This window comes from Microbacterium sp. NPDC055455 (assembly GCF_053619935.1).
The window spans coordinates 1-113,829 of the sequence record NZ_JBSHLB010000007.1 but is presented as its reverse complement, the minus strand read 5'-3'; the positions used below and the strand labels follow the sequence as shown (position 1 = coordinate 113,829).

Here is a 113,829-nt window from a genome sequence, read left to right as displayed (position 1 = left end):
GGCGGGGATCGTTCGGGTCGGCGTCCGGATCGCACGCGACCCAGGCGCCCGACCCGACCCAGGTCAGTTCAGGGCGACGAACCCCATCGGCCGAAATCGGTGCACTGAGCATGGCCACCTCCTGCTGGCGGAGCCCGCCTCGATGCGAGCGCAGGCCCACCCTGGCGGCATCCGAAATGCGGCGACAAGGGGTTGACTTGCCGATGATGCTGTGGGCCGTTCGCGCCGCCTGTCAAGGGCCGGGCCGGGATGCCGCGACCGGACGTAGAGTGAGCGGGATGCGCGAGTTCGCCCGGGGGGTCGGCCTGCTCGGACGCGGCTTCGCCTACTGGCGGCGGCGTCCCGGGCTGATGGCGCTCGGGCTCGTTCCCGCGGCGATCGTCGCGGTGATCTTCCTGGCCGGTCTCATCGCCCTCGGGACGTACCTGCCGACCATCACGGAGGCGATCACCCCCTTCGCCGACGGCTGGCCGGGTGTGTGGGCCAGCGTCTTCCGGCTCGCCGTCGGCACGGCGCTCCTCGGCGCCTCGCTCGTGCTGGTCGCCGTCTCCTTCACGGCGTTGACGCTGCTCATCGGCGAGCCCTTCTACGACAGGATCTGGAAGGCGGTCGAAGCCGATCTCGGCGACGCCGGAGACGACGCCGGCTACGGGTTCTGGCGATCCGTGGCCGACGGGATCTCGCTCATCTCACGCGGCATGGTGATCGCGCTCCTGGCCGCCCTGGTGGCTCTGATCCCGGTCGTGGGCGGCGCGCTGAGCGCCGTGTTCGCAGTGTCGTTCACCGGCTGGCTGCTGGCGGACGAGCTCGCATCCCGCGCGCTCACCGCGCGCGGACTGGTTCCCGCCGACCGTCGACGTCTGATGCGGCGGCATCGCGCGCGCGTCCTCGGCTTCGGCGTGGCGACCCAGCTCTGCTTCTTCGTGCCGCTCGGCGCCGTCGTCACGATGCCCGCCGCCGTGGCGGGATCCACGCTGCTCGCTCGCTCCCTGCTGGAGAGCGCGCCCCGGCGCGCACCCGCCGCAGAGGAGCCCGCACGGCCAGCCGGCACGGTGCCGTCCGCCTGACGCGCGTCGCTGCCTGCGGCGTCAGGAGGCCTGCGCGAGCTCCCGGGCGACATCGACCATGTGCGGGATCGCCCGGTCGATCATGGGCATGGTCGCCGTCAGCGAGACGCGGAAGTGATGCGGCTGATCGAACAGGTCTCCGGGCATGACGTACACCCCGCGGGCGGCGAGGGCGTCGCAGAAGACGCGCCCGTCCCCGCCGGGCGCCCGGCCCCAGAGATAGAACGTGCCCTCGGGGCGGGTGACCTGCACACCTGCCTCCGTGAGCACGCCGTAGAGGCGGTCCCGCCTCCTCGCCAGCTCCTGCACGTCGATCGTCAGCGACTCGAGCTCGGGGACGGAGTACTGCATGATGGCGTCGGGGAACCCCCACCCGATCGCGAGTCCGAGCGGGAAGAGCGCGGCGCGCAGCTCCTCCCGCTCTGCCGCCGGGATGTGCGGCGACAGCGCCAGATACCCGAGCCGCTGCCCGGGAGCGAGGAGCACCTTGCCGTAGCTGTAGTCGATGAGCGTCCACGGGTACGAGCCGGCCGGGCTGGCGAACCCGACGCCGTCGAACCGGATCCGGCGGTACGGCTCGTCCGAGAGCAGCCAGATGCGGCGCCCGTGACGGCGCGACGCACGCTCCAGCTCTTCCGCGAGAGCGTCCCATGCCGACTTCGGGTACACACGTCCGGTCGGATTGGCGGGCGAGTTGACGATGACGATCCGCGTGCGCGGCGAGATCGCCCGCGCGATGGCATCCACGTCCAGGTCGAAGGTCTCCGGATCGAGCGCGGCCCGCACCGGGACCAGGTCAGCGGCGTACAGCGTCGGCTCGTAGCAGAACCAGCCGGGCACCGGCACGACGACCTCGTCGCCCGCATCGGCCAGCAGCGCGAACGTCAGCGAGATCGCCCCGAAGGCGCCCTGCGTCATCGCGATGTCGTCGGGCTCGAAGTCGAGACCGAGCTCGGTGCGCAGGCCGGACGCGACGACCTCCTGCGCCGACCGCTCGCTGCTCTTGTAGGCGAACCAGTCGACGGACCGCGGCTGGGCGTTCGCGCGCAGTGCGGACGAGAGCCCCGGCAGCGCCATCTCGTGCGGGTTGCCGAACGTGAAGTCGAGGGCATCCTGATCGGCGGCGAGCGCCTGGATCCGGGAGAAGAACGTCGTGACGACGTCCACGGACTTCTTCGCCGCCCTCGCACGCGTCGACATCTCCATCGTCGGACCCCCGCTCCCCAGCGCCGGACTGTGACCCCGCTCAGCTTCCCAAGACGCCGCCGACGCGTCAATGGCCCGCGCGGACGGCGGCGCCGGCGTCTTCTGTCCGCAGCGCCGCGTGAGGCAGGATGAGCCCGTGACCGACGACGACGGACTGGCGCTCGTGCTCGGCGGGGGCGGAGCCTTCGCCGCCGCCCACGTCGGGGTGCTGCAGGTGCTCGCGGAGCGAGGCATCCGTCCCGGCATCGCCGTGGGCACGAGCTCGGGTGCGCTCGTCGCGGCCGCCTACGCCGCCGAGCTCGATCAGGGGGCGATCGAGCGGGCTGCACGCGAGTTCCGCTGGGGGGCGATCGCCCGATGGTCCCTCTCCCCCCGCTGGGGCCTGCTCGACACCGCAGCGGTGCGCGACTCGGTCATCCGCGTGCTCGGCAGGGACCCGCTCATCGAAGAGCTCCCCCGCCGGTTCGCCGCCTACGCCACGGACCTGCGCACCCGCCGCGGGGTGGTCATCGACGAGGGTCCGCTCAGCCTGGCGCTGCGATCGACGATCGCCGTCCCGGGGATCCTGCCGCCGGTGCGGCGCGCCGCGGCGCTGCTGGCCGACGGCGGCATGGTCGACAACGTGCCCGTCGAGGCGGCACGGATGCTCGGCGCCTCCCGCCTCATCGTGGTGCGGCTGCACGCCCGATGGGAGAACGTGCGCATGATGCGCACCGTCTCACGCACCGCCGAACTGGCGGGTGACCCCGCCGTCGTTTTGATCCAGCCGGAGATGGAACGCATGGCGCAGTGGACGATGTCAGACGTCCCGCGTCTCATCGCCGAGGGGCGTCGCGCGGCGCTCGTCGCCCTCGACGAGCGATCCGCGCGCGATCCGGGCGCAGGAGGCGCGGACGCGGAGCCGGTCTCCGGGTGAGACGGCCGCTCCCCGCCGCGCTCCCCCGTGTCACATCCGGGCGTAGCGGGCGCGGGCGAAGCAGAAGACGCCGTAGATGATGAGGCCGGCGGCGACGACCCACAGGATCATGCGCCCGAAGGGCAGCTCGGCGAGCGAGTGGAGGGCGGCATCCAGGCCACCGGCGGTCTCGGCGTCGTGCGTGACAGCGGCGACGACGAAGAGCACGCCCGTCACGCCCACGGCGATCCCCTTCGCGATGTAGCCGACGACGCCGAACGTCACGATGCCCTTGCGGACCGACCCTGCCGGCAGATCCAGGTGCTTCTCGAACGCGCGCGTCGCGCCCCGGATGATGAAGGCGACGCCCACCGCGAAGATGATGAGGCCCACGAGCACGAGGAGGAACACCCCGCCCGGCGTCGACATGAGCTGGGCGCTGAACGTCTGCGACGACTGGGAGGAGTCCGAGCTGCCGCCCATCGCGTACACGACGGCGGTGGCGGCGATCGCGAGGTAGGCGGCGGCGGTGCCGAGGTACTTCGCGCGGTGGCCCCACTTCTTCTTCTCGTCGGGCTCGCGCTCGAGGAAGGCGTCTGCGATCTGCCATGCGGCCAGCGCCACCAGGCCGATCGCGATCGCCCAGAGCATGAAGACCCCCGCGGGGGTCTCCCGGATGGTCTGCATCGCGCCGCCCTGGTCGGCCTGCCCGCCGCCGCCCGCCGCGACCGAGATGGCGATCGCGCCGATGACGATGTGGAGCACGCCGAGCACGACGTAGCCGATGCGGGCGATGGTGCGGAATACGGGTGATTCCTGTGCGGCCCGCGCCGCGTTCTTCGCAGTGGTCATGCTGGAACCGTATCCCTCGCCGGCTCGCGCAGAAGGGACTTGAAATGCGGCCGGAGATCACTCATGTATCTCGCGAGACCGACGACTGGGCCCTGCGGATGCGCAGCGCGTGCATGAAGCACCACACCAGCGTGGCGACGGCGACGCCCTCGAGCATGCCCGCCACCACGTCACTGACCCAGTGCGCGTGCAGGTATGTGCGGCTCCACATCATGTAGACCACCCAGCATGCGCCGGCCACCCACACGTACCAGCGCCTGAGCAGCAGGCCCAGCGTCACGGCGACGGTCGTCGCGACGGCCGTGTGGCCGGAGGGGAACGAGGTCGGCACGCTCTCGGCCAGCGAGTTCTCCGGGCGGACGCGCGCGATGATCGCGGCCATCGGCGCGCCGATCGCCACGACGGTGACGATCGCGAGCGCCATGTTCGCCGCATCCCATGGACGCCTGCGCCACAGGAATACGGCGACCAAGAGGATGCCGATCACGATCATTCCGATCGTGCCGCCGACGACCGCGGGGATCCAGGCCAGGATCAGCCCCGCGTCCGTCGTGATGTCGATCATCAGCGCCTGCCACCAGATGTCGAGGGCGAGGGGCTCGTGCCCGCCCAGCGCGACGATGAACCGGAGCACGACGAAGGCCACGGCGGCGCACACGCCCACCACGAGGACGGTGCCGCGGTGCGGGTCGGGGTGCGGCAGCGGCTCGGTGGGCACGGGTGCGAGGGCGGACTGCCCGCCCTGCTGCTCCTGGTCCTCCGCCACGGACACCATTGTCGACCCGAAGGGCGCGGGCGCGAAGTTGTGCCCACACTCTTGCGTCGTCGCGGCGGGCTGGCTATAGGGCCCGCGATTCAGCGGGACGCCGTCCGTCAGCGGGACGCCGTCAGTGCGTATCGCTCGTCGGCGATCGGCCCGCCCCACAGCTCGGCGTCCGGGAGCTCCCGGAGCGAGCCCTCCTGGAGACCGCTCGCAGCGACCAGCCGGCGCGCGTCCTCGGCGGTCATCCCCGCGCCCGTGTGCCACCGCCCCTCGATGAGGACGATCCTGCCGTCCGGCCGCAGCAGGTCGGCCCAGTTGCGCAGAGCCTGGGCGGGGACGGTCATCGCCCACAGCACGTGACGGCTGAGCACGACGTCGAAGTGCGCCACCGGGAGCGGCGGAGCCGAGGCGTCCGCGCACACGAACGTCGCGTCCGCGCCGGCGGTGCGGCTCTTCTCCCGCGCCCGCTGGATCATCGACGGCGAGAAGTCGAGGCCCGTGACCTCGTGGCCGAGCTCGGCGAGCAGCACCGACAGCGTCCCGGTGCCGCACCCGAGGTCGGCGATCCTCGAGCGCCGCTCTCCGACGAGCGACACCAGCAGCGCCCGCCAGGCCTCACGGGCGACCGGATGCCGCAGCCCGTGGTCGACGGCGTCGTCGAAGGTCGCGGCCTCGGCGTCCCACATCGCTGAATCCGACATCGTCACAGCCTGGCAGTCGCCGCGGTCCTTTCCGGCACCGGCGGACGACGGGTCAGTCCCAGTCGAGGTAGTCCTCGATGGGCCACGCCGTCGCGCCGATGTGGGTGACGGGGAACAGGTGCCCGCCGCCCTCGACGGTGGTCACGCTCACCCGGTCGGGGGCGGACGCCTGGAGGGCCTGGCCGTTCGCCGGCGGCGTGAGGCGATCCTCCGTGCCCTGGATGACGAGCACGGGGAGCGCGGGCGGGAGCGTGGACCACTCCACATCGGGCGTCGACGCCTGTGCCGCGCGCTGCATCGCGACCACGTCGCCGTCGCGCGCCTGCGCGGGGACGTCGGAGTCGCCGGCGGCCAGCTCGTCGGTCGCCACCGCGCCCTCGACGCCCAGCAGCAGCACGCCGTTGACGCGGCCGGGGTGATCCAGTGCCACCGTGCGGGCCACGGTGCCGCCGAACGCGTGGCCGCCGACCCAGGCGCCCGCGAGACCGACGTGCGCCATCACGTCCACGACGTCCTGCGCCAGGTCGTGCAGCGACACCTCGGCGTCCGCGGCGGTGGCGGGGTGGCGCGGCCCGATGCGGACGACGTGGAAGTCCTCCTCCACGAGGGCGTGCGCGAGCGGACCCAGATAGCTGATGTTCAGGCCCTGGCCGGGCAGCAGCACCAGCGCGGGACCGTCGCTGCGCTCGTCGACGTACGGTATCGCCCGGCCGTCGGGCTCGAAGATCTGGGTTTCAGCCACGGGTTGTCCTCTCGAAGGGCGGATCGGGTGCGGGTCGGGGGCTCAGACGTTGAACCGGAACTCGACGACGTCGCCGTCCTGCATGACGTAGTCCTTGCCCTCGAGGCGCGCCTTCCCCTTGGCGCGCGCCTCGACGACCGATCCCGCCGCGACCAGGTCGTCGAACGAGATGACCTCGGCCTTGATGAAGCCCTTCTCGAAGTCCGTGTGGATCACACCGGCAGCCTGCGGGGCCTTCCACCCCTTGCCGATGGTCCACGCGCGCGCCTCCTTGGGCCCCGCCGTCAGGTAGGTCTGCAGGCCGAGCGTGTCGAAGCCGATGCGGGCGAGCTGATCGAGACCGGACTCCTCCTGGCCCGTGGAGGCCAGCAGCTCCGCCGCGTCCTCGGGGTCGAGGTCGATGAGCTCGGACTCGATCTTCGCGTCGAGGAAGACGGCCTTGGCCGGGGCCACCAGCGCTTCCAGCTCCGCCTTGCGGGAGGCATCCGTCAGCACGGCCTCGTCCACGTTGAAGACGAAGATGAACGGCTTGGCGGTCAGCAGGCCCAGCTCCTTGATCGGCGCGAGGTCGATGCCCGAGGCCGAGAGCAGCACGCCGCGTTCGAGCGCGTCCTTCGCCTCGGTCGCCGCGGCGAGCACGGCGGGGTCGAGCTTGCGGCCCCTGACCTCCTTCTCATACCGCGTGATCGCCTTCTCGAGCGTCTCGAGGTCGGCCAGCTGCAGCTCGGCGTTGATCGTCTCCATGTCGCCGCGCGGGTTCACCGCGCCGTCGACGTGCACGACGTCGTCGTCGGCGAAGCCGCGCACGACCTGCGCGATGGCGTCGGCTTCGCGGATGTTCGCGAGGAACTTGTTCCCGAGCCCCTCGCCCTCGCTGGCCCCGCGGACGATGCCGGCGATGTCGACGAACGACACCGCTGCGGGGAGGATCCGCTCCGACGAGAAGATCTCGGCGAGCTTGTCCAGTCGCGGGTCGGGCAGGTTGACCACGCCGATGTTGGGCTCGATCGTGGCGAACGGGTAGTTCGCCGCGAGCACCTGGTTCTTGGTCAGCGCGTTGAAGAGGGTCGACTTGCCGACGTTCGGGAGTCCGACGATTCCGATGGTGAGAGCCACGGGCATCCAGTCTAGTTCGGGACGGATGCCGCTCCCCGCCGCTCCGCGATGGCCGGGCCGTTGCCGGGCCCGAAGGACGGCGGGATACTGAGCCCGTGGACGAGTGCTGCGCGCCACGCACCCCCGACGGCTACGACCGCGAGTTCGGCGACCGGTTCGCCCGCCGCCTGGCGCGCGACTACCGGCGCGACGGCCTGACGCCCAGCGCACGGCTCGTCCTCGACTTCGCCCGCACGACCGGGCTGGAGGGCGCCTCGGTGCTCGAGATCGGCGGCGGCATCGGCGACATCCAGCTCGAGGCGCTCAAGGCCGGCGCCGCCCGCACCACCAACGTCGAGCTGTCGCCGGCGTACGAGCCCGAGGCCCTCCGGCTCCTCGACGAAGCGGGACTGCGGGACAGGGCGACGAGGATGCTCGGAGTCGACCTCGCCGGTGCGCCCGAGGCCGTCGAGCCGGCCGACATCGTCGTGCTGCATCGCGTGGTCTGCTGCTATCCGGACTACCGGCGGCTGCTCCGCGCCGCCGCCGGTCGTGCCAGGCGCGCCGTCGTCTTCAGCCACCCGGGGAACGCGCTGTGGACGCGCGTCGCCTCCCGCGCGCTCAACGCGCTGTACACGGTGACCGGCAACCCGTATCGCTCCTTCGCCCACGACCCGCGCGCGATGGAGGACGTCCTCGTCCACCACGGCTTCGCGCCGCGCTACCGCGAGCGCAGCGGCCCCTGGCACGTCGTCGGCACCGTCCGGGGATGACGGCGCGGCATTCCTTCCGCGGCGCTCAGGGACGGATGCTGCGGAACGCGCGGGTGACGTACGGCAGGTCGACCACCTCGGCGCCGGTGGCATCGGTGAGCAGGCGCTCGTCGAAGAGGGCCGACACCGCCGCGAGGATCGCGGCGCGGTCCGCGTCGGGCGCGGTGATGACATAGCTGCGCGAGGCCGCCATGTCCAGCAGTGCGGCCCGCGTGAGCGAGCGCGTCCAGGTCCACGTGCGCGCCTCGAGCGCGTCGAACGGATACGCGACCTGCGCTCCGTCCCCGGCGAGCATCTCCTCGGCGTGGGAGCCGTGCAGGGCGGCGGTCAGGCGCGCGACCCACGGATCGGACTCGTCGCGGATGTTCCAGGCGAGGCCCAGCACGCCGCCCGCCCGCAGGACGCGTCCGGCCTCGGCGGACGCCGCGGCCGGGTCGACCCAGTGCCAGGCCTGACCGAGCAGCACCGCGTCGAGGCTGTGGTCGGGAAGCGGCATCCGCTCTGCGGTCCCCACGAAGGTGGGGACGCCGCGCACGTGCTCCCGGAGCGCGGCGAGCATGGCCGGGTCCGGGTCGATCGCGACCACCTCGGCGCCTGCCTCGACGACGGTGCGGGTCAGCTTGCCGGTCCCCGCGCCCACGTCCGCCACACGGAGCGCGCGTCCCGTCTCGCGCACCGGCGCGAGCATCCAGTCCACCGCCTCGCGCGGATAGTCCGGACGCCCGGATTCGTACGCGCCGGCGGCGGCGCCGAACGACAGCGACATCTCCTCGCGACCGGCCATGGTCCGAGCCTATGCCGCGGTGGCGACGGCGGCCCGCGTCCGGCGCGCCTCCGCCCCGCCGGCGCGGGTCCGGGTGAGTCTGGGGACGTGGCACTGGACTTCACCGCGATCGACTTCGAGACGGCGAACTCCAGCAACGCCTCCGCGTGCGCGGTCGGGCTGGTGCGTGTGCGCGACGGGCGCATCGTCGACAAGGCCGGATGGCTGATCCGCCCGCCCGCGGGCCACGACGTCTTCTTCGAGCTCAACGTGCGGATCCACGGGATCCGGCCCGAGGATGTGGCCGGCGCCGCCACGTGGGGGCGGCAGCTCGCCGATCTCGCCGCCTTCGCGGGCGACGACATCCTCGTCGCCCACAACGCCGGCTTCGACATGGCCGTGCTCAAGCGCGCGTGCGACGCGACCGGCGACGAGTGCCCGCCCTACCGCTACGCGTGCAGCCTGCAGGTGGCGCGCAAGGTGTACCGTCTGGACTCGTACCGGCTGCCGTTCGTCGCCGCCGAGGCGGGTTTCGCCGACTTCCCCCACCACAACGCCACGGCGGACGCCCTGGCCTGCGCCCACGTCATGATCGACGCGGCGAACCGCGTCGGCGCGGCGGACATCGAGGGCCTCGCCGCGGCCGTCGGCGTGCGGGTCTCGCAGATCGCGGTCGCGGAGGCTCCCGCTGTCTCGTTCGCGGTCGCCTAGAGCGGATGCCCCGGCACGGTGCCCGGCGATGTCGGAGGGATCGGGCACGCTGAGGCCATGGACGCAGTCGTGATCAGTGCCGTGGTGATCGCCGGGATCGTGGTCGGGGCCCTCGCCGGGTGGGCGGCGGGGCTCGCGCGCGGCGCGGCGCGCGCGGCGCGGCAGCACGCCGAGCTGACGGCGCACCTGGCCGCGTCCGAGGCCGGGCGCCAGGGCGTGCAGGCTCAGCTCGAGCATCAGCAGCTGCTCTATCGCGAGCTGGCCGCGCAGGCTCGCCACGACCAGGCGGCGCGCGAGGAGCGCGAGCGCCGCGAGCAGTCCGTGCTCCGCGCCCTCGCCCCGGTGCAGGAGACCCTGGCCGCTATGCATGTCAAGGTCGACGAGCTCGAGCGCGACCGTCACACGCAGTTCGGCACCCTGGCCGAGCAGCTTCGGCGCGCGCACGAGTCCGATGAGGCGCTGCGGGCCACGACCGAGTCGCTCGCGAGCGCGCTGCGCTCGGGCAGCACGCGCGGCGTGTGGGGCGAGACGCAGCTGCGCCGCGTCGTCGAGGCGGCGGGCCTGACCCGTCACGTCGACTTCGACGTGCAGACATCGATCACGACGGATGCCGGCGCCGGCCGTCCCGACATGGTGATCCGGCTGCCCGGCGACAAGGCGATCGCCGTCGACGCGAAGGTGCCGCTCGACGCCTTCCTCGAAGCCAGCGCCATCCCGCTCACCGCGCAGGGCGCGGAGGCGGCCCGGCGCCGCGCCCTCCTCGACAGGCACGTCAAGGCCGTACGCTCGCACGTCGACGCGCTCGCGCGGAAGACGTACTGGGCCGGGCTGTCGTCGAGCCCCGAGTTCGTCGTGTGCTTCCTGCCGAGCGAGTCGCTCCTGGCGGCGGCGCTGGAGGAGGATCCCGCGCTGCTGGACTACGCGTTCGGCAAGCGGGTGGCACTGGCCTCGCCGGTCAACCTGTGGGCGGTCCTCAAGACCGTGGCGTACACGTGGACGCAGCAGGACGTCTCGCACGAGGCGCGGGCGCTGTTCGACCTCGGCAACCAGCTCTACGAGCGGCTCGGATCGCTCGCGTCGCACGCCGACGACCTCCGCCGCGCGATCGAGCGCACCGTCGACAGCTACAACCGGTTCGCCGGGTCGCTCGAGACCCGCGTGCTGGTGAGCGCCCGCAAGTTCCCCGGCATCGACGCGACGAAGCTCGACGCGGTGAGCGAGCCCGCGACCATCGACAAGACCCCGCGCCGTCTCACCGCCCCCGAGCTGCTCGACGGCACCCTCACCACGCCGGACAGCGACGAGGCCACCGAGACGCCGGCGGCCATCGCCGAGCTGGGCGAGGTGCGGACGCGGATCGCCTCACCGCGCGAATAGATGCGCGGGAGTCGCTGCGCGGTGGTGGTCAGTGACCGCCGGGGACGAAGCTCAGCAGCCCGATCACGGCCGCGGAGACGCCGACGAACGCGCCGATCATCCACCACGCGCTGATCTCGTGGCCCTCGTCGCGGCGCACGCGCAGCAGCACATCGGGGCGGCGAGCCGGGTCGACCGCATTGGCGACGACCGCGTGCGCGCCGGTCTGGGGCGACGAGGTCTCTCCGGTCTGCTGCGTGGCCATCGTCACACTCCTCGCGTGGAAACACTGTGATGTCTCCGTCGGCACCACTTCGATTGTGCCAGAGATCGGTCGCGACGGGGTCACGGACGCATCACAACGACAACATCCGTCACAGCCGTCACACGGCTCCCGCCGATGGATGCCGGCGCGTCGATCGTCGGGCGCGGCGGGCGCGGCTCAGAGCCACTTGGAGACGAGATGCTCCGACGTGATGCGGCGAAGCGTGCCCGAGGCGCCGCGCAGCACGACGCTCTCGGTGTACACGTACCCGCCCTCGCGGCGCACGCCGGCCACCAGCGCGCCGTCGGTCACACCCGTCGCGACGAAGATCGTGTTGTTGCCCTTGACGAGCTCGTCGGCCTCGTACACGTGGTCGTCGAGCTTGAGGCCCGCGTCGACGCCGCGCTGCCTCTCCTCGTCGCTGCGCGGCCACAGACGCCCCTGGATGTGCCCGCCGAGGGCCTTGATGGCGCACGCGGTGACGATGCCCTCCGGGCTGCCGCCGATGCCCACGCACATGTCGGTGCGGGCGTTGTGACGCGCGGCGTTGATGCCGCCGGCGACATCGCCGTCGCTCATCAGGCGCGTGCCCGCGCCCGCCTCGCGGATCTCGTCGATCAGCTTCTCGTGGCGCGGGCGGTGCAGCACCGAGACGACGAGCTCGTCGACGGGCTTGCCGAGCGCCTTGGCGAGCCGGCGGATGTTCTCGCCGATGGGAAGGCGGATGTCGACGACCCCGACGCCGGCCGGGCCGGTGACGAGCTTGTCCATGTAGAAGACGCTCGACGCGTCGAGCATCGTGCCGTGATCGGACACCGCGATCACCGACAGCGCATTGTTGCGTCCGGCCGCGGTCAGCGACGTCCCGTCGATGGGGTCCACGGCCACGTCCGCCCGGGGGCCGCGACCGTTGCCGACCCGCTCGCCGTTGTAGAGCATCGGCGCTTCGTCCTTCTCGCCTTCGCCGATGACGATGGTGCCGTCGAAGTTGACGGTGGTGAAGAACGCGCGCATCGCGTCGACGGCGGCGCCGTCGGCGGCCTCCTTCGCCCCGCGGCCGATGAACGGCACGGCGCGGATCGCGGCCGCCTCGGTCGCACGCACCAGCTCCAGGGCGAGGTTGCGATCAGGGTGGAGGGGACTCATATCCGCGGTCAGGCTCACCATGCGGTCAGCCTAGCCAGCATCCCGCCCCGGACCCGCTGATTTCGGTGGCACAGCGGTGAAGGAATCGCGATTCTTTCCGTCATCGCAGGGACGGGGATTTCCCGGCCTTACGGGAGCGGACGCATCCGTCACTGCGTGGACCCCCCTTCGATAGAGTTTGCGGTGACGCCCGCCACTATCAACAGGGAGCACCCATGCCCGTCGCCACCCCGGAGCAGTACGCCGACATGCTGGATCGCGCGAAGGCCGGTGGCTTCGCGTATCCCGCCATCAACGTCTCGAGCTCGCAGTCCATCAACGCGGTCCTGCAGGGCCTGACCGAGGCCGGCTCGGACGGCATCATCCAGGTCACCACCGGCGGCGCCGACTACTTCGCCGGTCACACCGTCAAGGCCCGCGCCGCCGGCGCCCTCGCCTTCGCGAAGTTCGCCACCGAGGTCGCCAAGAGCTACCCGATCACGGTGGCACTCCACACCGACCACTGCCCGAAGCCGGCGCTGGCCGACTTCGTGCTCCCGCTCATCGAGGCCTCCGAGGAGGAGGTCAAGGCGGGGCGCAACCCGATCTTCCAGTCGCACATGTGGGACGGCTCGGCCGTGCCGCTCGACGAGAACATCGAGATCGCCAAGGACCTGCTCCCCCGCCTCAAGAACATCAACGCCATCCTCGAGGTCGAGATCGGCGTCGTCGGAGGCGAAGAGGACGGCGTCCAGCACGAGGGCTCGAACGACGCGCTGTACACGACGGTCGCCGACGTGACGAAGGCGGTCGAGGCGCTGGGGCTCGGCGAGAACGGCCGGTACATCTCGGCCCTCACGTTCGGCAACGTCCACGGCGTCTACAAGCCGGGCAACGTCAAGCTGCGTCCCGAGCTCCTGGGCGAGATCCAGGAGGGCATCGCGGCGAAGTTCGGCACCGGCCCCAAGCCCCTCGACCTCGTCTTCCATGGCGGCAGCGGCTCGTCCGACGACGAGATCGCGCTCGCCGTCGCCAACGGCGTCGTCAAGATGAACATCGACACCGACACCCAGTACGCCTTCACCCGGTCGGTCGCCGGATTCATGTTCTCGAACTACGACGGCGTGCTGAAGGTCGACGGCGAGGTGGGCAACAAGAAGGCCTACGACCCGCGCGCGTGGGGCAAGGTCGCCGAGTCGGCGATGGCCGCCCGCGTCGTGGAGGCCACCCGGCAGCTCGGCTCGCACGGCAAGAGCCTGGCAGCCTGACGCACGATTCCAGCGGATGCCGCGGCATCGCGCCCTGATGGGCGCGGCGTCGCGGCATCCGTCGTCTACACGGGATCGACGTAGCGCTCCAGCAGGCCGGGCGCGCCGTCCGGGCGGTGGATCACGACCACCTCGTCACCGGCCCGGACCGTTCCGCTGCGGACCACGCGCAGGTACGGGCCGAGCCGGCGCTCGGCCGAGAACCGCCTGACCCACCCGCGCGCCGCCGGGCCGCCCACCCACCGGGCGAAGGTCTGGCAGGGCGTTCGCGGCATCGTGACCTCGACCTCGACCCGCTCGCCGATCCGCCAGCGCTCGCCGATGAGCGCGGCGTTCACGTCGAGCCCTTCGACGCGGAGGTTCTCACCGAACCAGCCGGGCGGAAGGCTGCGGCCGAGCTCGGACTCCCAGAAGGCGGCGTCCTCCTGCGCATAGGCGTAGAGCGCCTTGTCGAGCCCGCCGTGGTGCTTCCGGTTGGCCTGGACGTCGCCGCGCACGCCGTACGGCCCGACGCGCACCGGTCCGTCCACGGCGCCCTTGTCGATCGCGGTCACGCCGTTGGTGCCGGCGTCGGGTCGGAGCTGTCGGACGGCGCAGACGGCGACGATGCGGGGCATCCGCTCATCGTAGCCAGCCGGCGCCGGGCGAGCGCATCGTTCACCCCGGCGGGTCTTCGCCGCCCGGCGGCGGGAGGAGGGCGTCGGCCCGATCCGGCGTCACGCCCTTCTCCTGCAGCGTCCGGCGCAGGGCGCGCAGGCCGTAGTGCAGGCGGGACTTCACCGTCCCCTCGGGGACCTCCAGCTCGCCGGCCATCTCGGCGACCGACATTCCGCGGTAGTACGCCCGGACCACGACCGACCGGTGCTCGATCGTCAGCGCGGCCAGCGCCTCCCCGATCAGGATCGCCTCGAACAGCGCGTCGATGGCGTCGGGCACGACGCGCTCCGGGACCTCGGCGACGCCGATCTCGCGTCTCCGGTGCGCGCTGCGGGCCTCGTCGACCACGAGGTGCCGGGCCACGGTGAACATCCACGACCTCGTCGCCGACGGGTCCTCCTCGAGGATCCTGGGCGTGCGCCACGCCCTCAGCAGCGTCTCCTGCACGATGTCGTCCGCGCCGGCGCGATCACCCGTGAGGTGCACGACGTAGCGCCACACCGGCGCCGCCTGCTCGTCGTAGAGCGCGGCCAGGCGCTCCGCGTCGCGGCTGTCGGCGCTCCGCCGTCGTTCCACGCTGTCGTGCAGCATCCCTCACCTCCCGCAGGAGACGGAAGACGCGGCGCCCGCGGTGTCAGCCTGACCAGCCGCCGCGCCCGTCCGTCACACCGAGTATGGACCCGGCCGCGGTCCACGCGCGCACGGCTGCACGTCGCGGACGATCAGCGCGCGCCGCCGGCGCTGTCGACGAGGGCCTGCCACACCGCCGGGTCGTTGACGATCGGCACCATCATCAGCGCGCCCGCCGCGAAGGAGAACACGACACCGGCGACGAGCGGGATCCACCAGGTGAGCCGGCCCTTGCGCAGGCTCCAGAGGGAGACGAGCAGTGTGAGGATCCATCCGACGGCGAGCACGAGCGCCGCGGCGATCCCCCACGGGCGGCCGGCGGCCGGGTCGGAGAGCTGCGCGTCCACCCCCATCAGGCCGAGCACCATCTCGGCATACCCGCCGTAGTCCGTGTAGGCCGGGAAGGCGGAGACGACGCTGATGAGACCGTAGGCGAGCAGCGCGAATGTGACGATGCGGTCGACCGTCCGCGGGCGCCGCGGCGCAGCAGGCGCCGGCGACGCGGGGCTCGGAACCGGCGCTTCGGCGACCGCAGGCGCCGTCGTGGGCAGCTGCCAGGGGGCCGGCTCCTGGATGCGGGCGCGCTGCTCCTCGGCCGTCGCGTACTCCCCGTACTGCGGCCGGGGCCGCGGGTCGGTGTGACGGGCCGGGTCGGTCACGAGCGGCTCCGGCCACCGATGGCGCGCTCGTCGCGCCTGCCGGCGGCATCCTGCCGCAGCTCCTTGGGCAGGGAGAACATCAGATCCTCCTCCGCCGTCCGGACCTCCTCGACCTCGCCGTAGCCGGCGGCCGCGAGGTCGCGCAGCACTTCCTGGACGAGCACGTCGGGGACGGATGCGCCGCTGGTGACGCCGACCGTCTCGACGCCCTCGAGCCACGCCTGCTCGACCTCGTCGGCGTAGTCCACGCGGTAGGCGGCCTTCGCGCCGTACTCCAACGCGACCTCGACGAGCCGCACGCTGTTCGAGGAGTTCGCCGAGCCGACCACGATGACGAGGTCGGCGTCCTTCGCGACCTTCTTGATCGCGACCTGTCGGTTCTGCGTCGCGTAGCAGATGTCGTCCGACGGCGGATCCTGCAGCTGCGGGAAGCGCGCCCGCAGGCGCCGCACCGTCTCCATGGTCTCGTCGACCGAGAGAGTCGTCTGCGACAGCCACACGACCTTCGACGGGTCGCGCACCTCGATCGTGTCGGCCTCGTCGGGCGAGTTCACGATCGTGACGTGGTCGGGCGCCTCGCCCGCGGTGCCCTCTACCTCCTCGTGGCCGACGTGGCCGATGAGGAGGATCTCGAAGTCGTCGCGTGCGAAGCGCACCGCCTCGCGGTGCACCTTCGTCACGAGCGGGCAGGTCGCGTCGATCGCTCGCAGGCCCCGATCGGATGCCGCGTTCACGACGGCGGGCGACACCCCGTGAGCGCTGAACACCACGTGCGCCCCCTCGGGGACTTCGTCGACCTCCTCGACGAAAATCGCGCCCTTCGCCTCGAGCTCGGTCACGACGTGGATGTTGTGCACGATCTGCTTGCGCACGTACACCGGCGCACCGAAGCGCTCCAGCGCCTTCTCGACGGCGATGACCGCCCGGTCGACACCCGCGCAGTATCCGCGCGGAGACGCCAGCAGCACCTTCTTCTGTCCGGGTACGGCGATATCCTGGAGCGGTTCGCGCCGCCTCGGGATGCGCGGGACGGGCATGCTCACAGGGGCATGGCTCACACGGGTCGATCCCACGGTGCTGGTGCTCACCCCACGATTCTACGGGCGGCCTCCTGAGCGGGGCCTCGGCGCGGAGCCCGTGCCGCCGCGGTCCCATCCGCGGGCACCCACGGCCGGGCATGAAAGGACCGCATGACCTCCTTCCAGCCCGCCGTCGTCCCCGGCGAGCCGCCGCCGGCCGACTCGGTGCGGCCCCGGGACTCCACCGCGCAGGCGCCGACCTCGGTCGCCCGCCTCAACGACACGATCCGCGGATTCGTGCAGACCTGGGGCTCGGTGTGGGTCGAGGGCGAGATCACCGCGTGGAACCAGCGCGGCGGCAACGTGTTCGGTCGCCTCAAGGACCTCGTCACCGATGCGACGATCTCGTTCCGCGTCTGGGCGTCCACGCGGGACCGGCTGCCCGGCGACCTCAAGGTCGGCGACCACGTCATCACGTGCGTCAAGGCCGACTACTTCGTCAAGAACGGCGACTTCGGCTTCAGCGTCTCGGCGATGCGCCACGTCGGACTGGGCGACCAGCTCGAGCGGCTCGAGCGGCTCCGCGTGCAGCTGCGCGGCGAGGGGCTGTTCGACCCGTCGCGCAAGAAGGCGCTGCCCTTCCTGCCCCACCTCATCGGCCTCATCACCGGCGAGAACTCCGACGCCGAGAAGGACGTCCACCGCAACGCCGAGCTGCGTTGGCCGCAGGTGCGGTTCCGCACGAAGTACGCCGCGGTGCAGGGCGACCGATGCGTCCCCGAGACGATCGCCGCGCTGAAGGCGCTGGATGCCGCACCCGACGTCGACGTCATCATCATCGCGCGCGGCGGCGGCGATCCGCAGACCCTCCTCGGGTTCAGCGACGAGCGCCTCCTCCGTGCCGTGGCTGCCGCGTCCACCCCCGTCGTGAGCGCGATCGGCCACGAGAACGACCACCCCCTCCTCGACGACGTCGCGGACCTGAGGGCGTCGACCCCGACCGACGCCGCCAAACGGGTCGTGCCGGACGTCGCCGAGCAGCGCGCCCTCGTCGCCCAGCTGCGCGCACGGCTGACGACGCGCCTGACGCAGCGCATCGGCCACGACATCGCGCAGCTGGAGCAGCTGCGCTCCCGGCCCGCGCTGCGCTCGCCGGAGTCGCTGCTCACCTCGCGCGCGCACGAGGTGGAGCTGCTCGCCGCGCGGGGCCGGGAGCGGGTCGACCGGGCGGTGCAGGTCCACGAGCGGCGCACGGCCGAGCTGCGTGCGACGCTGCGCGCGCTCTCCCCCGCCTCCACCCTCGCTCGCGGGTACGCCATCGCACACCTCGCCGACGGTGTCATCGTGCGCGATGCCACGCAGGCTCCGGCATCGACTCCCGTCGTGGTCACCGTCGGACGCGGGTCGTTCGCTGCCCGCTCGGAGGGCGAGGTGGCCGAGGGCGCCTCCCCGGCCGGCGGCGAGCCGGGCGGGGCGTCCGCCGGCGACCCCCAGAAGTCCGGGGCCGTCCCCGCGCCGAACTAGACTGGGGGCCATGACCGAGTCGAGCGGCGCCCCCAGCGACGTCGCGACCCTCTCGTTCGAGCAGGCGCGCGACGAGCTCGTCCGCGTCGTCGCCGAACTCGAGCAGGGCGCACCGACCCTCGAGCACTCGCTCGCTCTGTGGGAGCGCGGCGAGGCCCTCGCGGCCCGCTGCGAGGAGTGGCTCCTCGGCGCCAAGCGCCGGCTGGAGGCCGCCCGTGCCACGGGCGACCCCGGCGTCCGCCGCACCGACGAGAACGGCGGCGCGTGATGGCACGCGAACCGCGGATCGTGGCGGAGCTCGGCCGTCCGGAGACCCCCGACGAGACGGCGGCGCGCAAAGCCGAGTCGTCCCGGGTCTACCGTTCGAGTCAGAACGTCCGCAACCTGGTCGCCGCGCTCCTGGTGACGCTGGGCGTCGTGGTGGTGATCATGTTCGCCGTCCCCCGGGGCACGCCGCCCGCGCGCGAGCCCATCGACGTCGCGGCGGTCGCCGAGCGCGTCTCGAGCTCCGAGGATCGCGTGGTCATCGCGCCCGAGCTGGCGGACGGATGGACGGTCAACAAGGCCGGCATCGAGGGCAGCGGCTCGGTGCGCGCGTTCACCGTGGTCTACGCCCCCTCGGGCGTCGACGACCGCGGATTCCTGCGCGTCGCCCAGGGCTTCGATGCCGATGAGTCGTGGCCGGCGCGCGTGCTCTCCGGCGCTGCCCCCCAGGACACCGTCACCATCGACGGAATCACGTGGGACCGCTACGAGCTCGACCCCGATCGCACCGGGAACATCTCGGTCGCGATCGCCACGGACGCAGGACCCGACACGGTGCTCATCTACGGCACCGCCCCCGACGACGCGCTCGAAGAGACGGCGCGCTCCGTGACCGATCAGATCACCGCACTGCGCGAGGAGGCCGAGTGACCGACCAGCTCACACCCGCGAAGGTCTGGCACGAGATGGAGAGGGGCAACGCGCGGTTCGTCGCCGGTGAGCCCCGGCATCCGCGCCAAGACGTCGACACCCGTCACACGCTCGCCGACGGCCAGCGTCCCCGGGCGGCGCTGTTCGGATGCTCCGACTCCCGGCTGGCCGCCGAGATCATCTTCGACAAGGGCCTGGGCGATCTCTTCGTGGTGCGCAACGCCGGACAGGTCATCTCCGACTCCGTCGTGGGCAGCCTCGAGTACGCGGTCGCCGTGCTCGAGGTGCCGCTGATCGTGGTGCTCGGACACGACGCGTGCGGCGCCGTGCGGGCCGCGATCGACAGCATCGACATGGATGCCGCCCCCCTGCCGCCTCACATCTGGCGGCTCATCTCGCCGATCGTCCCCGCGGTGCGGCGCGTGCAGCGCCAGACGGCCGTCGACGGCGTCGTTCCCGACACCATCGACGCCGAGGAGGTCGGACGCGAGCACCTGCGCGACACCGTCGCCGACCTGCTCCACTCCTCGGAGCTCATCAGCGAGGCCGTCGCAGAGGGCAGGCTCGCGATCGTCGGCGCCAACTACCGGCTCGCCGAGGGCACCGCGATTCCCGACGTCATGGTCGGCATCACGCAGCCGTCCTGAGCCCCCAGATCTCCCCACCCCCAGTACCGACACGTGAGGAACGACGACGTGACCGACACCGAGTACCGCATCGAGCACGACACCATGGGCGAGGTGCGGGTCCCCAAGAACGCGCTCTACGCTGCGCAGACGCAGCGCGCCGTCGAGAACTTCCCGATCTCGGGCGACCCGCTCGAGGCGGCGCAGATCGTCGCCCTCGCGCGCATCAAGAAGGCCGCCGCACAGGCGAACAAGGAGCTGGGCACGCTGGACGGCGCGATCGCCGACGCGATCGCCGGCGCCGCCGACCGCATCATCGCCGGCGAGTTCGCGGATCAGTTCCCGATCGACGTCTACCAGACCGGCAGCGGCACGTCGTCGAACATGAACATGAACGAGGTCCTCGCGACCCTCGCGACGCAGTCGCTCGGGGCCACGGTGCACCCCAACGACCACGTCAACGCCTCGCAGTCGTCGAACGACGTCTTCCCCACGTCCGTGCACATCGCCGTGACGCAGGAGCTCATCGACGATCTCATCCCCGCGCTCGACCACCTCGCGGTCGCGCTGGAGGCGAAGGCCGAGGAGTGGAAGACCGTCGTGAAGTCGGGACGCACGCACCTCATGGATGCCACGCCCGTCACGCTGGGCCAGGAGTTCGGGGGCTACGCGCGCCAGATGCGTCTCGGCATCGAGCGTGTGCAGGCCGTCCTCCCCCGCGTCGCGGAGGTGCCGCTGGGCGGCACCGCGGTCGGCACCGGCATCAACACCCCGCTGGGCTTCCCGCAGCGGGTCATCGAACTGATCGTCGCCGACACCGAGCTTCCCATCACCGAGGCCAAGGACCACTTCGAGGCCCAGGCCAACCGTGACGGCCTGGTCGAGGCATCCGGCGCCCTGCGCACCATCGCCGTATCGCTCACCAAGATCAACAACGACCTGCGCTGGATGGGCTCCGGGCCGAACACGGGCCTCGGCGAGCTGCACATCCCCGACCTGCAGCCCGGCTCGTCGATCATGCCGGGCAAGGTCAACCCCGTCGTGCCCGAGGCGACGCTCATGGTCTGCGCGCGCGTCATCGGCAACGACGCCACCGTCGCCTGGGCGGGCGCGTCCGGTTCCTTCGAGCTCAACGTGGCGATACCCGTCATGGGCACCGCGGTGCTCGAGTCGATCGAGCTGCTCGCCAACGCTTCGCGACTGCTCGCCGACCGGACGATCTCCGGACTCCGGGCTGATGTCGAGCGCGCCGCGGCCTATGCCGGCATGTCGCCCTCGATCGTCACGCCGCTGAACAAGCTCATCGGATACGAAGCCGCCGCGAAGATCGCCAAGCACTCCGTCGCCAAGGGGATCACCGTGCGCGAGGCGGTCATCGACCTCGGCTACGTGGAGCGCGGCGAGCTCACCATCGAGCAGCTCGACGAGAAGCTGGACCTGCTGTCGATGACGCACCCGGGCTGAGCCGGCCTCCCGTGCCGGATGACGTGCCAGGGCGGGATAATCAGGGCATGGCCCGCACGCCTCGCCCGATCCCCGCGCGCGTCAGGATCCTCGCAGCGATCCTCGCGGTCGCGTGCGTGGGCCTGGCGATCGTGGGCAGCGTGACGTTCCTGGTGCAACGGGAGCAGGCGATCTCCGGCGTGAACGAACGGCTGCGGACGCAGGTGGCCGCCCTGACCACGCTGGCCGAGGACTCCGGCGCCTCCGGGGCGTCCGGCGGCGCCTCGGCGGCCGCGGAACAGCTCGACCCCGACGACTACGAGACCGTCGACGACTACCTCTACGCCGTCGTGGCCCGGCTCGTGCCGGCGCGCAACGAGGCGTCGCTGGCACTCCTGGACGGCGCCCCGCGCTGGGTTCCGTCGACGTTCTCGGGCTTCCGCATCGCGGACGATCAGGAGTTCATCGATCGCGTCGTCGCCGAGACCAGCGGCGGCGAGACGAAGCGCGGCACGGCGGTCACCGACGAGCGCTCGATCCGGTACATCGCGATCCCCGTCTCGATGCCCGGAGACCCCCGGCAGGGCCTCTACGTGCGCGCGGTCGACCTCGGGGCGGAGCTGCAGCCGGTGACCACGGCCATGGCGACCTACGTGATCGCGGCGGTCGCGGTGCTCGGCGCGATCGGCATCGTGGGGTGGTTCGTGACGGGGCGCCTGCTGTCGCCGATCCGCCACCTGCGTGACACCGCCGACGCGATCTCGATCAGCGACCTGTCACTGCGGCTGGAGCCCCAGGGCAACGACGACATCGCCGACCTCTCCCGCACCGTCAACTCCATGCTCGACCGGCTCGAGGGCTCGGTGGACGGACAGCGTCAGCTTCTGGACGACGTGCGGCATGAGCTCAAGACGCCGATCACGATCGTCCGCGGGCACCTGGAGCTCATGGATCCCACGGACGCCGGCGACGTCGCGGCCGCGCGGGAGATCGGCATCGCCGAGCTCGATCGGCTGGCCCGCCTGGTGGAGGACATCGACGTGCTGGCGGCGGCCGAGGCCGAGTCCTACACGCTCGCCGAGGTCGACCTCGGTGCGCTGACGGCTCGCGTCGGTGAGCTGGTGGCGGTGATCCCCGGCCACACCTGGCGCGTCGAGGCGATCGCCGAGGGCATCACCGTCGGCGATCAGGACCGCCTGCTCCAGGCCTGGCTGCAGCTCGCCGACAACGCCGCGAAGTACACGCCCGCCGGCAGCCCCATCGAGATCGGCAGCGCGCACGACGCCACCGGCGCCAGCCTGTGGGTGCGCGATCACGGGCCCGGCATCCCCGCAGCCTCGCGGACGCGGATCTTCCAGCGGTTCAACCGCGCGCACGTCAAGCGCTCCGTGGGAGGATCGGGGCTCGGACTCGCGATCGTCGACGCGATCGCCAAGGGCCACGGCGGGCACTGCTCGGTGACCGACACCCGCGGGGGCGGCGCCACCTTCACGATCCACCTGCCTCCGACGGAGGCCGATCTTCCGGCGCCCGTGCGCGCGGGGGATGTCGTTCTGCAACGGGAGGCATCGGGATGACGAAGATCCTCATCATCGAGGACGAGCCGCGGATCGCCGCGTTCGTCAGTCGCGGCCTGGAATCCGCGGGGTACGAGACGCTCGTGGTCGAGGACGGCCCGGAGGGCCTTGAGGCGGCGCTCCGCGGCGACGGCGACCTCGTGCTGCTGGATGTCGGCCTGCCGACGATGGACGGGTTCGAGGTGCTGCGAGAGCTTCGCGCCCGCGGCTCGGCGGTCCCCGTGATCATGCTCACCGCGCGGTCGAGCACGCGCGACACGGTGGCCGGTCTGGATGCCGGCGCGAACGACTACGTGCCCAAGCCGTTCACGTTCGAAGAGCTCCTCGCCCGCGTCCGCTCGCGCCTGCGCGAGAGCGTCCCGCAGCCCGGCGTGTCGATCTCGCGCGGCGACGTCACGCTGGACATCCTGGCGCGCCGCGCCACGGTGGCAGGGCGCGAAGTGGACCTCTCGGCCCGCGAGTTCGCCCTGGCCGAGCAGTTCCTGCGCAACCCGGGCCGAGTGCTCAGTCGCGAGCAGCTGCTCAGCCGGGTGTGGGGGCTGGACTTCGACCCGGGCTCGAACGTCGTCGACGTGTACGTGCGCTACCTGCGCGGAAAGCTCGGCTCGGACCACATCGTCACGGTCCGAGGCGCGGGCTACCGCTGGGAGTGAATCGCACCCGCGGGCACGAAGAAGCCCCCGGTGCTGGGGGACACCGGGGGCTGTGAAAGGCCGGACTGGGGGATCCGGCCATCATCAGTCGCGCTTGTCTGGGGGATTGCGCGACTGGCCCTTCTTCGCGTCGGGATCGGCGTCACCGCCGTGCCCGACGTTCGAGCCCGCGTGTGCGGGACGCTGTGCGTGGGAGGGGTTCTCAGCCTCTCCGACGTCATGGGTTGCGCTCGACGGCTGCGGAGCCGGTGCCATGCGACGCTCGGCCTCCGAACCGACGAGCTGCTGCTGGTCGCTGCCGGAGTCGCCCGGTGCGGGCGCGTCGGGGCCCTGGCCCTTCTCTGCGGTCTGCTCGCGTTCCAGGCGCGCCACCAGCGCGTCGATGCGCCCGGCGGACCAGCCCTGGGCTGTCGCCCACGCGCGGACGGCGTCCCACGAGCCCGAGGTCTTCCCGGCCGCGACGACCGACTCGAGGTCGTCCGCGGGCGCCGGGACGGCGGCATCCGGAATCGAGACGGTCGCCGCAGGATCGGCATCCGCGCGGTCCACGACCACCGGGGCCGGGGCCTCGACGATCTCGGCCCGCGACGGTGCGGTCGCGTCCGGCGCCGCCGTGGGTGCGGTGTCAGGCGTGGGCCGGGGTGCCTGCGGCGTGGCCGTGGTCGGCGATGCGGCGGCGGGCACGAGGATGCGGCCGGCCGTGACGGTGGCACCCGGGGAATCCTGCAGCGCAGCGGTGTTGGTCAGCGCGACGGCGGTCACCACGGCGACGCTCGCTGCGACAGCGGTCAGACCGCCGATCACGAGCCCCGTGCGTCCGTCCACGTCGTTGTCCTGCCTTCCGTGCGCGAGCGGCGTCGATGTCCGCCTTCCATCGTCGCAGACGGGCCGACGCGGGAGCGCCGAGAGGCATGAGACTCTTCTCATCCTCACCGAGGATGACGGGCGCGGACCGTCGGCCGGCCACCGGGGGCGGGATGTGGCATCCCGTCCCCAGTATGCCCACGGTCGATCTTGCGCTGCTCAGGCGAGCTCGCCGGCCTCCAGCAGGTCCGTGACCAGCGCCGCGATCGCCGAACGCTCCGAGCGGACGAGCGTCACGTGACCGAAGAGCGCGTGCCCCTTGAGCGTCTCGATGACCGACGCGACTCCGTCGTGGCGGCCCACGCGCAGATTGTCGCGCTGCCCGACGTCGTGCGTGAGCACGACGCGCGAGTTCTGCCCGATGCGGCTCAGGACCGTCAGCAGCACGTTGCGCTCGAGCGACTGCGCCTCGTCCACGATCACGAACGCGTCGTGGAGGGAGCGCCCGCGGATGTGGGTCAGCGGCAGCACCTCCAGAAGCCCGCGCTCGATGACCTCGTCGAGCACATTGGCCGACACGACGGATCCGAGGGTGTCGAACACCGCCTGGCCCCAGGGGTTCATCTTCTCCTGCTGATCCCCCGGAAGGTAGCCGAGCTCCTGGCCGCCGACGGCGAACAGCGGCCGGAAGACGATGATCTTCCGCTGCTGCTGACGCTCGAGCACCGCCTCGAGGGCGGCGCACAGCGCGATCGCGGACTTGCCGGTTCCTGCCCGTCCGCCCAGCGACACGATGCCGACCTCGGGGTCGAGCAGAAGGTCGATGGCGATGCGCTGCTCCGCCGAGCGACCGTGGAGCCCGAAGACCTCGCGGTCGCCGCGGACCAGCCGGTACTCGCCGTCACCGACGACCCGGCCCAGGGCGGACCCGCGCTCGGAGTGGATGATGAGTCCCGTGTTCACCGGCAGACCGCGCACCTCTTCGCTGGCGGCCACCTCGCTCTCGTACAGGTCGGAGATGTCATCGCCCGACACGTCGAGGTCGCAGATGCCCGTCCACCCGGAGTCGACCGCCTGCTCGGCGAGGTACTCCTCGGCGGTGATGCCGAGCGACGCCGCTTTGACGCGCATCGGGAGGTCCTTCGAGACGACGGTGACCTCCTGCCCGTCCTGGGCGAGGTTCATCGCGACGGCGAGGATGCGGCTGTCGTTGTCGCCGAGGCGCATTCCGGACGGCAGCACCGAGGCGTCGGTGTTGTTCAGCTCGACGCGGAGGGTGCCGCCGGTGCCCACCGGGACGGGGAAGTCGAGGCGTCCGTGCTCGACGCGCAGCTCGTCGAGATGGCGCAGGGCCTGCCGGGCGAAGTATCCGATCTCGGGGTCGTGCCGCTTCCCCTCGAGCTCCGTGACCACCACCACGGGGATCACGACGCTGTGTTCGGCGAACCGGAAGAACGCCCGAGGATCGCTCAGCAGCACGGAGGTGTCCAGAACGTAGGTGCGCAGATCCTGATCGGATCCGGCGACCTGCCCGAGGCCCTGACGGCGCTGCTCGTGTGGTGCTCGTGTGGTCACAACCCACTCCCGCCCCGGGTGGTTCACCCGGCAGTTACGAGTCGACCAGGGGTCACGAGTCGCGATCCGTGAGGCCGACTCGACCGGGCTCCTTGCCCGATGCGATCACGCTACGACTCCCCTGCGACACCGGCCCGCCCCGACACGCCCGAATCTCGTGACGTCTCGGTGAACGGATGCCGCAGCGTCCGCACCGGGCAGGCGGTCACCAGACGCGTGCCGACGAGAACGCGGCCAGTGCGTCGCCGAACAGCCGCAGTGTGTCGGCGCCGGTGCCGACGTGGGGCGACACGCGGATCCGCCCGCCGCGGGCCGTCACGGTGAGGCCGTGGTTGGCGAGGGATGCCGCCAGCGCCGCGGCGTCCCGCGGCTCCGGCTCCAGCGTCACGATGCCGGCCCGGCGCCCGCGATCGCGGGGGGTGACCACGGGGATCCCGTAGCGGTCGGCGAAGAACATGACGTCGGCGGCTCGATCCGCCAGCACCGACTCGATGCTGCGGACTCCGGCATCGGCGATCTCGCGCAGCGCCGTCGCGAGTCGGGCGGCGGCCAGCGTGTCGGGGCCGGAGACCGAGAAGGCCTGGGATGAGGCCGACGGCGCGGGCACCGTGTCGAGCGGGAGGTCGCCGTCGACGCCGCGGAAGCCGGAGAGCACCGGCGCGATGCGCGCCAGCGCTCGCTCGCCGAACCAGGCGAACCCGGTGCCGCGGCCGGCGCGGAGCCACTTGTAGCCGTGGCCGCACACGACGTCGGCCGCGGCGTAGTCGGCCTCGATCATGCCGAATCCCTGGACGGCGTCGACGATGAGGAGCCGATCGCCGATCACCTCGCGCAGCGCCGTCAGGTCGGTGCGGTAGCCGGTGCGGAAGTCGACGAGGCTCACCGCGACGGCGCGCGTCTCGTCGGTGACCGCCGACCGGACGGCATCGGGCGTCATGAACCCTCCGACGGGATCGACCCACTGCAGCTGCAGCGATCCCAGCGCGTCGGACGCCCGGGCCGCCGCCACCGTGAGGCTCGGGAACTCCGCCCGGCTGAGCAGGAGCCCCCCTGCCAGACCGTAGACGGCGTGCATGAGGCCGTACGTGGTGGACGGCTGCAGCACCACCTGGTCGGCCTGGGCGCCGAGGAGCTCTGCGACCAGCTCGCGGGCCTCCCGGACGTGGTCCGCGACGAGCTGGATGCTCGTGCGGCGGCCGGTGCCCAGCAGCTCGGTGTCGCCCTGCGCCTCGCTGCGCACCGCCGGCGACAGCGGGCCGAACGCCGCCCAGTCCAGGTAGCCCGGCTCGGCGTCGAACGACGCCAGGTAGGGGTCCAGATCGGTCACGCGGATCATTCTGGCAGAGCGCCGGCGCACAGCCCCCGCGCCCGCCTGTGCGCGAAACGGCGCAGCGGATCCGGTTCGGTTCAGCCGCCGTAGCGGCGGTCCCGCGAGCCGAAGTCACGGATCGCGCGGAGGAAGTCGACCTCGCGCAGATCGGGCCCCAGTGCCTCGACGAAGTAGAACTCCGAATGGGCGGACTGCCACAGCAGGAAGTCGCTCAGGCGCTGCTCCCCCGAGGTGCGGATCACGAGGTCGGGGTCGGGCTGGCCGCCGGTGTACAGGTGCTCCCCGATCTGCTCGGGGGTGAGGCTCGCGGCCAGCTGCTCGAGCGAGCCGCCCTCCTGGTCGTGCTTGGCGATGATGCTGCGGACCGCGTCGACGATCTCGCCCCGCCCGCCGTAGCCGACCGCGAGGTTCACGTGCATGCCTGCGTTGCCGCGCGTGCGCGCCTCCACATCGGCCAGCACGCGCGCGAGGTCCTCGGGGAGCGCGTCGGCGCGACCGACGTGCTTCACCCCCCAGTCGCGCTCGTGCGAGAGCTCGTCGGCGAGTTCGGCGATGATCTCGATGAGGTCGGACAGCTCGCGCGAGTCGCGCTTGCGGAGATTGTCGTTGGAGAGCAGGTAGAGCGAGACGACGCGGATGCCGACGTCGTCGCACCAGCGCAGGAACTCCTTCATCTTCGCCGCACCGGCACGGTGGCCGTGCGCGGCGGAGTCGTAGCCGAGCTGCTTGGCCCACCGGCGGTTCCCGTCGATCATCATCGCGAGGTGATGCGGCACGGACGCGGGGTCCAGCCGCCGGCGCAGGCGGTTGATGTAGAGGCGGTAGAGAGGTCCTCTGCCTTCGTTCGTCGAACCGCGCGCCACACGCCTACGCTACCCCGCGGGCGGGCCCGGCCCTAGCGCGCGGCCGGGTGCCGGCATCCGCGTCCCGGCGTGTGCCGTCGACGGCATGCGTCGCCGTCTACCCTGGGAGGATGAGCCGTCGCCGCCGCCTCACCGAGGCCCCTGACGTCCCGTCGCTGCCGCTCATGGACGCCGCGTCCGTCGATGCCGCCGCACCCGAGATCCGGCCCACGTGGCGGGGCTGGGTCCACGCCGGCACGTTCCCCGTCGCGATCGTCGCCGGCATCGTGCTGATCACCGTCGCACAGGGCGCCCCCGCCAAGTGGGCCTCGGCGGTGTTCATGGCCACGTCGCTGCTGCTGTTCGGCAACTCGGCCCTCTATCACCGCTTCGACTGGAAGCCCCGGACGAAGGCGATCCTCAAGCGGATCGACCACGCCAACATCCTGCTGCTGATCGCGGGCACCTACACTCCGATCGCCACGCTCGCCCTGCCGCCCGAGAAGGGCGTTCTCCTGCTCACCCTGGTGTGGGCCGGAGCGCTCCTGGGCATCCTGTTCCGCGTCTTCTGGCTCCACGCCCCGCGATGGCTGTACGTCGCGCTCTACCTGGTGCTCGGGTGGGCGGCCGTCATGTACCTCGTGGACCTCTTCGAGGCCAATGCCGCCATGATGATCCTCGTGGCGGTGGGCGGCGTGCTGTACACCGTCGGCGCCGTCGTGTACGCCATGAAGCGGCCGAACCCGTGGCCCGGCCACTTCGGCTTCCACGAGATCTTCCACGTCTGCACGGTGCTGGCGTTCCTGTGCCACTGGACCGCGGCGCTGCTCATCGCCCTGGATCCGCTGTCGCCCTCGCTGGGCGTCCCGGCCTGACGGCGATGACGGATGCCGCGGCTCGCGGCATCCGATAGCTCCCCCGTCGCGCGGGTCAGGCCTTCGGCGGGGCGGTGCCGTCGGGCTCGTCACCGGTGCGGTCGTCTCCGGCCGCGCCGGCGTCCTCGTCGTCCGTCCTCGTCGCGGCGGCGGCGCGCGGCGACTGCTCCTCCGCGTCGAGCTCCTCCTGGATGTCGGCGCGCACGCGCCCACGGCGGATGCGGCGCATCATGTCCCAGACCAGGAAGATGACCGCCACGGCGACCAGCGCCGTGATGACGAATCCCCAGACCCCGGGGGTGACGAGGTCGGGGTCGACGTCCGCCGTCGGGGTCGGCGCGGGGGTCGTCGCAGCGCTGACGAGGGCGGCGAGCGCGTGATGCATGGGTGTCCTCGCTTGCCCGCGAGGCGGGCGGTGTCGTCGGGGATGCGCGCGAGCGCATAGCCTGGAGTTCCCAGCCTAATCTTCGCAGGGCGACCCCCGAGACCTCAGGAGCGGCGTGACCACGCAGGACATGCTCGACGAGCGCTACGGCCGGCGGCGTTCTCCGGCCCGACGCTGGATCATCGGCGCCGGCGTCGCGCTCGCGGCGGCTGCCGTCGCGCTCTTCGGCTGGACGACGGTGCAGGGGACGCTCGCGGCCGTCGACGCCGACACGACGTCGTTCGAGATCGCCGACGGACACTCCGTCACCCTCGGGTTCCAGATCTCCGCTCCCGTGGGGGCGGCGGTGGCCTGCGCCCTCGAGGCGCAGGACGAGGAGCACGGCGTCGTGGGCTGGCGGGTCGTGGAGCTGCCGGCATCCGACCTCCCCGCCCGCGCGTTCCGCGAGGTGATCCCCACCACCGCACCCGCGACCACGGGTTTCGTGAACTCGTGCTGGGTTTTGTCCTGATCGGCAACGTGTCGTAGTCTGACGGGAGATCATCCATTCGCGCCCTGGCCCGTGAGCCGGGGCGTTCGGTTTATGTCCCGTCGCGCTTCGCGCCGACGGGCGCTACGAAGGAGTCAGCCGTGTCCGATGCACCCGTGACCTTCCTCACCCAGGACGCGTACGACCGCCTGGCGGCCGAGCTCGAGCACCTCTCGACGACCGGCCGCGAGGAGATCGCCAAGCGCATCGAGGCCGCGCGCGAAGAGGGCGACCTCAAGGAGAACGGCGGCTATCACGCCGCGAAGGACGAGCAGGGCAAGCAGGAGGCGCGCATCCGCACGCTGCAGCAGCTGCTGAAGACGGCCAAGGTCGGCGAGGCCCCCGAGAGCAGCGGCGTCGTCGAGCCCGGCACCGTCGTGACGGCCGTCATCGCCGGCGGCGAAGAGGTCTTCCTCCTCGGCAACCGCGAGATCGCCGTGGGCTCCGAGCTCGACGTCTACAGCGAGGCGTCTCCCCTCGGCACCGCGATCCTCGGGCGCAGGGAAGGCGAGAAGACCTCGTACACCGCGCCCAACGGTCGCGAGATCGCCGTCGAGATCGTCAAGGTCGAGACCTACAACGGGCAGTGACTCCGCGGGCCGGCCGGCGGACCCGGCCGGTCAGTCGTGCACGACGGTCGGCATGTAGCCGGCGTCCTCCAGCACAGAGATGACGTGCGCGCGGTGCTCCTCCCCGCGCGTCTCGACGCTCAGCTGCAGGATCACCTCGCTGATCTGCAGCCCCTGGCCGTGACGGGTGTGGAGCACCTCGATGACGTTCGCCCCGGCGATCGCCAGCAGCTCCGACACGCGCGCGAGCTGGCCGGGCCGGTCGGGCAGCGGGATCCGCAGGGTCATGTAGCGGCCGGATGCCGAGAGACCGTGCGCGACGACGCGCTGCAGCAGCAGCGGGTCGATGTTTCCGCCGGAGAGCACGGTCACCGTGGGGCCGTGCGCCACCACCTTCCCCGCGAGGATCGCGGCCACGCCGACGGCGCCCGCGGGCTCCACCACCTGCTTCGCCCGCTCCAGCAGCACCAGCAGGGCACGGGCGATGTCGTCCTCCGAGACGGTCACGATCTCGTCGACGTACTCGCGGATGATCTCGAACGGCAGGTCGCCGGGGCGCGCCACGGCGATGCCGTCGGCGATCGTCGGAGACGTCGGGACCTCGAGCGGATGCCCCGCCGCCAGCGACGCCGGGTAGGCGGCCGAGTTCTCCGCCTGCACGCCGATGACGCGCACGGCGCGGCCTTCGGTGGCGGCTCGCGCCTTGACGGCCGCGGCAACGCCGGCGATCAGCCCTCCCCCGCCGATGCCGAGCACGACGGTGTCGAGGTCGGGAAGCTCGTCCATCAGCTCGAGCCCGAGCGTGCCCTGCCCCGCGATCACGTCGGGGTGGTCGAACGGGTGGATGAACACGGCGCCGGTGCGCTGCGCGAACTCGGCGGCCAGGCGCAGCGGCGTCTCGACCGTCGCGCCCTCCAGCACCACGTCGGCGCCGTACCCGCGGGTGGCCAGGAGCTTGGGCACCGGGACGCCGAGCGGCATGAAGATCGTCGCGTGGATGCCGAGCGCTTTCGCCGCCAGCGCCACGCCCTGCGCGTGGTTGCCCGCCGAGGCGGCGACGACGCCGCGCGCGCGCTCCTCGGCGGTCAGCCGCGACAGGCGGTAGGTCGCGCCGCGGATCTTGAACGACCCGGTGCGCTGCAGGTTCTCGAGCTTCAGGTGCACGGGCACGCCGAGGACATCGGAGAGGTGCTGCGACTCGTCGAGCGGCGTGTGGGCGATGACCCCCTCGAGGGTGGCCGCGGCATCCGCGAAGTCCTTCAGGGTGGGCGCCGGCGATCGCAGCGCCGCCGCGGCGGGCGGCAGCCCGTCGGCGCGCTCGGTGTGGTCGGCGGATGGCATGGCAGTGGTCACTTGCGGACTCTCCTCGGCCGGGGGACGGTGCTCCAGATGAGGTCTCCGGTGGGCTTGGCGCCGGTCTCCCACGCGCGTTCGCCGAGATACACGGCGACGACGTTGACGAAAGCTGCGAGCGGGACGGCGAACAACGCCCCCGGGATGCCGGCGATCATGGCACCGCCGGCGACGACCAGCACGACGGCGAGCGGGTGCACCTTCACGGCCGAGCCCATGAGCAGCGGCTGCAGGACGTGACCCTCGAGCTGCTGGACGCCGAGGACGACGACGAGCATCCACAGCGCGATCCACGGCCCGTTGTACACCAGTGCGAGGAAGACCGCGACGGCGCCCGTGACGACGGCACCCACGATGGGCACGAACGCGCCGAGGAAGACCAGCACGGCGACGGGGATCGCGAGCGGCACTCCGAGCAGCGCGGCGCCGAGGCCGATGCCCACGGCGTCGATGGTCGCGACCAGCAGCTGCGTGCGCGCGTAGTTGACCACCGTGATCCAGCCCGCCCGGCCTGCGCCGTCCGCGGCGGGACGGGCCTTCTTGGGGAAGAGCTTGAGCGTCCACCGCCAGATCCCGGCGCCATCCGCGAGCAGCGTCAGCAGGATGAACAGCGCGAGGATCCCACCCGTGGCCACGTGGCCGATGGTGGTGCCGAGGGCGAGGGCACCCGACCACAGCACCCCCGCCTGCTCCTGCGCCAGCGCCGACCCCTGGGTCAGCAGATCGTCGATCTGCTCGGCGCTGAGGTGCAGCGGCCCGTCGATGAGGTACTGCCGGAACTGGGCCATCGCCGCGACGGTGCTCTCCTGCACCGAGCCCCACTGCCGCACGACCTGCCATCCCACCAGCCACAGCAGCCCCGCCACGATGGCGAGGGTGCCCAGGACCGAGAGGACGATCGCGAGCCAACGCGGCACGCGGTGCCGCAGCATCCAGGTGAAGGCGGGCCACAGCAGCGCGGTGACGAGGATCGCCACCAGCAGCGGGATGACGAGGAGCTTCAGCTGGATGACCAGCCACACGGCGACGCCGATCGCCGCGGCGACGACGATCAGTCGCCACGAATATGCGGTCGCGATGCGCAGACCGCGCGGGACGGCGGCGGACGTGTCGGTGGTGACGATCCGGCTGCGATCGCGCACGGCGTCGAACAGAGAGCCGCGTGGCTTGTCGTCGGAGCCGCTCATCCGCCCAGTCTAGGCGCGTCGCATTCCGTGCCGGTGATGAAGCGGACCGGGCGATGTCGGCGGCTCTGGCTAGGCTGACGCGCGTGAAGTCGTCGCTGAGCGCCGCCGAGGCGCGCCGGGTCTCGCTCGCCGCCCAGGGCTTCGACCGCGCGCGCCCCGCCGCGGCCGGCACCCGCCAGCTCAACCTCGCGCTCGCGAGGATGTCGACGCTGCAGATCGACTCGGTGAACGTCTTCGCCCGCTCCCACTACATGCCGCTGTTCTCGCGGGTGGGCAGCTACGACACCGCCGCCCTCGACCGGCTCCTCTTCGCCCGGCGCTCCCCCTACGTGGAGTACTGGGCGCACGTCGCCGCTTTCGTGCCCGCCGCCGACTGGGGCCTGTTCCACTTCCGCATGCAGGATCTGCGGGCCAAGTACGGCTCGAAGCCCGGCGGGTGGTTCGACACGCATCGCGACCTGGTGGACTGGGTCCGCGCCGAGCTCGCCGATCGCGGCCCGCTGCGGCCGGCGCAGATCGAGCACGACGTCAAGAAGGGCGCGCGCGGGCCGTGGTGGGACTGGGACGTCGTCAAGCACGCGCTGGAGTACCTGTGGCTGTTCGGCGAGGTCGCGATCGCCGGTCGCCGGGGGTTCGAGCGCCGGTACGCCCTCGCGGAGGATGTGATCCCTCGGGAGGCGCTCGAGGCTCCCGTGCCGCGTGACGAGGCCGTCCGCGAGCTCGTCCGGCGCGCCGCGCGCGCCTGTGGGGTTTCCACGGCTGCCGATGTCGCCGATTACTGGCGCATCGCCGACCGCAAGGCGGTGACCGCCGCGCTGCACGAGCTCACCGACGCCGGTGAGCTGCATCCCGTGACGGTCGAGGGCTGGACGACGGCGGGACGGCCCTCGCGCGCCTGGCTCCACCGCGATGCGACGGTGCCGCGGCGCATCGATGCCGCGGCGATCCTGACGCCGTTCGACCCCGTGGTGTGGTTCCGCGACCGCGCGGAGCGCCTCTTCGACTTCGAGTACCGCATCGAGATCTACACACCCGCACCCCAGCGCCGCTACGGCTACTACTCTCTGCCCGTCCTGATCGGCGACGACATCGTCGGGCGCGTCGACCTCAAGGCCGATCGCCCGGCCTCCCGCCTCCTGGTGCAGTCCGCATGGTGGGAGCACGGACGCCCGGCAGAGGCGGCGGCGCGGCTGGCCGACGAGCTCCGGCTCGCCGCCGCCTGGCAGGGGCTCGAGACCATCTCGATCTCGCACTGGGGCGACGCGACCGACGATCTCGCCCGCGCCCTGCCCGAGGCGACCCGTCACGAGTCCGGCTCCCGGGAGGCCGTGGCGTTCGCCGCCGACGAGCCCGACGGCCTCGACGCCGCGGGTGGGGACGGCCTCGCGAGCTGACATCGGATGCGGACGCCCGGCGTCGCCGTCGGGTCGGCGTCCGGGCTCACGGCCGCGCAGGCCCGGACACCTCCAGTCCCAGCCAGCGTGCGAGCTCGCTGACCTGCGCGTCCACGGCGTCGCGCACGGCGTCGGTGAACGGCTCGTCCTCATGCACCGCCTGCACGCGGAAGACACCGGCCTTGCGATCGGCCTTCGCGTCGAGCTTCCCCACGAACCGGTCCCCGTGCAGGATCGGCACCGCGAAGTACCCCCAGCGCCGCTTCGCCGCGGGCTTGTACATCTCGAGGAAGTACTCGTAGCCGAAGATCTCGTCCAGCCGCCGCCGGTCGAACACCAGCCGGTCGAACGGCGACAGCAGAGCCGTCCGCGGCGAGAACCCCTCGAGTGCGTCGAGCGCTGCAGGGTCGACACGCCATGTGCCGGCGACGCCGTCGACGACCGCCTCCTCGCCGACCGCACCCACGTCGATCGGCTCGAAGGGCTGTGCGACGCCCTTCGCCCGGGCGATGCCGAGCGACCTCAGCCGGCGCTCGGCGCGCTCACGCGCCGCCTCGTGCTCGTCGAGCACCGGAACGTCGGGCGGATACACCCGGTCGGCGACGTCGAAGAGCCGGCCGCCGGAGTCGCGGGAGTGCACCGCCACGTCGCCGCAGAGCACCAGCATCTCGAGCAGCTGCATCGAGTTGCGGTTGTCCGTCCACCCCGACGAGCGCCACGACACCTGCGCCGTGTCGGGGATCTCGGCCGCCCGCAGCGGCCCCTCGCTGCGGAGCCGCGCGAGCACCTCACGCCGGAACCGGTCGTTCGCGGCGAGCCACTGTCGGGCCTGGGCCGACTCGGGCCGCCGCCGCATCTCGGGCAGCAGCAGGGCGAGGTCGGTCATGGCGCGGTAGAACCCGCCCCACTCGAAGATCGCCCGGTCCTCCTCGACGAGCCTGACGAGGTCCGCCGGCTGGTACGGCCACCCCAGCCTGCTCCACAGGATGAGGTCCGCGCTCGGCGCGACCGCCGCCGTCGGCTCGATGTTCACGACCGTGAGCGCGTCGACGGTCTCGACGATGCCCGACGGCCGGTCCGCGCTCAGCAGCTGCGCCTGGACCGCGATGCGGCGCGCCTCGCCGCGGGTGAGCTGGAGTGTCACACGCCCGACGCTACCGGCGGGCGCGGACAGTGAGATCTGGATACGCGGGAGATCTCGATACGCTCGTTCCTCGCGACCCGCCTCGACTCAGAACTGCACGCGCGGGGGCTCGGAGATCGCGGCGCCGTCGATGACCTCGAAGAACTCCCGCTCGTGGAAGCCCAGGTTGCGGGCGAACATGTTGTTCGGGAAGACCTTGATCTTGGTGTTCAGCTCGCGCACGCCGCCGTTGTAGAAGCGGCGCGAGGCCTGGATCTTGTCTTCCGTGTCGACGATCGACTGCTGCAGCTGCAGGAAGTTCTGGCTCGCCTGCAGCTGCGGGTAGGCCTCGGCGACGGCGAACAGCGACTTCAGCGCCTGCTGCATGCGGCCCTCCGCGGCCCCCGCCTCGGCGGGCCCGGAGGCCGAGAGCGTGTCGGCGCGGGCCTGCGTCACCCGCTCGAACACCGCCTTCTCGTGGGTCGCATAGCCCTTCACCGACTCGATCAGGTTGGGCAGCAGGTCGGCTCGCCGCTTGAGCTGCACCGTGATGTCGCTCCAGGCCTCGTCGACGCGCACGTTCAGCTGCACCAGCGAGTTGTACGTCGCCCACAGATAGATGCCGACGATGACGGCGAGCGCCACCACGATGAGGACTGGGATCAGCCATTCCATTGCCGGGGCTCCGTTCGGTAGTGCACTCATACTATCGACGCGGGTCCACCGCATAACGGGCCCGGCCTGGGACTCTCAGCCGTTACCCACCGAGAACCCGTTCGAGATATCGGTTGCGGAAGACCCGCTCCGGGTCGAGGCGGTCGCGCAGTTCCACGAAGGCGTCGAAGCGCGGGTACCGCGGCCGCAGCGCGTCGGCGTCCAGGGTGTGCATCTTGCCCCAGTGCGGCCGCCCGTCGAAGCGGAGCATGATCTCCTCCACCGCCTCGAAGTACTCGGCCGGGTCCTCACGCCAGTACCGGTGCACCGCGATGTACGCGGACGCGCGGTCGTGCGCGGTGGACAGCCAGCGGTCGTCGGGCGCCGCGAAGCGGACCTCCACCGGGAACCCGACCCGCCAGCCGCGTGCGTCGATGAGAGCGCGCACCGCCTCGAACGCGGGGCGGACGTTCGCGACCGGCAGCGCGTACTCCATCTCGCGGAAGCGCACCGACCGACGCGTGGCGAAGACGCGGGCCGAGGCATCCGTGAACTCGCGATTCCCCCAGATCCGCGCGGACACCCGGTTGATCGGGGGCACCAGCGGCGGCACCGCGGCGCCCGCCGCGCACGCGACGCGATGGAGGCCGCCGCCGACGAGGACGTCGTCGACCCACTTGCCGACCCGCGGGAGCGGATGCCGCGGCGCGCTCTCGGGCAGGCGGATGTTGGTCTTGGTCATCGCCCGGTCGGTGTGGGGGAACCAGTAGAACTCGAAGTGATCGACGCCGGCGACGCGGTCCTCCAAGCCCGCGATCACCTCATCGAGGGGCTCGGGCTGATCCACCGCATGGAGCACGAAGGCGGGAACGCACTGCAGCGTGACCTCGACGAGGATGCCCAGCGCACCCAGCCCGAGCGCCACGGCCGGGACGAGCTCGGGGTTCTCGTCCTCGTCCACGCGCAGGAGATCCCCCGTCGCCGTCACGAGAGTCGCCCCGACCACCTGGGCGGCGATGCCCCCGAACCGCGCGCCGGTGCCGTGCGTGCCGGTCGAGACGGCGCCGGCGATCGACTGCCGGTCGATGTCGCCGAGGTTCTCCATCGCGAGGCCGTAGCGCGCGAGGAGGCCCGGAATGCGGTGCAGCCGGGTGCCGGCGAGGAGCGTCACCCGGGCGCGCTCGACGTCGACGGCGACGAGGCCGCTGAGGTCCGCGAGCTCCAGCAGCACCCCGGGGGCGACGGCGATGCCGCTGAAGCTGTGACCGGCGCCCACTGCCTTGACCGGCAGTCGCTGGGCCGCGGCGGCGGCGACGGCGCGCTGCACCGCCGCGACCGTGCGCGGATACTCCACGCGCTGGGGCCTCACCGCCTCGGTGCGCGCCCAGTTGCGCCATGTCCCGCCCGGACGCGTCACAGGAACACCTTCCCCTCACCGCGGTACGTCGGCAGGTCGGCGACGACGGCCCCGCCGTCGACGACGTGGTAGCGGTCGACGTGCTCGGCCGGCTCACCGCTCTTGGCGTGGCGGAACCACACGCGGTCCCCGACGCGCAGGTCTCGTGCCGCGTCGCCGCGCAGCGGCGTCTGCACCTCGCCGGCGCCCTCGCGCGGGGCCATGCGCAGCCCCTCCGGCCACACCGCTCGCGGCTGTCGTGACGCCAGCGCCGGGCCTGAGGCGATCCAGCCCCCGCCGAGCACCGTCGCGACGTCGGGCGCGGGCTTGCGCACCACGTCGAGGGCGAACGCGGCCGCCGGCGCCGGATGGAAGGCGCGGTATCCGTCGAACAGGTGGCCCGCGAGCAGCCCGCTGCCGGCGGTCACCTCGGTGACGGACTGATCGGATGCCGTGCGCTCCAGCGAGCCGGTGCCTCCGCCGTTGACGAACTCGAGCGGGGCGATGTCGCGCAGCCCTGCGACGATCGAGGCGCGGCGGTCGAGCAGCTCGGCCGCCGAGCGCCGCTGCATCCACCGGATCACGGCGTCGCCGGCGCCGGTGGCGTCGCCCTGCCCGGCGATCTGCGCCTCGTACATCATCAGCCCGACGAGCCGGAACCCCGGACGCGCCGCGATCGAACGCGCGAGCGCCGCCACCTCCGACGCCTCGTGCACGGGCGAGCGGAGGACGCCGATGTGACCCAGCCCCGACGCTCGCCACGACGCATCGGCGTCTATCGCGACGCGCAGCTCGGGGCGCGCGCCGGGAGCGGCCACGGCGTCGACGAGGTCGAGCTGCGCGAGGTCGTCCACCATGAGCGTGACCCGGGCCGCCGCGCGCTCGTCGGCGGCGAGCGCCGCGATCGCCGCGCGGTCGGCCGTCGGGTACCCGAGCACGATGTCGTCATGCGTGTCTGCCAGCCACAGGGCCTCCGGCAGCGTGTACGCGAGGATGCCGCGGTACCCGGGGAGGGCGAGGACGGCGTCCAGCACCTCGCGGACGCGCACCGACTTGGTGGCGACACGGATCGGCACGCCTCCCGCGCGCACGACGAGGTCCAGCGCGTTGTACCGGAGTGCGCCGGCGTGGACGGCGGCGACCGGGCCGCTGACGTCGGCCACCGCGCCGGTCATCTCGCCCCAGTACGCGGCGGGACGACTCCACGGCTTCGCCGCCGGGGACGTGGACAGCAGGTCGAGACTCAACGGGCTCGGCTCCGGTGCGCGCGCATCGCCCCAGCCTACGATGAGCCGCGGTGAGCGCGCAGACCGGGTCGGTACCCCCGGTGGGATTCGAACCCACACTTGGGCGAGTTTAAGTCGCCTGCCTCTGCCGGTTGGGCTACGGGGGCGATCGCGGGAACGCGGATGCCGCAGGCTCATCCTCTCAGACGAGCCTGCGGCATCCGTTCCACATCAGTTCGCGGCGACCTTGCCGGCGTCGGCGGCAGCCTTGGCCGGAGTCTTGCGGGCCGGCGCCTTGCGAGCGGGCGCGGCGGCCGGCGTCTCGGCGGGGGCCGCCTCGACCGGCTGCGGCGGACGCGGACGCGCGGCGAACTCCTCGAAGACATAGCGGGGGTTCTGGACGGTCGACAGGTTCACCAGGTCGCGGCCCAGCCAGAAGTTGTTCCACCAGCCCCACAGCACGCGCCACTTGCGCTCCCACGAGGGCATCGCCAGGCCGTGGTAGCCGCGGTGGGCGAGCCACGCGATCGGGCCCTTCAGGGCGAGGTTGCCCGACTGGAAGACGCCCACCCACAGGCCCAGGCCTGCGACGGCGCCGAGGTTCTTGTGGAGGTACTCGCGCGGAAGCTCGCCCCGCAGCACCGCGACGAGGTTCTTCGCGAGGAGCTTCGCCTGACGCACCGCATGCTGGGCGTTGGGCACGCAGTAGCCGCCCACGCCGCCGCCGCTGAGGTCGGGAACGGCCGAGACGTCACCGGCCGCCCAGGCGCCCTCGACGATCTCCTCCTCGGTGCCCACGCGCAGGTCGGCGCGGGTGCGGATGCGTCCGCGCTCCTCGACCGGCAGGTCGCCGCCGCGCACCACCGTCGGGTTGGCCATGACGCCCGCCGTCCAGATGATGAGGTCGCTGGGGATCGTCTCGCCGGTGGAGAGCTCGACGTTGCCGCCCACGGCGCCGGTGACCTGCGTGTCGAGGTGCACCGAGGCGCCGCGCTGGGCGAGGTTCTTCAGCACCCACTCGCTGGTCTTGAGCGAGACCTCGGGCATGATGCGCCCCATGGCCTCGATGAGGTGGAAGTGGGTGTCGCTGAACGTCAGCTGCGGGTAGCTCTTGACCAGCGCGGAGGCGAGCGAGCGCAGCTCGGCGAACACCTCGATGCCCGCGAAGCCGCCGCCGACCACGACGACCGTCAGCAGCCGGTCGCGCTCGGGGCCGGGAGGCAGTGTCGAGGCCTTGTCGAAGTTCGACATCAGGCGGTCGCGGATGGCGACGGCCTCCTCGATGGTCTTCAGGCCGATCGCGTTGTCGGCGATGCCGGGGATCGGGAAGGTGCGCGAGACGGCGCCGGCGGTGACGACGATCTGGTCGTACTCGAACTCGTACGGCTCGCCCGCGATGGGGGTGATGGTGGCGACCTTGTTCGCGTGGTTGATGCCGGTGACCTTGGCGGCCACGACGGTCGTCTTCTTGAGGTGGCGACGCAGCGCCACGACGGAGTGACGCGCTTCGATGGAGCCGGCCGCGACCTCCGGGAGGAAGGGCTGGTAGGTCATGTAGGGCAGCGGGTCGACGATCGTCACGTCCGCTTCGCCCTTGCGCAGATGCTTCTCGAGCTTCCAGGCCGTGTAGAAGCCTGCGTATCCGCCACCGACGATGAGGATCTTGGGCACGGTGTTGGTCACGGTTTGGAGTACTCCTCCTGTGTCAGCGGCTCGGCGCGCGGGACGCCAATCGGATGCGTCGGACAGCAGCGGTGACGCCGAGCGCCACCAGTATAGCCGCCGCCGTGAGCATGGTGAGCGGAAGGGTGCCGTACAGCACGGTGTTCCGGTCGGGCAGGAGCGGCGACGACAGCCTGGTGGGCGCGTCCGGTTCGGGCAGGGCCGGCACGGGGGCGCTGGCCTGCGGCTCCTCCGTGACCGGCTCCGCCGGGGCCCGCCGGTACAGCCTCACCCAGTCCGCGAGGCTTCCCATCGGGTTGGCGGTGACGGCCGCCACGTCGGCGGCGACGGCGGCCGCGGCATCCACCAGTCCGAAGCCGTAGAGCAGGCGCGACTCATCGGTGTCGCCCACGGGCTCGGCCGTCTTGACGATGCGGTTGATGACGTTCGCCGCGTCGAGGTCGGGATGGGCGGCCCTGACGAGCGCCGCGATGCCGGCGACGATCGGCGCGGCGCCGCTCGTGCCGTTCCACGAGACCAGTGTCGAGTCCGCCGACACGCCGATGAGCTCTTCGCTGGGCGCGGACACCCCGATCGTGATGCCCTGCGTCGAGGCATCGACGCTCGCCCTGCCGGAGCGGTCGACGCCGCCGACGGTCAGCACGCCCGGGATCGTCGCGGGCGCTCCCACCTTGGTCGTGCCGCTTCCGCGGTTGCCGGCGGCGACGACGATGACGACGTCGTTCTCGAAGGCGTAGAGGAACGCGTCGTCCCAGCTCTCGGGCCAGTCCGGGACGTTCGTGGTCAGCGACATGTTGATGACGTCGGCGCCGTTGTCGACCGACCACCGGATCGCGTCGGCGATCTGGTCCGAGAACGGCCGGGTTGCCGACGAGCCGAAGGCGACCGACACCGAGAGCAGCTGCGCCTCGGGCGCCACGCCGACCATGCCGGTGTCCGGTCCCGTTCCGCGGCCGGCGGCGAGCGAGGCGACCCAGCTGCCGTGGTCGGCGTCGACGGCGCCCACGAGCGTGCGCCCGTCAGGCGAGCCGGCGCCGGAGACATCCGTGCCGCCGACGACCGCACCGGTGAACTCGATCGGCCCGCGGCCGATGCCGGTGTCGATCACGGCGATCTTCACGCCGGCGCCGCGGGTCGTCTCCCACGCCTTCTCGATGCCGTAGTCGTCGAGCCAGTACTCGGCGGCCCGGACCGGATCCTCGTCGGCCGGCGCGGCGATCGCGGCCGCGGGGGCGGCCGTGACGAGTGTGAGCGTCATCGCGGTGGAGGCGATGGCACCGACGAGGCGACGCATCATCCGCCGGATCCCGGCTGGGTGCACACGCAACGCTGCGGAGACCAGGACGACATCGCGAGGGCCCGGTCCCCGATCGGATTGACCCCGGGACCGGCGGCGAGCGCGTGGCCGGCGAGCGCGTGCAGGCACTTCACGCGCGTCGGCATGCCGCCCGCGGAGATGCCCTCGATCTCCTCGACAGCGCCGTACGCCGCGCGGTCGCCGAGATACGCCTCGTGCGCCAGGCGATAGGCCTCGGCCACCTCGTCGTCGCCGGCGAGCACATCCGAGAGCTCCCGCATCACGTGGTCGGCCTCGAGCATCGACATCGCCGCCGTCGCCGCTGGGTGGGTGAGGTAGTAGAACGTCGGGAAGGGCGTCCCGTCCGGCAGTCGCGGCGACGTCGCGACGACGGTCGGGTTGCCGCACACGCAGCGCGCCGCGATCCCCACCACACCGCGGGCGGGTCGTCCGAGCTGCTCGCGGAGCACGGCGAGATCGGCGTCGCTGACAGGGGGGAACGGCGGGGTCGTCACGATTCCAGGCTAGCGGCGCCGCCTGGCAGGGCGCTGGACCGCGCCCGCCCGCGGGCGGATGCCGCAGCCGGCCGCGCTCACGGCGACGGCGTCGTCGCGGGCTCCGGGTCGGGGACGCCCACCGTCAGGGGCGCCACGGTCTGGGCGAGCCCGGCTTCGGCGACCGATCGCACGAGCTGCGACATCCAGTCCGAGCGTGCGGCCTCGAGCTCCTCGCTCACCGGCTCCTGCTCCTGCGGCTCGAGCTCAGGCGGCAGGTCGTCGTCGACGAGGTAGACCACTTCCCCCGGCTTGACGTAGTACAGCCGCTCGCGAGCCTGCGTGGTGATGTAGGCGGGATCCTGCCACCGCTCGCGCTGGGACTCCAGCTCCTCCACCTCGTCGCGGCTGACCTGGACCGCCTCCTCGAGCGCGGCGATCCGCTGGCGCTGATCGACGTACGTGCCGATCGTGGGCACCAGCACGAAGGCGGCGAGCACCACGAGGCCCATCATGATCACCATGAAGCCCGAGAGCCGGATGCCGCCCAGCCACGCGCGCACGTCGACCGGGGCCCGGCCGCCCACCGGACGACGGCGCGCGGCCGGCGCCTGCCGGGTACGGGAAGGGGGAGCCGTCGTCTTTCCCACGGCTCCCCCTCTCCTCAGAACGCTGTCAGCGCATCAGCCCTGGAAACGGGGGAACGCTCCGCGGCCCGCGAACACCGCGGCCTCGCCGAGCTCCTCTTCGATGCGCAGAAGCTGATTGTATTTCGCGACGCGCTCGCTGCGGGCGGGCGCGCCGGTCTTGATCTGACCCGCGTTCACCGCGACCGCGAGATCGGCGATCGTGGTGTCCTCGGTCTCGCCCGAGCGGTGCGACAGCATCGAGCGGTAGCCGTTCTGCGTGGCCAGCGAGATCGCATCGAGGGTCTCGGACAGCGTGCCGATCTGGTTCACCTTGACCAGCAGCGCATTGGCGACACCGAGGTCGATGCCGCGCTGCAGGCGCTCGGGGTTGGTGACGAACAGGTCGTCGCCGACGAGCTGCACCTTCGTGCCGATCTTGTCGGAGAGGGCCTTCCACGCGTCCCAGTCGTCCTCGGCGAGGGCGTCCTCGATCGTGACGATCGGGTAGTTCGCGACGAGGTCGGCGAAGTAGTCGGTCAGCTGCTCGGCCGACCACGGCTTGCCCTCGACGGTGTAGACGCCGTCCTTGAAGAACTCGGTGGCGGCGACGTCCAGGCCCACGGCGATGTCGCGGCCGGGGGTGAAGCCGGCCTTCTCGATCGCCTGGATGAGGAAGTCCAGGCCCTCGCGGTTGCTGGGGAGATCGGGGGCGAAGCCGCCCTCGTCGCCGAGGCCCGTCGCGAAGCCGGCGGCCTTCAGCTCGCCCTTGAGGACGTGGTAGACCTCGGTGCCCCAGCGCAGCGACTCGGCGTACGTGTCGGCGCCGATCGGGGCGAGGAAGAACTCCTGGAAGTCGATGCCGTTGTCAGCGTGCTCACCGCCGTTGATGACGTTGAACAGCGGCACGGGCAGCACATGGGCGTTGGGTCCGCCGAGGTAGCGGAACAGCGGCAGGTCGGCCGAGTCCGCGGCCGCCTTGGCGACCGCCAGCGACACGCCGAGGATGGCGTTGGCGCCGGTGCGGGACTTGTTCTCGGTGCCGTCGGTGGCGATGAGGATCTCGTCGATGACGCGCTGCTCGCTCGCCTCGACCCCCTCGATGGCCGGGCCGAGCTCGTCGATGACGGCCGCGACCGCCTTCAGCACGCCCTTGCCGCTGTAGCGGCTCTTGTCGCCGTCGCGCAGCTCGTACGCCTCGAAGGCGCCGGTCGACGCACCCGAGGGAACGGCCGCGCGCTGGACGATGCCGTCGTCCAGCAGCACCTCCACCTCGACGGTCGGGTTTCCGCGCGAGTCGAGGATCTCGCGCGCGCCTACAGCCTCGATCTGTGCCACAGGGGTTTCTCCTTGCTTAGGGTGATTCGCCGGAGCGTCGTCGGTCCGCCCTTCAGCGTAGCGACCGGCACGGTCCGGTGGTGACGGATGCCGCGGCCACAGGCTCGCGTCACACCACGAGTGCGATCGCGATGCCGTCGTATCCCTTCGCGTCGAGCGTCTGGATGGCCGTGGCGTCGAAGCGCGGGTCGCGGCTCAGCATCTCGAGGCCCCGCTGGACGCCGATGACCTGCGGATTCTCGGTCGCCGGATTGGCCACCTCCCCGCCGCGCACCGTGTTGTCGACCAGGACGACGGTGCCCGGCCGGCCGAGACGCGCCGCCCAGTCGAGGTAGATCGTGTTGGATTCCTTGTCGGCGTCGATGAAGACGAGGTCGAACGCCCCCTCGCCCTCGAGCGTCGGCAGCACGTCGGCGCCCCGCCCGAGCCGGATGTCGACCCTCTCCCCCACGCCCGCACGGTCGAGGTTGACGCGCGCGATCTCGGCGTTGCGGGGTTCGGCCTCGATCGTCACGACGAGCCCGTCCGGAGGGAGGGCGCGTGCCAGCCAGATCGTCGAGTACGCGCCCAGCGTGCCGATCTCGAGCACACGCCGGGCGCCCGACATGCGCGCGATGAGATGGAGCAGCTTGCCGTTGACCGGCGCGACCTCGATCGCCGGCAGTCCGGCCTCGTTCTGGTCGGCCACCGCCCGTTCGAGCCCGGGGTCGTGCCCGACGAGCAGCTCCGTCAGGTACGCGTCGACGCGGGACCACTTCTCGGGGGTGGGCCAGGTGTCGGGTGCGGGTGCCGCCATGCCCTCAGCCAATCCGGCCGCGGGCCGGGCGTCAAGGCCTGGCGGCCGCCCGGCTCACCAAGGCCTCGAGAAGCGCGGCGCCCGTCGCCGCGTCGTCCACGGTGACCACGAAGCGCGTGCCGCTGCGGCGGAGCACTTCGATCGCCTCACCGGCGCGCAGCACCACGCCGAAGCGCCCCCCGGTCGACAGGCGCAGGCCCCAGCCGCCGAACTCGCCCATCGGGTTCACGTCGACGCGCGCGGCCGACTCGATGTCGCCCAGCGGCACGTGGTATCGCGGGATGCCGAGCACCGACTCGACGTGCATCCCGCTGTCGTCGACGCGGACGTGGAAGGCGAGGGTGGTCGCGGCGATCGCCAGGAGCAGCACCGCGACTCCGACCAGGAACCACACCAGCAGCGGTTCCGCGCCGGTCACGCCCGCCACCGCGGCCGACAGGGCGATGACGAGCACTCCCGCGAAGATCGCGATCGCCGCGCCCCGGGCGATGCTGGTCGTCCGCATCCAGAGCGCCTGCTCGTGCGCCGACAGGGCGAGCGGGATCGCCGGCGGGGTCACGGCACCCGCCGACTCGCCACGAGGCTGGACGAACCACGCCGCGACGCCGGCGACGGACGCCGCGACGAGCGACGTGACGAGGGCGGGCCACACCGCGGGCGCGTCGGCGGCACTGTCGAGGCCCGCCTGCATCGCGAGCGTCCACGTCAGCGCCACGCTCACCATCGCCGACACCGCGGCGGCCGTGGCGCCCATCAGGCGGTAGGTGGGCCCGTGGTCGCCCCGACGGAGACCGGGGAGGGACGTGAGGGCGATGAGCACCGGCACGCCGAGGCCGAAGACGACGGTAGCGATCGGCTGCGTCCACGCGGGTGCGAACCGGTCCGCCTCGCCCGAGGCGTTCCAATGGACGGCGATCGTGGCGGGCGCCTGGGGCAGCAGCAGCAGCAGCTGCACGGCGACGCCGAGCGCGACGAGCGCGACGGGGAGCCACACGGCGACCAGCATGAATCGTCGCAGGGCGGGGCGGGACGGGGCTGTGCCATCAACGGTCACGGGCGATCTCCTTCACAAGGGCGGCGAGGGCGTCGGGTGAGAGTCCCGCCGCGCGCGCCCGCGCGACGAGGTCGTGGATGTCGTGACGGAGGTCCTCGAGCGTGCTCGCCTGGGAGGTCAGGACGGCGCCCCGACCGCGGCGGAGCTCGACGAGGCCTTCGTCGCGCAGGTCCTGATAGGCGTGCAGCACGGTGTGCACGTTGACCCCGAGGGCGGCGGCGATGTCGCGTGCCGCCGGAAGCCGGTCGCCGGGTCGCACGCGCCCGGCGGCGGCATCCGCCCGCACCGACGCGGCGATCTGCGCGAACAGCGGGGCGTCACTCTCGGGATCGATACGGAGCAGCATGCTGTTAATTCTAGTACCACTAGAACAAGTCGAGATGACATTCGTGGGGTCGGTCCCAGCGCTCGCCGACCGACTCGAGCTCCGCGAGGAGAGCCGGCAGCAGCGCCTCGGCGGTGCGCCGGTACCCCAGTGCGCTCGGATGGAATCTGTCGAGACTGAACATCTCGTCGGGTTGGGTGACGAAGAACGGACCCACCGCGCGCCTCAGCGACACCGGTCGCGCACCGCACCGGGAGGCGGCATCGGCCTGGGCGTCGGCGAGCTGGCGCGACAGGCGCGAGCCGAGCGCGCGCAGCGGCTGCGGCACCGGTCGCAGCGCCCCCAAGTCGGGGCAGGTCCCGACCACCACCACCGCACCCCGAGCGCGCAGGCGCAGGATCGCGTGTTCCAGGTGCGCGATCGAGGTGGGCACGGGCACGCGGTGGGTGATGTCGTTGCCGCCGACGACGATGACCGCCGCGTCGGGCGCGTAGTCGGCGGGGAGCCCGTCGACCTGCTGGGCGAGCACCGACGACTCCGCGCCGACGATCGCGGCGGTCCGCAGCCGCACCGGACGGCCGAGCTTGCGCGCGACCCCCTTCGCGAGTCGGGCGCCCAGGGTGTCCTTTCGGCGCTCGGCGCCCAGTCCCGCGGCGATCGAGTCGCCGAGCACGACGAGGTCGACCGGCTCGCCGTCGAAGCGCCGCGCCCAGATGCGGTCGGCGTCGAGCGCCTCCTCGCCGAGCGGCTTGCCGATGCGACGGCGGGCGACTGCCGCCTGCCGTGACAGCACCGCGCGGCCTCCGAGCAGCACGAGCCCCGCCCCGATGGCGGCGCCGGCGAACGCGGCGGCGACGGCGCCCGGACCGGCCTGGTGGGTGCGCGGCATGGCGTCATGGCACAGCACCCGCATGAACGGATGCCGTCGCCCCGGTGACGCGGAGATGCCACGCGGACGCGCTAGGGTTCGGCCGTGGCATCCCCCTCCCTGCAGCGCCGGCTCGGCCTCGGCGACGCCGTGTTCATCGGTCTCGGCTCCATGGTCGGCGCGGGGGTCTTCGCCGTCTGGGGCCCCGCGGCGGATGCCGCGGGCACGGGACTGCTCATCGGGCTCGCGATCGCGGCGCTCGTGGCCTTCGGCAATGCGACGTCGTCGGCGCAGCTCGCCGCGGCGCACCCGACGTCGGGAGGGACCTACGCCTACGGGCGCGCCGAGCTCGGGCCGTGGTGGGGATTCGTCGCCGGCTGGGGCTTCATCATCGGCAAGACCGCCAGCTGCGCGGCGATGGCGCTCACGTTCGCCGCCTATGCCGCGCCGAGCGGCTGGGAGCGACCCGTGGCCATCGGCGCGGTCGTCGTCCTCACGGCCGTGAACTGGTTCGGGGTGACGCGCACAGCGTCCGCCGCCCGCGTGATCGTCGTGATCTCGCTGGGGGCGCTCGCCGCCGCCGTCACCGCCGCCTTCTCCGCGGGCGCCGCTCCCGGGTGGCTCTCGGCCGAGACCCTCTGGACGGGCGGCGCGTACGGCATCCTGCAGTCGGCCGGCCTGCTGTTCTTCGCATTCGCCGGCTACGCGCGCATCGCGACGATGGGCGAGGAGGTCCGCGACCCGCGCCGGGTCATCCCGCGGGCCATCGTGATCGCCTTCGCCATCGCGTTCGCCGTGTACGCCGTGGTCGCGGTGGCGGTGCTCGGCTCCCTCGGTCCGGCCGCCGTCGCGGCGTCGACCGAGCCGGTGGCCGATGCCGCGGCGCGCTCCGGCTGGGCCTGGATCGACACCGCGGTCCGCGTCGGCGCGGCGGCCGCCTCGCTCGGGGCGCTGCTCGCACTCATCGCCGGCGTCAGCCGGACGACGTTCGCGATGGCCCGGGAGCGGGACCTGCCGCGGTTCCTCGACGGCGTGCACCCCCGCTGGCATGTGCCCCACCATGCCGAGCTCGTCGTGGCCGCGGTCGTGGTGGTGCTGGTCGCGATGGTCGACCTGCGCGGCGCGATCGGGTTCTCGTCGTTCGGCGTGCTGCTGTACTACTTCGTGGCGAACGTCGCGGCCTTGCGTCAGCGCGGGGACGCACGGCGGTATCCGGCAGCCCTGCAGATCCTGGGCGGCGTCGGATGCCTCGTCCTCGCGGTGACGCTCCCCTGGCCGTCCGTGGCGGCGGGAGCGGTCGTCGTCGCCGTCGGCGTCGCCTACCGCGCGCTGCGTCTGCGCTTCGGGCGGGCCTGACCGGCCGGCGTCAGCCCAGCGGCTTCACCTCGAGCGCAGCCGTCGCGGCGCCGGCGCCGACGGTGGCGAACGCCGTGTAGCCGTCCGCCGCCGCGCGCTCCAGCAGCGCCTTGAGGTTCTTCGTGCGCTGCTCGAGGCGCACACGCGATCCCTGGCGCACGAGGGCCGCCTTGTGCGCCAGGAGCTCCCCCTCGGGCACGTCGCGGTCATGGACGAGGACGACGGCCGGGGCCGCGGCATCCGTCTGCTCCGCGATGAGGTCCACGATGCGCTCGAAGCCGATCGAGAACCCGACCGCCGGGGCGTCCTGCCCGAGGAAGCGGCCGATCATGCCGTCGTAGCGGCCACCGCCGCCGAGCGAGTACTCCACGGACGGGTGGGCGAGCTCGAAGATCGTTCCGGTGTAGTAGCCCATGCCGCGCACGAGGAAGGGATCGAACACGACCGGGATGTCCGCGAGACCCTCGTCGCCTGCCGTCGCGCCCGGCGTCGCCGCGCGGGCCGCGGCCACCGCGTGCCCGATGCCGACGAGATCCGCGACGACGTCGTCGGGCGCGCCCTCGGGCAGCGCCTTGCGGATCTGGCGTTCACCGTACGGGTTGTACTCGAGCGTCATCGGGCGGCGCAGGAACGCCTCGAAGGCGTCGACCGCGGCCGGGGACGCCCCGCGGTCGCGCAACTCGGCCACGATCCCCTCGGGGCCCAGCTTGTCGAGCTTGTCGACGGTGATCAGCACGCCCGGACGCTCCTCGACGCCGAATCCGAAGCTGTCCAGCATCCAGTCCAGCACCCGGCGGTCGTTGATGCGCACGCTCCCGCCGTCCAGGCCCATCGCGTCGAGCGTGTCGAGGGTGGCCACGATGAGCTCGGCCTCGGCGCGGGGCGACGGGTCGCCGATGATGTCGATGTCGCACTGCACGAACTGGCGGTAGCGGCCCTTCTGCGGACGCTCCGCCCGCCAGACCGGTGCGATCTGGATGGAGCGGAAGACGGCGGGGAGCTGCCCGCGGTTGGTCGCGTAGAACCGTGCGAGCGGGACCGTGAGGTCATAGCGCAGGCCGAGATCGGTCAGGCTCGCCGGGTCGTCGGCGGCCGCGCGGATCGCCTCGGCGTCGAGCCCCCGCTTGAGCACGTTGTACGCGAGCTTCTCGTTGTCGCCGCCGATCCCGGCGTGGAGCCGGGAGTACTCCTCCATCACGGGCGTCTCGATCTCGTCGAAGCCGTGCACGCGATAGCGCTCACGGATGACGGCGAGCACACGCTCGCGCCGGGCCTTCTCAGCGGGGAGGAAGTCGCGCATGCCGCGCGGCGGATTGACGGATGCCACGCCCCTATCCTTCCAGGTCGCCCGGGGTTCCTTCGGCGGCGCGGATGTCGTGCTCGAGCCCGCGCAGACGCTCGCGCAGCGCGCGCTCGGCGTCCCACCCGTTGGCGCGCGCCGTCGCCACGAGGGCCAGCAGCGCGTCGCCGAGCTCGGCCTCGGAGTCCGGCTCGGACGACCCGGCCGTCGCGGAGACCCCGACCTGCGACCCCTTGGACAGCAGCTTCTGGGCGAGCGCGAGGCTCGGCATCCGCTCGCTCACGCCCTCCAGCACCGAGCGTCGGTGGTGCTTCTCCGCTGCCTTGGCGGCGTTCCAGTGCACGAGCACCTCTTCGGGCGTGGTCGCCACGGCGTCGCCGAAGACGTGCGGGTGGCGTCGCACCATCTTCTCGGTCAGCCCGCGGGCGACGTCGTCGATGTCGAACGGCGCCTCGGGGTCGCGCGAGGCGATCTCGGCGTGGAACAGCACCTGCCACAGCAGGTCGCCCAGCTCTTCGCGCAGCTCGTCGCGGGTGCCGTCCTCCACGGCGTCGATGAGCTCCGCGCTCTCCTCGACGAGGTACGGGACCAGTGCGCGGTGGTCGATCTGCTGCGTCCACACGCAGCGGTCGCGCACCGCGCGCATGACGTCGGCCGCCTCGCGCAGCGGGTCGGACGCGGGACCGGATCCGGCGGTCATGCGATCTGGCCCTCCGTCGCGGCCGGCGGGGGCATCTCATCGCTCGGCGACGCGGACTCCGAGCGGCGGTAGTGCCGCGCCCGCTGGGCAACGAGGACCGCCGCGAGCAGGATCGAGATCATCGATCCGCCCAGCACGCCCAGGGTCGCCTCGTCGCGCAGGAGCGGATCGCCGGAGAACGCGAGCTCGGACAGCAGCAGCGAGACGGTGAAGCCGATCCCGCCCAGGGCTCCTGCCGCGAGCAGGTCGGCGAAGGACAGATGCGGCGTCGCGCCGCGGTTGCCCACGCGCAGCGAGATCCAGCCCGCGAGGGAGATGCCGATGACCTTGCCGACCGGGAGCGCGACGAGGATGCCCCAGAACGCCGGCGACAGCTGCGACGGAGAGACGGACGGGATGACGACGAGCGCCGCCGAGAACGCGAACAGGGGAAGCACGATGCCGTTCACCCACGGCTCCAGCTCGTGCCGGGTGCGCAGGGCGGGACGCTGCGCCATCGCGAGACCGAGTGCGACGCCGGCGATGGTGGCGTGGACACCCGACAGGTAGACCAGCACCCACGTGGCGATCGCCAGCACGCCGAGCACGATCGCGATCGGCACCTGCGCGCGGGTGTCGAGCCGGCGGCTCAAGAAGCCGAACACGATCACGACCACCGCGGCGAGCGCGAGCAGCCCGACGTTGACGTCCTCGGTGAACAGCACCGCGATGAAGACGATGCCGACGATGTCGTCGAGGATCGCCAGAGCGAGGAGGAAGATGCGGATCCCGGAGGGAAGGCCCCTGCCGAAGACGGCCAGCACGCCGAGGGCGAAGGCGATGTCGGTCGCGGTGGGGATCGGCCACCCGTCGACCGCGTCGGAGCGTGCCGCGAACAGCAGGAACACGCCGATCGGCACGATGACGCCGCCCGCGGCCGCGATCGCCGGCTGCAGCGCCTTGCGCGCCGAATTCAGCTCGCCGTTGGTGAGCTCGTATTGCAGCTCGACGGCCACGATGAAGAAGAAGACGGCCAGGAGCCCGTCCTGCACCCAGTGCCCCACCGACATCTCGAACACGCCCGGAATGCCGACGTAGGCATCCTTGACGGACGCGACCGCGGGTCCGAGCGGCGAGTTGGCGAGCACGAGCGCGAGGATCGCCGCCGCGAGGAGGACGATCGCCGGAAAGCGGGCAGAGCGGAGCAGGGACACACGGGTCCTTTCGTCGATCATCGGGTTCCGGCGCCGAAGCACCGCGCCGACCAGACTTCCCGGCACACCAGGGGCCCAGTCTATCCGGACGGCGCCCGGCGGCCTTCGTCACACAGCGTCCCGCGTGACGTCGCCGAAACGACGCGCCGTTAGCCTGGAGGGATGCGCGAACTCACCCACACCGAAGCGATCGACCTCGTCGGACGATTCGAGGCGGAGCAGGCGATTCCCGAGAAGATGCGCGGCGACGTGCGCATGCTCGGCACGCTGCTGGGGCAGGTCCTGCGCGAGAGCGGCTCGCCCGGGCTGTACGAGGACGTGGAGCGACTGCGCACCGCGACCATCCAGGCCTACACCGATGAGACGCCGGAGGCCTTCGCCCGCGCCGCCGAGATCGCCGAGTCCTTCACGATCGCCCGCGCCGACGAGGTCGCCCGGGCGTTCACGGCGTACTTCCACCTCGTGAACCTTGCCGAGGAGCACCAGCGCGTGCGTGTCCTCCGCGAGCGCGACGGGCGCCCCGACCGCGAGCAGGCCACCGACTCCGTCGCCGCGGCCTTCGTGCGCCTGGCCGCCGAGGTCGGCGACGACACCGCGCTGCAGCGCCTCCAGGCCATGCGCTTCCACCCGGTCTTCACGGCCCACCCCACCGAGGCGCGCCGTCGGGCGGTGTCGTCGAGCATCCGGCGGCTCGCCGCCCTGCTCGAGGAGCACGACGCGTCCCTGCGCAACGGCGCGGACGAGCGGCGGGCGGAGCGGCGCATGCTGGAGGAGATCGACACGCTCTGGCGCACCGCTCCGCTGCGCCCCGAGAAGCCCTCGCCGACCGACGAGGTGCGCGCGGTGATGGCCGTCTTCGACGAGACGCTCTACACCGCCGTGCCCCACGTGTACCGCCGCGTCGACGACGCGCTGCAGGGTCCCGCCGCCGGAGGCCGCGCCCCCGTCGTGCGCTCCTTCGTGCGCGTCGGCTCGTGGGTCGGCGGCGACCGCGACGGCAACCCGTTCGTGACGGCATCCGTCACCCGCAAGGCATCCGCGATCGCCAGCGAGCACGTGCTGCTCGGTCTGGAGCGCACGGCGAGCCGCATCGGGCGGACGCTGACGCTGGATGCCTCCACCACGCCGCCGAGCGACGCGCTGGTCGCCCTGTGGCAGCGCATGAAGGCCGCCGACGAGGACGCGGCGAAGGAGATCGCCAAGCGATCGCCCGACGAGCCGCACCGCCGCATCCTGCTGCTCATCGCCCGGAAGATCGAGGCGACGCGTCAGCGCGACGCCGACCTCGCCTACCGGGATCCGGAGCACCTCCTCGCCGATCTGCGGGTGGTCCAGGACTCGCTCGTGCAGGCGGGCGCGCCCCGTCAGGCGTACGGGCACCTGCAGCAGCTGCTGTGGCAGGTGGAGACGTACGGGTTCCACCTGACCGAGCTCGAGGTGCGTCAGCACTCGGCCGTGCACGCCAAGGTGCTGGCGGAACTCGAAGCGGGCGGCCCGCTCAGCGAGCAGGCCGAGGAGGTGCTCGACGTGATCCGGAGCGTCGGGTTCCTGCAGGAGCGCTACGGCCCGCGAGCGGCCGGACGGTACATCGTGTCGTTCACGCAGTCGGCGGACGACCTCGCGGCGGTTCACAAGCTCGCCCGCTTCGCCGTCGGACCCGACGGCACGCCGCCGGTGCTCGACGTGATCCCGCTGTTCGAGACCTTCGCCGACCTGCAGGCGGCCCCCGCGATCCTCGCCGAGATCGTGCAGCACCCCGAATTCGCCGCGCGTCTGGATGCCACCGGCCGGCGCCTGGAGGTCATGCTCGGCTACTCGGACTCGTCGAAGGACGTCGGACCGGTCGCCGCGAACCTCGCGCTGTACGAGGCGCAGGCGAAGATCGCCGCGTGGGCGGACGAGAACGGCATCGAGCTGACCCTGTTCCACGGCCGAGGCGGAGCCCTCGGACGCGGCGGCGGGCCGGCGAACTCCGCGATCCTCGCGCAGCCGCCCCACTCGGTGGACGGCCGATTCAAGCTCACCGAGCAGGGCGAGGTCATCTTCGCCCGCTACGGCGATCCCGCCATCGCGATGCGCCACATCGACCAGGTGGCCGCGGCCATCCTGCTGGCATCCGCGCCGTCCAACGAGCAGCGCAACAGGGCGGCGGCGGACGAGTTCGCCGCCGTCGCGGCGACGATGGACGAGGCATCCCGCGAGCGCTTCTTCTCGCTCGTGAAGGCACCCGGCTTCGCGCCCTGGTTCGCCCGCGTCACCCCGATGGAGGAGATCGGCCACCTCGCGCTCGGCTCGCGTCCCGCGCGGCGCGGGCTCTCCGTCGAGTCCCTCGAGGACCTGCGCGCGATCCCGTGGGTGTTCGCGTGGACCCAGGCCCGCATCAACCTCGCCGGCTGGTTCGGGCTGGGCACGGCCCTCGAGCGCGTCGGCGACGAGGAGCTGCTGCAGCGGGCCTACCGGGAGTGGCCGCTCTTCCGCACCCTGATCGACAACGTCGCCATGAGCCTGGCCAAGACCGACGACCGGATCGCCCGCCACTACCTCGAGCTCGGCGACCGCGACGACCTCGCCGCCCTCGTGCGCGACGAGATGAGGCTCACGCGGGACTGGGTGATCCGGGTCACCGGCGGCACCGAGCTGCTCGGCAACAAGCCCGTCCTCCAGCGCGCGGTCAAGATGCGCAGCCCCTACGTGGACGCGCTGTCGCTGCTGCAGCTGCGCGCCCTGCGGGCGCTGCGCGCCGCACCCGAGGGGGCACCCGTCGATCCCGAGCTCCAGCGCCTCCTGCTGCTGTCTGTCTCGGGCGTGGCCGCAGGCCTCCAGAACACCGGCTGAGCACGCGCTCGCGCGTCAGGGCTGCCCGTCCTCGGCGGCCGGCGCCTCGCCCGCCGTGCCCTTGGGTGCGTAGCGGCCGAGCCGGACGTCGACCGCCGCGGCGGCGGTGCGGGCGCTGGGACCGTATCCGACGACGACGGCGATGAAGCGGTCCGCCGCCAGCCCCTTCAGCGCGAGTGCCGTGCGCGCCACGACGGTTGCCGTGCGCCGGGTGCGTCGCAGGAGTGCGATCTCGCCGAACCCCTCGCCCTCCCCCAGCGTCGCCACCACGCGATCGTCGCCGATCACGTCCGCCTCACCGGACGCGATGACGTAATAGCGGTCGCCGACGTCCCCGGCCACGAACACCGCCCGCCCGGCGGGCACGTCGACCGGCTCGAGCCCCCGCGCCAGCTGCTCGATCGCCGGAAGCGGCAGGGGCTGGAGCATCGGCACCCGCTGCAGCAGGGCGACGTCGGCATCCAGCGCGCCGACCGCGCCGTCCAGCCGGCGCAGGCGCCACCACGAGAGCATCGCCAGCACCGGGCAGATGAGGCCGATGCCGATGAGGGCGGGCTCCAGGCCGAGCCAGGCGATGAGTGCCGAGGCCAGGATCGACCCCACGCCGATCGAGATGACGACCAGGCTCTCGAGCACGCCGAAGATGCGGGCCATGACCTCGTCGGGGGCGAGTCGGCCGATGAGCGTGAACCCCGCCAGATCGATCAGCGCGTTCCCGACGCCGACGAACGAGAGCAGCAGCAGCGCGGCCGCCTGCCCGGGGAACACGCCGACCAGCGCGATCGGCAGACCCCACAGCGCGACCCCCACCGCGAACCACGCGCCGAGTCGTCCGGTGCCGACCAGCAGCGAGGCGCACAGCGACCCCACGACTGCGCCCACGCCCACGGCGGCCATCAATGCGCCGGCGCCCGACTCGCCCATGCCCAGCAGCTCGATCGCGACGACGACCGAGAACACCGTGAGCGCGCCGCGCGTCAGCGCCTGAGCGGCCGCGAGGCCCAGGATGAGCAGGAGGTCGCGGCTGCGCACGACGGCGCGAAGGCCGTCGATCGCCTCCCGCATCAGGTCGGGTCGCGGCGCCGGTGGCCGCGGGGGCGCGTCGTAGCGGACACGAAGCAGCAGGACTGCCGCCCAGAAGGAGGCCGCCGCCGCGACCGCGAACACGATCGACACGTCGGCGACCGCCAGCAGGACCGCCGCGATCAGCGGTCCGATGAGCGTCGCGACGGAGTCGAGCAGACCCCGAACCACGTTCGCGCTCGCGAGTTCGTGCCCGGTGCGCGACAGCGTCGGCAGCAGCGCGGAGTGGGCCGGGCGGAAGAGGGTCGCCGCGATCGTGGACAGCACGGCCAGCGCGTAGACGACGAGGACCGGGCCGGCGAGGACGACCACCGCCGCGGCGACAGCGGTCGCCGCCCCGCGCAGGAGCGAGACCGTCACGAGCACCCGCTCCCGCCGTCCGCGGTCGGCGAAGGGCGACAGGATCGGCGCCAGGAGGGCCGACGGAAGCATGCGCAGGAGGCCGACCAATCCCAGCGCAAGCGCGCCGCCGTCGTTGTAGGCCACGATCCCCAGCGCGACGGTGAAGGCCCACTCCGCCGTCCAGGCGCCGAGGAAGCTCAGCTGGGCGCGGCGCAGATTGGGGTTGCGCCAGTTGCTCGAGAAGGCCCCCGCAGCCTGTTCGAGCTTCGATCGGGTCCCCAGAAGGCCCATGGACCGACCCTAGATGCTCCCGCGAGCGCCCACCAGGGTCCCGAGGTCGCTTCGCGCAACGCCGGCGGGCCGGCCCGCCCGGAGAAGGCGACGGGCTCGCGTCAGTCCAGCCGGCGGTCGTCGGCGTGGCGGGCGAGGCTGCGTCCGTAGCGCTCGGTGAGCTGCACCATGAGGTCGGGCGTCTCGCGGTCGAGGCCGAAGACGTAGCCGGGGAAGTCGAGCTCCCGCTGCGCGGCCCAGATCTCCTCGTGCCGGTCCGGCGAGAGGATCTGCACCGGGTGTCCGACCGCGACCCATCCGATCGGCACGGTGGAGTCGGGCGGCAGCGTCGTCCGCAGGTGCACCACGGCGTTGATGCGCACCTCGCTTCGCGCTCCCACATACGCGCCGTTGAACACCCGCGTGCCGGTGGCCAGGAAGACCTCCTCCTCCACCACCGCTCCAGAGATGCTCGCCATCGGCCCGACGAGGACGTGGTCGGCGATGTGCACCGGGTTGGTGGCGGTCGCCCGGATGAGCGCGTTCTCCATCACGATGACGTTCGACCCGAGCGTGATCGCGCCGCCCTCCGCGGTGACGACCGCGCCGTGCAGGATCTGGCAGTCGGGTCCGATCACGACGTCGCCGCTGATCACCGCCGTCGGGGCGACCACCGCGTCGGGATGGATCCGGGGCGTGACCCCGAGGTGCTCGAATCGCATCATGCCTCCTCGCCTCCGCTGCCGTGCGTCATCGGCGCCGGCGCGGCTCGGTTCACAGCGTAGTGCGATGCCGCAGCCCCGCGCCCGGCGCCGGGCGCCGGGGACCGGCGTCACACGGGCCGAGTGCCGTTCGGCCGTGGGTAGGGTGAAAAGGTGCCGCATCCCGGCCCATCGCTCCACCCCCCGAAAGCCTGCACCATGACTTCTGCGCTGCCCATCGCCTCGCCCCCCGCCGCGATCGCCGCCTCCGACTCCATCCGCCTCGTCCTTGACACCGTCGAGGCGCGCAACCCGCACGAACCGGAGTTCCTGCAGGCGGTGCACGAGGTGCTCGAGTCCATCGCGCCGGTGCTGGAAGCCCACCCGGAGTTCGTCGACGGCGGCATCCTCGAGCGGCTCGTCGAACCCGAGCGCCAGATCCTCTTCCGCGTGCCGTGGGTCGATGACACCGGACGCCTGCAGGTCAATCGCGGCTACCGGGTGCAGTTCTCGTCGGTCCTCGGCCCCTACAAGGGCGGCCTGCGGTTCCACCCGTCGGTGAACCTCTCGATCATCAAGTTCCTCGGCTTCGAGCAGATCTTCAAGAACGCCCTCACCGGCCAGGGCATCGGCGGCGCCAAGGGCGGCAGCGACTTCGATCCCCACGGCAGGTCGGACGCCGAGATCATGCGCTTCTGCCAGTCCTTCATGAACGAGCTCTACCGCCACCTCGGCGAGCACACCGACGTGCCGGCCGGCGACATCGGCGTCGGCGCCCGTGAGATCGGATACCTGTTCGGCCAGTACCGCAAGGTGACCAACCGCCACGAGTCGGGCATGTTCACCGGCAAGGGCGTGCAGTGGGGCGGCGCCGAGGTGCGCACCGAGGCCACCGGCTACGGCGCGGTCTTCTTCGTCGACGAGATGCTCGGCGTCCACGGTGAGACCCTCGAGGGCAAGCGGATCGGCGTCTCGGGCTCGGGCAACGTGGCGATCTACGCCATCGACAAGGCACGCCAGCTCGGCGCGACGCCGGTGACGGCATCCGACTCCTCCGGCTATGTCGTCGACGACGCCGGGATCGACGTCGACCTCCTCCGGCAGATCAAAGAGATCGAGCGCGCGCGCATCTCGGAGTACGCGGCGCGCCGCTCCGGCGCGCGCTATGTCGAGGGCGCGCGTCCCTGGGAGGTGCCGGTCGACGTGGCGATCCCGAGCGCGACGCAGAACGAGCTGGAGGCCGAGGACGCCCGCGCGCTGGTCGCGAACGGGGTGCGCGCGGTCGCCGAGGGCGCCAACATGCCCTCGACGCCCGAGGCGATCGAGCTGTTCCAGTCGGCGGGTGTGCTCTTCGGCCCCGGCAAGGCCGCGAACGCCGGCGGCGTCGCGACGTCCGCCCTGGAAATGAGCCAGAACGCGGCCCGACAGCGCTGGAGCTTCGACGACAGCGAGGCGAAGCTGCGTGCCATCATGGCCGACGTGCACGACTCCGCGTTCGCCGCCGCCGAGAAGTTCGGTCACCCGGGCGACTACGTCGTCGGCGCCAACTGCGCCGGCTTCGAGCGCGTCGCGCACGCGATGCTGGCCCAGGGCGTCATCTGAGCCGACCGCGGCTTCGCGAGCCTCCAGGCCGATGTGTCAGGATCGGCGTCGTGAGCATCCACGTGAGCGCCGACAACTTCACCCGCGCCGAGACGGACCGCATGTTCCGCGACCTCCAGCACAAGGCGGGCGGCGTGAACCGGTTCGTGCACAATCGGACGCCTGCGGCGATCGACGACCAGACCGTCATCCGGCTCAACCGCGACACCCTGTACAGCTTCGCCGTGGTGGATGCGACCGCCGAGGCGACGCTGACGCTCCCGGAGCACGGAGACCGCTACCTGTCCGCGATGGTGCTCGACCAGGATCACCACGTCGTGGCGGTCTACCACGATGCCGGTGCGTACCAGCTGAGCGCAGCCCGACCGGGCAGCCGCCACGTCGTGGTGGCCGTGCGGACGCTCGTCGATCCCGGCGACGCCGACGACCTGGCTGCCGTGCACGAGATCCAGGACGCCATGGGTCTGACAGCAGCCTCCGCTGCCGCCTTCGACTATCCGGACTACGACACCGGCTCGCTCGACGAGACCCGCGACGCCCTCCTGGCACTCGCCCGCAACCTGACGTCGTTCGACCGCACCTTCGGCACGCGGGACGAGGTCGACCCGATCCGTCACCTCATCGGCACCGCCGCGGGCTGGGGCGGGCTGCCCACCAGCGAGGCGGTCTACGTCAGCGAGGATCCCCGCCTCCCCGTCGGCCGGTACGAGCTCACCGTCGGCGAGGTGCCGGTCGACGGATTCTGGTCCATCTCGGTCTACAACGCCGCCGGCTTCTTCGAACCGAACGACCGCGACGCGTACACCGTGAACAGCATCACCGGCGTGCGCAATCCGGACGGGTCGACCACCGTGCGCTTCGGCGACTTCCCGCCCGGGACGGCCAACGCGATCCCCGTCACCGAGGGCTGGAACTACCTGGTGCGCCTCTACCGGCCGCACCCCGAGGTGCTCGACGGCTCGTGGACCTTCCCGCGCCTGGAGGCGTCCGGCTCCTGAGTCCGGCGCACCGCCGCCCGATCAGGCCGTCGCCGCCTCGGCCGCCGCCGGCTCCGCCTTCTTCTCGGGCCAGAGCTGCTCGATGAGCTGCGCCACCCACGCGACGAGCTCGTCGTCGCCGAGCTGCTCGCCGCCTGCGGTCGGCAGGGGCACGACCAGCGCCTCGCCGCCGGCGACGACCTTCGCCTTCGGGTGCAGGCGCTGCAGCCGCACCCGCATCGAATCGGGCAGGTTCGCCGGCGCGATGCGCAGGTTCGGGCCCATCGCGACGACGTCGGCGAGGCCGGCCTGACCGGCGCGGCGCCGCAGCCGCGCCACCGCGAGCAGCCCCTCGACCTCCGCCGGCGGCTCCCCGTAGCGGTCGGTCAGCTCCTCGATCACCAGGTCGATCGCGTCGGGCGCCGCGGTGACGGATGCGGCCGCCGACAGCTTCTGGTAGGCCTCGAGACGCAGTCGCTCGCTGTCGATGTACGAATCGGGTATGCGCGCCTGCACCGGCAGCTCGAGCCGGAGCTCCGTCGGGCCCTCGGTGTCCTCGCCCCGGAAGGTCGCCACGGCCTCGCCGATCATGCGGAGGTACAGGTCGAACCCGACGCCGGCGATGTGCCCGGCCTGCTCGGCGCCGAGGAGGTTGCCCGCGCCGCGGATCTCGAGGTCCTTGAGCGCCACCTGCATGCCCGAGCCCAGGTCGTTGTTCACGGCGATCGTCTCGAGGCGGTCGGCCGCCGTCTCGCTCAGCGGCTTCTGGTCGTCGTACAGGAAGTACGCGTACGCCCGCTCGCGCGCACGGCCGACGCGGCCGCGCAGCTGGTGGAGCTGGCTCAGCCCGTACTTGTCGGCGCGGTCGATGATGATCGTGTTGGCGTTGGCGATGTCGAGGCCGGTCTCGATGATGGTCGTGGAGACCAGCACGTCGGCCTTGCGCTCCCAGAAGTCGTCGACGACCTGCTCGAGCTGGTGCTCCCCCATCTGCCCGTGCGCGACGACGATCCGCGCCTCCGGCACGAGCTCGGCCAGCTGCGATGCGACGCGCTGGATCGACTGCACGCGGTTGTGGACGTAGAAGATCTGCCCCTCCCGCAGCAGCTCGCGGCGGATCGCCGCGGCGATCTGCTTGTCGTTGCGTGGGCCGACGTAGGACAGGATCGGGTGCCGGTCCTCCGGCGGCGTCTGCAGCGTCGACATCTCGCGGATGCCGGTCACAGCCATCTCGAGGGTGCGCGGAATCGGCGTCGCGCTCATCGCGAGGATGTCGACGTTGGTCTTGAGCTTCTTCAGCTGGTCCTTGTGCTCGACGCCGAAGCGCTGCTCCTCGTCGATGATCATGAGGCCGAGGTCCTTGAACAGCACCTTCTCGGTGAGGATGCGGTGCGTTCCGATGACCATGTCGACGGTGCCGTCCGCGAGGCCTGCGACCACGTCGCGCGCCTGCTTGTCGGTCTGGAACCGCGACAGCGCCCGCACCTTGACCGGGAACCCGGCGAACCGCTCGGTGAAGGTCTCGAGGTGCTGCTTGACCAGGAGTGTCGTGGGCACCAGCATCGCCACCTGCTTGCCGTCCTGGATGGCCTTGAAGGCCGCGCGCACGGCGACCTCGGTCTTGCCGAATCCGACGTCGCCGGACAGCAGCCGGTCCATCGGGATCGGCTTCTCCATGTCGGCCTTGATCTCGTCGATCGTCTGCAGCTGATCGGGGGTCTCGGCGAAGGGGAAGGCCTCCTCCAGCTCCCGCTGCCACGGGGTGTCGGGGCCGAACGCGTGCCCCTTGGACGCCATGCGCGCCGAGTACAGCTTGACGAGCTCGACGGCGATGTCGCGCACCGCGCGACGGGCCTTGCTCTTGGCCTGCGCCCAGTCGCTGCCGCCCATCTTCGACAGCGACGGCGCTTCGCCGCCGACGTAGCGCGAGAGCAGGTCGAGCTGGTCGGTGGGCACGAACAGCTTGTCGCCCGGGTAGCCGCGCTTGGACGGCGCGTACTCCAGCACGAGGTACTCGCGCACGCTCTTCACGGCGTTGCGCCCGCCGCTGGAGACCTCGCGCTGGGTGAGCTCGACGAACCTGCCGATGCCGTGCGTGGCGTGAACGACGTAGTCGCCGGCCTTGAGCTGCAGCGGGTCGACGACGGTCTTGCGTCGCGACGCGAGCTTCTTCACGACACGGCTGTCGCCGCCGATGGTCCTGCCGTAGAACTCCGACTCGGTGAGCACCGCGAGCTTGGCGTCGGGGAACTGGAAGCCGCGCTCGAGGACGCTCACCACGACGTGGGCGATGCCGGGTTCGGGGGCGTGGTGCACCTCGTCGACCTTGCGCGCGGCGATGCCCCGCTCGGCGAGGACATCGCGCGCCCGCTCCACGAGGCCGGCGCCCGACGCGGCGACCACGACGCGCCACCCTTCGGCCAGGAGCGCGCCGACATGCTCGGTGGCGCCGTCGACGTTGCCATGGAATGAGGGCACGGGGGCGCCGGGGACGCGGATCGCCGCAGCGGCCTCGAGCGCGACGTCGACGTCGTCGTCGATCGCGGCGTCGAGGAGGCCTTCGGCCACGGCATCGGCCTGCCCGGAGTCGAACGAGCTCATCCGCCACCAGACACTCCCCCGCTCGCGCGCCGCCTCGCGGAGCTCGGGAAGGGTGAGGAAGTCGCCGGCACCGAGGTCGACCGGGGTCCGGGCGCCCGCTGTCGCCGCGCTCCAGGCCGCGTCCAGGAACTCGCGGTTGGTCTCGCCCAGCGTGATCGCGCGCGTGACGGCGCGCTCGGGATCGACCAGCGCGACGGCGGATCCTTCGGGGAGGTAGTCCGCGAGGGTCACGAGGTCGTCGACCACGGCCGGAAGCAGCGACTCCATCCCCTCGACCGGGATGCCCTCGGCCATCTTCTCGAGCATCGCGGCGAGTCCGGGGAACTCGTCCTTGAGCTGTCGCGCGCGTCCGCGCACGGCCTCGGTGAGAAGGAGCTCCCGGCTCGGCAGCAGCGTGACCTCGCGCACATCCCCGGCGAGGGAGCGCTGGTCGGCCACCGAGAAGGCGCGGATCTGGTCCACCTCGTCGCCGAAGAACTCGACGCGGTACGGGTGGGCGGCCGTCGGCGGGAACACGTCGAGGATGCCGCCGCGTACGGCGAACTCGCCGCGTCGCGACACCATGTCGACCCGGTGGTAGGCGAGCTCCACCAGTCGCGCCGACACCTCGCCGAGGTCGTGCCCGCGGCCGCCGACGACGATCTCGATCGGCTCGACGTCGTCCAGTCCCGCCGCCAGCGGCTGGATCGCGCCGCGCACCGATGCGGTCACCACGAGCGGCGTCGAGGCGTCCCATCGTGCGATCCGGCGGAGGATGTCGAGGCGGGCGCCCACCGTCTCTGCGCTCGGGCTCAGCCGCTCGTGCGGCAGCGTCTCCCACGCCGGGAAGTGGAGCACCTCGGCTCCGGGCAGCAGCGCTCCCAGCGCAGGCCCGAGGGATTCGGCACGGCGCCCCGTCGGGGCGATCACGAGCACGGCAGGCGGACGCCCGGCGGCGCGCCGGCGTTCCACCAGCGCCGCCAGGAGGGGGGCGTCGAGGCCCTCGACGAGCGAGAAGTCGGCGTCGACGGATGCCGCGGCCACAGCGTCCCGGAACGGTTCAGCCTGTTCGAGGGCGCGCACGATCCCGGGAACTGTCACCGCACGAGTCTACGACGCGCCGCCGACACCGGGCGCCGCGAGCCAGGGGCGGGGCGGCCGCGAACGTCGTCGGCGCTCCTAGGATGAGTCGCGTGAGCGATCCCTCGCAGCCCTCGGCCACGCCGGCCCCGCCCCCGCCCGCACCCCCGCAGACGTGGGCGCCGCCCGGAGCGGCACCGTTCGGTCCTCCGCCCGCCTCCGCGTACGCGCCCCCGCCGGGCTATGCGCCGCCCGCCGGGTTCGGCGGCACTCCCGGCGCCGCGCCGGCCATGTCGCCCTCCGCGGCACCCGCACCCGCGCGGCGCCGCGGCACGCTCGGACTCGTCGCCCTCGGCCTGGCTCTCATCGCGACGGTCGGCGCGAGCCTGCTCGCGGCGGTCGCCGCGTTCAACATCGGGCTCGGAGCGGGTCGCGAGATCAGCGCGCGCACCGCCACCGGCGATTTCGACTGGTCGATCCTCTCGCCCGTGCGGGATTGGGTGCTCATGGGCGAGATCGCCTTCTGGGCCGGCACCGCGCTCGGCCTGTGGGCGCTCATCCAGGGCGTGGTGGCCATCGTGACCTCCCGCGGACGGGGAGCCGGCATCGCGGCGGTGATCATCGCCGCTCTCGGCCCCATCGCCTACGGCGCGGTGGCGCAGGGCTTCCTGACGGCCGGCCTCGCCGCGGGCTGAGCCCGGAGTCACTCGCGGGGCGCGTGGTGCTTCTGCTGCGCGGCGAGGAGTCCCTCGTCGACCAGCTGCTCCACGGCGTCGGCGGCGTCGCCCAGGAGGATCGGGAGGTTCTTGCGCTCGGTGGCGCCGAACGGGTCGAGCACCCAGTCCGCCGGGTCCTGCCGGCCGTGCGGGCGGCCGATCCCGACGCGCACGCGCGGGAACGCCGGGGTGTCCAGCGCTTTGGCGACGTCGCGGACGCCGTTGTGACCGCCGTGGCCGCCGCCGACCTTCAGCTTGATGGTGTCGAACGGGATGTCCAGCTCGTCGTGGATCACCACGACGTGCGCGGGGTCGATCCCGTAGAACTTCGCCAGCCCTGCGACGGGACCGCCCGATACGTTCATGAACGTGTTCGGCTTCGCCAGCACCAGCTTCGCGCCGCCCGGCCGCAGCCACGTCTCGACCACGCGGGCGTTCGCCTTGTGCGTCTTGAAGGACTCGCCGCGCCGTCCCGCCAGCTCGTCGACCACGAGCTGGCCGACGTTGTGGCGGGTCAGCTCGTATCGGGGCCCCGGGTTGCCCAGGCCTACGATCAGCCACGCCTCTGCCATGACTTCCATCCTGCCCGACCGGGCGTCCGGCCCGGATCGAGCTCGTCGTGGAACGGGACGAGGGGGTGCGGCATCCGCACCCCCTCGCCTGAAAAGCGCTCCGAGGCTTACTCGGACTCGTTCTCCTCGGCCGGGGTCTCGGAAGCCTCCGACTGCTCGGCGGCGACCTCGGCGTCGGCCTCGGCGATCTCGTCCTCGGCGGCCAGCGTGGCAGCGGGGACCGAGATGGCGACGACGAGCATCTCCGGGTCGGCGGCGAGGGTCGCGCCACGGGGCAGCGTGAGCTCGCCGGCGGTGATGTGCGTGCCCTCCTCGAGGCCCTCGACGTCGACCTCGATGTGCTCGGGGATGTGGGTCGCCTCGACCTCGAGCGCCACGGTCTGCGCGTCCAGGTTGACGATCGTGCCGGCGAAGGGCTCGCCGTTGACGATGACCGGGACGTCGACCTGGATCTTCTCGCCCTTCTTCACGACGAGGAGGTCGATGTGCTCGATGATCTGGTGCACCGGGTCCTTCTGGACGTCCTTCACCAGCGTCAGCTGCGCCTTGCCGTCGAGATCGAGCTCGAGCACCGCGTTGGCGCGGCGGATGAGCAGCGACACCTGGTGGCCCGGAAGGGCCACGTGGACGGGATCGGTGCCGTGGCCGTAGATGACGGCGGGGATCTTGCCGGCGGCGCGCAGGCGGCGGGCGAAGCCCTTGCCGAAGTTCTCGCGCAGCTCGGCCTGGACCTTGGTGTCGACCTCAGTGGACATGGGTTCTCCTTGCGGGCCTGGGGCCCGTTGTCGCTCGGCCCGCGAGGTGGCGGACCGTGGGTATCGGGGGTGTCTTCGACTCGAACGCGCGCGCGTGAGGAAAGCCGGGGGCCCGCATCACCGCGTCGATCACGGATGCCGCAGCCCGCCGGTGGCCGACAGGCGCGAGGCATCCCTCGCCGAAGTTCGACACGAGTCTACCAGCGCCCCCACTACGATGAGGAACGCACCGACTTCCCGCTCACACGGAGGACCCCATGGAATACGGCTTCTGGTCTCACGCCCTGCTCTGGCTGATCGGCGCGATGGCCGCGGTCGGCGCCCTCGGGACGGCGCTGGCCTTCTGGGGCCTCGGGCGTCAGGCGTACCGCAACAAGGACTGAACGGGGCTATCGGAGCGCCGGATACCGCCGGATCGCGTGAACCGCGGCGTCGACGACGTCCGCCAGCGGCGGGTCCCCCGCCACCACCACGCCCGGCTCCTCAGGCTCCAGGTGCTCCAGCGTCTGCAGCTGGGAGGCCAGCAGCGACGACGGCATGAAGTGCTCGCGCGTCGCCATGCGCCGGGCCAGCTCGCGGGTGGACGTCCGCAGCTCGACGAAGACCGTCGCCGGTGCGCCGGAGAGGATGCGCTCCCGATAGCGTCGTGCCAGCGCCGAGCACGCGACCACGACTCCACCGGGCGCGTCGTGGAGCTCGGCGGCCACCACGTCCAGCCACGGCATCCGATCCGCGTCGTCCAGCGGCACCCCGGCGGCCATCTTCGCCACGTTCGCCTCCGGGTGCAGGTCATCGGCGTCGACGAACGGGAGAGCGAGGCGTGCGGCCACCGCGCTCCCCACCGCGGACTTCCCCGAGCCGCTCGGACCCATCACGACGATCCGGGGGCCTTGCGCAGCGGGACTGCCGGCGGTCGCGCCGGAGTGAGACGGGATCACCCCGCCACGGTAGCCGACGGCCGCCCGCGCGTCACAACCCGGCTGCGTGCCGTGTGAGCTTCCGGCCGCTGCGGCGTAACACGGAGCCGTCAGACTCTAGGCTGAAAGCGACGACTCAACCCCAGGAGCACGCGTGTCTTCCAACGATCCTTCGCTGACCGGCGAGCAGGCCCAGACCACCATCTCGACGGATCAGGACCAGGCGCCTGATGAGGCGACGACGGCGCACGAGGCCGCGCCCGCGCCCGAGGACGTCGAGCGCCCCACCCCGGAGCCTGAGGGCCCGGAGCTCGCCGTCGCCGCGACGGCGAACATCGGCGTGGTGGGCCTGGCGGTGATGGGCTCGAACCTCGCCCGCAACCTCGCCTCCCGCGAAGGCAACACCGTGGCCGTGTACAACCGCAGCCGGTCCAAGACCGACGAGCTGACCGAGACGCACCCGGAGGCGGGCTTCGTTCCCGCGTTCTCCTACGAGGAGTTCGCCGCGTCGCTGCAGAAGCCGCGCGCGGCGATCATCATGGTCAAGGCCGGCCGCCCCACCGACGCGGTCATCGACTCGCTGGTCGAGGTGTTCGAGCCCGGCGACATCATCGTCGACGGCGGCAACGCCCTCTTCACCGACACCATCCGCCGCGAGAAGGCCGTCCGCGAGACCGGCATCAACTTCGTCGGCGCCGGGATCTCCGGCGGCGAGGAGGGCGCGCTCAACGGCCCGTCGATCATGCCCGGCGGCTCGGACGAGTCGTGGGTGACCCTCGGACCGATCCTCAAGTCCATCGCGGCGGTCGCGGAGGGCGAGCCGTGCGTCACGCACGTGGGTCACGACGGCGCCGGCCACTTCGTGAAGATGGTGCACAACGGCATCGAATACGCCGACATGCAGCTCATCGCCGAGGCTTACGACCTGATCCGCCGCGGCACCGGAAAGACGCCGGCAGAGATCGCCGAGGTGTTCGCCGAGTGGAACCGCGGCGAGCTGGAGTCGTACCTGATCGAGATCACCGCCGAGGTCCTGCGCCAGGTGGACGCCGCGACCGGAGAGCCCCTGGTCGACGTCATCCTCGACCAGGCCGGCGCCAAGGGCACCGGCGCGTGGACCGTGCAGACCGCGCTGTCGCTCGGCGTCCCGGTCTCGGGCATCGCCGAGGCCACCTTCGCACGGTCGCTCTCCAGCCACCCCGAGCAGCGCGCGGTCTCCCGCGGCCTGCCCGGCCCCGCCGAGGGCCTCCAGGTCGACGACCCCGACGCGTTCATCGAGGACGTCCGCCTCGCGCTGTACGCGTCGAAGATCGTCGCCTACAGCCAGGGCTTCGACGAGATCCGCGCCGGTGCCGCCGAGTACGGCTGGACCATCGACCTCGGCGCCGTGTCGAAGATCTGGCGCGCGGGCTGCATCATCCGGGCCCAGTTCCTCAACCGCATCGCCGAGGCCTACGACCAGACCCCCGACCTGGCGGTGCTGCTGACCGCCCCGTACTTCGCCGACGCGCTCGGCCGCGCCCAGGGCGCATGGCGCCGCATCGTCTCGGCGTCTGCGAACTCCGGCATCCCGGCTCCCGCGTTCTCGTCGTCGCTGGCCTACTACGACGGCCTGCGCGCCGAGCGCCTGCCCGCCGCGCTGATCCAGGGCCAGCGCGACTTCTTCGGCGCCCACACCTACAAGCGCATCGACAAGGAAGGCACCTTCCACACCCTGTGGTCGGGCGACCGCACCGAGATCGAGGCGGAAGACACCCACTGACGCACCGCCTGAGCGGACAGAGGGCGGATCCCCGGCCGGAGATCCGCCCTCGGCGTCTCAGGCGGCCTGTCCGTCCGAACCCGGCCGGCCGTCGCCCTCGGGCTGCACGTTGTGGTTGCGGCAGAAGACATTGCCCGGGTCCCACGTGCGCTTGACCGCCGCCAGTCGCGCCATCGTCGCCGGCGGGTAGATTCGCGCGGCGTAGGAGGGGTCGGTCGACACCGTGAAGTTGCCGTACACGCCCGAGCCGCTCGCCTCGATGGCGTCCCACGCGGCCAGCGCCCGCGCCCGGGCGTCGTCGTCGACCATGCCCGGGATGTCGAACGCCCCCGCCATGGCGAACCACGTCGCGTTGCGCGCCGGGAACGCGGAGTCGTCCTGGGCGACGTCCCCGTACGCCCCGCCGAGCGACCGCAGCAGCACGACCGATGCCGGGTTCGCCTCTCGGAACGAGACGATCCGATCGATCGCGTCGTCGTCGAGGTCCGCCACGAGCGTGTTCCCCCCGAGGAACCCCGGCATGGGCTGGTCGGGGTCGAACTCGGGCGCCTCGAGCAGCACATCGGGGTAGCTCTGCACGCCGAACTCGCGCTCGGACACCCCGGGGGCTTCGGCGAGCGGCGCGAGCGCGCGGCGCGCCTCCTCCTCGTCGGTGCCGATCCATACCGCGGTCACCGTGGCGCCGGCAGGAGCGTTCGGGTCCATCGGCGGGACGTCCATGTAGGTGACGGTGAGCTCGCGTGGAGCGTCTGCGAGGATGTCGCGCAGCACCCGCAGGGCGGGCCGTGCGTCTGCGTCGATGCCGTAGACGGCGTGCACCACGCCGTTCAGCCGGTGCGCCTCGAAGTCGAAGCGCGTGACGACGCCGAAGTTGCCGCCGCCGCCGCGGAGGGCCCACAGGAGCTCGGGGTGCGAGGCATCCGTCACCTCCACCACCTCGCCGCGGGCGGTCACGAGCTGCGCGCCCACCAGCTGGTCGCACGCGAGCCCCCACGCGCGCACCATCCAGCCGATGCCGCCCCCGAGGGTGAGGCCGCCGACGCCGACGGACGCGGTGTCGCCGGAGCTGAGTCCGAGGTCGTGCTCGGCGAGCGCGTGCGCGACGGCACCCCACCGCGCACCGCCCCCGACACGCACCCGCGTGCCCTCGACGGAGATGGCGTCCAGCGCCGAGATGTCGAGGGTGAGACCGCCCGGGACCTCGCCCCACGCGCTGTGGCCGCCGCCGCGGATCATGACCTCGAGGCGCTCGGCCGAGGCGTAGCGGATGGCCCCTCTCACGTCGTCGACGGTGGAGGCCCGGATGACGGCGGCGGGCGAGCCGATGCCGGAGTGGAAGCGACGTGCGGACTCCCACTCGGGGTCGCCCGGACGGATGACGGTGCCGACGGAGGCGGCGCTGAGATCGTCGTTGCTCATGCGCGCCAGACTAGGGGGCGGGACCGACATCGCGCACGGGGTCCGTGCGCGGCGGGCGTCGGCGTCGAGGCGCGTCGCCTCTGGTCGGGCGTAGGCTCGCGAGGGTGACGAGCATCCTCTACATCGGCGGTACCGGAACCATCAGCGCGGCGTGCGTCCGCCGCTCCGTCGCCCTCGGGCACGACGTCGCGGTCCTCAACCGCGGCAGCGCCCGGCGGCCCATCCCGCCCGAGGCGGAGCTGATCGAGGCCGACATCCGCGATGCCGCAGCGGTGCGCGCCGCACTGGGCAGTCGGCGCTTCGACGTGGTCGCGGAGTTCCTGGCCTTCACGCCCGACCACATCGCTTCCGATCTCGAGCTCTTCGAGGGGCGCACCGGGCAGTACGTGTTCATCAGCTCGGCCTCGGCGTACGAGAAGCCCCCGCGGCGGGTGCCGGTCACCGAGTCGACGCCGCTGCGCAATCCCTATTGGCAGTACTCGCGCGACAAGATCGCGTGCGAGGACGTCCTGGTCGCCGCCCACCGGGAGCGGGGGCTTCCTGTCACCATCGTCCGCCCCTCGCACACGTACGACGAGCGTCTGCTCCCCACCCTCGGCGGCTGGACCGACATCGCCCGCATGCGCGCGGGGCGTCCCGTCATCGTGCACGGCGACGGCACGAGCCTGTGGACGATCACGCACAGCGACGACTTCGCAGTCGCGTTCACGGGGCTCGTCGCGAACCCCGCGGCGATCGGAGAGGCGTTCACCATCACCGGAACGCACGCACCGACCTGGAACCAGATCTACGGCTGGCTGGCCGAGGCTGCGGGCGTGGCCGACGCCGACATCGTCCACGTCGCCTCCGACACGATCGCGGCGGTCGCCCCCGACCTCGGTCCCGGCCTGATCGGAGACAAGGCGCACTCGATGCTGTTCGACGTCTCGAAGGTGACTGAGCTCGTGCCGGAGTTCCGCACGACGGTCACGTTCGACGAGGGGGCGCGGCGGATCCTGGCGTACTACGACGCCGCCCCCGGCGCCCGCCGGGTCGACGAGGACCGCGACGCGCTGTTCGATCGCATCGCGGCCCACGCGCGTTCGGCCGGCTGACGCCGGATCCGATCCCCGCGCCGCGGACTGGATTTCACAGCCCGCGCATAGCCGGCTCCATAGGAAGCGCATAGGAAGCCATCCACAATGGACGCATGACCAACCCGGCACCGGCCCTCCTCCGTCCCGACGGCTCCAGCCTGCGCGTCCTCGTCGTGGACGACGAGCAGATGCTCACCGATCTGCTGTCGATGGCGCTGCGGATGGAGGGCTGGGAGGTGCGCACCGCCGGGTCGGGGTTCGAGGCGCTGCAGTCGGCGCGCGAGTTCGAGCCCGACGCCATGGTGCTGGACATCATGATGCCCGACCTCGACGGCATGGCCGTGCTGCAGCGGCTGCGCCAGGCCGGCGACGACGTCCCCGTGCTCTTCCTGACCGCCAAGGATGCCGTCACCGACCGCGTGGCGGGTCTCACCGCCGGCGGCGACGACTATGTGACGAAGCCGTTCAGCCTCGAGGAGGTGGTCGCGCGGCTCCGCGGCCTCATGCGCCGCGCCGGCACCGCGCACGCGGCGGGCGCCGAGCCGATCCTGCGCGTCGGGGACCTGACGCTCAACGAGGACAGCCACGAGGTCGAGCGCGCCGGTGAGCAGATCGAGCTCACCGCGACGGAGTTCGAGCTGCTGCGCTACCTCATGCGCAACCAGCGACGCGTCGTGTCGAAGGCGCAGATCCTGGACCGCGTGTGGAACTACGACTTCGGCGGCCGCTCCAGCGTCGTCGAGCTCTACATCTCCTACCTCCGCAAGAAGATCGACGCCGGCCGCGAACCCCTCATCCACACCGTGCGTGGTGTCGGCTACATGATCAAGGCGCCCCAGTGACGGACCGGAGCCGTACGACGACGGAGCCGGATGCCGCGACCGGCGCTGGCATCGAGCCCCCGCGCGACGAAGAGGCGCCCGGGACGGGTGCTCCTGCCTCGGACGAGCTTCCCCGGCGCGCCGCGTGGACGCTGCAGCGGAAGCTCATCGTCACCGTCGTCGGCATCACGTCGTTCATCATGGTGCTGGTCGGCGTGGCGACCAGCGCGATCCTGGGGACGGTGCTCGAGGAGGGACTGAGCAGCGAGCTGCGCTCGACCGCCGACCGCATGTCGGCGCTCACCCGGCAGCCCGTGGGTGCGGGGCTCACCGCTCAGGAGATCCTGGAGCAGCAGCCCCAGCAGGCCGGATTCCTGCTGGCCATCGAGACTCCCCCCTCATCGCCCACCGCGGCGGTGACCGAGCCGGACGGCACCGTGACCGCGCTCGACGACGAGCAGATCGAGCAGCTCGCGGCGGGACTGCGCGCAGAGGGCCCGCTGGTGGTGACCATCGACGGCGTCGGCACGTTCCGCGTCGAAGGGCGCAGCGTCGACGGTCAGTCGATCGTCGTCGTGGGGCTGTCCCGCGACGAGGTGGCCGCCACGATCGCGCGCATGCTCACCACCATCGGCCTGCTGACCGCCGGCGGCCTCATCCTCCTCGCGGTCGCGACGGCATGGACGATCCGCGCCGGCCTCGCGCCGCTGCGCGCGGTCGCCGCCACGGCCGAGCGGGTCTCCCGGCAGCAGCTGGACCAGGGCGAGGTGTCCATCAGCGAACGGGTCCCCGCGCGCCAGGCGGACCCCCGCACCGAGGTCGGCCGGGTCGGCGAGGCGCTGAACACGCTCCTGGACCACGTCGACGAGTCGCTCACCGCCCGCCAGCGCAACGAACAGCGCATGCGCGCGTTCGTCGCCGATGCCAGTCACGAGCTGCGCACGCCGCTCGCCTCGATCCGCGGCTACTCCGAGCTGTCGCTGAAGGCGCTCGGTCTGGCACCGCGGCCGGAGCCCGGGCCCGCCGCCGCGACCCTCGAGACGACCGAGGCGTCGCTGGAGCGCATCCAGGCGCAGTCGCTGCGGATGACGTCCCTCGTGGAGGATCTCCTCCTCCTCGCCCGGCTCGACGAGGGCCAGGAGCTGGTGTACGGCACGGTCGATCTCACGCGGCTCGCCATCGACGCGGTGGGCGATGCCCGCCCGACCGGTCCCGACCACGAGTGGGTGCTCGAGGTCGGCGACGAGCCCGTGCTCGTCGCGGGCGACGCGAGCCGCCTCCAGCAGGTCGTCACCAACCTGCTCGCGAACGCCCGCACGCACACACCTGCCGGCACCACGGTGACGGTGACGGTGGCGCGGGACGGCGGCACGGCCGTGCTCCGCGTCCATGACGACGGCCCCGGCGTCGACCCGCGCATCGCCGACGAGCTGTTCGAGCGCTTCGCCCGCGGCGACCGCTCACGCGCGCGTCAGACCGGGGGCACAGGCCTCGGCCTCTCGATCGCGCGCGCCATCGTCGACGCGCACGGGGGCTCCATCTCGGTGGACAGCCGGCCCGGCGACACCACCTTCGAGGTGCGCCTGCCCGCCCGTCCCCTCGATCCGGCCCCAGGGATCGGCGTCGGCACGGCTCAGTAGCCGCTGAAGGCGTCGGTGGTGATCGAACGGGCGCGCTCGAGGGCGGGAGCGAGATCGGCGATCAGACCGGCCGGCCCCGAGATGTAGGCGTGGCGGGAGGCGATGTCGGGTACCACCCGCATCAGGCCCTCGGCGTCCAGGCGCACGCCCTGCGCCCACTGCCAGTGACTCGGCAGGTCGACCGGACGGTCGCGCGTGAAGACCACGACGCGAGCGGCGGATGCCTCGATCTCGCCGCGGAACGCCAGCTCCGAGGCATCCGACGCGACATAGACCAGCACGATGTCGCGCTCGAGGCCCGCCGCGGTCAGATGCCGCAGCTGCGACACGAAGGGCGTCACGCCGATGCCGGCGGCGACCATGAGGATCGGCGCGGCATCGCGCTTGGGCAGCAGGAAGTCGCCCCACACCCCGGTGATCGCGAGGTCGTCGCCCGGCCGCACCTGCGCGAGGGCCTTCTTGTAGGAGCTCAGCGGCTTCGTGCCCGTGCCGTCCTTGAACGCGACCTTGAGCAGCGGCAGGTCCTCGGGCGCGGACGCGATGCTGAACTCGCGCCGCGTGCCGCGCGCGTCGGGGTGACGGTGCGGCACCTCCAGCTCCAGGTACTGCCCGGGCAGGAAGGCCAACCGGTCGTGCACCCGGAATGTGAGCTCTTCGACGGTCGGTGTGGGCTCGGCCCGCGAGACCAGGGTCAGCCGCACCGCCGTGCGCAGCGCGAACGCGAACGCGACCAGGTTGCCGATGAGCAGCGCCCGCTCCTGTCCGAGGGTGATGTCGCCGAGTGAGATCGGCCAGCCCGCGAGCACTCCGACGACCGCGGCGACGGTGAACTGCTGCCAGCGCCGGGGCGGCAGCGTGAGCGGCTCGGACAGCATGAAGGCGCCGAGGAACAGGAAGGGCGAGGACCACAGCACAGGCCACAGCACGTCGAGGATCTCCACCTCGACCCCGGCGGCCTGATACTGCGCGGCCGTGCGGATGACGGCGACCGCGACGGCGACGACGAGGAACACCGCCACGACCCGGAGCTTCTCGGTGCGCACCAGCACCGCCAGGCCCAGCACGATGACCGGTGCGGCGAGGGCGGGCGTGCCCACCCACCACGCCGACGAGCCGAGCGCCGGCCACGCGAGGCTCAGCAGCGTGAGCACGGTGGCACCCACGGCGGCGGGGTTGAAGATGTGGCGCCCGCGCCAGGCGAGCAGGTACTTCGAGAGGGACGCGACCGCGGCGGCGATCGCGATCCCCGCCAGCCCGGCGAGCTCCAGCGTCGGGCGCAGCACGAAGAGCAGGATGTGCGCCGTGATGAGCGATGACTCCAGGCGCCACGGCAGGGTCAGCACCCGCTGGGCGGCGGCATCCACCCCCACGCAGACGGCGGCGAGCACGAGCAGCGTCGCGATGAGCTCGACCGGGTCGGGTCCGACGAGGTCGAAGAGCGAGAGCACCAGGGCGACGACCGCGAGCGCCGCGAGCGCGAGGTAGACCAGGCGGTACATCGACACGCGGCCGAGCACCGCGAAGACGCGGTTCCAGAAGGCGGTGAGCGTTCCCACATCACACCGCCACGATCGGCTCGTGAATCACCGTTCCACGTTATCCGTTCGCAGGAACAGCTCGGCGCTGCAGCCGGGCGACCACTCCGCACGCCCGTCGGTCGTCACGCGCACCCATTCGACACCCCGCTCGTGCGCGAGGCGCGGGCCACCGTCGAAGAACAGCGCGGTCGCGACCGCGTCGGCCGTCATCGCGTCCCGCGCGACGGCCCACGTCGCGGCGATCGTGCGCACCGGCTGCCCCGTCCGCGCGTCGAGCACGTGATGCAGCGTCGTGCCGGTGGCCGACGGCCAGGCGCGCCGGGTGACCGCCGACGCGCACAGCGCGGCATCCGTCACCTCCCACACGCCGATCGCGCGACGCGGATCGAACGGATGCTCCAGCCCGATGCGCTGCGGCGTCCCCCGCACCGCCAGATCGCCGCCCGCGTCGACCGTGACGTCCCCCGCCGTCTCGTCGCATACGACGTCGAGCACGATGTCGACCAGGCGTCCCTTGCCGAGGGCGCCGACGTCGATCGTCGCGGCGCTGGAGAGCATGAGCCGCTCGTCGTCCCACGCGAGCAGCCTGCGCCAATCGGGGGGCGCCGCCACCGCCCCGCGATCGACCAGCGAGTACCGCGCGTCGTAGCCGAGCGCTTCGAGGGATCGCCCGACGAGCGGGTTCACGGCGCCGTCCGTCGCCTCCCACACCGCCGCCAGCGCGTCGAGCATCGGCCCGGCGTCGTCGGGGAGCGGGACTTCCCCGCCGGCCCGCGCGAGCCGGGTCACCACGGAGTCCTTCCGGAACCGCGACCAGGTGCGGTCGAACGCCTCGATGCGGCCCCGTACGCGGTCGCGGGCAGGCTCGGGCAGCGGCTCGACGGTGACGACCTCCCAGACGGTGCCGATGGCGTCGAATCGCCAGGAGGACGCCGACCCGCCCATGGCTCAGGCGGCCGCCTCGGACTTGATCGCCTCGATCGCCTCGTTGAAGCCTCCGCTGGTCAGCGACGAGCCCGCGACGCGGCTGACCTGGATGTCGTCGATGTCCTGCCCGACCACGACGTCCGCGATGCCGCCGATGAACCGCCCCTGGTACTCCTCGGACTCGCTCTTCTGCGGGTCGCCGGTCACCTCCACATCGGTGATGACGTCGCCCTCCAGGGTGACGGTGACAGTGATGGTCTCGACGGACTCGGGGGTCGCGTAGGCGCCGTCGGCGGTGTACGTGCCGTCGGCATACGAGCCCGAGGCGCTGCCGGAGCCCGTCGACCCGGAGCCGGTCGCTTCCTGATCGGCTCCGGTGGCCGGCTCCTCCGCATCGGAGGCCGTCGCCGCGCAACCGGCGAGGAGCGCGATCCCGGCGGCGGCGCTCAGTGCGGCGCCGGCTCGGACGGTGCGGGATGCGGGGGCGGTGCGGATCATTGCGGTCCTCCAGCTCGTGTCGTCGACGCGTCGGGCGTCGCGGCGATCCTCGCAACCGGTCCTATGAGGAAGCTTTGAGCGCGGGTGCCGGTGCGGACGCGGGCGGCCGGGCGCGCAGCAGCGCCTTGAGCACCTCGACGGCGACGAAGATCACGACCGAGAGCACGATGGGGAGGATCCACGCCGACGGGTCGAGCGGACGCGAGTCGAACAGCACGTTCATGAACGGCACATACGTGTAGATCAGCTGGAGGACGACGAGAGCAAGCGCTGACCACCACACCGCGCGGTTGCCGCGCAGCACGTCGAGGGTGAAGCTGGAGCGGGTCAGGAGCCGGCAGTTGAAGAGGTAGGCGAGCTGCCCCAGCGCGAGCATGAGCACCGCCTCGGTGCGTGCCACCTCGATGTCGACGCCGGTCGCCACGACGCCGTAGAACACGCCCATCGCCGCCCCGCCGATGAGGAACGACACGGCGAGCACGAAGCCGAGCTCGCGGCGGTCGATGATCGGCCCGCCGGTGGCGCGCGGGGGGCGTCGCATGATCCCGCGCTCGGCGGGCTCGTAGGCCAGCGCGAGCGAGAGGGTGACGGCGGTGACCATGTTGACCCACAGCACCTGCACCGACGTGAGGGGAAGGGCGAGCCCGAAGACGACCGCGACCAGGATGACGAGCGACTGCGCGCCGTTGGTGGGCAGCAGGAACACGATGGACTTGCGCAGGTTGTCGTAGATGCGCCTGCCCTCGGCGACGGCGCTGCGGATCGTGGCGAAGTTGTCGTCGGCGAGCACGAACTCCGCGGCCTCCTTGGTCGCCTCCGTGCCCTTGATCCCCATCGCGATGCCCACGTCCGCGCGCGTCAGGGCGGGGGCGTCGTTCACGCCGTCGCCGGTCATGGCGACCACCTCGCCGTGGGACTGCAGCGCGCGCACGATGCGGATCTTGTGCTCGGGGCTGGTGCGGGCGTAGACGTCGACGTCGCGCACCACCTCCCGCAGCTGCTCCTGGCTGAGCGCCTCGAGCTCGGTGCCGGTGAGAACCTCGGCGTCGGCGCCGGCGAGGCCCATCTCGCGGGCGATCGCCAGGGCGGTGCCGGCGTGGTCGCCGGTGATCATCTTCACGCCGATGCCGGCGGTGTGGCAGTCGGCGATCGCGTCGATCGCCTCCGGGCGCGGCGGATCGACGATCCCCCAGAGCCCGATGAACTCGAGGTCGACGAGGTCGTCCAGCGCGAACTCCTCGGTCGTCGCGCGCACGGGCTTGCGGGCGGCGGCGAGCACGCGCAGCCCGCGGGAGCTCAGCGCGGCGACCTGCTCCTCCCAGTGCGTGCGGTCCAGGGGCTGGGAGCCGTCCTCGCTCCGCTGCGTGAGCGAGCGCTCCAGCAGGCGGTCGGGCGCGCCCTTCACGAGGATCGCGCGCGACACCTCCCCCGCCGCCCCACCCGAGCGCGGGCCCTCGTTGAGCGTCGCCATCAGCTTGTTGGCCGAGTCGAACGGGATGACGGCGACGCGCCTTCCCCCCGCGCCCCCGACACCGCCCTTCATCGCGACGACCTTCAGTGCGCCCTCGGTGGGCTCGCCCACGAGGCTCCATCCGCCGTCGTCGTCGCGCACGATGTGGGCGTCGTTGCAGAGCGTGCCGATCGCCAGGATCGCGGAGAGGTCTCCGGGCAGCCCGTCCCCGGGCAGCCCGGCTCCGCCCGCCGGGGCGATGCGCCCCTCCGGCCGGTAGCCCAGACCGGTCACCTCGTAGTGCGCGAGGGGCGTGACGATGTGCCGGACCGTCATCTCGTTCCTGGTGAGCGTGCCGGTCTTGTCGGAGCAGACGGTGGTCACCGAGCCCAGCGCCTCGACAGCGGGGAGCTTGCGGGTGATGGCGTTGTGGCGGGCCATCTGCTGCACGCCGATCGCCAGCGTGATGGTCACGAGCGCTGGGAGGCCCTCGGGGATCGCCGCGACCGCGAAGCCGATGGCCGCCGAGATGAGCTCGGGGTACGGCATCCCGTGCAGGAAGCGCCCGATCATCATCATCACGGCCGCCATGCCCAGGATCACGAGCGTGAGGATCCGGCCGAACCCGTCGAGCTGGCGTGTGAGCGGTGTGGCGAGCGTCTCGGCCTCTTCGGCGAGGCTCTGGATCCGGCCGAGCTCGGTGGTCGCCCCGGTCGCGGTGACGACGCCCCGGCCCTGGCCGGCGCTCACGATGGTGCCCGAGAACGCCATCGACCGGCGGTCGCCGACGCCGGCGTCGGGGTCGACCGGGTCGTCGACCTTCGACGACGGGACCGACTCACCGGTGAGCGCCGCCTCGTCGATCCGCAGCTGGAAGGCCTCGAACAGCCGGAGGTCGGCGGGGACCTTGTCGCCCGGCATCAGCCGCACCACGTCGCCGGGGACGAGATCGGCCGCCGCCACCGTGACCCACCCGCCGTCGCGGCGGGCGCTGGCCTCGGCCGACAGCATCCCGCGAATCCCCGCGAGCGCCCGCTCGGCGCGCCCCTCCTGGATGTAGCCGATGACGGCGTTGATGATCGCGACGACCATGATGACCCAGAAGTCCAGCCAGTCCCCCATCAGCGCCTTGATGACGGCGGCGCCGAGGAGGATGTAGATCAGGGTGTCGTTGAAGTGCGAGAGGAACCGCAGCACGGCGGGGCGGCGCGCGGGCTCGGGAAGGCGGTTCGGCCCGGCGATCTCGAGGCGTCGGCCGGCGTCGTCGGAGGTCAGCCCCGACGCGTCGGCCTCGAGGTGCGCGAGCACCGCGTCCACGGGGAGCGCCCAGGGTCGTGCGACCGTCAGGCGGGCTTCGGTCAGCGGCTGGGACATCCTCACTCCGTCCTTGCGGTGCCGCCGCCCCGGCCGGTCCCGGGGTTCCGGGCCGCCTCGTCCGGCGTCGGCGTCAGGCGGCCCCGTCGAACATGCTGGTCACGGAGCCGTCCTCGAACACTTCGTGGATCGCCCGTGCGAGCAGCGGCGCGATAGGCAGAATCGTAAGGCTCGGGAAGCGCTTCTCGTCGGGGATCGGCACCGTGTCGGTGACGACGACCTGGTCGATGGCGGGGCTCTGCAGGCGCTGCGCCGCGGGGTCGCTGAAGATCGCGTGGGTCGCGGCGACGATGACCTTGACCGCGCCGTTGGCCTTGAGGGCCTCTGCGGCCTTCACGATGGTGCCGCCGGTGTCGATCATGTCGTCGACGAGGAGGCACACGCGGCCGTCGACGGCGCCGACGATCTCGTTGACGGTGACCTGGTTGGCGACGTTCGGGTCGCGGCGCTTGTGGATGATGGCCAGCGGCGCGCCGAGGCTGTCGGACCACGTGTCGGCGACGCGGACGCGGCCGGTGTCGGGCGAGACCACCGTGAGCCGGTCACGGTCCTCCGCGCTCAGGGTGTTCTCGAAGTACTCCAGCAGCACCGGCTTGGCGAAGAGGTGGTCGACGGGGCCGTCGAAGAAGCCCTGGATCTGCGCCGCGTGCAGGTCGACGCTCATGATGCGATCGGCGCCGGCGGTCTTGAACAGGTCGGCGACCAGGCGGGCGCTGATCGGCTCGCGACCTCTGCCCTTCTTGTCCTGACGCGAGTACGGGAAGTACGGGGCGACGACGGTGATGCGCTTCGCCGACGCGCGCTTGGCGGCGTCGAGCATGATGAGGGTCTCCATCATCCACTCGTTGACCGGGGGCCCGAAGCTCTGGATGAGGAAGAGGTCGCAGCCGCGGATCGACACCTCGAAGCGCGTCAGGATCTCCCCCGACGCGAACGTGCGGTACTCGGTGGGGACGAGCTCGGTGCTCAGCTGCTCGGCGACCTCGCCGGCCAGCTCGGGGTGCGAGCTGCCGCGTGCGACGACGAGGCGCTTCTTGGTCTTCGCGACGAGACCGGGGGCGATGTCGTTCGCCCGGTCGAGCTCAACGGTCTTCTTCTTGCGCGCCATCGTCCGCCTTCTGTGCGCCACGGGCCTTGGCGGCGACGTCCGCCGCACCTGTTCCCGGTCTGTTCTTCTCGACCCACCCCTCGACGTTCCGCTGAGGGGCGACGCTCAGTGCGAGGGCGCCGGCGGGGACATCCTTTCGGATGACCGCCCCGGCTCCGGTCTTCGCGCCGTCTCCGATCCTAACGGGCGCCACGAAGACGTTGTGCGAGCCGGCGTGCACCTCGTCGCCGATCTCGGTGCGGTGCTTGGTGAGGTCGTCGTAGTTGGCCGTGATGGCGCCCGCGCCCAGGTTGACGCCCCTGCCGATCGTCGTGTCGCCGATGTACGACAGGTGGGGCACCTTGCTGCGCTCGCCGATGGTCGAGTTCTTCGTCTCGACGAACGTGCCGATCTTGCCCTTGTCGCCGAGGTACGTGCCCGGACGGAGGTAGGCGAACGGGCCGACCGTCGCCCCGGCGCCGATGACTGCCAGCGTGGCGTCGGTGCGGGTCACGACCGCGTTCTCGCCGACCTCGCAGTCCACGAGGCTGGTGTCGGGGCCGACGGTGGCGCCGCCGGCGATCACCGTCGCGCGCAGGATGTGCGTGTTGGGCAGCACCGTCACGTCGGGCGCGAGCTTCGCCTCGACGTCGATCCAGGTCGTGGCCGGGTCGAGGATCGTCGCGCCCTCCAGCTGCCACCGCCGCACGGTGCGCGCGTTGAGCACACGGGCGGCCTCGGCGAGCTGGACCCGGTCGTTCACGCCCAGGGCGGCGGCGGCATCCGGCGCGGGCTGGGCCGCCACGGCGAACCCGTCGCCGCGCAGCAGCGCAACGACGTCGGTGAGGTACTTCTCGCCCTGTGCGTTGGCGGTGCCGACGAGCGCGAGCTCGGTGCGCAGCGCCGTCGCCTGGAAGACGTAGACGCCCGCGTTGATCTCGGTGACGGATGCCTCCTCCGCGGTGGCGTCCTTCTGCTCGACGATCCGCGACACGGTGCCGTCGGCGTCGCGGATGACGCGCCCGTAGCCGGTGGCGTCGCCCACCGTGGCGCTCAGGACCGTCGCGGCGACGGCGCGATCGCGGTGCGTGCGCACGAGCGCGGCGAGCGTGTCGGTCTCGAGCAGCGGCACGTCGCCGCTGAGGACCAGCACGTCCCCGGCGAAGTCGGCCAGCGCGTCCAGGGCCACCTCGACCGCGCGGCCGGTGCCGGGGATCTCGTCCTGGTCGACCACCACGACGTCGGGCGCGGCGCCGGCGACGGCCTCCGCCACGAGATCGCGCTCGTGGCGGACGACCACGACCACGCGCTGCGGATGGAGGGAGAGCGCGGTGTCGAGCACGTGCCCGACCAGCGGACGGCCGCCGATGCGGTGCAGCACCTTCGGCAGCGAGGACTTCATGCGCGTGCCCTGCCCGGCGGCGAGCACGATGACGGCCAGGGGGGTGTCACGGGGGGTGTCGGTCATGCTCCGCCGCCAGGACTCGAACCTGGACCTCACAGCTCCAAAGGCTGTCGTGCTGCCACTACACCACGGCGGACCGCCGCTCGCGCGGCCTCGTCAAGTCTGCCAGACCGCCCACCGGTCACTGAGCCTGTCGATGGCGGTACCTGCCGCGGCGCCCCGCGATAATGAAGGCATGACGGCGCAGAGCGACGAGGTGGACCGCATCGTCGAAGCGTGGATCACCCAGCGACCCGACCTCGACTTCTCGCCGCTGGGCGTGCTGTCGCGCGTCGACCGGCTGTCACGTCATCTCGACCGCGCACGCCGCGACGCCTTCCGGCGCAGCGAGCTCGAGCCATGGGAATGGGACGTTCTGTCGGCCCTGCGCCGCGCCGGCGAGCCGTTCCAGCTCAGCCCGAAGCAGCTGCTGCAGCAGACCCTCGTCTCCAGCGGCACCATGACCAATCGCATCGACCGGCTGGTCGGCCGCCGCCTCGTGCGGCGCGAGGCCGACCCCGACGACGGCCGCAGCGTGCTGGTGACGCTGACCGACGAGGGCAGGATCCGGGTGGATGCCGCGATCACACGGCTCGTCGACGCCGAGGCGCTCCTGCTGGAGAGCCTCTCCCGCGCCGACAGGGACCGCCTGGCCGCGCTGCTGCGAAAGCTGAGCCTCGGGTTCGACAGCGCGGACTGAGCGGACGGCGCTCAGCCGATCTGCTCCGTGAGCTCGAACCAGCGCTCCTCGACGCCGTCCCGCTCCTTCTCGAGCTCGCCGATGCGCGTCATCTCCGCGCCGAGGCCGACGTAGTCCGACTGGTCGTGGTCGGCGAGCGCCGTGCGTGCCGCATCGATCTGCGACTCGAGCTTCTCCAGCCGCCGCTCCAGCGCGGCGACCTCCTTCTGCGCCGCCCGCAGCCCCTGCCCCGACAGCGAGGGGGACGCCGCGGGCGCGGCATCCGTCGCCTTCTCGGTCGCCGGCGACGCCCCGCGCTCCCGCTCGCGCAGCCGCAGATACTCTTCGACGCCGCCGGGAAGGTGACGCAGGCGACCGCCGAGGATCGCGTACTGCTGGTCGGTGACGCGCTCGAGGAAGTAACGGTCGTGCGAGACGACCAGGAGCGTCCCCGGCCACGAGTCGAGGAGGTCCTCGATAGCGGCCAGCATGTCGGTGTCGAGGTCGTTCGTGGGCTCGTCGAGGATGAGGACGTTGGGCTGCTCGAGGAGGATGAGCAGCAGCTGCAGCCGCCGCTTCTGCCCGCCGGAGAGGTCCTTCACCGGCGTCGAGAGCTGCGCGTTCAGGAAGCCCATGCGCTCGAGGAGCTGTCCGGGCGTCAGCTCCTGCGCCTTGGATCCGCTGCCGAACGTGTACGTGGTGCGCAGGCCCGCGATGACGACCCGCACGGGATCGTCGAGGTGCTCGTCGAGCTCGTCGAGACGCTGGGTCAGCGTCGCGACCTTGACGGTCTTCCCCCGCTTGACGCGGCCCGTCGTCGGCTGGACGTCGCCGGACACCAGGCCGAGGAGCGTCGACTTGCCGGCGCCGTTGACGCCGAGGATGCCGGTGCGCTCGCCCGGTGCGATGCGCCACTCGACGGGCCGCAGCACCTCACGCCCGGCGTAGGAGACGCCCGCGTCGAGAAGGTCGACGACGTCCTTCCCCAGCCGCGAGACGGCGAGGGAGCGCAGCTCGGTGGCGTCGCGGATCTCGGGGACGTCGGCGATGAGCACGTTCGCGGCGTCGATGCGGAACTTCGGCTTCGACGTGCGCGCGGGCGCACCGCGGCGCAGCCACGCCAGCTCCTTGCGTGCGAGGTTCTGGCGCCGCTGCTCGATGACGGCAGCCTGGCGGTCCCGCTCGACCCGCTGCAGGATGTATGCCGCGTAGCCGCCCTCGAACGGCTCGACGATGCGGTCGTGCACCTCCCAGGTCGTCGTGCACACCTCGTCGAGGAACCACCGGTCGTGCGTCACGACGAGCAGTCCGCCCTGGTTGGCGGGCCAGCGCCGCTTGACGTGGTCGGCGAGCCACGCGATCGCCTCGACGTCGAGGTGGTTCGTCGGCTCGTCGAGGAACAGCACGTCGTGGTCGCCCACGAGGAGGGCGGCGAGTGAGACGCGCCTCCGCTGGCCGCCGGAGAGCCCGGCGACGGGCCCGTCCCAGGCGAGGTCGCCGAGGAGTCCGGCGATGACGTCGCGCGCGCGTGCGTCGCCGGCCCACTCGTGATCCGGCCGGTCGCCGACGACCGCCTGACGCACCGTGAGCGCCTCGTCGAGGACGTCGGCCTGGTCGAGAACCCCGACCCGCACGCCCCCGCGCACGGTGACGCGTCCGCCGTCGGGTTCGAGGCGGCCGGCGAGCATCGCCAGCAGGCTCGACTTGCCGTCGCCGTTGCGTCCGACGACGCCGATGCGGTCGCCCTCGTCGATGCCCAGCGACACGCGGTCGAAGACGACCTTGGTCGGGAACTCCAGGTGCAGGGCCTCGGCCCCCAGAAGATGTGCCATCCCTTACAGGCTAGGCGAGGGAGAGGAACAGCTTCTCCAGCTCGTCGGGCTGCGGGCCGTCGGCGTCGGGGTCCGACAGACACCCCTTCAGCGCTGTCGAGATGACGAGGAAGCCCGCCCGGTCGATGGCTTTGGAGACGGCCGAGAGCTGCTGGACGACGTCGCGGCAGTGCGCGTCGCCCTCCACCGCCGCGATGACGGCGGCGAGCTGGCCGTGCGCCCGTCGCAGCCGGTTGGCGATCTTGCGCTGAGCCTCGGGGTCGTAGGCCGAGATGGCCCCAGTGGCGTCCGTCATGGCGGGTCCTTCCGATCGGATTTGACATCGATAATACCCCGTGGGGTATAGTTCGGGATACCCCCCAGGGTATTCATCCAATCAACGGAAGCGAGTGGGATCCATGTGCCGAGCAACGACATGCCGCATCTGCGGGAAGACGACGTGGGCCGGATGCGGACAGCATGTGCAGTCCGTGAAGCGGACCGTGCCGGCGTCGCAGTGGTGCGACGGCAACCACACCGCAGCACAGCGCGACGCCGCCACCGCGACGAGCGGCGGATTCTTCGCACGCCTCTTCAGCCGATAGGACCGGACCCCATGACCACGACAGCACTCACCGCCGCCGACTTCGAGACCACCGTGACCGGCGAGGGCATCGTCCTCGTCGACTTCTGGGCCGCGTGGTGCGGCCCCTGCCGGGCGTTCGCACCGGTGTTCGAGCAGGCCGCCGCCCGGCACCCCGACATCGTGTTCGCGAAGGTCGACACCGAGGCCGAGCAGCAGCTCGCCGCGGCGATGCGGATCACCTCGATCCCCACCCTGATGGTCTTCCGCGACGGCATCCTCGTCTTCTCGCAGCCGGGCGCCCTCGCCGCGCCTCAGCTCGAACAGCTCGTCGCGGGCGCCCGCGCCCTCGACATGGACGACGTCCGGCGACAGATCGCCGCACACGAAGCCCGCGGCGCGGACGCCGCCTGAGCCAGACGACGGAGACGCGACATGCTGCTCGAGCACATCTACGACGAGGACCTCGCTCAGGCGAGCTACGTGATCGGATGCCAGGCCCAGGGCGTGGCGATCGTCGTCGACCCGCGCCGCGACGTCGAGGTCTATCTCGAGATCGCCCGCAAGAACGGGATGAAGATCACCGCGGTGACCGAGACCCACATCCACGCGGACTACCTGTCCGGCACGCGCGAGCTCGCCGCCAGGACCGGCGCGACGATGCACGTCTCCGACGAGGGCGGGCCCGACTGGACGTACGGCAGCGGGTTCGCCGACGCGGTGAGGATGAAGGACGGTCACGAGATCCGGATCGGCAACATCACCGTCACGGCGGTGCACACCCCGGGCCACACCCCCGAGCACCTGTCATTCCTCGTCACCGACGGCGCCTATGCCGACGCCCCCGGTTTCATGCTCACCGGCGACTTCGTGTTCGTCGGCGACATCGGGCGTCCCGATCTGCTGGACGAAGTGGCGGGCGGCGTCGACACGCGCTTTTCCGGAGCCCGGGACCTCTTCGCGAGTCTGCGCGACAAGTTCCTCACACTGCCCGACTACGTGCAGGTGCTCCCCGCGCACGGCTCGGGAAGCGCGTGCGGCAAGGCGCTCGGCGCGGTGCCGACGTCGACCGTGGGCTACGAGCGCGCCTTCGCGTGGTGGAGCCGCTATCTCCGCGACGACGACGAGCAGGGCTTCGTCGACGAGCTGCTCAGCGGCCAGCCCGACGCCCACGCGTACTTCGCACGGATGAAGGCGCAGAACAAGAGCGGCCCCGCCGTCCTCGGGCCCCGGCCCCCGCTGGTCGAATACGCACCCGACCGCCTGCGGGCGGCGCTGTCCGCCGGTGAGGTGATCTTCGTCGACACCCGCCACCACCGCCAGGTGCACGAGGGGACGGTCGCCCGTTCGCTCAACATCCCGGGTGCGGCGAAGGCCGCCACCTACGGCGCGTGGGTGTACGACCCCGAGCGCGAGAGCCGTCCGCTGGTCGTCCTGGCGGAGGACCGCGAACACGCCGACGAGCTGCGCGATCATCTGGTCCGCGTCGGGATCGACGCGGTCGCCGGCTTCGCGACGTCTCTCGCGGGCCTCGACCTCGTCACGCCCGCCACGGTGGCGCCGGACGCCCTCGGCGAATTCCCGCACTCGCTCCTGCTGGACGTGCGCATCAGGACGGAGTACGCGGCGGGGCACCTGCCCGGCGCGCAGCAGCTCAGCGGCGGGCGCGCCCTGTGGGAGCGGGCCCGGCTCGCGGGGTCAGGCACGATCGTCACGTACTGCCAGAGCGGCGTGCGCAACAGCGTCACGGCCAGCGCCCTGCGCCGCGACGGGTTCGACGTCGTCGAGCTCGACGGGTCGTACCTCGGCTGGCTGGCCGTCCCGGGCAATGTGCCGGTGACCGACGAGACCGCGTCCGACACCACGCTCGCGGCATAGCGCGCCCTGCGCGCAGCCCGGCACCACCCGGAGATCCGCCATGGACCCCAGTCATTTCGTCGCAGGGCTGCTGCTCGCAGTGGTCGTCGGCGTCCTGCTCGGCCTCCTCGGCGGCGGCGGCTCGACCGGCACCGCCGTCGCCGGATCCTTCGTCGGCAGCGCCCTCGCCGGACGACTCCCCGAGCGCGCGCTGCGGACGGGCTTCGGCGTCTTCGTCCTCGCCATGGGTGCATTCGTGCTCTCCCAGGAGCTTCCCCGGCTGCTGGCGCTCGCGCCCGGCTGACGGCAGGACCCACCCCCTTCCCCCTCCCCCATTCCCCCGCATCACAAGGAGAACACCATGTCCCGCATCCCCGCGATCATCCTGGGCGCCGCGGCGCTCGCGCTGACCCTCACCGGCTGCGCCGGCGCCGCCGCGTCGCCCGTCGACGTCAGCGATGAGGCGATCATCATCGACGTGCGCACGGCGCAGGAGTACGCGGCAGGCCACCTCGACGGAGCGGAGAATCTCGACGTCACCTCGGGAGAGCTGTCCGCGGCCCTCGCGACGCTCGAGCAGGACGCGGAGTACCTCGTCTACTGCCGGTCGGGCAACCGCTCCGCCCAGGCCGTCCGGCTCATGCAGGACGCCGGGTTCACCGATGTGACCGACCTCGGCTCACTCGACCAGGCCGCGCAGTCGACGCAGCTCCCCGTCGTGGGCTGACCGGCGATCAGTACCAGAAGCTGAGGCGCGGCGTCGTGTGCCAGGACAGCAGGCGCGTCGCCGCGGCGATCGGCCCGGTGCCGTCGGGGCCCTCGTGCGAGGCATCCGTCACACGCACCCGGCCGGCCGCGGCGAGCGTCGCGAGCGAGACGCCGCCGAGGTAGGTCGCCGACAGCTCGGCGATGCCCAGCTCGACCACCGGCGCGTCCGGCTCCTCGTCGTCCGCGAGGCGCCGGACGCGGCCCGCGCCGGCCTCGTCCACCTCGAGCAGCCAGCGCCCGCCGGCGAGGTCCAGCGGATCGGAGACGTCGAGCACGACACGCCCCGCGGCACCGTACCGGCGCGCCTCCAGCGCGGTGACCACATCGATGATCCGCACGTACTGGTGGTCGCGCACCGTCACCTTCGCAGCGCGCTGGTCGGCGATCATCCACAGCAGCGGCTCGTCCGCCGAAAGCTCCGCCGCGTGCACCTCGGCCACCAGATCGAGCTCGAGCAGGAACCGCCACAGCGCGGCATAGGCGGCATCCGTCTCGGCCAGCAGGTAGCGGACCTCCACGGTCGCCTTCGTGAAGTCGTCGTGGTTCTCGCGCACCGTGTACACCGCCGCGCCGCGGACCTCGCCGTCGGCATCGGCGTACTGCACCGCGCGCCTGTCCCCGGCCTTCTCGGCCGTGGGGTTCGTACCGGCGAAGCCGTCCCAGTGACCTCCGGGCACGTCGATCTCGCCCGCGGTCCGCCGGCGGACGCGCTCGTGCAGCATCGGCAGCAGCTCGCGCACCCGCTCGCGGCTGATGAAGTCGATGCGCCCGTCGGGCCGAGGACCCACCCACCCCGCGCGCCTGGTCTCGATGCGCCACGAGGCCCCCGCCGCCGCCGGCCCGAAGCCGTAGCGTCCGTACAGGGTCGACTCGCTCACGGTGAGCATCGCCATGGGCACGCGGGCGTCCCGGGCTGCGCGCAGCTCGCCCTCGAGCATCGCGCGCGCCACGCCGCGCCGGCGGTGCGTCGGCGCCACCGTGACGGCGGAGATCGCGCACGACGGGATGACGCCGCCACCGGGCACCGTGAGCTCGCCGATCCACGACGCGATGGTCGCCACCGGGGTCTCGGGCGCGGGTCCCGCGCCGTCGAAGACGCCGGTGAGCCTGCGGTATCCGCTGCGCTCGCGCGCAGCGGCGATCTGCTCGTCGCTGCGCTCGCCGTCCTGGAAGCCGCGCGCGACCGACTGCAGCCAGGGCGCATACCCGTCGCCGTCGACGGCGACGCGGCGATAGTCCAGACCGGTGCGGGCGAGGCTCTCGCGGGACCGGGCGTCGACGTCGCCGGCGCGGAAGGCCGCGCGGTCGGACTCGCCGGCAGGGGCGTGGGCGTCGGGCTCGTTCATGGATCCTCCGTGTCTGCCGCGGGGCGCGGCCTGAGTCGATGCGGCGTGCTACGGCAGCACGCGGGCTCCGGCGACGGGACCGTGCACGTGCAGCGCCTCGTACCCCGCAGCCGACAGCGTGATCTGGACCTCGAGCGCCGCCTCCGGGTCGACGGCGAGGAAGGCGAGCGTCGGCCCCGATCCCGAGACCATCCCGCTCAGAGCGCCGGACTGCTCGCCGAGCTCCAGCACCTCGCGCAGCTCGGGGCGCAGCGAGAGCGCGGCGATCTGCAGGTCGTTGCGGGTGTGCTCGGCCAGCGCGACGGGGTCGCCCGCGCGCAGGGCCTGCAGCACGCCCGGTTCGACGGCGGGCACCCGGGCGCCGGCGGCGATGTCGGGGCGATCCCGCAGCTCGTCGAGGTGCGCGTACACCTCGGGCGTCGACAGCCCGGCGTCCGAGGGGACCACCACCCAGTCGAATCGTCCCTTCGCCAGGGCGGGGCTCAGCTGGTCGCCCCTGCCGGTGCCGATCGCCGTGCCGCCCAGCAGCGCGAAGGGCACATCGGCCCCCAGGCGCGACGCGAGCTTGAGCAGCTCGGCCGTGCCGAGCTCGGCGCCCCACAGCGCATCGCACGCGACGAGGGCGGCCGCGGCATCCGCGGATCCTCCCCCCATGCCGCCGGCGACCGGCACGTGCTTGACGATGTCGAGATGCGCGCCGCCCGTGTGGCCGATCCGCTGCGCGACGAGCCTCGCGGCACGCACCGCGAGGTTGCGGTCGTCGGCGGGCACGCCCGAGACGTCGACCGTCCCCGTGACGGCGACCGTGAAATCGTCGCTGGGCGTCGCCCACACGTCTTCGTACAGCGAAACCGCCTGATATGCCGACGCCACATCGTGGTAGCCGTCGGACTGCACGCCGCCGACCTCGAAGAAGAGGTTCAGCTTTCCCGGCGCCCGAACCCTGACGCCGTCGGCGGCGAGGGCCTGGCTCACCGGTTCGCCGATTCCGCCCAGAGGTCCACGTCGATCCCGTCCGACAGGGCGTCGATGCGCTCCTCCTCCTCCATCGTGAAGGCGGGACCGTCGAGCGCCTTGAGGTTCTCGTCGAGCTGCGCGGGACGCGACGCACCGATGAGCGCCGAGGCGACCACCGGTTCGCGGAGCACCCACTGGATCGCCATCTGCGCCAGGGACTGCCCTCGCTCCTTCGCGATGACGTCGAGCGAGCGCAGCGTCGACAGGCCCCTGTCGCTGAGCGGGCCGCCGGGAAGCGAGGCCCGCTGCTGGGCGCGGTCGGCGGTGCCGCCGGCGAGGTACTTGTCGGTGAGCAGGCCCTGCGCCAGCGGCGTGAAGGCGATCGCCCCCATGCCCTCCTTCTTCAGCACGCCCGTCAGGCCGTCCTCGACCCAGCGGTTGAGGATCGAGTACGCGGGCTGGTGGATCACCAGCGGAGTGCCGAGCGACCGGGCGACGGATGCCGCCACCGCCGTGCGCTCGGCGCTGTACGACGAGATGCCGACGTAGAGCGCCTTGCCCTGCCGCACGAGGGTGTCGAGGGCTCCGACGGTCTCCTCGATCGGCACGTCCGGGTCGACGCGGTGGGAGTAGAAGATGTCGACGTAGTCGATGCTCATCCGCTTCAGGGACTGCTCGGCGCTGGCGATGATGTACTTCCGCGACCCGCCGTTGCCGTACGGGCCGTGCCACATGTCGTAGCCCGCCTTCGACGAGATGATGAGCTCGTCCCGGTACGGGGCGAAGTCCTCCCGCATCATCCGGCCGAAGTTCGTCTCGGCCGTGCCGTAGGGCGGGCCGTAGTTGTTCGCGAGGTCGAAATGGGTGATGCCCCGGTCGAACGCGTGACGCAGCAGCGCGCGCTGGTCGTCGAACGGGATGTTGTCGCCGAAGTTCCACCACAGCCCCAGCGAGACCGGCGGCAGCGTGAGTCCCGACGTCCCGACACGGCGGTAGGATGACCTCGCGTAGCGGTCGGCGTCGGCGGTGTAGGGGCGGTGGAGGTCTCCTCCACGGGACAGGTAGCGCGCGTCTTCGGTCACCGGTCCAGGCTAGCGACGTCGGCGGCGACGTGCAGGGGTTCGGGCACGCACACCCTCGGACAGCGTGTCAAGGGCCTGGCCCGAAACGTCCGCGTAACGGAACCTCTTTATGGTGGCGTCACCAGGCGTGAGCCCCGCCGCGCGCCACCACCCCGCCTCGCCTCGCCCCAGAAGGAGGACTGCATGACCGTGCTGTCTGCGCTGCCCCGTGCCACCGACCCGTCGACCGCGCTCATCGAGCGTCCTGACGTGGTCGTCGATCGCGGAGTCCTCCATCTCGTGCACGACGACCTCGCCCCGCACCAGGCGCGCGAGGCCGATCTGCTCCTGGTCGCCTCCGTGCTCGAGGAGGCGGGCATCGATGTGCTCCTCATCCGTCATGACCGCAGGCTTCCCGCGCTCGTGGTCGATGTCAGCCGACGCGAGGCCGCGCAGGCGGCCCTCGCGGCCGTGTGCGACCGGGAGCCGCTGTACCTGAAGGCGAAGGGCCGGGCCCCGGTACTGGCGTGCGACGCGCCCGCGCTCTCGGACGCCCCCTCCGTCGTTCGGGTGTACCGCCCGCGGCTGACGAGCTCGGGCGGGCATCGCTACGGCGCGGCGTGGGGCGTGCACCTGGAGTTCTGGCGCTTCGGCGCCGACACCGTCGACGCGCCGCGCGACAACGCGCTGACGCGCCGCGTCACGGCTACGGACGACATCGCGTACGAGACCGTCGAGCGGCACGGGCGCCCGTGGCGATCCGTCGCGGGGATGTTCGATCCGCAGCCGCTGGAGGTCGTCGACGACATCGACATCGTCTTCTCGTGGGTCGACGGCTCGACCAGCGAGTTCCAGCGGCAGCGCGCCGCCCAGATGGCCGAGTACGTGGTCGGCGACGGCGACGACGGCCCCGCCCGCTACCGGCACGTCGACGAGCTGCGGTACGCCCTGCGCAGCGTCCACATGTACGCACCGTGGGTCCGTCGCATCTTCATCGCCACCGACTCCCCCGCCCCGTCGTGGCTGCTCGACCACCCCAAGGTGACGATCGTGCGCAGCGAGGAGTTCTTCGCAGACCCGTCGGTGCTGCCGACGCACAACTCGCACGCGATCGAGGCGCAGCTGCATCGCATCCCCGGCCTCGCCGAGCACTTCCTCTACTCCAACGACGACATGTTCTTCGGCCGCCCCGTCGAGCCCGAGCTGTTCTTCACGCCCGGCGGCGTCACGAAGTTCGTCGAGTGCGAGGTGCGTATCGGGGCCGGTGCCCCGGCGCCGCACCGCAGCGGCCACGACAACGGTCTGCGGGTGAACCGCGCGCTCCTGCGCGAACGGTTCGCCCGCACGATCGTCCGCGACCTGGAGCACTGCGCCGCACCGCTGCGCAAGAGCGTCATGGCCGAGCTCGAGGCGGCCTTCCCCGAGGACTTCGCGCGGACCGCGGCATCCCGCTTCCGCTCCGCCACCGACATCTCGGTGACCAACAGCCTCTACCACTACTACGCGCTGCTCACGGGCCGGGCGATCTCGACGCGCGCCCCGCGGGTGCGTTACGTGCAGACGACGGTCGCGTCCGGATTGCGCCGGATGCAGCGGCTCACCGAGCGCGCCGACGCCGACATGTTCTGCCTCAACGACGGCGGCGAGGTCGAGGTGCCGGAGGAGATCCGCGTACGGGCGATCCGCGACGCGCTGGAGCGCCTTTTCCCGGTGCGCGCCCCGTGGGAGCGCGACGAGCTCAGCGCAGCACGGGAATCGGCTCGGTCGGCGCATCCCTCCGCTCGGCGATGACGGGCGCCACGCCGGCGGACGCGAGCCGGCGGGCGGCCTCCGCCGCGTCGATGTGCTCGAGCGTGCGCGGCGCGTCGACCGGCACGACCGAGTGCACCACCGTGTCGTCGTAGACGTGCACGATGTTGAACGCCTGCGCGCCGTCCTGAGGCCGCGTGCCGCCGACCGGCACGGTGAGGTCCTGCGCGTAGCAGGTCGATGACGCGACCGAGACCGGGATGCCGGCGAACGTCGCGAAGGTGGAGTAGTGCAGGTGGCCGGCGATGATCCCGCGCACGTCGGTGGCGCGCAGCACGTCGGCGAGCCGGCGCTGATCCCGCAGCTCGACGCTGGCCGCCAGGGGCAGGACGCTCGGCACCGGCGGGTGGTGCATCGCGAGGATCGAGCCCAGCGGCGCAGGCGTGGCCAGCACGTCGCGGAGCCACTCCAGCTGCGCCTCGCTCACCTCACCGTGGTGGTGGCCGGGCACGGTCGTGTCGAGCGTGACGACCCGGAGGCCGTCGAGCTCGTCGACCCGGTCCACCGGGAGGGCGGCGGATGCCTCGTCGAGGAGGCCCGCACGGAAGGCGCCGCGGTCGTCGTGGTTGCCCATCACCCACAGCACGTGCGCGCCGAGGCGCGCGGCGAAGGGCTCGACGAGCGCCCTCAGCGCGGCGTAGGCGCCCGGCTCGCCGAGGTCGGCGAGATCGCCGGTGACGACGATCGCGTCGGGCAGGATTCCGCTCGCCTCGATGGCGTCGATGGTCTGCGCCAGACGCTCGGCGCCGTCGACGGCGTCGAAGAGGCGCGGGGTGGCGGCATCCCGGAGGTGGGTGTCGCTCAGGTGCAGCAGGATGCGTTCGGGGGCCGGGTACTCGGCGGTGCGCATGTCGGGTTCACTCCGGTCCGCCGGATGGCGATCTGCCAGTGTAACCGGACGGCGGACGCTCGGAATGTTACCGGCTTGTTTCGAAAGGTCTCCGACGACGCGGTGAAGATCCGCTGAATATCACCTTTCCAGCGGCTCCGCCGCGCGGGCGATCCGCATGTAGTCGTCGACGGAGAGGTCCTCGCCGCGCGCCGTCGGCGCCACGCCCGCGGACTCGAGGACGGCGGATGCCGCGGTGGATGATCCGCCGAGCACCTGCGACAGCGCCTGGCGCAGCATCTTGCGCCGCTGCTGGAACGCCGCGTCGACGATGCCGAAGGTGCGGCGCCGCAGCGCCTCGTCGCCGCGCGGCTCGGGATCGCGGCGGAAGCCCACCAGCACGGAGTCGACGTTGGGCACCGGCCAGAACACCTGCCGCGACACCGTGCCGGCCAGTCGCCACGGTCCGTACCACGCCGCCTTGACGCTCGGCGCGCCGTACACCTTCGAACCCGGCGCCGCGGCCAGGCGCTCGCCGACCTCGGCCTGCACCATCACCACGCCCCGTTCGAGGCCCGGGAACGTCTCGAGGAAATGCAGGAGCACCGGCACGCTGACGTTGTAGGGCAGGTTCGCCACCAGCACCGCCGGGTCGCCGGGCAGCGCCGTGACGCGCAGCGCGTCGGCGTCCACCACGGTGAGCGCGCCGTCGTCGACGCCGTGGGCTGCCGCCGTGGCCGGCAGCCGCTCGGCCAGACGGTGGTCGATCTCGACGGCGGTGACCGATGCCCCGGCCTCGAGGATGGCGAGGGTCAGCGACCCGAGACCGGGCCCCACCTCCACCACGCGGTCGCCCGCCGAGACCTGGGCGACGGCCACGATCTTGCGCACGGTGTTCGCGTCGACCACGAAGTTCTGCCCGAGCTTCTTCGTCGGCGTGACGTCGAGTTCTGCGGCCAGCGAGCGGATCTCGGCCGCACCGAGCAGTGTCACGGGCATGCACTCACTGTAGCCGCGCGATGCAGGTCGCCCGGACCCGCGCAACGCCTTGACAGCGTCGCCAGCGCCACGCCAGGGTGTGCCCCAGTGCAGGCGGGAACCGCGTGCCGGGCGAACGAGGAGGATCCATCCCATGACTTCGGCGCACACGTCCGGTCACGACGTCTCGGTCCCGCTCGCGAGGGTGGTGCTCGTCGCCTCGACCGCCGCGCTCGGCGGGTTCCTGTTCGGCTTCGACACCGCCGTGATCAACGGCGCGGTGAGCGCGATCGGCGAGCAGTTCCAGACCGGACCCTTCCTCCTGGGCTTCTCGGTCGCCTCGGCCCTCATCGGCTGTGCGATCGGAGCGTGGTTCGCCGGACGCATCGCGGACCGGTACGGCCGCATCCGCGTGATGATCATCGCCGCGATCCTGTTCGTCGCGAGCGCCCTCGGCTGCGGCCTCGCCTTCAGCGTGTGGGACCTGTCGTTCTGGCGGGTGGTGGGCGGTCTGGGCGTGGGCGCGGCATCCGTCATCGCCCCCGCCTACATCGCCGAGGTCTCACCCCCGGCGTACCGCGGACGCCTGGGCTCGCTGCAGCAGATGGCGATCGTCACGGGCATCTTCGTGGCGCTCCTCACCGACGCCGCCATCGTCGCCGCCGCGGGCACCGCCACCGCTCCGTGGCTGCTCGGCCTCGAGGCGTGGCGGTGGATGTTCCTGTCGGAGCTCGTCCCCGCGGTGATCTACGGCGCCCTCGCGCTCACGATCCCCGAGTCGCCGCGATACCTCATCGCGCGCGGTGAGATGAAGCGGGCCAAGGACGTGCTGTCGCGGTACGTGGGCGGCGACGTGGAGAAGACCTCGACCGACATCCTGAAGACCGTCGAGGGCAAGGAGGACCGGCCGCGATTCCGCATCCTCCGCGGCAACGCCCTCGGCCTGCTGCCGATCGTCTGGATCGGCATCGGCCTGTCGGTGCTCCAGCAGTTCACGGGCATCAACGTGATCTTCTACTACTCCACGACGCTGTGGCAGGCGGTCGGCTTCACCGAGCAGGACTCGCTCACGATCACCGTCATCACCTCGGTCACGAACATCGTCACCACGATCGTCGCGATCATGCTCATCGACCGCGTCGGCCGCAGGCCGCTGCTGCTCATCGGCGCGATGGGTCAGTTCGTGTGCCTCGGCGTGCTGACGGTGATCTTCGCCTCGGCCCCGATCGTCGACGGCGAGCCCGTCCTGGAGGGTGCGGCCGGCACGATCGCGCTGCTGGCGGCGAACCTCTACGTCGTCTTCTTCGGAGCGTCGTGGGGGCCGGTCGTCTGGGTGCTGCTGGGCGAGATGTTCAGCAACCGCATCCGCGCGGTGGCGCTGTCGGTCGCCGCGGCCGCCCAGTGGGCTGCGAACTTCGTCATCTCCACGACGTTCCCCGCACTCGCCGCGGTCGGGCTCGGACTCGCGTACGGCGTGTACACGTTCTTCGCGTTCGTGGCGATCTTCTTCGTGATCCGGTACGTCCGCGAGACGAAGGGGCAGACTCTGGAGTCCATGGTCGACTCGCCCGCGCGCCGGAGGGCCTCGTAGGGGCCGGCTCGCGGGGCGCGCCCCTGGCCGCCCCGACCGAGGCGTCGGCGCGCTCCCGGCGATCGTAGGATGGCGGGATGCCCTCCCTCGGCGACCTGATCGCGCCCCGCCGTCTGGGACGGGACTTCCGCTGGCTGCTGGCGTCGTCGTGGACGAGCAACCTGGGCGACGGCATCGCCCTCGCGGCGGCTCCGCTGCTCATCGCATCGCTCACCTCGTCGCCCATCCTCGTGGCCGCCGGCGCGATGATGCAGTTCCTGCCCTGGCTGCTGTTCGGCCTCCTCGCCGGCGCTGTCGCCGATCATCACGACCGACGGCGCCTGGTGATGCTGGCGAACGGCATCAGAGCCATGGTCGTGCTGGTGCTCGTCGTCTTCCTCGTGACCGGCCAGGCGACGGTGTGGCTCGTGCTCGCGACCGCCTTCCTCTACGGCACGGCCGAGGTGTTCGCCGACTCGGCCGGGAGCACGCTCCTGCCGATGCTCGTCAGGCCCGCCGACCTGGGCATCGGGAACGCCCGCATGCAGGCGGGCTATCTCGTCGCCAACCAGCTCGCCGGCCCGCCGCTGGGCGCGTTCCTGTTCGCGCTGGGGTCCTTCTGGCCGTTCCTGCTCCAGGTGCTCTGCGTGTCGCTGGCCGTGCTGCTGATCTCGCGCATCGCGCGCACGCCGGTGCCCGAGCATCCCGCCTCCGCCCCGGGCAAGGTGCACGCCATCCGCGAGGGGCTGCGCTGGCTGCGCCACAACGCGCCGGTGCGGACGCTCGTCATCATCATCCTCGTCTTCAACGTGACGTGGGCGGCGCCGTGGGGGGTGCTCGTGCTGTACGCCACGGAGCACCTCGGCATGGGCCCGGTCGGCTACGGCGCCCTGACGACGGCGTCGGCGCTCGGCGGATTCATCGCGATCTTCGGCTTCGGTTGGCTCGAGAAGCACGTGTCCTTCGCGACGCTCATGCGCGTGTGCCTCTCGCTCGAGGTGCTGATGCATCTGTCGTTCGCGCTCACCACGTCGCCGATCGTCGCGTTCGTCATCATGTTCGGCTTCGGCCTCTACGCGTTCGTGTGGGGCACGATCTCGACCACCGTCCGCCAGCGCCTGGTCCCCATGGAGCTGCAGGGCCGCATCGCCTCGGTCAACATGGTCGGCGTCTTCGGCGGCCTCGTGATCGGCCAGTTCATCGGCGGCATCCTGGCGCAGCTGTTCGGGCTGACCGCACCGTGGTGGTTCGCGTTCGCGGGGTCCGCCGTCACCCTGCTGATGGTGTGGCGGTCGATCTCGCACATCGCCGCCGCCAAGCCCGTGCTCGACGCCGAGACAGCCGATCGGATCCCGCCCGAGGATGAGCCCGGCACCGGCGGGATGCCGCTGCCCGATTGAAGGACTTTTCGTCGTCATGTTCGAATGTCAGAGGTGGCTGACAGGATGAATCATGGACTTCTTCTCCGAACTCGAGACGCGGCTCGTTCTGCTGCGTGAGATGTTCGGCGGCGAGTTCGATGCGTGCGATCTACCCGTTGTCGTGGAGGGGCTCGGTGACGATGCCGTCGTGGCAGCCTTGGTCGCGGCGACGGAGCTCGTTCGCGCGGGCGAGAAGGTGCGAATCGCCGCGGCGGGCGTCGCTGCGGCGAGATCCGCGCGAAAAGCGGGTCACGACGGGCTCGCACAGAGTCGGGGCCATCGCTGCCCCGCGGCGCTCATACAGGAGATCACCGGCGCCACCCGGGCCGAGGCCGTGAAGCACGTCCGTTTGGGGGAGTCACTCCGGATCGGCGCCGGTCTCGATCCCTTCGTTGACGTTGAAGGAGCGATGACGGATGCCGCGGCCCCGGCCGGACCGGCACCGGGATGCGCGGAACCTGAGCCGTGGCACGCGCCGCTCGGCCGCGCGCTTCTGGCAGGCTCTATCGGTTCCGCGCAGCACGACGCGATTCTTCGCGGGCTGGGGGAACCACCCGAATCCACCGACGGCGCCGAGGCGCTGCGTCGAGGGAGGGAAGCGTGGCCTCTCGCCGCCGAGCAGCTGATCGCCGAGGCGCGGGAGCGCACCGTGGAAGAGCTCGGACGAACCGCCCGCACGGTTCGCGACCAGCTCGATCCCGAGGGAGCGCAACGGCGTTTCGACGAGCGGTTCCTTCGGCGGTCGTTCCGCCTGTGGCGCGACGCCGAGGGTGTGCGGCGCGGTTCGATCGTGTTCGACGACTTCGGCGGCGCCTGGACGCAGGCGGTGCTCGATGCCGCCCTGCGGCCACGACGCGGCGGGCCCAGGTTCGTCGATCCGGATGAGAGGGCGAGTGCCGAGGCGCTCGCCGCCGACCCTCGCACCAACGACCAGCTTGCCTACGACCTGCTGCTCGATGTGTTCCGCGCCGGCGCGCTCGCCGACGCGAAGGCCGTGTTCGGGACGCGACAGGCCGGTGTGCGAGTCGTGATCAGCGCCGCCGGACTCGAGGTGGGTGCCGCCGGAGCACCAGCCGTCGGCCTCACCGAAGACGACCAGACGACGCTGCCGGCATGGCTTATCGCACAGCAGACGTGCGAGTCCGGCACCGTCACCTGCACTTTCGACGGCGCGGGGAATCCGCTCGACCTCGGACGCGATGCCCGCCTCTTCACGCCGAAACAGCGCATCGCGCTCGCGGCGCGCGACGGCGGGTGCCGGTGGCGCGGGTGCGACCGTCCCGCCTCCTACTGCGAAGCGCATCACATCGACTCCTACGCGACGGGGGGCCGCACCGACGTCGATCGCGGCATCCTGCTGTGCCGCTTCCATCACATGGAGCTTCATCACGGCGGCTGGCGCATCACCCGCCATAGGCGCGCCGACTTCGTGCTCCACCCGCCGCCGGGCAGGGGCGACCCCGTACTGCTACCGCCTCGCCTCGGACTCCGCTGTCTTTGGGCCGAACTCGAACCTCCGCCCCCACGCTTCCGGCCGGCGGCGTGAGCGGGCTGTGTCGGCGGATCGGGCACCCGCGAGGATCCGGTCAACCCGGGTGAACGGTACGGCGCCGCGCCGGTGATCGACCGCGCACGCCGGGCGCGTACGTGGCCCGCTACTCCGGGGAACGGCCGACCAGTTCGCGGAGCCTTTCGCCCAGCTGCTCAAGTCTCAGCACCCACGGACCTGCCATGTCACCGGCATCACAACGCCGCAGCGCCTCAGAGAACGGAACCCAGGCGCTCTCGCACACCTCTTCCGGATCGAGCTGCAGCACAGGATCGCCCGCCACACGCGCGAAGTACAGGTCGAAGAGCGCCTCCCGCTCGACCACGCGACCGACGAACTCCAGTTCATCGACGCCGACGCGGACGCCGGCCTCCTCCTCGAGCTCCCGCACCGCACCCTCGGCGCTCGACTCACCCGCGAGCGCACTTCCGGCGGGGAATTCCCAGCACAGGGGCCAGTCCTTCGCCGCCGCCCTCCGCGTCATCAGGACGAGACCGTCACCGCGCAGGACGCACACCGACGCCACGATGTGGAAGAGAGCCTTGGGAAAGTCGGGATCACCGCGACGGAAAGTCGCACCAGTCGGCGCGCCCGAGGCATCCGTCAGGTCCCACAGCTCGCCGTCCATGGATCAGTCCTCGAACGCCCCGTACACCTCGAGCGTGTTGGCGGCCACCTGTGCGCACAGGTGGCCGACGTCCACGCCGAGCTCGGTCGCCATGAAGCGCATCGTCACGGGGATCAGGTACGGCGCGTTCGGCCGCCCGCGGTGCGGGACGGGGGTCAGGAACGGCGCATCCGTCTCGACCAGGATCCGCTCCCGCGGGATCACGGCGAGGGCGTCGCGGAGGTTCTGCGCGTTCTTGAACGTGATGTTCCCCGCGAACGAGAGGTAGTAGCCGCGCTCCCCCGCGATGCGCGCCATGTCGGCGTCGCCCGAGAAGCAGTGGAAGACCGTGCGCTCGGGCGCTCCGACGCGGTCCAGGGTCTCGAGCACGGCGTCGTGGGCGTCGCGATCGTGGATCTGCATCGCGATCCCGTGCTTCTTGGCCAGCGCGATATGAGCCTCGAAGCTCTCGGACTGGGCAGGCACGCCGTCCGCGTCGGTGCGGAAGAAGTCCAGGCCCGTCTCGCCGATCGCCCGCACCCGCGGCTGCGCGGCGAGCTCGTCGATCACCGCGATCGCCTCATCGAGGCGTCCCGCCCGCGCATACGCCGGCGCCTCGTTCGGGTGGATCGCCACCGCCGCCAGGACACGCGGGTGGGATGCCGCGGCCCACGCCGACCAGCGGCTCGAGTCGATGTCGCCGCCGGCCTGCACGACGCCGATGACGCCGACCTCGCCGGCGCGCGAAAGCTGCTCGTCGAGCGACAGCCCCACGCCGTCCTCGATCTCGAGGTGGGCGTGGTTGTCGTACACCGGCACCGCGAGCGGCTCGGGCGCCGCCGGATAGGTGACGTCGCGGGAGCCCTTCTCGCGCGTGCGGACGTAGGTGCTGGGGTCGCTCATCACGCCGTCTGCTCGACGCGCGGGAACAGCGGCGCGAGTCCGTTCACCGAGGTGCCGGGCTTGAGCAGGCCCCAGGCGCCGGCCTCGCGGATCGGCTGGTCCTGCAGGCGCCCGAGCGAGTCGGCCGCGCCCAGCGCGATCCACAGCTTCTCGGTCGCGACCGGCATCACCGGCGACAGCAGCACGGCGAGCGCGCGCAGACCCTCGGCCGCCGTGTACAGGACGGTGCCCAGGCGCTCGCGCCGGCTCTCGTCCTTCGCGAGCGCCCACGGCTCGTTCTCGGTGATGTAGTGGTTCAGCGCGTCGACGATCGTCCATACCGACGAGATCGCCTCGTCGATGCGGAACCGCTCGATGGCGGCGTCGGCGGCGGTCGCGGCATCCGCCACCGTCCGCTGGATGTGCAGGTCGGCGTCGGTGTACGTGCTCGGCGGCGGCACGACGCCTTCGAAGTACCGCTCGACCATCGCGGTCGTGCGCGAGGCGAGGTTGCCGAAGCCGTTCGCGAGCTCGGCCTGGTACCGCGCCGACAGGTCCTCCCACGAGAACGAGCCGTCCTGCCCGAACGCGATCGCCGACAGAAAGTAGAAGCGGTAGGCGTCCGAGCCGAAGACGTCGGTGATCTCGGTCGGCGCGATGCCGGTCAGCTTGGACTTCGACATCTTCTCGCCGCCGACCAGCAGCCAGCCGTGCGCGAACACGCCCCTGGGCACGTCGACGCCCGCGGCCATCAGCATCGCCGGCCAGATGACCGCGTGGAAGCGGAGGATGTCCTTGCCCACCACGTGGTACGCCGGCCAGCGGCGCGCGAACTGCTCGGGGTCCGAGCCGTAGCCCACGGCGGTGGCGTAGTTCAGCAGCGCGTCGACCCACACGTAGATGACGTGGGACTCGTCCCACGGCAGCGGGATGCCCCAGTCGAAGGCGGAACGCGAGATGGACAGATCCTTCAGCCCCGACCGCACGAACGAGACCACCTCGTTGCGCGCGCTCTCGGGCTGCACGAAGTCGGACTGGTACAGCTCGAGCAGGCGCTCCTGGAACTCGCTCAGCTTGAAGAAGTAGTTCTTCTCCTGCAGCAGCTCCAGCGGCTTCGAGTGGATCGCGCAGACCTTCAGGCCCTCGAACGGGCCCGTGCCGTCGACGATCTCGGACTCCGGCTTGAACTCCTCGCAGCCCACGCAGTACAGCGCCTCGTACTCGCCCGCATAGATGTAGCCGCGGTCGTAGATGGCCTGCACGAACGCCTTGACGCGCTCCTCGTGCCGCTCCTGCGTGGTGCGGATGAAGTCGTCGTTGGCGACGTCGAGCGTCTGCAGCAGCGGGAACCACGACTCGCTCACGAGCTTGTCGACCCACTGCTGCGGCGTCACGCCGTTCGCGCTGGCCGCGCGCAGCATCTTCTGCCCGTGCTCATCGGTGCCCGTGAGCATCCAGGTGTCGTCGCCGGCCTGGCGGTGCCAGCGCGCGAGGGTGTCGACCGCCACGGTGGTGTAGCCGTGGCCGATGTGGGGCACGTCGCTCGGGTAGTAGATCGGCGTCGTGATGTAGAAGGACTGGCGGCCGGAGGTCACCAGGAGAGTCTAGTTCGAGCGGATGCCGCGCCCGCCGTCGTGACAAGGCGGCGTCGTGGGCCGCCCGCAGCGGGGGCACTCGTAACACGCACGCGCCGCGCGCCCTCCGCGCATCCGCGGGTCAGGCGCTCTCGCGCACGATGAGCGTCGTCGGCAGGGTGATCGGCCCAGGCGCCCCGCCGGCGATGACGTCGAGGAGCAGCGAGACCATCTCGTCGCTCAGGCGCTCCCACGGCTGGCGCATGGTGGTCAGCGGCGGCATGTGCGTGGCGGCGAGCCCCGAGTCGTCGAAGCCGGCGACCGCGATGTCGTCGGGCACGCGCAGTCCCGCCGCGCGCAGGACCGTCACGGCGCCTGCCGCCATGCGGTCGCTGGCCGCGAACACGGCGTCGATGTCGCGCGTGTGCTCGAGGAGCCGGGACATGGCGGCGGCTCCGGAGTCCTGGCTGTAGTCGCCCTCTTCGACCAGGGTGGGATCGAAGTCCTCACCCATCTCCTGTTCGAACCCCACGAGCCGGAAGCGTCCCCCGGGGGTGTCGTGGGGCCCGGCGATCATCGCGATGCGGCGATGCCCGCGCCCTCGCAGGTAGCGGGTCATCTCGCGAGCCGAGCCGATCTCGTCGACCGAGACGGTGGGCACCTGCGCCTCGTGGCCCAGCGGGATGCCGCAGCACACGGTGGGCACGCCGGCCTCGAGCAGCTCCTCGACGAGCGGGTCGGCCTCGTGCGACGAGATGAGCAGCACGCCGTCGACGTGACCGGCGCTGACGAAGTGGGCGACGTTGGCCCGCTCGGCGGGCGTGCCGGCGACGAGGAGGACGAGGGTCATCGACCGCTGCGCCAGCGCCTCGGCCGCGCCGCGCAGCAGGAGCGCGAACGTCGGGTCGTCGAACAGCAGGTGCTGCGGCTCGGTGAGCAGGAACGCCAGCGAGCCGGCGCGTCCGGTCGCGAGGCTGCGCGCGGCGTGATTGGCGGTGTAGCCCGTGCGGCGGATGGCCTCCTCGACCGCGGCGCGCGCGTCGGGCGAGACCCAATGGCCTCCGTTGATGACGCGTGACACCGTGCCCCGCGACACGCCCGCCGCCGCGGCCACATCCCGGATCGTCGGCTTGCGCCGCACGGTCGTCGACTCCCCCACGACGAGCGACTCTACTCCCGTCGGGAGGCGTCGCCGGTGCCGACACGAAGAGAACCTGGGACCGGTCACAGTTCGATAACGGTTGCGGGCGCACCCCTGCCGCACGATGCCGGCGCGGGTAAGACTGTGACCGGTCCCAGTCGGCGCAGCCGCGTGACCGCCGATCCCACCCCCGACCCGATGGAGCGTCCATGACCTCGCCCGACCGCTGGCCCGAGATCCGGGGCATCGCCTACGGCGGCGATTACACCCCCGAGCAGTGGCCGAGAGAGGTGTGGCGCGAGGACGCCGCCCTCATGCGCGAGGCCGGGGTCAACCTCGTCAGCGTCGGCATCTTCGCGTGGGCCCTCATCGAGACGAGCGAGGGCGTCTTCGACTTCGCGTGGCTCGACGAGCTGCTGGACCTGCTGCACGAGAACGGCATCGCGGTCGATCTGGGAACGCCCACTGCGTCGCCGCCGGCGTGGTTCTTCGCCGAGCACCCCGACGCGCGGGTCGTCTCCCGCGACGGCGTCACGATGGGGTTCGGCGCGCGCGGCATGGCCTCGCACGCCTCACCCGCGTACCGGGCGGCGATCGTCCGCATCGCGTCGGCCCTGGCAGAGCGCTACGGCTCGCACCCCGCGGTCGTGATGTGGCACGTCCACAACGAGTACGGCGTCCCGGTCGGCGAGGACTACTCCCCCCAGTCGGTGCGCGCGTTCCGCGAGTGGCTGCGTGAGAGGTACGGCTCGCTCGATGCGCTCAACGCGGCGTGGGGCACGGCCTTCTGGGGCCAGCGCTACGGCGAGTGGGAGCACGTCGGCGCCCCCGCCGCGGCACCGTCGGTGGTCAACCCGGCGCAGCGCCTGGACTTCGCGCGGTTCACCGACCACCAGCTGCGCGCGTGCTTCATCGCCGAGCGCGACGCCATCCGGGCGCACGCCTCGCAGCCGGTCACCACCAACTTCATGGCCAACCAGAGCTGGACCACCGACATGTGGGCGTGGGCGCGCGAGGTCGACATCGTCTCGGACGACCACTACCTGTGGGCGGCCGATCCCGAGGGCGAGATCGGCCTCGCGATCGCCGCCGACCTCTCCCGCTCGGTCGGCGGCGGAAAGCCGTGGATCCTCATGGAGCACTCGACATCTGCGGTCAACTGGCAGCCCCGCAACGTCGCCAAGCGCCCCGGAGAGATGGCGCGCAACTCGCTCAGCCACCTCGCGCGCGGGGCCGACGCGATCCTCTTCTTCCAGTGGCGCGCCTCCCGCTCGGGGGCCGAGAAGTTCCACTCGGCGATGATCCCGCACGCCGGCACGTCGTCGCGGGTGTGGCGGGAGGTCGTTGGACTCGGCGACGCGCTCGGACGCCTCGACGAGGTCCGCGGCTCCCGCGTGGACGCCGACGTCGCGATTCTGTGGGACTTCGAGTCGTTCTGGGCGCAGGACCTCGAATGGCGCCCGTCGGTCGACGTCTCCCACGCCGAGCGGGTCCGCGCCTTCTACGAGCGGCTGTGGCGCGACGGCATCACGGTCGACTTCGCACTGCCCGGCCACGACCTGTCGCGCTACAAGCTCGTGGTCGCCCCGGCGCAGTACCTGCTCGGTGCCGCCGACGCCGCGAACCTCACGCGGTACGTCGAGGCGGGCGGGACCCTCGTCGTCTCGTTCTTCTCGGCGATCGTCGACGAGAACGACGCGGTCCATCCCGGCGGCTTCGCCGCCCCGCTGCGTGACGCTCTCGGGCTGGTCGTCGAGGAGTTCCTGCCGCTGCGAGAGGACGCGCGGCACGCCGTGCAGTGGTCGGGGGCGGCATCGGCCACGACCCTCTCCGCGGATGCGTGGCAGGAGGATCTCGTCGTCGCCTCCGCCGAGGTCAAGGGGACCTACGTCGACGGCCCCGGCGCCGGCAAGCCCGCCATCACCCGCAACGCGCACGGAGCGGGACACGGCTGGTACATCAGCACGCGGCTGGATGCCGCCGGCCTGCGCGCGGTGATGACCGACGTCTACGCCGACGCGGGGGTCGCCCCCGCGGCGCACCCGGAAGGACTGGAGGTCGTCGTCCGGCGCGGCCACGCCGCCGACTTCGCGGTCGCCATCAACCATCGCGACGAGCCCGCCGCGTTCGCCGCCACGGGCGTCGAGCTGCTCAGCGAGGCCGCCGTCGACGGCGAGCTCGTCGTGCCGGCCGGAGGGGTCGCGGTCGTCCGCACCGACCGTGCCGGCACGGCCGAATCGTCCTGACCCTGCAAGATCCATCCACCACCGAAAGGGAAACCATGCGAAAGCAGTTCGCACTCGGAGCGCTGGCGCTCACGGCAGCGGTCGTCCTCGCCGGCTGCGCCGGCGGCGGCTCGTCCGACGACGGCGATGAGGCCGAAGGCAGCGGCGCCGAGCTCGTCATCTGGACCGACGAGGAGCGCGAGCAGGCCATCTCCGACGCCGCAGCGGCGTTCGAAGAGGAGACCGGCGCGACGGTCACGCTCGTGCAGAAGAACTTCGAGGACCTGCGCAACGACTTCATCGCCCAGGTGCCGACGGGCGAGGGCCCCGACATCACGGTCGGCGCACACGACTGGCTGGGGGCGCTCGTCGCCGCCGGCGTGGTCGACACCATCGACCTCGGCGACAAGGCGTCGGAGTTCGAGCCCGTCGCCCTCGAGGCGATGACCTACGACGGCCAGCTCTACGCCCTCCCCTATTCGCTCGAGACCATCGCGCTCGTGCAGAACGCCGACCTCGTGGGCGAGGAGGCGCCGGCGACGTGGGATGACATGATCCAGCGCGGGCTGGCCTCCGGCGCCGAGCGCCCCTTCGTCATCAACACCAACGGCGAGACCGGCGACGGCTACACCATGTACGGGTTCCAGACCTCCTTCGGCGCCCCGGTGTTCGTCCAGGACGACTCCGGCTCGTACACCACCGAGGTCGGGATGGGCGGTCCCGCGGGCGAGGCGTTCGCGACCTGGCTGGGCGCCAACGGCTCGGCCGGCACCGGCTACATCTCGACGACCGTGGACTACGACATCAACAACGAGCTGTTCAACACGGGCAAGGCTCCGTACACGATCCAGGGCCCCTGGGCGATCAGCGCCTACACCGACGTCGAGAACATCACGGTGAACCCGATCCCGTCGGCGGGCGGCCAGACGGCCGCGCCGTTCGTGGGCGTGCAGGGCTTCTACCTGAGCTCGCAGTCCGAGAACGCGCTGCTCGCGCAGGAGTTCCTGGTGAACCACCTCGGCACCGAGGAGGCCCAGCGCGCGCTCTACGAGGCCGACCCGCGCATCCCGGCCTGGTCGACCCTCGCCGCCGAGGTCGCCTCCGACCCGATCATCGCCGGATTCCTCGCCTCGGCGCAGAACGGCGTGCCGATGCCGAGCATCCCCGAGATGGGCTCGGTGTGGGACCTCTGGAACGCCGCGCAGTCGCAGATCATCAACGGCGCCGACCCCGTCTCGACGTGGAACACCATGGTCGCCGACGTCCAGGCGGCGGTCGCGGGCTGAGCCCGGCCGCCTGACGACCAGGCCGCGGGCGATCGCGGCCGACAGACTCCGGGAGGCGGGTGAGTGCCTCTCCCCGCCTCCCGGACCCCAACCCCGCTCCGCGCACAGGCCGCTGGAGCACATCCCGCGACAGGAGCCGACGGTGGACGCACCCCCTCAGACGACGACGGCCGGCGCGCCGCGACCGAGCGAGCCGCACGGCCGTCGCTGGCGCGGCCCCGGCTGGGGCTTCCTGGCGAAGCTCGCCCTGATGGCGCTCGTCAACGCGTTCGGAGTCATGACCCTGCTGAGCGCCTTCCGCGCCGAGTCCTGGCTCGTCTTCTCGGCCACGCTCGTGCTGCTGCTGGCGGCCGACATCGTGTACTTCACCAAGCGCGCGCTGCCGCTGAAGTACCTGCTGCCGGGGCTGGTGTTCCTGCTGGTCTTCCAGATCTTCATCTTCGCCTACACCGCGTACATCGCCTTCACCAACTACGGCACCGGTCACGCCGGCACGCAGGAGCAGGCCGTCGAGGCGGCCCTGATCCAGGGCGAGCGTCGCGTCGAGGACTCCCCCACCTACCCGCTGTCGGTCGTCGAGCGTGTCGGCGAGCTCGGTTTCGCGATCGTCGACGAGGACGGCGACGTGCTCGTCGGCTCGGCGACGCAGCCGCTGGAAGAGGCGCGGGACGCCGAGATCAGCAGCGGCGGAACCCCGTCCGAGGTGCCCGGCTGGGAGGTCGTCCCGCGGGCGACCGTCATCACCGATACCGCCCTGCAGGAGCAGATCGCGAGCCTTCGCGTGCCCGTGTCCGAGGATCCGAACGACGGCTCGGTCCGCACGCGCGACGGCTCGTCGGGCGCCGTCTACGAGTCGACGCTGGTGTGGGATGCCGACGCCCAGACGATCACCGACACCACGACCGGCACGGTCTACAGCGCCACCGCCAACGGCTCGTTCGTCGCCGGGGACGGCTCGGCGCTCCCCGCCGGCTGGTACGTGAACGTCGGATTCGAGAACTTCCTGCGGCTGTTCACCGATCCCGCGCTCGCCCAGACGCTCGCGATGGTCACGGTGTGGACCTTCGTCTTCGCGACGCTCTCGGTCGTGCTGCCGTTCGCGCTGGGCCTGCTGCTCGCGCTCATCTACAACGACGCGCGCCTGAAGGGCCGGCGGTTCCTGCGGACGCTGTACATCCTCCCCTACGCCTTCCCCGCGTTCATGTCGGCGCTGCTGTTCCGCGGCATGTTCAACGCGGAGTTCGGCGTCATCAACGACCTGTTCTTCTTCGGCGCCGACATCAACTGGCTGGGCGATCCGTGGCTGGCCCGTGCCGCGGTGGTGTGGGTGAACCTGTGGCTCACCTACCCGTACTACTTCCTGGTGTGCACCGGCGCGCTGCAGGCGCTCCCGCAGGACACGCTGGAGGCGGCATCGATCGACGGCGCCGGCCGCTCGCGCCAGCTGCGGTCGATCATCCTGCCTCTCGTCCTCGTGGCGACCGCCCCGCTGCTGATCTCGTCGTTCGCGTTCAGCTTCAACAACTTCACCGTGATCTACATGTTCAACAACGGCGGTCCGGCGATCCCCGGCGCGCCCTATGCGCTGGGCGCCACCGACATCCTGATCTCCGCCATCTACGACATCTCGGGGGTGTCCGGCGGCGCCGCCGACTACGGCCTCGCGAGCGCCCTGTCGATCCTCGTGTTCGCCGTCGTCGGGGGCATCTCGGCGATCGCCTTCCGCCAGACCCGCAAGCTCGAGGAGTTCCAGTGATGTCCACGACAACCGCTGCGTCCGCCGCCTCGACGACCGCGCGCGCCACGGGTGACCGCCGCACCGCGCGCCGTCGCCGCTGGCTGCTCGAGGTCGGCTGGAAGTACCTGCTGGCCGTCGTCGTGATCTTCTACGCGGTGTTCCCGCTCGTGTACGTGCTGTCGGCATCCCTCAACCCGAACGGCACGCTCGCCGCCAGCAACGCCCTGTTCAGCGTGATCGACCTGTCGAACTACGCGGCCCTGGGCGAGACGCGGTTCTGGACGTGGGCGGGCAACACGCTGCTCATCGGCGGCATCGCCGCCGTGGGCGCCGTGCTCATGGGAGCCGCCGCCGCGTACGCATTCTCGCGCTTCCGCTTCGCCGGCCGGCGCCCCGGCCTCACCGGCCTGCTCATCATCCAGATGTTCCCGCAGGCACTGGCCTTCGTGGCCATCTTCCTGATGCTGCTCGCACTGGGCGAGGTCGTGCCCGCGCTGGGGCTCAACTCCAAGATCGCCCTCATCTGCGTGTACCTCGGCGGCGCGCTCGGCGTGAACACATTCCTGATGTACGGCTTCTTCAACACCGTGCCGATCGAGATCGACGAGTCCGCGAAGATCGACGGCGCGACGCACGCGCAGATCTTCTGGCGGCTCATCATGCCGCTGGTGACGCCGATCCTCGCCGTGGTCGCGCTGCTGGCGTTCATCGCCGCGTTCGGCGACTACATCATCGCCAAGATCGTGCTCGTCTCCGAGGAGAACTGGACCCTCGCGGTGGGCATGTACCAGTGGGTGTCCAACCAGCTCGCCTCCAACTGGGGGCTGTTCGCGGCCGGCGCCGTCATCGCGGCGGTCCCCGTGCTCGTCCTCTTCCTGTCGCTGCAGCGCTACATCGTCGGCGGCCTCACCGCGGGGTCCGTCAAGGGCTGACCCCTCCACCTGACACTGATCACCGTCGATCGGAGAATCGCATGTCCCACCCCTCCCGCCCCCGCCGCATCCGGATCGTGCTCAGTGCGGTCGCGGCATCCGTCGTCGTCTGCGCGGGTGCGCTCGCCGTGCCCACCGCATCGGCGGCAACGGTCGATGACGGGCCCGTCGACGCCGGCGTCTTCGTCGACAGGGTCGACGGCCTCGCCGAGGATTTCGCGATGGGGGTCGACGTGTCGACCGTGCTGTCGCTCGAGGAGAGCGGCGTGGTGTTCCGCGACGCCGCCGGTGAGCCGGCCGACCTGTTCGCGGTGCTCGCCGACAACGGCGTGAACTCGGTGCGCATCCGCGTCTGGAACGACCCGTACGACGCGTCGGGCCGCGGCTACGGCGGCGGCACGGTGGACGTGGACCGGGCCGTCCGGATCGGGCAGCGCGCGACCGCCGCCGGCCTGGACGTGCTCGTCGACTTCCACTACTCCGACTTCTGGGCCGACCCCGCCCGCCAGCTGGCGCCGAAGGCGTGGGAGGGGCTCAGCGACGCCGACACGGTCACCGCGCTGCACGACTTCACCGCCGATGCGCTGCAGCGCTTCGAGGACGCGGGCGTGGATGTGCGGATGGTGCAGGTCGGCAACGAGACCAACAACGCCATCGCGGGGCACACGCGTCCGGGGCGCGAGATCGACGCGCAGTTCGCGGCGCTCGTCTCGGCGGGCAGCGCCGCCGTGCGCGAGGTGCTTCCCGACGCCCTCGTCGCCGTGCACTTCACGAACCCCGAGACGCCGGGCCGCTACGCGACCTATGCGGCGGGGCTCGACGCCTTCGACGTCGACTACGACGTCTTCGCGAGCTCCTACTACCCGTACTGGCACGGCGCGATCGACAACCTCACGGCCGTGCTGACGGAGGTCGCCACGACCTACGGCAAGCAGGTCATCGTCGCCGAGACGAGCTGGGCGCACACGCTCGAGGACGGCGACGGCTACCCGAACGTCATCGGGGCGGGCGGCATCACCGGCCAGTACCCGGTGAGCGTGCAGGGGCAGGCGTGGGAGCTGCGCGACGTGATCGCCGCGGTCGCCGCGGTCGGCGATGCCGGCATCGGCGTCTACTACTGGGAGCCCGCGTGGCTTCCGGTCGGGCCGCCGTCCGAGGTCGAGGCGAACCGACTGCTCTGGGAGCAGTTCGGCTCGGGCTGGGCGACGAGCGCGGCCGGCGACTACGATCCCGTCCACGTCGGCGAGTACTACGGCGGTTCGGCGTGGGACAACCAGGCCCTCTTCGCGTGGGACGGCACGCCGCTCGAGTCGCTGCGCACCTTCTCCTACGTGCGGACCGGCGCCGTCGCGCCGCGCGAGATCGTGTCGGTCGAGGAGGTGTCGCTCCTCGTCGTCGACGGCGCCCCGATCGCGCTGCCCGACACCGTCGAGGTCGCCTACAACGACCGCACCACCGAGCAGCACGCGGTGCACTGGAGCGACGCCGTCGCGTGGATCCGCGGACCCGGCACGTACTCGATCCCAGGGAAGACCGACTCCGGGCTCGACGTGACCGCGGACGTCACGGTCGAGGCGCCGAACCTCGTCGTGAACCCCGGCTTCGAGAGCGCCGACATGAGCGCGTGGACGCTCACCGGACCGGCGGCCAGGCAGGAGACGGCCGACGGCTTCGCGGGCGACTACGCCGTCACCTTCTGGAACGGGTCGGCGTACGAGACGTCGGCGTCGCAGACCGTCACCGGCGTGCCCGCCGGAACGTACGTGCTGCAGGCGACGACGCAGGGCACCAACAGCCCCGCCACCGACACCCGGACGCTCGAGGCGACGACCTCGGCGGGCACCTGGACCGCGCCGCTGGAGTTCACCGTGTGGAACGACTTCCACACGGCGACGGTGTCCGGCATCGTGGTGGGAGAGGACGGCGTCGTCTCGATCTCGGCCGAGTTCTCGCTGTCGGCCGGAGCGTGGGGCGTTCTGGACGAGGTGCGACTCGTCGACGCGGCATCGGTGGGCGGCGGGTCGCAGCCCGACACGACGGCGCTCGAGCAGGCCCTCGCCGATGCGGCATCCGTCGACCGCGACCGCTACTCGGTCGACTCGCTCGCCGTCCTCGACGACGCGATCGCCGTCGGCGAGGTCGTCCTCGCCGGATCGAAGGCGACCGCTGCGGACGTGAAGGCCGCCACGAAGCAGGTCGACAAGGCGATCCACCGCCTGAAGAAGGCCAAGCGGTAGGGACCGCCCACCGGCGGCGCTCAGTCCCGCGCGGACAGAGACGCCTGATAGAGCTCGCGGCTGGAGTGTCCCGTCACCTGGGACACTTCGGCCGCGGCGTCCTTGCGCCGCACGCCGCCGGCGACGAGGGCGACCACTTGGGCGACCGCATCCGGGAAGGCGACGGCGCGCGCGGCGGCCCCCGCCACCACGATGACCACCTCGCCGCGCACGCCGCCGTCGGCCCACTCGACGAGCTCGGAGAGGGTCCCCCGCGCGACTTCCTCGTGCAGCTTCGTCAGCTCGCGGCACACGGCCGCCCGCCGATCCGCTCCGAACTCGGCGGCCATGTCGGCCAGGGTCGCGGCCACGCGCGACGGCGCCTCGAAGAACACCATCGTGCGAGGTTCGCCGGCGAGGGCACGGAAGGCCGCGAGTCGCTCGCCCTGCTTGCGCCCGACGAATCCCTCGAATGTGAATCTGTCTGTCGGCAGGCCCGACACGGCGAGCGCGGTCAGGACGGCGCTCGGGCCGGGGATCGCCGTGACCTGCACGCCCGCCGCGGCGGCCGCGGCGACGAGCCCGTAGCCGGGATCGCTCACCGTCGGCATGCCGGCGTCGCTCAGGACGAGCACGTCCCCGTCGCGGGCGAGGGCGACGAGCTCGGGCGCCCGCTCCTTCTCGTTGTGGTCGTGCAGGGCGATCAGGCGCGGGCGGTTGCCGACGCCGAGCGCGGCGAGCAGGCGCTGCGTGGTGCGGGTGTCCTCAGCGGCGACGACCGTGGCGCTCTCCAGCGCCTCGACCAGCCGGCGGGAGGCGTCCCCGAGGTTTCCGATCGGGGTCGCCGCGAGGATGATCACGCCCTCAGCCTAGACTTGACCGGGTGACGGATGCCCCGCGGCTCGAGACCGACGAGACCGCCGCGCCGCTCCTCCCCCCGGCCCGGCCGAGCCTCTACGACCGGTTCACCCGCCGCCTCGGCGAGGACCCACGGGCGGCCCGCCTCTACGCCTGGCTGGGCCCCGCGATCGTCCTCCTCATCGCCGCCGTCCTGCGCCTGTGGAATCTCGCCGCCGCGCACGACCTGATGAACCAGTTCGACGAGACGTACTACGTCAAGGACGCCTGGACCCTGCTGAACCTGGGCTACGAGGGCTCGTGGCCGGCCGACGCCAACGACCGATTCCTGTCGGGCGATGTCGACGCCTTCACCGACGAGCCGTCGTTCGTCGTGCACCCGCCGCTGGGAAAGTGGATCATCGCGCTCGGCATGATGACGCTCGGCCCCGGGTCCGGCTGGGGGTGGCGGATCACCGTCGCGCTGCTGGGCACGGCAGCCGTCCTGGTGCTGATGCTGATCGCGAAGCGGCTCACGCGCTCGACCACGTTCGCCGTCGTCGCGGGCCTGCTCATGGCGGTGGACGGACTGGCGATCTCGATGAGCCGCGTCGCGCTCCTCGACACGCCGCTGACGTTCTTCGTGCTGCTGGGGTTCCTGTTCGTCCTGATCGACCGCGAGCGGACGATGGGCCGCATCGCGGAGACCGTCGCGGCGCGGTACGACGGCGACGAGCCGCCGTCGTGGGGCCCGCTGCTGTGGAACCGGCCCTGGATCGTCGCGGCGGGCGCGGCCATCGGCGCCGCCAGCGCCGTCAAGTGGTCGGGGGCCTGGGTCCTCGCGGGGCTCGGGATCTACCTCGTCGTGACCGACGCGCTCGCGCGGCGCCGTGCCGGCGTGCTGCTGTGGCCGACGGATGCCGTGCGCCAGGGTCTGGTCACGTTCCTCCTGTTCGTCCCGGTCGCGGTGGTCGTCTACGTGGCGTCCTGGACCGGCTGGCTGGTGACCGACAGCGGCTACGACCGCAAGTCCGGCGGCACGGCGCTGGAGAGCCTGTGGCGGTACCACGTCGCGATGTACGAGTCGACGTCGGGGATCGTCGCGCACCACGCCTACGCGAGTCCCGCGTGGCAGTGGCCGCTCCTGCTGCGTCCCACCGGGATCTACTACCGCCAGGACGCGTTCGGCGTCGACGGCTGCCAGGCGGCGAACGGCTGCTCCGAGGTGATCTCGTCGATGCCGAACCCGCTGGTCTGGTACGCCGGCGTCGCCGCTGTCCTCTACCTCGCCTACCGGTTCGTCGTTGCCCGCGACTGGCGCCACGCGATCGTCCTGACCGGCGTCGCGGTGACCTACGTGCCGTGGCTCTTCCTCCCCGACCGCACGGTGTTCCAGTTCTACACCGTGGCGATCCTGCCGTTCCTGCTCCTCGCTGTGACCTTCGCCCTGAGGGACATCGCCGGCGCGCACTCGGCGGACTCCTACCGGCGACTCACCGGTCAGCGTTTCGTGCTCGTCTTCCTCGGCGTCGCGCTGGCGCTGGCCGCGTTCTGGTACCCGATCATCTCGGCGATGAACGTGCCCTACGACTTCTGGCACCTGCACATGTGGCTGCCGAGCTGGGTCTGACGCGGCCCCTCAGGCGTCGAGCTGCGCGGGGTCGGTGACCGGCAGCCGGCACGCGAAGTCGCGGCAGTCGTACGCCGTCGGACGACCGTCGCGCATCGCCTTGTCGGCGAAGAGCCCGAAGCCGGCATCCGCCCACGCCGCCGCCTGCTCGGGCGAGACGACCACCACGGCGTCGGCACGGATGCCGCGTGCCCGGCCCGCCATCGGTGCATCGGGGTCTGCGCTCACGACGACCACCTGCCGCGGCGCGGCGGCCAGGGTCGTGGCCACCCGCAGGAGGCCGCCGTACGCGAGCGGCTGCGAGAGCGCGGCTCGGATGTGGGTGCCGACGAGCCGCCCGGCGAGGACGCGGTAGTCGTCGCCGGCCCCCAGGATCCACAGGGCGGCGGCCGCCTCGGCGAGGGATGCCGCGCCCGACGGCTCGTCGGCGTCGGATGCGGTATCGGGCGCGCCGATCCCCTGCCGCGACAGCACCGGGTCCCCGCCGCCGGGGGCCCCCGCCGCCCCGCCGGGGCCCCGG

The 113,829-nt window shown here is 72.0% G+C and carries 105 protein-coding genes, 2 tRNA genes and 1 pseudogene (1 of these 108 only partly in view); 43 read left to right on the top strand and 65 right to left on the bottom strand.

Annotated elements, in window-relative coordinates; all coding sequences use genetic code 11:
- On the bottom strand, nt 1-112 hold the 5' portion of the coding sequence (locus ACWGUG_RS16465) for a hypothetical protein (RefSeq protein ID WP_452325313.1). It extends 149 nt beyond the left edge of the window; the window shows 112 of its 261 coding nt (coding positions 1-112); it begins with the start codon at nt 110-112; its stop codon lies beyond the left edge, outside the window.
- A gap of 166 nt (nt 113-278) precedes the next feature.
- Between ACWGUG_RS16465 and ACWGUG_RS16460 the strand changes: the two genes are divergently transcribed.
- On the top strand, nt 279-1,067 hold the full coding sequence (locus ACWGUG_RS16460; protein ID WP_452325312.1) for an EI24 domain-containing protein: 789 nt from the start codon (nt 279-281) through the stop codon (nt 1,065-1,067).
- 21 nt (nt 1,068-1,088) lie between these two features.
- Here ACWGUG_RS16460 and ACWGUG_RS16455 read toward each other — a convergent pair whose 3' ends face one another.
- The gene (locus ACWGUG_RS16455) at nt 1,089-2,273 is read right to left on the bottom strand and encodes an aminotransferase class I/II-fold pyridoxal phosphate-dependent enzyme (RefSeq protein WP_452325311.1); all 1,185 of its coding nucleotides are present in this window, start codon (nt 2,271-2,273) and stop codon (nt 1,089-1,091) included.
- Nucleotides 2,274-2,409: 136 nt separating this feature from the next.
- On the opposite strand from ACWGUG_RS16455, the gene ACWGUG_RS16450 reads away from it, so the two are divergent.
- Nucleotides 2,410-3,189 carry a patatin-like phospholipase family protein gene (locus ACWGUG_RS16450; RefSeq protein ID WP_452325310.1) on the top strand — a complete coding sequence of 260 codons (780 nt, stop codon included), beginning with the start codon at nt 2,410-2,412 and terminating at the stop codon, nt 3,187-3,189.
- Between the two features lie 30 nt (nt 3,190-3,219).
- Here ACWGUG_RS16450 and ACWGUG_RS16445 read toward each other — a convergent pair whose 3' ends face one another.
- From ACWGUG_RS16445 to ychF, 5 genes are all read right to left on the bottom strand, one after another.
- On the bottom strand, nt 3,220-4,020 hold the full coding sequence (locus tag ACWGUG_RS16445) for a DUF1206 domain-containing protein (protein WP_378881398.1): 801 nt from the start codon (nt 4,018-4,020) through the stop codon (nt 3,220-3,222).
- A gap of 61 nt (nt 4,021-4,081) precedes the next feature.
- Nucleotides 4,082-4,786 (bottom strand): phosphatase PAP2 family protein, encoded by a 705-nt coding sequence (locus ACWGUG_RS16440; protein WP_452325309.1) that lies wholly within the window; start codon nt 4,784-4,786, stop codon nt 4,082-4,084.
- 107 nt (nt 4,787-4,893) lie between these two features.
- Entirely contained in the window at nt 4,894-5,484 is a 591-nt protein-coding gene (locus tag ACWGUG_RS16435) for a class I SAM-dependent methyltransferase (protein WP_336396414.1), read from the bottom strand.
- 52 nt (nt 5,485-5,536) lie between these two features.
- Nucleotides 5,537-6,226, bottom strand: coding sequence for an alpha/beta fold hydrolase (locus tag ACWGUG_RS16430; RefSeq protein WP_452325308.1), 690 nt, complete (start codon nt 6,224-6,226; stop codon nt 5,537-5,539).
- 42 nt (nt 6,227-6,268) lie between these two features.
- Nucleotides 6,269-7,342, bottom strand: a complete 1,074-nt coding sequence (ychF, locus tag ACWGUG_RS16425; protein ID WP_378881406.1) for a redox-regulated ATPase YchF — start codon at nt 7,340-7,342, stop codon at nt 6,269-6,271.
- 95 nt (nt 7,343-7,437) lie between these two features.
- Between ychF and ACWGUG_RS16420 the strand changes: the two genes are divergently transcribed.
- Nucleotides 7,438-8,094 (top strand): methyltransferase domain-containing protein, encoded by a 657-nt coding sequence (locus ACWGUG_RS16420; RefSeq protein ID WP_452325307.1) that lies wholly within the window; start codon nt 7,438-7,440, stop codon nt 8,092-8,094.
- Nucleotides 8,095-8,119: 25 nt separating this feature from the next.
- Here the strand turns inward: ACWGUG_RS16420 and ACWGUG_RS16415 are convergent, their stop codons facing one another.
- Nucleotides 8,120-8,878, bottom strand: coding sequence for a class I SAM-dependent methyltransferase (locus tag ACWGUG_RS16415; RefSeq protein ID WP_452325306.1), 759 nt, complete (start codon nt 8,876-8,878; stop codon nt 8,120-8,122).
- 87 nt (nt 8,879-8,965) lie between these two features.
- On the opposite strand from ACWGUG_RS16415, the gene ACWGUG_RS16410 reads away from it, so the two are divergent.
- On the top strand, nt 8,966-9,568 hold the full coding sequence (locus ACWGUG_RS16410; protein ID WP_336396419.1) for a 3'-5' exonuclease: 603 nt from the start codon (nt 8,966-8,968) through the stop codon (nt 9,566-9,568).
- Between the two features lie 57 nt (nt 9,569-9,625).
- Nucleotides 9,626-10,945 carry a DNA recombination protein RmuC gene (locus tag ACWGUG_RS16405; protein WP_452325305.1) on the top strand — a complete coding sequence of 440 codons (1,320 nt, stop codon included), beginning with the start codon at nt 9,626-9,628 and terminating at the stop codon, nt 10,943-10,945.
- Between the two features lie 28 nt (nt 10,946-10,973).
- Here ACWGUG_RS16405 and ACWGUG_RS16400 read toward each other — a convergent pair whose 3' ends face one another.
- Together ACWGUG_RS16400 and glpX are read right to left on the bottom strand one after the other, a co-directional pair.
- Complete coding sequence (locus ACWGUG_RS16400) at nt 10,974-11,189, bottom strand: UDP-N-acetylmuramyl pentapeptide phosphotransferase (RefSeq protein ID WP_336396421.1); 216 nt, start codon at nt 11,187-11,189, stop codon at nt 10,974-10,976.
- Between the two features lie 177 nt (nt 11,190-11,366).
- Nucleotides 11,367-12,356, bottom strand: a complete 990-nt coding sequence (gene glpX / locus ACWGUG_RS16395) for a class II fructose-bisphosphatase (protein ID WP_336396422.1) — start codon at nt 12,354-12,356, stop codon at nt 11,367-11,369.
- A gap of 194 nt (nt 12,357-12,550) precedes the next feature.
- Here glpX and fbaA point away from each other — a divergent pair, with 194 nt between their 5' ends.
- On the top strand, nt 12,551-13,582 hold the full coding sequence (gene fbaA / locus ACWGUG_RS16390; RefSeq protein ID WP_336396423.1) for a class II fructose-bisphosphate aldolase: 1,032 nt from the start codon (nt 12,551-12,553) through the stop codon (nt 13,580-13,582).
- 65 nt (nt 13,583-13,647) lie between these two features.
- Here the strand turns inward: fbaA and ACWGUG_RS16385 are convergent, their stop codons facing one another.
- The 4 genes from ACWGUG_RS16385 to ACWGUG_RS16370 form a co-directional block, all read right to left on the bottom strand.
- Complete coding sequence (locus tag ACWGUG_RS16385) at nt 13,648-14,199, bottom strand: MOSC domain-containing protein (protein ID WP_336396424.1); 552 nt, start codon at nt 14,197-14,199, stop codon at nt 13,648-13,650.
- 40 nt (nt 14,200-14,239) lie between these two features.
- Nucleotides 14,240-14,830 (bottom strand): sigma-70 family RNA polymerase sigma factor, encoded by a 591-nt coding sequence (locus tag ACWGUG_RS16380; protein ID WP_336396425.1) that lies wholly within the window; start codon nt 14,828-14,830, stop codon nt 14,240-14,242.
- 131 nt (nt 14,831-14,961) lie between these two features.
- Nucleotides 14,962-15,528, bottom strand: coding sequence for a DUF6264 family protein (locus ACWGUG_RS16375; RefSeq protein WP_336396426.1), 567 nt, complete (start codon nt 15,526-15,528; stop codon nt 14,962-14,964).
- The gene (locus ACWGUG_RS16370; protein ID WP_336396763.1) at nt 15,525-16,565 is read right to left on the bottom strand and encodes a 4-hydroxy-3-methylbut-2-enyl diphosphate reductase; all 1,041 of its coding nucleotides are present in this window, start codon (nt 16,563-16,565) and stop codon (nt 15,525-15,527) included. Before ACWGUG_RS16370 ends, ACWGUG_RS16375 begins: the two co-directional genes overlap by 4 nt.
- Nucleotides 16,566-16,718: 153 nt before the next feature.
- On the opposite strand from ACWGUG_RS16370, the gene xseA reads away from it, so the two are divergent.
- Genes xseA through ACWGUG_RS16335 form a run of 7 tightly spaced genes read left to right on the top strand, consistent with a single transcriptional unit; the run spans nt 16,719 to nt 23,285 of the window.
- A complete protein-coding gene (xseA, locus tag ACWGUG_RS16365; protein ID WP_452325304.1) occupies nt 16,719-18,071 on the top strand; it encodes an exodeoxyribonuclease VII large subunit in 1,353 nt (450 codons plus the stop codon).
- 10 nt (nt 18,072-18,081) lie between these two features.
- Nucleotides 18,082-18,339, top strand: a complete 258-nt coding sequence (locus ACWGUG_RS16360; RefSeq protein ID WP_452325303.1) for an exodeoxyribonuclease VII small subunit — start codon at nt 18,082-18,084, stop codon at nt 18,337-18,339.
- The gene (locus tag ACWGUG_RS16355; RefSeq protein WP_336396429.1) at nt 18,339-18,986 is read left to right on the top strand and encodes a DUF4245 family protein; all 648 of its coding nucleotides are present in this window, start codon (nt 18,339-18,341) and stop codon (nt 18,984-18,986) included. The genes ACWGUG_RS16360 and ACWGUG_RS16355 overlap by 1 nt, the downstream gene beginning before the upstream one ends.
- A gap of 35 nt (nt 18,987-19,021) precedes the next feature.
- Nucleotides 19,022-19,633, top strand: coding sequence for a carbonic anhydrase (locus tag ACWGUG_RS16350; RefSeq protein WP_378882122.1), 612 nt, complete (start codon nt 19,022-19,024; stop codon nt 19,631-19,633).
- Between the two features lie 48 nt (nt 19,634-19,681).
- Nucleotides 19,682-21,076 carry a class II fumarate hydratase gene (locus tag ACWGUG_RS16345; protein ID WP_336396431.1) on the top strand — a complete coding sequence of 465 codons (1,395 nt, stop codon included), beginning with the start codon at nt 19,682-19,684 and terminating at the stop codon, nt 21,074-21,076.
- Nucleotides 21,077-21,123: 47 nt separating this feature from the next.
- Nucleotides 21,124-22,632 carry an ATP-binding protein gene (locus ACWGUG_RS16340; protein ID WP_452325302.1) on the top strand — a complete coding sequence of 503 codons (1,509 nt, stop codon included), beginning with the start codon at nt 21,124-21,126 and terminating at the stop codon, nt 22,630-22,632.
- Nucleotides 22,629-23,285 (top strand): response regulator transcription factor, encoded by a 657-nt coding sequence (locus ACWGUG_RS16335; protein ID WP_336396433.1) that lies wholly within the window; start codon nt 22,629-22,631, stop codon nt 23,283-23,285. The genes ACWGUG_RS16340 and ACWGUG_RS16335 overlap by 4 nt, the downstream gene beginning before the upstream one ends.
- Before the next feature lie 84 nt (nt 23,286-23,369).
- On the opposite strand, the gene ACWGUG_RS16330 is transcribed toward ACWGUG_RS16335, so the two are convergent.
- The 4 genes from ACWGUG_RS16330 to ACWGUG_RS16315 all read right to left on the bottom strand — a co-directional run bounded on the left by ACWGUG_RS16330 (nt 23,370) and on the right by ACWGUG_RS16315 (nt 27,857).
- Entirely contained in the window at nt 23,370-24,110 is a 741-nt protein-coding gene (locus ACWGUG_RS16330; protein WP_452325301.1) for a hypothetical protein, read from the bottom strand.
- Nucleotides 24,111-24,308: 198 nt separating this feature from the next.
- Nucleotides 24,309-25,664, bottom strand: coding sequence for a PhoH family protein (locus tag ACWGUG_RS16325; protein WP_452325300.1), 1,356 nt, complete (start codon nt 25,662-25,664; stop codon nt 24,309-24,311).
- A 205-nt stretch (nt 25,665-25,869) separates the two neighbouring features.
- On the bottom strand, nt 25,870-27,000 hold the full coding sequence (locus ACWGUG_RS16320) for an aminotransferase class V-fold PLP-dependent enzyme (protein ID WP_452325299.1): 1,131 nt from the start codon (nt 26,998-27,000) through the stop codon (nt 25,870-25,872).
- Nucleotides 27,001-27,071: 71 nt separating this feature from the next.
- On the bottom strand, nt 27,072-27,857 hold the full coding sequence (locus ACWGUG_RS16315; protein ID WP_452325298.1) for an isoprenyl transferase: 786 nt from the start codon (nt 27,855-27,857) through the stop codon (nt 27,072-27,074).
- A 110-nt stretch (nt 27,858-27,967) separates the two neighbouring features.
- Between ACWGUG_RS16315 and trhA the strand changes: the two genes are divergently transcribed.
- On the top strand, nt 27,968-28,711 hold the full coding sequence (gene trhA / locus ACWGUG_RS16310; protein WP_336396438.1) for a PAQR family membrane homeostasis protein TrhA: 744 nt from the start codon (nt 27,968-27,970) through the stop codon (nt 28,709-28,711).
- A gap of 55 nt (nt 28,712-28,766) precedes the next feature.
- On the opposite strand, the gene ACWGUG_RS16305 is transcribed toward trhA, so the two are convergent.
- Nucleotides 28,767-29,096: a hypothetical protein gene (locus ACWGUG_RS16305; protein ID WP_452325297.1), complete on the bottom strand. Its 330-nt coding sequence runs from the start codon at nt 29,094-29,096 to the stop codon at nt 28,767-28,769.
- A gap of 115 nt (nt 29,097-29,211) precedes the next feature.
- Here ACWGUG_RS16305 and ACWGUG_RS16300 point away from each other — a divergent pair, with 115 nt between their 5' ends.
- A complete protein-coding gene (locus tag ACWGUG_RS16300; protein WP_336396440.1) occupies nt 29,212-29,607 on the top strand; it encodes a DUF4307 domain-containing protein in 396 nt (131 codons plus the stop codon).
- A 119-nt stretch (nt 29,608-29,726) separates the two neighbouring features.
- Nucleotides 29,727-30,215, top strand: a complete 489-nt coding sequence (gene greA, locus ACWGUG_RS16295; RefSeq protein ID WP_336396441.1) for a transcription elongation factor GreA — start codon at nt 29,727-29,729, stop codon at nt 30,213-30,215.
- Between the two features lie 30 nt (nt 30,216-30,245).
- Here the strand turns inward: greA and ilvA are convergent, their stop codons facing one another.
- Nucleotides 30,246-31,535 (bottom strand): threonine ammonia-lyase, encoded by a 1,290-nt coding sequence (gene ilvA / locus ACWGUG_RS16290; protein WP_452325330.1) that lies wholly within the window; start codon nt 31,533-31,535, stop codon nt 30,246-30,248.
- An 8-nt stretch (nt 31,536-31,543) separates the two neighbouring features.
- Entirely contained in the window at nt 31,544-32,734 is a 1,191-nt protein-coding gene (locus ACWGUG_RS16285) for an AI-2E family transporter (protein ID WP_336396443.1), read from the bottom strand.
- A gap of 83 nt (nt 32,735-32,817) precedes the next feature.
- Between ACWGUG_RS16285 and ACWGUG_RS16280 the strand changes: the two genes are divergently transcribed.
- A complete protein-coding gene (locus ACWGUG_RS16280) occupies nt 32,818-34,128 on the top strand; it encodes a winged helix-turn-helix domain-containing protein (protein ID WP_452325296.1) in 1,311 nt (436 codons plus the stop codon).
- Nucleotides 34,129-34,174: 46 nt separating this feature from the next.
- On the opposite strand, the gene ACWGUG_RS16275 is transcribed toward ACWGUG_RS16280, so the two are convergent.
- The 14 genes from ACWGUG_RS16275 to ACWGUG_RS16210 form a co-directional block, all read right to left on the bottom strand.
- On the bottom strand, nt 34,175-35,272 hold the full coding sequence (locus ACWGUG_RS16275; protein WP_336396445.1) for a DNA glycosylase AlkZ-like family protein: 1,098 nt from the start codon (nt 35,270-35,272) through the stop codon (nt 34,175-34,177).
- Between the two features lie 87 nt (nt 35,273-35,359).
- On the bottom strand, nt 35,360-35,926 hold the full coding sequence (locus ACWGUG_RS16270) for a LemA family protein (RefSeq protein WP_336396446.1): 567 nt from the start codon (nt 35,924-35,926) through the stop codon (nt 35,360-35,362).
- Between the two features lie 82 nt (nt 35,927-36,008).
- Nucleotides 36,009-37,322, bottom strand: coding sequence for a D-arabinono-1,4-lactone oxidase (locus ACWGUG_RS16265; RefSeq protein ID WP_452325295.1), 1,314 nt, complete (start codon nt 37,320-37,322; stop codon nt 36,009-36,011).
- Nucleotides 37,319-38,548 carry an alanine racemase gene (locus ACWGUG_RS16260; RefSeq protein WP_336396448.1) on the bottom strand — a complete coding sequence of 410 codons (1,230 nt, stop codon included), beginning with the start codon at nt 38,546-38,548 and terminating at the stop codon, nt 37,319-37,321. The genes ACWGUG_RS16265 and ACWGUG_RS16260 overlap by 4 nt, the downstream gene beginning before the upstream one ends.
- Before the next feature lie 72 nt (nt 38,549-38,620).
- Nucleotides 38,621-38,694 (bottom strand) — tRNA-Leu (locus tag ACWGUG_RS16255).
- A 64-nt stretch (nt 38,695-38,758) separates the two neighbouring features.
- Nucleotides 38,759-40,198 (bottom strand): NAD(P)/FAD-dependent oxidoreductase, encoded by a 1,440-nt coding sequence (locus ACWGUG_RS16250; RefSeq protein ID WP_452325329.1) that lies wholly within the window; start codon nt 40,196-40,198, stop codon nt 38,759-38,761.
- Nucleotides 40,199-40,232: 34 nt separating this feature from the next.
- Nucleotides 40,233-41,504 (bottom strand): S8 family peptidase, encoded by a 1,272-nt coding sequence (locus ACWGUG_RS16245; protein ID WP_452325328.1) that lies wholly within the window; start codon nt 41,502-41,504, stop codon nt 40,233-40,235.
- Entirely contained in the window at nt 41,504-42,022 is a 519-nt protein-coding gene (locus ACWGUG_RS16240; protein ID WP_336396450.1) for a DUF501 domain-containing protein, read from the bottom strand. Before ACWGUG_RS16240 ends, ACWGUG_RS16245 begins: the two co-directional genes overlap by 1 nt.
- Before the next feature lie 77 nt (nt 42,023-42,099).
- Nucleotides 42,100-42,651: an FtsB family cell division protein gene (locus ACWGUG_RS16235; protein ID WP_378881455.1), complete on the bottom strand. Its 552-nt coding sequence runs from the start codon at nt 42,649-42,651 to the stop codon at nt 42,100-42,102.
- Between the two features lie 33 nt (nt 42,652-42,684).
- The gene (gene eno / locus ACWGUG_RS16230; protein ID WP_336396452.1) at nt 42,685-43,965 is read right to left on the bottom strand and encodes a phosphopyruvate hydratase; all 1,281 of its coding nucleotides are present in this window, start codon (nt 43,963-43,965) and stop codon (nt 42,685-42,687) included.
- 109 nt (nt 43,966-44,074) lie between these two features.
- Nucleotides 44,075-44,761 carry an O-methyltransferase gene (locus tag ACWGUG_RS16225; protein WP_336396453.1) on the bottom strand — a complete coding sequence of 229 codons (687 nt, stop codon included), beginning with the start codon at nt 44,759-44,761 and terminating at the stop codon, nt 44,075-44,077.
- 31 nt (nt 44,762-44,792) lie between these two features.
- Entirely contained in the window at nt 44,793-45,815 is a 1,023-nt protein-coding gene (locus ACWGUG_RS16220; protein WP_452325294.1) for a DUF1648 domain-containing protein, read from the bottom strand.
- A complete protein-coding gene (locus ACWGUG_RS16215; protein WP_336396455.1) occupies nt 45,805-46,161 on the bottom strand; it encodes a GntR family transcriptional regulator in 357 nt (118 codons plus the stop codon). The genes ACWGUG_RS16220 and ACWGUG_RS16215 overlap by 11 nt, the downstream gene beginning before the upstream one ends.
- 19 nt (nt 46,162-46,180) lie before the next feature.
- A complete protein-coding gene (locus tag ACWGUG_RS16210) occupies nt 46,181-47,029 on the bottom strand; it encodes an SGNH/GDSL hydrolase family protein (protein WP_336396456.1) in 849 nt (282 codons plus the stop codon).
- Between the two features lie 84 nt (nt 47,030-47,113).
- Here ACWGUG_RS16210 and ACWGUG_RS16205 point away from each other — a divergent pair, with 84 nt between their 5' ends.
- Nucleotides 47,114-48,364 (top strand): APC family permease, encoded by a 1,251-nt coding sequence (locus ACWGUG_RS16205; RefSeq protein ID WP_336396457.1) that lies wholly within the window; start codon nt 47,114-47,116, stop codon nt 48,362-48,364.
- Nucleotides 48,365-48,374: 10 nt separating this feature from the next.
- On the opposite strand, the gene hisS is transcribed toward ACWGUG_RS16205, so the two are convergent.
- From hisS to nhaA, 3 genes are read right to left on the bottom strand one after another with little or no spacing between them, the layout of a single operon-like run.
- Entirely contained in the window at nt 48,375-49,664 is a 1,290-nt protein-coding gene (gene hisS, locus ACWGUG_RS16200; protein ID WP_452325327.1) for a histidine--tRNA ligase, read from the bottom strand.
- A 31-nt stretch (nt 49,665-49,695) separates the two neighbouring features.
- Nucleotides 49,696-50,364 (bottom strand): MazG family protein, encoded by a 669-nt coding sequence (locus ACWGUG_RS16195; protein WP_452325293.1) that lies wholly within the window; start codon nt 50,362-50,364, stop codon nt 49,696-49,698.
- Nucleotides 50,361-51,557 (bottom strand): Na+/H+ antiporter NhaA, encoded by a 1,197-nt coding sequence (nhaA, locus tag ACWGUG_RS16190; protein ID WP_336396459.1) that lies wholly within the window; start codon nt 51,555-51,557, stop codon nt 50,361-50,363. The genes ACWGUG_RS16195 and nhaA overlap by 4 nt, the downstream gene beginning before the upstream one ends.
- Nucleotides 51,558-51,719: 162 nt before the next feature.
- Between nhaA and ACWGUG_RS16185 the strand changes: the two genes are divergently transcribed.
- Nucleotides 51,720-54,392 carry a phosphoenolpyruvate carboxylase gene (locus ACWGUG_RS16185; protein ID WP_378881473.1) on the top strand — a complete coding sequence of 891 codons (2,673 nt, stop codon included), beginning with the start codon at nt 51,720-51,722 and terminating at the stop codon, nt 54,390-54,392.
- A 15-nt stretch (nt 54,393-54,407) separates the two neighbouring features.
- Here ACWGUG_RS16185 and ACWGUG_RS16180 read toward each other — a convergent pair whose 3' ends face one another.
- Complete coding sequence (locus ACWGUG_RS16180) at nt 54,408-56,108, bottom strand: MFS transporter (RefSeq protein WP_336396461.1); 1,701 nt, start codon at nt 56,106-56,108, stop codon at nt 54,408-54,410.
- A 101-nt stretch (nt 56,109-56,209) separates the two neighbouring features.
- On the bottom strand, nt 56,210-56,809 hold the full coding sequence (locus ACWGUG_RS16175; protein ID WP_336396766.1) for a gamma carbonic anhydrase family protein: 600 nt from the start codon (nt 56,807-56,809) through the stop codon (nt 56,210-56,212).
- Between the two features lie 198 nt (nt 56,810-57,007).
- On the opposite strand from ACWGUG_RS16175, the gene gdhA reads away from it, so the two are divergent.
- Nucleotides 57,008-58,390, top strand: a complete 1,383-nt coding sequence (gene gdhA / locus ACWGUG_RS16170) for an NADP-specific glutamate dehydrogenase (RefSeq protein WP_452325292.1) — start codon at nt 57,008-57,010, stop codon at nt 58,388-58,390.
- Nucleotides 58,391-58,440: 50 nt separating this feature from the next.
- Complete coding sequence (locus ACWGUG_RS16165) at nt 58,441-59,388, top strand: DUF1214 domain-containing protein (RefSeq protein WP_452325291.1); 948 nt, start codon at nt 58,441-58,443, stop codon at nt 59,386-59,388.
- 21 nt (nt 59,389-59,409) lie between these two features.
- Here ACWGUG_RS16165 and mfd read toward each other — a convergent pair whose 3' ends face one another.
- Complete coding sequence (gene mfd / locus ACWGUG_RS16160) at nt 59,410-63,048, bottom strand: transcription-repair coupling factor (protein ID WP_378881480.1); 3,639 nt, start codon at nt 63,046-63,048, stop codon at nt 59,410-59,412.
- Nucleotides 63,049-63,131: 83 nt separating this feature from the next.
- Here mfd and ACWGUG_RS16155 point away from each other — a divergent pair, with 83 nt between their 5' ends.
- The gene (locus tag ACWGUG_RS16155; RefSeq protein ID WP_452325290.1) at nt 63,132-63,722 is read left to right on the top strand and encodes a hypothetical protein; all 591 of its coding nucleotides are present in this window, start codon (nt 63,132-63,134) and stop codon (nt 63,720-63,722) included.
- 8 nt (nt 63,723-63,730) lie between these two features.
- On the opposite strand, the gene pth is transcribed toward ACWGUG_RS16155, so the two are convergent.
- Together pth and ACWGUG_RS16145 are read right to left on the bottom strand one after the other, a co-directional pair.
- Nucleotides 63,731-64,315: an aminoacyl-tRNA hydrolase gene (gene pth, locus ACWGUG_RS16150; RefSeq protein ID WP_336396466.1), complete on the bottom strand. Its 585-nt coding sequence runs from the start codon at nt 64,313-64,315 to the stop codon at nt 63,731-63,733.
- Nucleotides 64,316-64,422: 107 nt separating this feature from the next.
- Complete coding sequence (locus ACWGUG_RS16145; protein WP_336396467.1) at nt 64,423-65,070, bottom strand: 50S ribosomal protein L25/general stress protein Ctc; 648 nt, start codon at nt 65,068-65,070, stop codon at nt 64,423-64,425.
- Nucleotides 65,071-65,327: 257 nt separating this feature from the next.
- On the opposite strand from ACWGUG_RS16145, the gene ACWGUG_RS16140 reads away from it, so the two are divergent.
- The gene (locus tag ACWGUG_RS16140; protein WP_336396468.1) at nt 65,328-65,453 is read left to right on the top strand and encodes a hypothetical protein; all 126 of its coding nucleotides are present in this window, start codon (nt 65,328-65,330) and stop codon (nt 65,451-65,453) included.
- Nucleotides 65,454-65,459: 6 nt separating this feature from the next.
- On the opposite strand, the gene ACWGUG_RS16135 is transcribed toward ACWGUG_RS16140, so the two are convergent.
- Nucleotides 65,460-65,942: a gluconokinase gene (locus tag ACWGUG_RS16135; RefSeq protein ID WP_378882136.1), complete on the bottom strand. Its 483-nt coding sequence runs from the start codon at nt 65,940-65,942 to the stop codon at nt 65,460-65,462.
- A 199-nt stretch (nt 65,943-66,141) separates the two neighbouring features.
- Between ACWGUG_RS16135 and gndA the strand changes: the two genes are divergently transcribed.
- On the top strand, nt 66,142-67,749 hold the full coding sequence (gndA, locus tag ACWGUG_RS16130; RefSeq protein ID WP_378881488.1) for an NADP-dependent phosphogluconate dehydrogenase: 1,608 nt from the start codon (nt 66,142-66,144) through the stop codon (nt 67,747-67,749).
- Between the two features lie 57 nt (nt 67,750-67,806).
- On the opposite strand, the gene ACWGUG_RS16125 is transcribed toward gndA, so the two are convergent.
- Nucleotides 67,807-69,168 (bottom strand): FAD-binding oxidoreductase, encoded by a 1,362-nt coding sequence (locus ACWGUG_RS16125; protein ID WP_452325289.1) that lies wholly within the window; start codon nt 69,166-69,168, stop codon nt 67,807-67,809.
- Nucleotides 69,169-69,272: 104 nt separating this feature from the next.
- Between ACWGUG_RS16125 and ACWGUG_RS16120 the strand changes: the two genes are divergently transcribed.
- The 3 genes from ACWGUG_RS16120 (at nt 69,273) to ACWGUG_RS16110 (ending at nt 72,705) form a co-directional block, all read left to right on the top strand.
- Nucleotides 69,273-70,262 carry an SDR family oxidoreductase gene (locus tag ACWGUG_RS16120; protein ID WP_452325288.1) on the top strand — a complete coding sequence of 330 codons (990 nt, stop codon included), beginning with the start codon at nt 69,273-69,275 and terminating at the stop codon, nt 70,260-70,262.
- Between the two features lie 95 nt (nt 70,263-70,357).
- Nucleotides 70,358-71,086, top strand: coding sequence for a response regulator transcription factor (locus ACWGUG_RS16115; protein WP_336396472.1), 729 nt, complete (start codon nt 70,358-70,360; stop codon nt 71,084-71,086).
- A gap of 179 nt (nt 71,087-71,265) precedes the next feature.
- Entirely contained in the window at nt 71,266-72,705 is a 1,440-nt protein-coding gene (locus ACWGUG_RS16110) for a sensor histidine kinase (protein ID WP_452325326.1), read from the top strand.
- Here ACWGUG_RS16110 and ACWGUG_RS16105 read toward each other — a convergent pair.
- From ACWGUG_RS16105 to ACWGUG_RS16075, 7 genes are all read right to left on the bottom strand, one after another.
- Nucleotides 72,699-74,261, bottom strand: coding sequence for an FAD-dependent oxidoreductase (locus ACWGUG_RS16105; protein ID WP_336396474.1), 1,563 nt, complete (start codon nt 74,259-74,261; stop codon nt 72,699-72,701). The genes ACWGUG_RS16110 and ACWGUG_RS16105 overlap by 7 nt on opposite strands.
- A gap of 27 nt (nt 74,262-74,288) precedes the next feature.
- Complete coding sequence (locus tag ACWGUG_RS16100) at nt 74,289-75,188, bottom strand: FAD:protein FMN transferase (RefSeq protein ID WP_452325287.1); 900 nt, start codon at nt 75,186-75,188, stop codon at nt 74,289-74,291.
- A 3-nt stretch (nt 75,189-75,191) separates the two neighbouring features.
- A complete protein-coding gene (locus tag ACWGUG_RS16095; RefSeq protein ID WP_336396476.1) occupies nt 75,192-75,668 on the bottom strand; it encodes an FMN-binding protein in 477 nt (158 codons plus the stop codon).
- Nucleotides 75,669-75,729: 61 nt separating this feature from the next.
- Nucleotides 75,730-78,492 (bottom strand): cation-translocating P-type ATPase, encoded by a 2,763-nt coding sequence (locus tag ACWGUG_RS16090; protein WP_452325286.1) that lies wholly within the window; start codon nt 78,490-78,492, stop codon nt 75,730-75,732.
- A gap of 73 nt (nt 78,493-78,565) precedes the next feature.
- Complete coding sequence (locus ACWGUG_RS16085) at nt 78,566-79,600, bottom strand: ribose-phosphate diphosphokinase (RefSeq protein WP_336396478.1); 1,035 nt, start codon at nt 79,598-79,600, stop codon at nt 78,566-78,568.
- The gene (glmU, locus tag ACWGUG_RS16080; RefSeq protein WP_336396479.1) at nt 79,575-81,047 is read right to left on the bottom strand and encodes a bifunctional UDP-N-acetylglucosamine diphosphorylase/glucosamine-1-phosphate N-acetyltransferase GlmU; all 1,473 of its coding nucleotides are present in this window, start codon (nt 81,045-81,047) and stop codon (nt 79,575-79,577) included. Before glmU ends, ACWGUG_RS16085 begins: the two co-directional genes overlap by 26 nt.
- A gap of 1 nt (nt 81,048) precedes the next feature.
- Nucleotides 81,049-81,120: transfer RNA gene (locus ACWGUG_RS16075), tRNA-Gln, on the bottom strand.
- A gap of 99 nt (nt 81,121-81,219) precedes the next feature.
- Between ACWGUG_RS16075 and ACWGUG_RS16070 the strand changes: the two genes are divergently transcribed.
- Nucleotides 81,220-81,723 carry a MarR family winged helix-turn-helix transcriptional regulator gene (locus tag ACWGUG_RS16070; protein ID WP_336396480.1) on the top strand — a complete coding sequence of 168 codons (504 nt, stop codon included), beginning with the start codon at nt 81,220-81,222 and terminating at the stop codon, nt 81,721-81,723.
- 11 nt (nt 81,724-81,734) lie between these two features.
- On the opposite strand, the gene ACWGUG_RS16065 is transcribed toward ACWGUG_RS16070, so the two are convergent.
- Together ACWGUG_RS16065 and ACWGUG_RS16060 are read right to left on the bottom strand one after the other, a co-directional pair.
- Nucleotides 81,735-83,534 carry an ABC-F family ATP-binding cassette domain-containing protein gene (locus tag ACWGUG_RS16065; protein ID WP_452325285.1) on the bottom strand — a complete coding sequence of 600 codons (1,800 nt, stop codon included), beginning with the start codon at nt 83,532-83,534 and terminating at the stop codon, nt 81,735-81,737.
- Between the two features lie 10 nt (nt 83,535-83,544).
- A complete protein-coding gene (locus tag ACWGUG_RS16060) occupies nt 83,545-83,829 on the bottom strand; it encodes a metal-sensitive transcriptional regulator (RefSeq protein ID WP_378881520.1) in 285 nt (94 codons plus the stop codon).
- Nucleotides 83,830-83,932: 103 nt separating this feature from the next.
- Between ACWGUG_RS16060 and ACWGUG_RS16055 the strand changes: the two genes are divergently transcribed.
- From ACWGUG_RS16055 to ACWGUG_RS16035, 5 genes are read left to right on the top strand one after another with little or no spacing between them, the layout of a single operon-like run.
- On the top strand, nt 83,933-84,118 hold the full coding sequence (locus ACWGUG_RS16055; RefSeq protein WP_336396483.1) for a hypothetical protein: 186 nt from the start codon (nt 83,933-83,935) through the stop codon (nt 84,116-84,118).
- Nucleotides 84,119-84,129: 11 nt separating this feature from the next.
- Nucleotides 84,130-84,510 (top strand): thioredoxin, encoded by a 381-nt coding sequence (trxA, locus tag ACWGUG_RS16050; RefSeq protein WP_336396484.1) that lies wholly within the window; start codon nt 84,130-84,132, stop codon nt 84,508-84,510.
- 21 nt (nt 84,511-84,531) lie between these two features.
- A complete protein-coding gene (locus tag ACWGUG_RS16045; protein WP_452325284.1) occupies nt 84,532-85,974 on the top strand; it encodes an MBL fold metallo-hydrolase in 1,443 nt (480 codons plus the stop codon).
- Nucleotides 85,975-86,014: 40 nt separating this feature from the next.
- On the top strand, nt 86,015-86,257 hold the full coding sequence (locus ACWGUG_RS16040; RefSeq protein WP_336396486.1) for a hypothetical protein: 243 nt from the start codon (nt 86,015-86,017) through the stop codon (nt 86,255-86,257).
- Between the two features lie 57 nt (nt 86,258-86,314).
- Complete coding sequence (locus tag ACWGUG_RS16035) at nt 86,315-86,680, top strand: rhodanese-like domain-containing protein (protein ID WP_336396487.1); 366 nt, start codon at nt 86,315-86,317, stop codon at nt 86,678-86,680.
- Nucleotides 86,681-86,687: 7 nt separating this feature from the next.
- Here ACWGUG_RS16035 and ACWGUG_RS16030 read toward each other — a convergent pair whose 3' ends face one another.
- From ACWGUG_RS16030 to ACWGUG_RS16020, 3 genes are read right to left on the bottom strand one after another with little or no spacing between them, the layout of a single operon-like run.
- Nucleotides 86,688-88,067 (bottom strand): GNAT family N-acetyltransferase, encoded by a 1,380-nt coding sequence (locus ACWGUG_RS16030; RefSeq protein WP_452325283.1) that lies wholly within the window; start codon nt 88,065-88,067, stop codon nt 86,688-86,690.
- Nucleotides 88,068-88,115: 48 nt separating this feature from the next.
- Complete coding sequence (locus ACWGUG_RS16025) at nt 88,116-89,042, bottom strand: 4-(cytidine 5'-diphospho)-2-C-methyl-D-erythritol kinase (protein ID WP_336396489.1); 927 nt, start codon at nt 89,040-89,042, stop codon at nt 88,116-88,118.
- Nucleotides 89,039-90,106, bottom strand: a complete 1,068-nt coding sequence (locus ACWGUG_RS16020; RefSeq protein WP_452325282.1) for an aldo/keto reductase — start codon at nt 90,104-90,106, stop codon at nt 89,039-89,041. Before ACWGUG_RS16020 ends, ACWGUG_RS16025 begins: the two co-directional genes overlap by 4 nt.
- Nucleotides 90,107-90,289: 183 nt before the next feature.
- Here ACWGUG_RS16020 and ACWGUG_RS16015 point away from each other — a divergent pair, with 183 nt between their 5' ends.
- Nucleotides 90,290-91,876 carry a stealth conserved region 3 domain-containing protein gene (locus ACWGUG_RS16015; protein WP_452325281.1) on the top strand — a complete coding sequence of 529 codons (1,587 nt, stop codon included), beginning with the start codon at nt 90,290-90,292 and terminating at the stop codon, nt 91,874-91,876.
- Here the strand turns inward: ACWGUG_RS16015 and ACWGUG_RS16010 are convergent.
- On the bottom strand, nt 91,824-92,744 hold the full coding sequence (locus ACWGUG_RS16010; RefSeq protein ID WP_452325280.1) for a phosphodiesterase: 921 nt from the start codon (nt 92,742-92,744) through the stop codon (nt 91,824-91,826). The two genes, ACWGUG_RS16015 and ACWGUG_RS16010, sit on opposite strands and share 53 nt — an antisense overlap.
- A gap of 120 nt (nt 92,745-92,864) precedes the next feature.
- The gene (rsmA, locus tag ACWGUG_RS16005; protein ID WP_452325279.1) at nt 92,865-93,722 is read right to left on the bottom strand and encodes a 16S rRNA (adenine(1518)-N(6)/adenine(1519)-N(6))-dimethyltransferase RsmA; all 858 of its coding nucleotides are present in this window, start codon (nt 93,720-93,722) and stop codon (nt 92,865-92,867) included.
- A 133-nt stretch (nt 93,723-93,855) separates the two neighbouring features.
- Here rsmA and ACWGUG_RS16000 point away from each other — a divergent pair, with 133 nt between their 5' ends.
- The 3 genes from ACWGUG_RS16000 (at nt 93,856) to ACWGUG_RS15990 (ending at nt 98,238) form a co-directional block, all read left to right on the top strand.
- Nucleotides 93,856-95,292, top strand: coding sequence for a sugar porter family MFS transporter (locus ACWGUG_RS16000; RefSeq protein ID WP_336396494.1), 1,437 nt, complete (start codon nt 93,856-93,858; stop codon nt 95,290-95,292).
- A gap of 77 nt (nt 95,293-95,369) precedes the next feature.
- Entirely contained in the window at nt 95,370-96,671 is a 1,302-nt protein-coding gene (locus ACWGUG_RS15995) for an MFS transporter (protein WP_452325278.1), read from the top strand.
- A gap of 52 nt (nt 96,672-96,723) precedes the next feature.
- Nucleotides 96,724-98,238 (top strand): DUF222 domain-containing protein, encoded by a 1,515-nt coding sequence (locus ACWGUG_RS15990; protein ID WP_452325277.1) that lies wholly within the window; start codon nt 96,724-96,726, stop codon nt 98,236-98,238.
- A gap of 109 nt (nt 98,239-98,347) precedes the next feature.
- Here ACWGUG_RS15990 and ACWGUG_RS15985 read toward each other — a convergent pair whose 3' ends face one another.
- From ACWGUG_RS15985 to ACWGUG_RS15970, 4 genes are all read right to left on the bottom strand, one after another.
- Complete coding sequence (locus tag ACWGUG_RS15985; protein WP_452325276.1) at nt 98,348-98,869, bottom strand: NUDIX hydrolase; 522 nt, start codon at nt 98,867-98,869, stop codon at nt 98,348-98,350.
- A gap of 3 nt (nt 98,870-98,872) precedes the next feature.
- Nucleotides 98,873-99,751, bottom strand: a complete 879-nt coding sequence (locus ACWGUG_RS15980) for a TatD family hydrolase (RefSeq protein WP_452325275.1) — start codon at nt 99,749-99,751, stop codon at nt 98,873-98,875.
- Nucleotides 99,751-101,325: a methionine--tRNA ligase gene (gene metG, locus ACWGUG_RS15975; RefSeq protein WP_452325274.1), complete on the bottom strand. Its 1,575-nt coding sequence runs from the start codon at nt 101,323-101,325 to the stop codon at nt 99,751-99,753. The genes ACWGUG_RS15980 and metG overlap by 1 nt, the downstream gene beginning before the upstream one ends.
- A gap of 121 nt (nt 101,326-101,446) precedes the next feature.
- The gene (locus ACWGUG_RS15970) at nt 101,447-102,463 is read right to left on the bottom strand and encodes a LacI family DNA-binding transcriptional regulator (RefSeq protein ID WP_452325273.1); all 1,017 of its coding nucleotides are present in this window, start codon (nt 102,461-102,463) and stop codon (nt 101,447-101,449) included.
- Between the two features lie 191 nt (nt 102,464-102,654).
- Between ACWGUG_RS15970 and ACWGUG_RS15965 the strand changes: the two genes are divergently transcribed.
- From ACWGUG_RS15965 to ACWGUG_RS15945, 5 genes are all read left to right on the top strand, one after another.
- The gene (locus tag ACWGUG_RS15965) at nt 102,655-104,691 is read left to right on the top strand and encodes a beta-galactosidase (protein ID WP_452325272.1); all 2,037 of its coding nucleotides are present in this window, start codon (nt 102,655-102,657) and stop codon (nt 104,689-104,691) included.
- Nucleotides 104,692-104,726: 35 nt separating this feature from the next.
- A complete protein-coding gene (locus ACWGUG_RS15960; RefSeq protein ID WP_452325271.1) occupies nt 104,727-105,956 on the top strand; it encodes a sugar ABC transporter substrate-binding protein in 1,230 nt (409 codons plus the stop codon).
- 142 nt (nt 105,957-106,098) lie between these two features.
- Complete coding sequence (locus ACWGUG_RS15955; protein ID WP_452325270.1) at nt 106,099-107,712, top strand: ABC transporter permease subunit; 1,614 nt, start codon at nt 106,099-106,101, stop codon at nt 107,710-107,712.
- Complete coding sequence (locus ACWGUG_RS15950) at nt 107,712-108,626, top strand: sugar ABC transporter permease (protein ID WP_452325269.1); 915 nt, start codon at nt 107,712-107,714, stop codon at nt 108,624-108,626. Before ACWGUG_RS15955 ends, ACWGUG_RS15950 begins: the two co-directional genes overlap by 1 nt.
- A gap of 41 nt (nt 108,627-108,667) precedes the next feature.
- The gene (locus tag ACWGUG_RS15945) at nt 108,668-110,863 is read left to right on the top strand and encodes a glycosyl hydrolase 53 family protein (RefSeq protein WP_452325268.1); all 2,196 of its coding nucleotides are present in this window, start codon (nt 108,668-108,670) and stop codon (nt 110,861-110,863) included.
- A gap of 20 nt (nt 110,864-110,883) precedes the next feature.
- Here the strand turns inward: ACWGUG_RS15945 and rsmI are convergent, their stop codons facing one another.
- A complete protein-coding gene (gene rsmI, locus ACWGUG_RS15940) occupies nt 110,884-111,702 on the bottom strand; it encodes a 16S rRNA (cytidine(1402)-2'-O)-methyltransferase (protein WP_194395845.1) in 819 nt (272 codons plus the stop codon).
- Between the two features lie 23 nt (nt 111,703-111,725).
- Here rsmI and ACWGUG_RS15935 point away from each other — a divergent pair, with 23 nt between their 5' ends.
- On the top strand, nt 111,726-113,309 hold the full coding sequence (locus ACWGUG_RS15935) for a dolichyl-phosphate-mannose--protein mannosyltransferase (RefSeq protein WP_336396506.1): 1,584 nt from the start codon (nt 111,726-111,728) through the stop codon (nt 113,307-113,309).
- 9 nt (nt 113,310-113,318) lie between these two features.
- On the opposite strand, the pseudogene ACWGUG_RS15930 reads toward ACWGUG_RS15935, so the two are convergent.
- Nucleotides 113,319-113,829, bottom strand: a pseudogene (locus ACWGUG_RS15930) (thioredoxin domain-containing protein); the annotation flags it as partial.

Coding starts and splice junctions, on each gene's coding strand:
- ACWGUG_RS16460 (WP_452325312.1), top strand. CDS start 279: ATGCGCGAGTTCGCCCGGGGGGTCGGCCTGCTCGGACGCGGCTTCGCC.
- ACWGUG_RS16455 (WP_452325311.1), bottom strand. CDS start 2,273: ATGGAGATGTCGACGCGTGCGAGGGCGGCGAAGAAGTCCGTGGACGTC.
- ACWGUG_RS16445 (WP_378881398.1), bottom strand. CDS start 4,020: ATGACCACTGCGAAGAACGCGGCGCGGGCCGCACAGGAATCACCCGTA.
- ACWGUG_RS16435 (WP_336396414.1), bottom strand. CDS start 5,484: ATGTCGGATTCAGCGATGTGGGACGCCGAGGCCGCGACCTTCGACGAC.
- ACWGUG_RS16415 (WP_452325306.1), bottom strand. CDS start 8,878: ATGGCCGGTCGCGAGGAGATGTCGCTGTCGTTCGGCGCCGCCGCCGGC.
- ACWGUG_RS16405 (WP_452325305.1), top strand. CDS start 9,626: ATGGACGCAGTCGTGATCAGTGCCGTGGTGATCGCCGGGATCGTGGTC.
- ACWGUG_RS16400 (WP_336396421.1), bottom strand. CDS start 11,189: ATGGCCACGCAGCAGACCGGAGAGACCTCGTCGCCCCAGACCGGCGCG.
- glpX (WP_336396422.1), bottom strand. CDS start 12,356: ATGGTGAGCCTGACCGCGGATATGAGTCCCCTCCACCCTGATCGCAAC.
- fbaA (WP_336396423.1), top strand. CDS start 12,551: ATGCCCGTCGCCACCCCGGAGCAGTACGCCGACATGCTGGATCGCGCG.
- ACWGUG_RS16385 (WP_336396424.1), bottom strand. CDS start 14,199: ATGCCCCGCATCGTCGCCGTCTGCGCCGTCCGACAGCTCCGACCCGAC.
- ACWGUG_RS16380 (WP_336396425.1), bottom strand. CDS start 14,830: ATGCTGCACGACAGCGTGGAACGACGGCGGAGCGCCGACAGCCGCGAC.
- ACWGUG_RS16370 (WP_336396763.1), bottom strand. CDS start 16,565: ATGCCCGTCCCGCGCATCCCGAGGCGGCGCGAACCGCTCCAGGATATC.
- xseA (WP_452325304.1), top strand. CDS start 16,719: ATGACCTCCTTCCAGCCCGCCGTCGTCCCCGGCGAGCCGCCGCCGGCC.
- ACWGUG_RS16360 (WP_452325303.1), top strand. CDS start 18,082: ATGACCGAGTCGAGCGGCGCCCCCAGCGACGTCGCGACCCTCTCGTTC.
- ACWGUG_RS16355 (WP_336396429.1), top strand. CDS start 18,339: ATGGCACGCGAACCGCGGATCGTGGCGGAGCTCGGCCGTCCGGAGACC.
- ACWGUG_RS16350 (WP_378882122.1), top strand. CDS start 19,022: ATGGAGAGGGGCAACGCGCGGTTCGTCGCCGGTGAGCCCCGGCATCCG.
- ACWGUG_RS16340 (WP_452325302.1), top strand. CDS start 21,124: ATGGCCCGCACGCCTCGCCCGATCCCCGCGCGCGTCAGGATCCTCGCA.
- ACWGUG_RS16335 (WP_336396433.1), top strand. CDS start 22,629: ATGACGAAGATCCTCATCATCGAGGACGAGCCGCGGATCGCCGCGTTC.
- ACWGUG_RS16320 (WP_452325299.1), bottom strand. CDS start 27,000: ATGATCCGCGTGACCGATCTGGACCCCTACCTGGCGTCGTTCGACGCC.
- trhA (WP_336396438.1), top strand. CDS start 27,968: ATGAGCCGTCGCCGCCGCCTCACCGAGGCCCCTGACGTCCCGTCGCTG.
- ACWGUG_RS16305 (WP_452325297.1), bottom strand. CDS start 29,096: ATGCATCACGCGCTCGCCGCCCTCGTCAGCGCTGCGACGACCCCCGCG.
- ilvA (WP_452325330.1), bottom strand. CDS start 31,535: ATGCCATCCGCCGACCACACCGAGCGCGCCGACGGGCTGCCGCCCGCC.
- ACWGUG_RS16285 (WP_336396443.1), bottom strand. CDS start 32,734: ATGAGCGGCTCCGACGACAAGCCACGCGGCTCTCTGTTCGACGCCGTG.
- ACWGUG_RS16270 (WP_336396446.1), bottom strand. CDS start 35,926: ATGGAATGGCTGATCCCAGTCCTCATCGTGGTGGCGCTCGCCGTCATC.
- ACWGUG_RS16245 (WP_452325328.1), bottom strand. CDS start 41,504: ATGCGTCGCCTCGTCGGTGCCATCGCCTCCACCGCGATGACGCTCACA.
- ACWGUG_RS16225 (WP_336396453.1), bottom strand. CDS start 44,761: ATGGCGGCACCCGCACCCGACACCTGGCCCACCCCCGAGAAGTGGTCC.
- ACWGUG_RS16215 (WP_336396455.1), bottom strand. CDS start 46,161: ATGCTGCTCCGTATCGATCCCGAGAGTGACGCCCCGCTGTTCGCGCAG.
- ACWGUG_RS16210 (WP_336396456.1), bottom strand. CDS start 47,029: ATGCCGCGCACCCACCAGGCCGGTCCGGGCGCCGTCGCCGCCGCGTTC.
- hisS (WP_452325327.1), bottom strand. CDS start 49,664: ATGCGCGACTTCCTCCCCGCTGAGAAGGCCCGGCGCGAGCGTGTGCTC.
- ACWGUG_RS16195 (WP_452325293.1), bottom strand. CDS start 50,364: ATGACCGCCGGATCCGGTCCCGCGTCCGACCCGCTGCGCGAGGCGGCC.
- ACWGUG_RS16185 (WP_378881473.1), top strand. CDS start 51,720: ATGCGCGAACTCACCCACACCGAAGCGATCGACCTCGTCGGACGATTC.
- ACWGUG_RS16180 (WP_336396461.1), bottom strand. CDS start 56,108: ATGGGCCTTCTGGGGACCCGATCGAAGCTCGAACAGGCTGCGGGGGCC.
- ACWGUG_RS16175 (WP_336396766.1), bottom strand. CDS start 56,809: ATGCGATTCGAGCACCTCGGGGTCACGCCCCGGATCCATCCCGACGCG.
- gdhA (WP_452325292.1), top strand. CDS start 57,008: ATGACTTCTGCGCTGCCCATCGCCTCGCCCCCCGCCGCGATCGCCGCC.
- ACWGUG_RS16155 (WP_452325290.1), top strand. CDS start 63,132: ATGAGTCGCGTGAGCGATCCCTCGCAGCCCTCGGCCACGCCGGCCCCG.
- pth (WP_336396466.1), bottom strand. CDS start 64,315: ATGGCAGAGGCGTGGCTGATCGTAGGCCTGGGCAACCCGGGGCCCCGA.
- ACWGUG_RS16145 (WP_336396467.1), bottom strand. CDS start 65,070: ATGTCCACTGAGGTCGACACCAAGGTCCAGGCCGAGCTGCGCGAGAAC.
- ACWGUG_RS16140 (WP_336396468.1), top strand. CDS start 65,328: ATGGAATACGGCTTCTGGTCTCACGCCCTGCTCTGGCTGATCGGCGCG.
- ACWGUG_RS16135 (WP_378882136.1), bottom strand. CDS start 65,942: ATGGGTCCGAGCGGCTCGGGGAAGTCCGCGGTGGGGAGCGCGGTGGCC.
- ACWGUG_RS16125 (WP_452325289.1), bottom strand. CDS start 69,168: ATGAGCAACGACGATCTCAGCGCCGCCTCCGTCGGCACCGTCATCCGT.
- ACWGUG_RS16115 (WP_336396472.1), top strand. CDS start 70,358: ATGACCAACCCGGCACCGGCCCTCCTCCGTCCCGACGGCTCCAGCCTG.
- ACWGUG_RS16110 (WP_452325326.1), top strand. CDS start 71,266: ATGGTGCTGGTCGGCGTGGCGACCAGCGCGATCCTGGGGACGGTGCTC.
- ACWGUG_RS16100 (WP_452325287.1), bottom strand. CDS start 75,188: ATGGGCGGGTCGGCGTCCTCCTGGCGATTCGACGCCATCGGCACCGTC.
- ACWGUG_RS16095 (WP_336396476.1), bottom strand. CDS start 75,668: ATGATCCGCACCGCCCCCGCATCCCGCACCGTCCGAGCCGGCGCCGCA.
- ACWGUG_RS16090 (WP_452325286.1), bottom strand. CDS start 78,492: ATGTCCCAGCCGCTGACCGAAGCCCGCCTGACGGTCGCACGACCCTGG.
- ACWGUG_RS16085 (WP_336396478.1), bottom strand. CDS start 79,600: ATGGCGCGCAAGAAGAAGACCGTTGAGCTCGACCGGGCGAACGACATC.
- glmU (WP_336396479.1), bottom strand. CDS start 81,047: ATGACCGACACCCCCCGTGACACCCCCCTGGCCGTCATCGTGCTCGCC.
- ACWGUG_RS16070 (WP_336396480.1), top strand. CDS start 81,220: ATGACGGCGCAGAGCGACGAGGTGGACCGCATCGTCGAAGCGTGGATC.
- ACWGUG_RS16065 (WP_452325285.1), bottom strand. CDS start 83,534: ATGGCACATCTTCTGGGGGCCGAGGCCCTGCACCTGGAGTTCCCGACC.
- ACWGUG_RS16060 (WP_378881520.1), bottom strand. CDS start 83,829: ATGACGGACGCCACTGGGGCCATCTCGGCCTACGACCCCGAGGCTCAG.
- ACWGUG_RS16055 (WP_336396483.1), top strand. CDS start 83,933: ATGTGCCGAGCAACGACATGCCGCATCTGCGGGAAGACGACGTGGGCC.
- trxA (WP_336396484.1), top strand. CDS start 84,130: ATGACCACGACAGCACTCACCGCCGCCGACTTCGAGACCACCGTGACC.
- ACWGUG_RS16045 (WP_452325284.1), top strand. CDS start 84,532: ATGCTGCTCGAGCACATCTACGACGAGGACCTCGCTCAGGCGAGCTAC.
- ACWGUG_RS16040 (WP_336396486.1), top strand. CDS start 86,015: ATGGACCCCAGTCATTTCGTCGCAGGGCTGCTGCTCGCAGTGGTCGTC.
- ACWGUG_RS16035 (WP_336396487.1), top strand. CDS start 86,315: ATGTCCCGCATCCCCGCGATCATCCTGGGCGCCGCGGCGCTCGCGCTG.
- ACWGUG_RS16030 (WP_452325283.1), bottom strand. CDS start 88,067: ATGAACGAGCCCGACGCCCACGCCCCTGCCGGCGAGTCCGACCGCGCG.
- ACWGUG_RS16015 (WP_452325281.1), top strand. CDS start 90,290: ATGACCGTGCTGTCTGCGCTGCCCCGTGCCACCGACCCGTCGACCGCG.
- ACWGUG_RS16010 (WP_452325280.1), bottom strand. CDS start 92,744: ATGCGCACCGCCGAGTACCCGGCCCCCGAACGCATCCTGCTGCACCTG.
- rsmA (WP_452325279.1), bottom strand. CDS start 93,722: ATGCCCGTGACACTGCTCGGTGCGGCCGAGATCCGCTCGCTGGCCGCA.
- ACWGUG_RS16000 (WP_336396494.1), top strand. CDS start 93,856: ATGACTTCGGCGCACACGTCCGGTCACGACGTCTCGGTCCCGCTCGCG.
- ACWGUG_RS15995 (WP_452325278.1), top strand. CDS start 95,370: ATGCCCTCCCTCGGCGACCTGATCGCGCCCCGCCGTCTGGGACGGGAC.
- ACWGUG_RS15990 (WP_452325277.1), top strand. CDS start 96,724: ATGGACTTCTTCTCCGAACTCGAGACGCGGCTCGTTCTGCTGCGTGAG.
- ACWGUG_RS15985 (WP_452325276.1), bottom strand. CDS start 98,869: ATGGACGGCGAGCTGTGGGACCTGACGGATGCCTCGGGCGCGCCGACT.
- ACWGUG_RS15980 (WP_452325275.1), bottom strand. CDS start 99,751: ATGAGCGACCCCAGCACCTACGTCCGCACGCGCGAGAAGGGCTCCCGC.
- ACWGUG_RS15965 (WP_452325272.1), top strand. CDS start 102,655: ATGACCTCGCCCGACCGCTGGCCCGAGATCCGGGGCATCGCCTACGGC.
- ACWGUG_RS15960 (WP_452325271.1), top strand. CDS start 104,727: ATGCGAAAGCAGTTCGCACTCGGAGCGCTGGCGCTCACGGCAGCGGTC.
- ACWGUG_RS15950 (WP_452325269.1), top strand. CDS start 107,712: ATGTCCACGACAACCGCTGCGTCCGCCGCCTCGACGACCGCGCGCGCC.
- ACWGUG_RS15945 (WP_452325268.1), top strand. CDS start 108,668: ATGTCCCACCCCTCCCGCCCCCGCCGCATCCGGATCGTGCTCAGTGCG.